Origin of the sequence: Streptomyces sp. NPDC021080 (assembly GCF_044333225.1) — a bacterium.
Lineage (GTDB): Bacteria > Actinomycetota > Actinomycetes > Streptomycetales > Streptomycetaceae > Streptomyces.
Genome location: NZ_JBIRQM010000002.1, coordinates 624444 through 736369, shown reverse-complemented (window position 1 = coordinate 736369; position 111926 = coordinate 624444). Strand labels below are relative to the sequence as shown.

102 protein-coding genes, 1 tRNA gene and 2 riboswitches (1 of these 105 only partly in view) are annotated in these 111926 nt (G+C 71.8%); of the genes, 53 read left to right on the top strand and 50 right to left on the bottom strand.

Features of this window, described 5'->3' with window-relative positions; genetic code table 11:
- The 3 genes from ACH4S8_RS07305 to ACH4S8_RS07295 form a co-directional block, all read right to left on the bottom strand.
- A protein-coding gene (locus ACH4S8_RS07305) for a SpoIIE family protein phosphatase (RefSeq protein ID WP_398391697.1) crosses the window boundary here: on the bottom strand, positions 1-1514 show its 5' portion. The gene continues 904 nt to the left of window position 1, outside the view; only the first 1514 of its 2418 coding nucleotides appear in the window; its start codon is at positions 1512-1514; the stop codon falls past the left edge of the window.
- A gap of 102 nt (positions 1515-1616) precedes the next feature.
- Positions 1617-5894 (bottom strand): HAMP domain-containing protein, encoded by a 4278-nt coding sequence (locus tag ACH4S8_RS07300; RefSeq protein ID WP_398391696.1) that lies wholly within the window; start codon positions 5892-5894, stop codon positions 1617-1619.
- A gap of 356 nt (positions 5895-6250) precedes the next feature.
- Complete coding sequence (locus ACH4S8_RS07295) at positions 6251-7132, bottom strand: RNA polymerase sigma factor SigF (protein WP_398391695.1); 882 nt, start codon at positions 7130-7132, stop codon at positions 6251-6253.
- A gap of 301 nt (positions 7133-7433) precedes the next feature.
- Here ACH4S8_RS07295 and ACH4S8_RS07290 point away from each other — a divergent pair, with 301 nt between their 5' ends.
- The 13 genes from ACH4S8_RS07290 to ACH4S8_RS07230 all read left to right on the top strand — a co-directional run bounded on the left by ACH4S8_RS07290 (position 7434) and on the right by ACH4S8_RS07230 (position 18305).
- Positions 7434-8369: an anti-sigma factor RsbA family regulatory protein gene (locus ACH4S8_RS07290; RefSeq protein ID WP_398391694.1), complete on the top strand. Its 936-nt coding sequence runs from the start codon at positions 7434-7436 to the stop codon at positions 8367-8369.
- Positions 8370-8559: 190 nt separating this feature from the next.
- On the top strand, positions 8560-8922 hold the full coding sequence (locus ACH4S8_RS07285) for a DUF5133 domain-containing protein (protein WP_398391693.1): 363 nt from the start codon (positions 8560-8562) through the stop codon (positions 8920-8922).
- Positions 8923-9150: 228 nt separating this feature from the next.
- Positions 9151-9576, top strand: a complete 426-nt coding sequence (locus tag ACH4S8_RS07280; protein WP_398391692.1) for a hypothetical protein — start codon at positions 9151-9153, stop codon at positions 9574-9576.
- A 701-nt stretch (positions 9577-10277) separates the two neighbouring features.
- Positions 10278-10454, top strand: a complete 177-nt coding sequence (locus ACH4S8_RS07275; protein WP_192582574.1) for a hypothetical protein — start codon at positions 10278-10280, stop codon at positions 10452-10454.
- A gap of 144 nt (positions 10455-10598) precedes the next feature.
- A complete protein-coding gene (locus tag ACH4S8_RS07270; RefSeq protein WP_398391751.1) occupies positions 10599-12266 on the top strand; it encodes a PP2C family protein-serine/threonine phosphatase in 1668 nt (555 codons plus the stop codon).
- Positions 12263-13372 (top strand): B12-binding domain-containing protein, encoded by a 1110-nt coding sequence (locus ACH4S8_RS07265; RefSeq protein ID WP_398391691.1) that lies wholly within the window; start codon positions 12263-12265, stop codon positions 13370-13372. The genes ACH4S8_RS07270 and ACH4S8_RS07265 overlap by 4 nt, the downstream gene beginning before the upstream one ends.
- Complete coding sequence (locus ACH4S8_RS07260) at positions 13369-13782, top strand: STAS domain-containing protein (RefSeq protein ID WP_398391690.1); 414 nt, start codon at positions 13369-13371, stop codon at positions 13780-13782. Before ACH4S8_RS07265 ends, ACH4S8_RS07260 begins: the two co-directional genes overlap by 4 nt.
- A gap of 183 nt (positions 13783-13965) precedes the next feature.
- On the top strand, positions 13966-14331 hold the full coding sequence (locus ACH4S8_RS07255) for a PRC-barrel domain-containing protein (protein WP_398391689.1): 366 nt from the start codon (positions 13966-13968) through the stop codon (positions 14329-14331).
- A gap of 100 nt (positions 14332-14431) precedes the next feature.
- Positions 14432-14803, top strand: a complete 372-nt coding sequence (locus ACH4S8_RS07250) for an STAS domain-containing protein (protein WP_398391688.1) — start codon at positions 14432-14434, stop codon at positions 14801-14803.
- Positions 14800-15228 (top strand): ATP-binding protein, encoded by a 429-nt coding sequence (locus ACH4S8_RS07245; protein ID WP_398391687.1) that lies wholly within the window; start codon positions 14800-14802, stop codon positions 15226-15228. The genes ACH4S8_RS07250 and ACH4S8_RS07245 overlap by 4 nt, the downstream gene beginning before the upstream one ends.
- A gap of 306 nt (positions 15229-15534) precedes the next feature.
- Positions 15535-16458, top strand: a complete 924-nt coding sequence (locus tag ACH4S8_RS07240; protein WP_398391686.1) for a YihY/virulence factor BrkB family protein — start codon at positions 15535-15537, stop codon at positions 16456-16458.
- An 81-nt stretch (positions 16459-16539) separates the two neighbouring features.
- A complete protein-coding gene (locus ACH4S8_RS07235; RefSeq protein ID WP_398391685.1) occupies positions 16540-16818 on the top strand; it encodes a GlsB/YeaQ/YmgE family stress response membrane protein in 279 nt (92 codons plus the stop codon).
- 278 nt (positions 16819-17096) lie between these two features.
- On the top strand, positions 17097-18305 hold the full coding sequence (locus tag ACH4S8_RS07230; RefSeq protein ID WP_398391684.1) for a cysteine desulfurase-like protein: 1209 nt from the start codon (positions 17097-17099) through the stop codon (positions 18303-18305).
- 59 nt (positions 18306-18364) lie between these two features.
- On the opposite strand, the gene ACH4S8_RS07225 is transcribed toward ACH4S8_RS07230, so the two are convergent.
- Positions 18365-19432: a MerR family transcriptional regulator gene (locus tag ACH4S8_RS07225; RefSeq protein WP_398391750.1), complete on the bottom strand. Its 1068-nt coding sequence runs from the start codon at positions 19430-19432 to the stop codon at positions 18365-18367.
- Between the two features lie 219 nt (positions 19433-19651).
- A complete protein-coding gene (locus ACH4S8_RS07220; protein WP_398391683.1) occupies positions 19652-20056 on the bottom strand; it encodes a cupin in 405 nt (134 codons plus the stop codon).
- Positions 20057-20240: 184 nt separating this feature from the next.
- On the opposite strand from ACH4S8_RS07220, the gene ACH4S8_RS07215 reads away from it, so the two are divergent.
- Positions 20241-20909, top strand: a complete 669-nt coding sequence (locus ACH4S8_RS07215; RefSeq protein WP_398391682.1) for a TetR/AcrR family transcriptional regulator — start codon at positions 20241-20243, stop codon at positions 20907-20909.
- 45 nt (positions 20910-20954) lie between these two features.
- Here the strand turns inward: ACH4S8_RS07215 and ACH4S8_RS07210 are convergent, their stop codons facing one another.
- The 4 genes from ACH4S8_RS07210 to ACH4S8_RS07195 form a co-directional block, all read right to left on the bottom strand.
- Positions 20955-22982 (bottom strand): ATP-binding protein, encoded by a 2028-nt coding sequence (locus ACH4S8_RS07210; protein WP_398391681.1) that lies wholly within the window; start codon positions 22980-22982, stop codon positions 20955-20957.
- 108 nt (positions 22983-23090) lie between these two features.
- Positions 23091-23978 carry an oxygenase MpaB family protein gene (locus ACH4S8_RS07205; protein WP_398391680.1) on the bottom strand — a complete coding sequence of 296 codons (888 nt, stop codon included), beginning with the start codon at positions 23976-23978 and terminating at the stop codon, positions 23091-23093.
- 169 nt (positions 23979-24147) lie between these two features.
- The gene (locus ACH4S8_RS07200; RefSeq protein ID WP_398391679.1) at positions 24148-25098 is read right to left on the bottom strand and encodes an ornithine cyclodeaminase family protein; all 951 of its coding nucleotides are present in this window, start codon (positions 25096-25098) and stop codon (positions 24148-24150) included.
- Positions 25095-25916, bottom strand: coding sequence for an IclR family transcriptional regulator (locus tag ACH4S8_RS07195; protein ID WP_398391678.1), 822 nt, complete (start codon positions 25914-25916; stop codon positions 25095-25097). The genes ACH4S8_RS07200 and ACH4S8_RS07195 overlap by 4 nt, the downstream gene beginning before the upstream one ends.
- 155 nt (positions 25917-26071) lie before the next feature.
- Between ACH4S8_RS07195 and ACH4S8_RS07190 the strand changes: the two genes are divergently transcribed.
- The 4 genes from ACH4S8_RS07190 (at position 26072) to ACH4S8_RS07175 (ending at position 30695) form a co-directional block, all read left to right on the top strand.
- Positions 26072-27544: an amidohydrolase family protein gene (locus ACH4S8_RS07190; protein WP_398391677.1), complete on the top strand. Its 1473-nt coding sequence runs from the start codon at positions 26072-26074 to the stop codon at positions 27542-27544.
- Positions 27541-28620, top strand: a complete 1080-nt coding sequence (locus ACH4S8_RS07185; protein WP_398391676.1) for a dipeptidase — start codon at positions 27541-27543, stop codon at positions 28618-28620. Before ACH4S8_RS07190 ends, ACH4S8_RS07185 begins: the two co-directional genes overlap by 4 nt.
- Positions 28621-28860: 240 nt before the next feature.
- The gene (locus tag ACH4S8_RS07180) at positions 28861-30210 is read left to right on the top strand and encodes a transaminase (RefSeq protein WP_398391675.1); all 1350 of its coding nucleotides are present in this window, start codon (positions 28861-28863) and stop codon (positions 30208-30210) included.
- Between the two features lie 44 nt (positions 30211-30254).
- Positions 30255-30695: an Lrp/AsnC family transcriptional regulator gene (locus tag ACH4S8_RS07175; protein ID WP_398391674.1), complete on the top strand. Its 441-nt coding sequence runs from the start codon at positions 30255-30257 to the stop codon at positions 30693-30695.
- 87 nt (positions 30696-30782) lie between these two features.
- Here the strand turns inward: ACH4S8_RS07175 and ACH4S8_RS07170 are convergent, their stop codons facing one another.
- Positions 30783-33056, bottom strand: a complete 2274-nt coding sequence (locus tag ACH4S8_RS07170; RefSeq protein ID WP_398391673.1) for an FUSC family protein — start codon at positions 33054-33056, stop codon at positions 30783-30785.
- A 227-nt stretch (positions 33057-33283) separates the two neighbouring features.
- On the opposite strand from ACH4S8_RS07170, the gene ACH4S8_RS07165 reads away from it, so the two are divergent.
- A complete protein-coding gene (locus ACH4S8_RS07165; RefSeq protein WP_398391672.1) occupies positions 33284-33967 on the top strand; it encodes a GNAT family N-acetyltransferase in 684 nt (227 codons plus the stop codon).
- A gap of 11 nt (positions 33968-33978) precedes the next feature.
- Here the strand turns inward: ACH4S8_RS07165 and ACH4S8_RS07160 are convergent, their stop codons facing one another.
- Positions 33979-35244 carry an FAD-dependent monooxygenase gene (locus tag ACH4S8_RS07160; protein ID WP_398391671.1) on the bottom strand — a complete coding sequence of 422 codons (1266 nt, stop codon included), beginning with the start codon at positions 35242-35244 and terminating at the stop codon, positions 33979-33981.
- A 130-nt stretch (positions 35245-35374) separates the two neighbouring features.
- Here ACH4S8_RS07160 and ACH4S8_RS07155 point away from each other — a divergent pair, with 130 nt between their 5' ends.
- Positions 35375-36238: a helix-turn-helix domain-containing protein gene (locus ACH4S8_RS07155; RefSeq protein WP_398391670.1), complete on the top strand. Its 864-nt coding sequence runs from the start codon at positions 35375-35377 to the stop codon at positions 36236-36238.
- Between the two features lie 7 nt (positions 36239-36245).
- Here the strand turns inward: ACH4S8_RS07155 and ACH4S8_RS07150 are convergent, their stop codons facing one another.
- Entirely contained in the window at positions 36246-36836 is a 591-nt protein-coding gene (locus ACH4S8_RS07150) for a hypothetical protein (RefSeq protein ID WP_398391669.1), read from the bottom strand.
- A 14-nt stretch (positions 36837-36850) separates the two neighbouring features.
- Between ACH4S8_RS07150 and ACH4S8_RS07145 the strand changes: the two genes are divergently transcribed.
- Positions 36851-36979 carry a hypothetical protein gene (locus tag ACH4S8_RS07145; RefSeq protein ID WP_398391668.1) on the top strand — a complete coding sequence of 43 codons (129 nt, stop codon included), beginning with the start codon at positions 36851-36853 and terminating at the stop codon, positions 36977-36979.
- Positions 36980-36986: 7 nt separating this feature from the next.
- On the opposite strand, the gene ACH4S8_RS07140 is transcribed toward ACH4S8_RS07145, so the two are convergent.
- Complete coding sequence (locus ACH4S8_RS07140; protein ID WP_398391667.1) at positions 36987-38441, bottom strand: MFS transporter; 1455 nt, start codon at positions 38439-38441, stop codon at positions 36987-36989.
- Between the two features lie 184 nt (positions 38442-38625).
- On the opposite strand from ACH4S8_RS07140, the gene ACH4S8_RS07135 reads away from it, so the two are divergent.
- Together ACH4S8_RS07135 and ACH4S8_RS07130 are read left to right on the top strand one after the other, a co-directional pair.
- Positions 38626-39081 (top strand): MarR family winged helix-turn-helix transcriptional regulator, encoded by a 456-nt coding sequence (locus ACH4S8_RS07135; RefSeq protein ID WP_398391666.1) that lies wholly within the window; start codon positions 38626-38628, stop codon positions 39079-39081.
- 103 nt (positions 39082-39184) lie between these two features.
- Entirely contained in the window at positions 39185-39763 is a 579-nt protein-coding gene (locus ACH4S8_RS07130) for an exonuclease domain-containing protein (RefSeq protein WP_398391665.1), read from the top strand.
- A 52-nt stretch (positions 39764-39815) separates the two neighbouring features.
- Here ACH4S8_RS07130 and ACH4S8_RS07125 read toward each other — a convergent pair whose 3' ends face one another.
- On the bottom strand, positions 39816-40409 hold the full coding sequence (locus tag ACH4S8_RS07125; protein WP_398391664.1) for a DinB family protein: 594 nt from the start codon (positions 40407-40409) through the stop codon (positions 39816-39818).
- A gap of 248 nt (positions 40410-40657) precedes the next feature.
- On the opposite strand from ACH4S8_RS07125, the gene ACH4S8_RS07120 reads away from it, so the two are divergent.
- The 4 genes from ACH4S8_RS07120 (at position 40658) to ACH4S8_RS07105 (ending at position 43183) form a co-directional block, all read left to right on the top strand.
- Entirely contained in the window at positions 40658-41032 is a 375-nt protein-coding gene (locus tag ACH4S8_RS07120) for a VOC family protein (protein ID WP_398391663.1), read from the top strand.
- Positions 41033-41252: 220 nt separating this feature from the next.
- Entirely contained in the window at positions 41253-41957 is a 705-nt protein-coding gene (locus ACH4S8_RS07115; RefSeq protein WP_398391662.1) for a beta-glucanase, read from the top strand.
- Positions 41958-42085: 128 nt separating this feature from the next.
- Positions 42086-42259, top strand: coding sequence for a hypothetical protein (locus ACH4S8_RS07110; protein WP_398391661.1), 174 nt, complete (start codon positions 42086-42088; stop codon positions 42257-42259).
- A 195-nt stretch (positions 42260-42454) separates the two neighbouring features.
- Entirely contained in the window at positions 42455-43183 is a 729-nt protein-coding gene (locus ACH4S8_RS07105; protein WP_398391660.1) for an alpha/beta hydrolase, read from the top strand.
- Between the two features lie 10 nt (positions 43184-43193).
- Here the strand turns inward: ACH4S8_RS07105 and ACH4S8_RS07100 are convergent, their stop codons facing one another.
- Complete coding sequence (locus ACH4S8_RS07100) at positions 43194-43418, bottom strand: hypothetical protein (protein WP_398391659.1); 225 nt, start codon at positions 43416-43418, stop codon at positions 43194-43196.
- A gap of 510 nt (positions 43419-43928) precedes the next feature.
- Positions 43929-44099: riboswitch (cyclic di-AMP (ydaO/yuaA leader) on the top strand.
- Positions 44100-44106: 7 nt separating this feature from the next.
- Between ACH4S8_RS07100 and ACH4S8_RS07095 the strand changes: the two genes are divergently transcribed.
- Complete coding sequence (locus ACH4S8_RS07095; protein WP_398391658.1) at positions 44107-46086, top strand: NlpC/P60 family protein; 1980 nt, start codon at positions 44107-44109, stop codon at positions 46084-46086.
- Positions 46087-46158: 72 nt separating this feature from the next.
- Here the strand turns inward: ACH4S8_RS07095 and ACH4S8_RS07090 are convergent, their stop codons facing one another.
- Positions 46159-46476 (bottom strand): hypothetical protein, encoded by a 318-nt coding sequence (locus tag ACH4S8_RS07090; RefSeq protein WP_398391657.1) that lies wholly within the window; start codon positions 46474-46476, stop codon positions 46159-46161.
- 177 nt (positions 46477-46653) lie between these two features.
- Between ACH4S8_RS07090 and ACH4S8_RS07085 the strand changes: the two genes are divergently transcribed.
- From ACH4S8_RS07085 to ACH4S8_RS07070, 4 genes are all read left to right on the top strand, one after another.
- Positions 46654-47184 (top strand): PadR family transcriptional regulator, encoded by a 531-nt coding sequence (locus tag ACH4S8_RS07085; RefSeq protein WP_398391656.1) that lies wholly within the window; start codon positions 46654-46656, stop codon positions 47182-47184.
- Positions 47185-47272: 88 nt separating this feature from the next.
- The gene (locus ACH4S8_RS07080) at positions 47273-48448 is read left to right on the top strand and encodes a DUF2306 domain-containing protein (protein WP_398391655.1); all 1176 of its coding nucleotides are present in this window, start codon (positions 47273-47275) and stop codon (positions 48446-48448) included.
- A gap of 111 nt (positions 48449-48559) precedes the next feature.
- Entirely contained in the window at positions 48560-49582 is a 1023-nt protein-coding gene (locus ACH4S8_RS07075) for a hypothetical protein (RefSeq protein ID WP_398391654.1), read from the top strand.
- 226 nt (positions 49583-49808) lie between these two features.
- Positions 49809-50501 carry a hypothetical protein gene (locus ACH4S8_RS07070; RefSeq protein WP_398391653.1) on the top strand — a complete coding sequence of 231 codons (693 nt, stop codon included), beginning with the start codon at positions 49809-49811 and terminating at the stop codon, positions 50499-50501.
- Between the two features lie 255 nt (positions 50502-50756).
- Here ACH4S8_RS07070 and ACH4S8_RS07065 read toward each other — a convergent pair whose 3' ends face one another.
- The gene (locus ACH4S8_RS07065) at positions 50757-51986 is read right to left on the bottom strand and encodes a PP2C family protein-serine/threonine phosphatase (protein WP_398391652.1); all 1230 of its coding nucleotides are present in this window, start codon (positions 51984-51986) and stop codon (positions 50757-50759) included.
- A 377-nt stretch (positions 51987-52363) separates the two neighbouring features.
- On the opposite strand from ACH4S8_RS07065, the gene ACH4S8_RS07060 reads away from it, so the two are divergent.
- The 4 genes from ACH4S8_RS07060 (at position 52364) to ACH4S8_RS07045 (ending at position 56121) form a co-directional block, all read left to right on the top strand.
- On the top strand, positions 52364-54553 hold the full coding sequence (locus ACH4S8_RS07060; protein ID WP_398391651.1) for a DUF1996 domain-containing protein: 2190 nt from the start codon (positions 52364-52366) through the stop codon (positions 54551-54553).
- A gap of 242 nt (positions 54554-54795) precedes the next feature.
- Positions 54796-55227: a hypothetical protein gene (locus tag ACH4S8_RS07055; RefSeq protein WP_398391650.1), complete on the top strand. Its 432-nt coding sequence runs from the start codon at positions 54796-54798 to the stop codon at positions 55225-55227.
- 84 nt (positions 55228-55311) lie between these two features.
- Positions 55312-55385 (top strand) — tRNA-Met (locus ACH4S8_RS07050).
- 142 nt (positions 55386-55527) lie between these two features.
- Entirely contained in the window at positions 55528-56121 is a 594-nt protein-coding gene (locus ACH4S8_RS07045) for a uridine kinase (protein WP_398391649.1), read from the top strand.
- A gap of 328 nt (positions 56122-56449) precedes the next feature.
- On the opposite strand, the gene pflA is transcribed toward ACH4S8_RS07045, so the two are convergent.
- From pflA to adhE, 3 genes are all read right to left on the bottom strand, one after another.
- A complete protein-coding gene (pflA, locus tag ACH4S8_RS07040) occupies positions 56450-57277 on the bottom strand; it encodes a pyruvate formate-lyase-activating protein (RefSeq protein ID WP_398391648.1) in 828 nt (275 codons plus the stop codon).
- A 76-nt stretch (positions 57278-57353) separates the two neighbouring features.
- Positions 57354-59618: a formate C-acetyltransferase gene (gene pflB, locus ACH4S8_RS07035; protein ID WP_398391647.1), complete on the bottom strand. Its 2265-nt coding sequence runs from the start codon at positions 59616-59618 to the stop codon at positions 57354-57356.
- Positions 59619-59694: 76 nt separating this feature from the next.
- Positions 59695-62385, bottom strand: a complete 2691-nt coding sequence (gene adhE, locus ACH4S8_RS07030) for a bifunctional acetaldehyde-CoA/alcohol dehydrogenase (protein WP_398391646.1) — start codon at positions 62383-62385, stop codon at positions 59695-59697.
- Between the two features lie 434 nt (positions 62386-62819).
- Here adhE and ACH4S8_RS07025 point away from each other — a divergent pair, with 434 nt between their 5' ends.
- Positions 62820-63272 (top strand): flavodoxin family protein, encoded by a 453-nt coding sequence (locus ACH4S8_RS07025; RefSeq protein ID WP_398391645.1) that lies wholly within the window; start codon positions 62820-62822, stop codon positions 63270-63272.
- Positions 63273-63306: 34 nt separating this feature from the next.
- Here ACH4S8_RS07025 and ACH4S8_RS07020 read toward each other — a convergent pair whose 3' ends face one another.
- The 3 genes from ACH4S8_RS07020 to ACH4S8_RS07010 all read right to left on the bottom strand — a co-directional run bounded on the left by ACH4S8_RS07020 (position 63307) and on the right by ACH4S8_RS07010 (position 66933).
- The gene (locus ACH4S8_RS07020; protein ID WP_398391644.1) at positions 63307-64956 is read right to left on the bottom strand and encodes an FAD-dependent monooxygenase; all 1650 of its coding nucleotides are present in this window, start codon (positions 64954-64956) and stop codon (positions 63307-63309) included.
- A gap of 149 nt (positions 64957-65105) precedes the next feature.
- Positions 65106-66266 (bottom strand): PP2C family protein-serine/threonine phosphatase, encoded by a 1161-nt coding sequence (locus tag ACH4S8_RS07015; protein WP_398391643.1) that lies wholly within the window; start codon positions 66264-66266, stop codon positions 65106-65108.
- A gap of 187 nt (positions 66267-66453) precedes the next feature.
- Positions 66454-66933, bottom strand: coding sequence for a hypothetical protein (locus tag ACH4S8_RS07010; RefSeq protein WP_398391642.1), 480 nt, complete (start codon positions 66931-66933; stop codon positions 66454-66456).
- Positions 66934-67208: 275 nt separating this feature from the next.
- On the opposite strand from ACH4S8_RS07010, the gene ACH4S8_RS07005 reads away from it, so the two are divergent.
- Positions 67209-67856 (top strand): TetR family transcriptional regulator, encoded by a 648-nt coding sequence (locus ACH4S8_RS07005; protein WP_398391749.1) that lies wholly within the window; start codon positions 67209-67211, stop codon positions 67854-67856.
- Positions 67857-67986: 130 nt separating this feature from the next.
- On the opposite strand, the gene ACH4S8_RS07000 is transcribed toward ACH4S8_RS07005, so the two are convergent.
- Complete coding sequence (locus ACH4S8_RS07000; RefSeq protein ID WP_398391641.1) at positions 67987-69549, bottom strand: MFS transporter; 1563 nt, start codon at positions 69547-69549, stop codon at positions 67987-67989.
- Positions 69550-70168: 619 nt separating this feature from the next.
- Here ACH4S8_RS07000 and ACH4S8_RS06995 point away from each other — a divergent pair.
- A complete protein-coding gene (locus tag ACH4S8_RS06995) occupies positions 70169-70618 on the top strand; it encodes a DUF2690 domain-containing protein (RefSeq protein ID WP_398391640.1) in 450 nt (149 codons plus the stop codon).
- An 87-nt stretch (positions 70619-70705) separates the two neighbouring features.
- Positions 70706-71101, top strand: coding sequence for a peptidoglycan-binding domain-containing protein (locus ACH4S8_RS06990; RefSeq protein WP_398391639.1), 396 nt, complete (start codon positions 70706-70708; stop codon positions 71099-71101).
- 282 nt (positions 71102-71383) lie between these two features.
- On the opposite strand, the gene ACH4S8_RS06985 is transcribed toward ACH4S8_RS06990, so the two are convergent.
- From ACH4S8_RS06985 to katG, 5 genes are all read right to left on the bottom strand, one after another.
- Positions 71384-72115 (bottom strand): FAD binding domain-containing protein, encoded by a 732-nt coding sequence (locus ACH4S8_RS06985; protein ID WP_398391638.1) that lies wholly within the window; start codon positions 72113-72115, stop codon positions 71384-71386.
- A gap of 242 nt (positions 72116-72357) precedes the next feature.
- Complete coding sequence (locus ACH4S8_RS06980) at positions 72358-73191, bottom strand: ABC transporter ATP-binding protein (RefSeq protein ID WP_398391637.1); 834 nt, start codon at positions 73189-73191, stop codon at positions 72358-72360.
- 91 nt (positions 73192-73282) lie between these two features.
- Positions 73283-74017: a hypothetical protein gene (locus ACH4S8_RS06975; RefSeq protein ID WP_398391636.1), complete on the bottom strand. Its 735-nt coding sequence runs from the start codon at positions 74015-74017 to the stop codon at positions 73283-73285.
- Between the two features lie 18 nt (positions 74018-74035).
- Positions 74036-75436, bottom strand: coding sequence for a dihydrolipoyl dehydrogenase (gene lpdA, locus ACH4S8_RS06970; RefSeq protein ID WP_398391635.1), 1401 nt, complete (start codon positions 75434-75436; stop codon positions 74036-74038).
- Between the two features lie 127 nt (positions 75437-75563).
- A complete protein-coding gene (gene katG / locus ACH4S8_RS06965; RefSeq protein ID WP_398391634.1) occupies positions 75564-77786 on the bottom strand; it encodes a catalase/peroxidase HPI in 2223 nt (740 codons plus the stop codon).
- Between the two features lie 592 nt (positions 77787-78378).
- Here katG and ACH4S8_RS06960 point away from each other — a divergent pair.
- Positions 78379-78789 carry a Fur family transcriptional regulator gene (locus ACH4S8_RS06960; protein ID WP_398391633.1) on the top strand — a complete coding sequence of 137 codons (411 nt, stop codon included), beginning with the start codon at positions 78379-78381 and terminating at the stop codon, positions 78787-78789.
- A 113-nt stretch (positions 78790-78902) separates the two neighbouring features.
- Complete coding sequence (locus ACH4S8_RS06955) at positions 78903-79394, top strand: GNAT family N-acetyltransferase (RefSeq protein ID WP_398391748.1); 492 nt, start codon at positions 78903-78905, stop codon at positions 79392-79394.
- 25 nt (positions 79395-79419) lie between these two features.
- Here the strand turns inward: ACH4S8_RS06955 and ligA are convergent, their stop codons facing one another.
- Positions 79420-81513, bottom strand: a complete 2094-nt coding sequence (gene ligA / locus ACH4S8_RS06950) for an NAD-dependent DNA ligase LigA (protein ID WP_398391632.1) — start codon at positions 81511-81513, stop codon at positions 79420-79422.
- 194 nt (positions 81514-81707) lie between these two features.
- On the opposite strand from ligA, the gene ACH4S8_RS06945 reads away from it, so the two are divergent.
- Complete coding sequence (locus ACH4S8_RS06945) at positions 81708-82682, top strand: helix-turn-helix domain-containing protein (protein ID WP_398391631.1); 975 nt, start codon at positions 81708-81710, stop codon at positions 82680-82682.
- Between the two features lie 97 nt (positions 82683-82779).
- Here ACH4S8_RS06945 and ACH4S8_RS06940 read toward each other — a convergent pair whose 3' ends face one another.
- From ACH4S8_RS06940 to ACH4S8_RS06900, 9 genes are all read right to left on the bottom strand, one after another.
- On the bottom strand, positions 82780-83154 hold the full coding sequence (locus tag ACH4S8_RS06940; RefSeq protein WP_398391747.1) for an ArsR/SmtB family transcription factor: 375 nt from the start codon (positions 83152-83154) through the stop codon (positions 82780-82782).
- A 252-nt stretch (positions 83155-83406) separates the two neighbouring features.
- On the bottom strand, positions 83407-83781 hold the full coding sequence (locus tag ACH4S8_RS06935; protein WP_339127370.1) for a hypothetical protein: 375 nt from the start codon (positions 83779-83781) through the stop codon (positions 83407-83409).
- Positions 83782-84017: 236 nt separating this feature from the next.
- A complete protein-coding gene (locus ACH4S8_RS06930) occupies positions 84018-86021 on the bottom strand; it encodes an acetoacetate--CoA ligase (protein ID WP_398391629.1) in 2004 nt (667 codons plus the stop codon).
- Between the two features lie 28 nt (positions 86022-86049).
- Positions 86050-86628 (bottom strand): RBBP9/YdeN family alpha/beta hydrolase, encoded by a 579-nt coding sequence (locus tag ACH4S8_RS06925; RefSeq protein ID WP_398391628.1) that lies wholly within the window; start codon positions 86626-86628, stop codon positions 86050-86052.
- Entirely contained in the window at positions 86625-87977 is a 1353-nt protein-coding gene (locus ACH4S8_RS06920; RefSeq protein WP_398391626.1) for an MFS transporter, read from the bottom strand. The genes ACH4S8_RS06925 and ACH4S8_RS06920 overlap by 4 nt, the downstream gene beginning before the upstream one ends.
- Before the next feature lie 34 nt (positions 87978-88011).
- On the bottom strand, positions 88012-88920 hold the full coding sequence (locus ACH4S8_RS06915) for a TauD/TfdA dioxygenase family protein (RefSeq protein ID WP_398391624.1): 909 nt from the start codon (positions 88918-88920) through the stop codon (positions 88012-88014).
- A 49-nt stretch (positions 88921-88969) separates the two neighbouring features.
- On the bottom strand, positions 88970-89944 hold the full coding sequence (locus ACH4S8_RS06910; protein WP_398391622.1) for a quinone oxidoreductase family protein: 975 nt from the start codon (positions 89942-89944) through the stop codon (positions 88970-88972).
- A gap of 286 nt (positions 89945-90230) precedes the next feature.
- A complete protein-coding gene (locus ACH4S8_RS06905) occupies positions 90231-91283 on the bottom strand; it encodes a 3-keto-5-aminohexanoate cleavage protein (protein WP_398391621.1) in 1053 nt (350 codons plus the stop codon).
- A gap of 353 nt (positions 91284-91636) precedes the next feature.
- Complete coding sequence (locus ACH4S8_RS06900) at positions 91637-92638, bottom strand: AraC family transcriptional regulator (RefSeq protein ID WP_398391619.1); 1002 nt, start codon at positions 92636-92638, stop codon at positions 91637-91639.
- 159 nt (positions 92639-92797) lie between these two features.
- Between ACH4S8_RS06900 and ACH4S8_RS06895 the strand changes: the two genes are divergently transcribed.
- Positions 92798-93976: a TauD/TfdA family dioxygenase gene (locus tag ACH4S8_RS06895; protein WP_398391617.1), complete on the top strand. Its 1179-nt coding sequence runs from the start codon at positions 92798-92800 to the stop codon at positions 93974-93976.
- Positions 93973-95466, top strand: a complete 1494-nt coding sequence (locus tag ACH4S8_RS06890) for a long-chain fatty acid--CoA ligase (protein ID WP_398391615.1) — start codon at positions 93973-93975, stop codon at positions 95464-95466. The genes ACH4S8_RS06895 and ACH4S8_RS06890 overlap by 4 nt, the downstream gene beginning before the upstream one ends.
- A 50-nt stretch (positions 95467-95516) precedes the next feature.
- On the opposite strand, the gene ACH4S8_RS06885 is transcribed toward ACH4S8_RS06890, so the two are convergent.
- From ACH4S8_RS06885 to sigK, 8 genes are all read right to left on the bottom strand, one after another.
- A complete protein-coding gene (locus ACH4S8_RS06885) occupies positions 95517-97145 on the bottom strand; it encodes a cation acetate symporter (RefSeq protein ID WP_398391613.1) in 1629 nt (542 codons plus the stop codon).
- Entirely contained in the window at positions 97142-97579 is a 438-nt protein-coding gene (locus tag ACH4S8_RS06880; protein ID WP_398391612.1) for a DUF485 domain-containing protein, read from the bottom strand. Before ACH4S8_RS06880 ends, ACH4S8_RS06885 begins: the two co-directional genes overlap by 4 nt.
- A 388-nt stretch (positions 97580-97967) precedes the next feature.
- Entirely contained in the window at positions 97968-98570 is a 603-nt protein-coding gene (locus tag ACH4S8_RS06875) for a hypothetical protein (protein WP_398391610.1), read from the bottom strand.
- 358 nt (positions 98571-98928) lie between these two features.
- Positions 98929-99420, bottom strand: coding sequence for a peptidylprolyl isomerase (locus tag ACH4S8_RS06870; RefSeq protein ID WP_398391608.1), 492 nt, complete (start codon positions 99418-99420; stop codon positions 98929-98931).
- Positions 99421-99708: 288 nt separating this feature from the next.
- Entirely contained in the window at positions 99709-101226 is a 1518-nt protein-coding gene (gene glpK, locus ACH4S8_RS06865; protein ID WP_398391606.1) for a glycerol kinase GlpK, read from the bottom strand.
- Positions 101227-101250: 24 nt separating this feature from the next.
- Entirely contained in the window at positions 101251-102096 is an 846-nt protein-coding gene (locus ACH4S8_RS06860) for an MIP/aquaporin family protein (protein ID WP_398391605.1), read from the bottom strand.
- Between the two features lie 198 nt (positions 102097-102294).
- On the bottom strand, positions 102295-103029 hold the full coding sequence (locus ACH4S8_RS06855; protein WP_398391603.1) for an anti-sigma factor domain-containing protein: 735 nt from the start codon (positions 103027-103029) through the stop codon (positions 102295-102297).
- Positions 103026-103622: an ECF RNA polymerase sigma factor SigK gene (gene sigK / locus ACH4S8_RS06850; protein WP_398391601.1), complete on the bottom strand. Its 597-nt coding sequence runs from the start codon at positions 103620-103622 to the stop codon at positions 103026-103028. Before sigK ends, ACH4S8_RS06855 begins: the two co-directional genes overlap by 4 nt.
- A gap of 386 nt (positions 103623-104008) precedes the next feature.
- Between sigK and ACH4S8_RS06845 the strand changes: the two genes are divergently transcribed.
- From ACH4S8_RS06845 to ACH4S8_RS06820, 6 genes are all read left to right on the top strand, one after another.
- Positions 104009-104368 carry a hypothetical protein gene (locus tag ACH4S8_RS06845; protein ID WP_398391599.1) on the top strand — a complete coding sequence of 120 codons (360 nt, stop codon included), beginning with the start codon at positions 104009-104011 and terminating at the stop codon, positions 104366-104368.
- A gap of 129 nt (positions 104369-104497) precedes the next feature.
- Entirely contained in the window at positions 104498-104857 is a 360-nt protein-coding gene (locus ACH4S8_RS06840) for a DUF6204 family protein (RefSeq protein ID WP_398391597.1), read from the top strand.
- Between the two features lie 61 nt (positions 104858-104918).
- Entirely contained in the window at positions 104919-105377 is a 459-nt protein-coding gene (locus tag ACH4S8_RS06835; RefSeq protein WP_398391595.1) for a MarR family transcriptional regulator, read from the top strand.
- 240 nt (positions 105378-105617) lie between these two features.
- Positions 105618-106364, top strand: coding sequence for a class I SAM-dependent DNA methyltransferase (locus ACH4S8_RS06830; protein WP_398391593.1), 747 nt, complete (start codon positions 105618-105620; stop codon positions 106362-106364).
- A gap of 99 nt (positions 106365-106463) precedes the next feature.
- Positions 106464-107222, top strand: a complete 759-nt coding sequence (locus tag ACH4S8_RS06825; protein WP_398391591.1) for an IclR family transcriptional regulator — start codon at positions 106464-106466, stop codon at positions 107220-107222.
- Positions 107223-107313: 91 nt separating this feature from the next.
- Positions 107314-108552 carry a PP2C family protein-serine/threonine phosphatase gene (locus ACH4S8_RS06820; RefSeq protein WP_398391589.1) on the top strand — a complete coding sequence of 413 codons (1239 nt, stop codon included), beginning with the start codon at positions 107314-107316 and terminating at the stop codon, positions 108550-108552.
- A 50-nt stretch (positions 108553-108602) separates the two neighbouring features.
- Here ACH4S8_RS06820 and ACH4S8_RS06815 read toward each other — a convergent pair whose 3' ends face one another.
- Complete coding sequence (locus tag ACH4S8_RS06815) at positions 108603-109562, bottom strand: expansin EXLX1 family cellulose-binding protein (protein WP_398391587.1); 960 nt, start codon at positions 109560-109562, stop codon at positions 108603-108605.
- A gap of 330 nt (positions 109563-109892) precedes the next feature.
- On the opposite strand from ACH4S8_RS06815, the gene ACH4S8_RS06810 reads away from it, so the two are divergent.
- Positions 109893-110165 carry a hypothetical protein gene (locus tag ACH4S8_RS06810; RefSeq protein WP_398391585.1) on the top strand — a complete coding sequence of 91 codons (273 nt, stop codon included), beginning with the start codon at positions 109893-109895 and terminating at the stop codon, positions 110163-110165.
- Positions 110166-110269: 104 nt separating this feature from the next.
- On the opposite strand, the gene ACH4S8_RS06805 is transcribed toward ACH4S8_RS06810, so the two are convergent.
- Both ACH4S8_RS06805 and ACH4S8_RS06800 read right to left on the bottom strand, forming a co-directional pair.
- Complete coding sequence (locus ACH4S8_RS06805) at positions 110270-111061, bottom strand: cell envelope biogenesis protein OmpA (protein WP_398391583.1); 792 nt, start codon at positions 111059-111061, stop codon at positions 110270-110272.
- 112 nt (positions 111062-111173) lie between these two features.
- Positions 111174-111239 (bottom strand): putative leader peptide, encoded by a 66-nt coding sequence (locus tag ACH4S8_RS06800; RefSeq protein WP_351121255.1) that lies wholly within the window; start codon positions 111237-111239, stop codon positions 111174-111176.
- A gap of 36 nt (positions 111240-111275) precedes the next feature.
- A riboswitch (SAM riboswitch) is annotated at positions 111276-111419 on the bottom strand.
- Positions 111420-111575: 156 nt separating this feature from the next.
- Between ACH4S8_RS06800 and ACH4S8_RS06795 the strand changes: the two genes are divergently transcribed.
- A complete protein-coding gene (locus ACH4S8_RS06795; RefSeq protein ID WP_398391581.1) occupies positions 111576-111710 on the top strand; it encodes a hypothetical protein in 135 nt (44 codons plus the stop codon).
- The last annotated feature ends 216 nt before the right edge of the window (positions 111711-111926 follow it).

Genomic DNA, 111926 nt, shown 5'->3' with positions numbered 1-111926 from the left:
GCGGGCCGGTGATGGTGCAGGACGGTCCGCAGGAAACGGCCGATGGTGACGGCGTCGTCGGGATGGGCGTGTGCGGCCAGTTCCTCCAGCGGGACGGGAGCGTCCGCGGGGGAGCGGCCGTACAGATCGAAGAGCGTCTCGTTCCAGATGGTCTCGCCGGTCAGCAGGTTCTCCTCGAAACCACCGATCCGGCCGAGCCGTTGGGCGTGCTGGAGCAGACTTGCCAGCCGTGCCGTCTCGTCCTCTATGCGCCAGATGAGCAGCACGCATCCGCCGTGCCGGCTGACGTTGATGTCGGCCACCGCCGACAGCGGCACCTGGTCGACCAGCGCCGTCAGGTCCATGCGCCGCGCCCGGAACGGCTCCCCGGTGGCGTAGACCCGCTCGACGCACCGGAACAGGCCGCTCTCCCCGGCGGCCAGCGGATAGGCCTCGAGCAGCAGTGCCCCGTGAACGGTGCCGCGCGGCCGGCCCGCCGGGTCGAGGAAGCGCCCGTTCACATGACGGATGCGGAAGTCGGCCAGCCGTCCCTCGCCGTCGAGCTGGGGCACCAGGACCAGGGTGGGATCGTGCAGCCCGTCCACCAGGTCGATCAGTTCGCAGACGTCGGCCGTCCCCCGGACGTCCTGGCCGTCGGCCGGCGGCGCGTGGGTCTCCAGGGTGTGCGAGCACAGCTCGGCCAGGGCCTCGATCTGCCGGACCACCTGCGGTGGCTGCGGCTCCAGGACGGACGGCCAGACGATCTCCATGACTCCGTGGATACGGCCCCCGGAGCCGGCCGGCACCGCGACCCGGCCGCCGTCCGGATGGTCCGCGTGCCCGATGGACGGCAGCCCGGTGTCCGCCAGCGAGCCCGCCCACTGCGCCGTACGGTCGGACAGGGCCCGGCGTGCCATCGTCGCGACGCCCGGGGGGACGTAGCGCCAGCGCCGGGCCTCGCCCGCCGAGAACCCGGCGCTGCCCGCCAGGGAGAGCGAACCGTCCGCGTCCGCCGCCCAGATGGCCACGGCGACCGCCCCGAGCGGGGTGAGCGCGTGCTGGAGCAGGGAGTCGGCCACCGCCTGGGTGTCACCGGCCGCCAGGGCGCCGCTCTCGGCCGCGCGCAGTCGCACCGCGAGAGCGTCGCCGTCCGGCGGCCGCTCCGCCGTGGCGGAGAGGAAGGCGCTGGTCACCTCCGAAAGCCGGTCGTGCGCCGCCTGGTCGATGATCTCGACCGCGAGCTGGAGCTGTGACACCTTGGCCTGTCCGGCCAGCTCGGTGAGCTGGCGGGCGGCCTGCGCCGGGCCGCAGCCCAGCCGCTCGACCAGGATGCCCTTGGCCAGCTCGATCAGGGCCCGCCCGTCGGCCTCCGCCTGGGCGGCCCGTACCTCGCGGCGCAGTCGTTCGACGGTGGCTGCGAGACGGCCCACCGGAGACGTCCGGGCCACGCCCGGAAGGCCGCCGGCCTGTCCGGCGCCGCGGACGTCGTCCGGGGAACCGGGGACGTCCGCGCCGGTTGTCCCGGGACCGTTCATCGTGCGGATGCTCCTCGGTCAGGACCCCGGTGGGGGCGGGGGAGGGGCGGCAGTGGCGGGTGTCCCGCCGGACGGCCGCGACGGAGGGTGGCGGGTGTCATGTCACTCCCCGAGCCAGCGTCGGACACACGCGATGAGGTCCTCGGTGTCCACCGGCTTGGTGACATGGTCGCTGGCACCCGACAGCAGGCTCTTCTCCCGGTCGCCGGGCATGGCCTTCGCCGTCACCGCGATGATCGGCAGGTCGGCGTACCGCGGCATCCTGCGGATCTCGGCGGTCGCGGCGTACCCGTCCATCTCGGGCATCATCACGTCCATCAGGATCAGCGCGACCTCGGGCCGGGCGAGCAGCGTCTCGATGCCCTTCCTGCCGTTCTCCGCGTGCAGCACCTGGAACCCGTGCAGCTCCAGGATCCCGCTCAGTGCGAACAGGTTGCGGGCGTCGTCGTCGACGACGAGCACCGTACGGCCCTGGAAGGCGCTGTCGACGGGGCGTGCCGGCTGGGGCCTCGCCTCCTCGGCACGGACCAGCGGCACCACGTCGCCCGGCTGTTCCGCGGACAGGTGCAGCGCGATCCGCTCGCGCAACTCGTCCAGACTGGACAGGAATTCCAGCGACCGGGCGCCCGAGCGGGACTGCAGCGCCCGCTCCTGCGCGAGGTCGACGCGGCTGCCGTTGTGGACGAGCACGGGCACCGTGGCCAGGGCCGAGTCGCCCTTCACGGCTTCGAGGAACCGGGCCGTCTCGCCCTCCGGCATGCCGAGTTCGAGCACGACGCAGTGCCACGGCTCCGCGGCCAGGGCGCTCGCCGCCTCCTGCGCCCCGACGACGGTGACGACGTCGACGCTCTCCCGCGCGTCGCCCTCGTCGCGGCTGCGCGCCACGTCCCCGACGGCGCTCTCGGCCACCAGCGTCAGCAGGCCCCGCGGACGTTCCTCGACGACCAGCAGCCGGCGTCGCCGTTGGCGGGGCAGACCGATCGAACCGGGCGCGGTGCGCCGGGGTTCGGTGTGCGCCGTGGCGTCCCCGTCCGGCGCCGGCTCGGACCCGCGGCCGCCGGCCAGCAGTTCCTCGAACTCGGGCCGTGCCACCGGGAGGAACAGCGTGAACGTACTGCCCTGTCCGGGGGTGCTGTCCACGGTGACCGCTCCGCCGAGCAGATGGGCGATCTCCCGGGTGATGGACAGCCCGAGACCGGTGCCGCCGTACTTGCGGCTCGTGGTGCCGTCGGCCTGCTGGAAGGCGCCGAAGATCGTCTCCAGCTGCTGCTCGGGGATGCCGATACCGGTGTCCTTGACCCGGAAGGCGGCGATCGTCCCGCCCCGGTGCACACCCGCGGGGATCTCCTGGCCGGACGCCGGTTCGATGCGCAGCTCGACCCGGCCCCGCTCGGTGAACTTCACCGCGTTCGACAGCAGGTTGCGCAGCACCTGCCGCAGCCGGGAGTCGTCGGTGAGCAGGTCCACCGGGGCCCCGGGAGCGGTGCTGACCGCGAATTCCAGGCTTTTCTGCGAGGTCATGGGGCGGAAGGTGGCCTCGACGTACTCGAGGAGCTGGCGCAGCGGGACCCGCTCGGGGGTCACGTCCATCTTGCCGGCCTCGACCTTCGACAGGTCCAGGATGTCGTTGATCAGCTGGAGCAGGTCGGAGCCCGCGGAGTGGATGATGCCCGCGTACTCGACCTGCTTCGGCGTGAGATTGCGCGAGGGGTTCTGCGCCAGCAACTGGGCCAGGATGAGCAGGCTGTTGAGAGGGGTCCGCAGCTCGTGGCTCATGTTGGCGAGGAACTCGGACTTGTACTTCGAGGCCAGCGACAACTGCTGGGCCCGCGCCTCGAGTTCCTGCCGGGCCTGCTCGATCTGGAGGTTCTTCGCCTCGATGTCGCGGTTCTGCGTCGCGAGCAGGGAGGCCTTGTCCTCCAGTTCGGCGTTGGAACGCTGGAGTTCGTCCTGCTGGACCTGCAACTCCTCCGAACGGGCCTGGAGTTCGGCGGTCAGGCGCTGCGACTCGCCCAGCAGCTCATCGGTGCGGGCGTTGGCCACGATGGTGCTGACATTGACGCCGATGGTCTCCATCAGCTGTTCCAGGAAGGTCCGATGGCCCTGCGTGAAGCGGGTCACCGAGGCGAGCTCGATGACACCGAGCACCTGCTCCTCGACGACGATGGGCAGGACCACAAGGGCCGTCGGCGCCGTCTGCCCCAGTCCCGAGGAGATGGTGACGTACCCGGGCGGCACCTCGTCCACGGTGATCGCCCGCCGGCTGCGCGCGGCCTGCCCGACGAGCGAGCGGCCCAGCGGGATACGGGTGGGGCGCCCGTCGTCGTCGGGACAGCCGTACGAGCCGACCAGCCTCAGCTCCGTGCCCTTCGCGGCCTCCTCGGCGAGGTAGAAGGCGCCGTACTGCGCGGCGACCAGCGGGGTGAGCTCGTCCATGATGAGGTCGGCCACCACGTCCAGGTCGCGGTACCCCTGCATCAGACCGGAGATACGGGCCAGGTTCGTCTTGAGCCAGTCCTGCTCCTGGTTGGCGCGTGTGGTCTCCCGCAGCGACTCCACCATGGAGTTGATGTTGTCCTTCAGATCGGCGACCTCGCCCGAGGCCTCCACGGTGATGGACCGGGTCAGGTCGCCCTCGGCCACGGCGCCGGTGACCCCGGCGATCGCGCGGACCTGACGCGTGAGGTTGCCGGCCAGTTCGTTCACGTTCTCGGTCAGCCGCTTCCAGGTGCCCGAGACGCCCTCCACCTCGGCCTGGCCGCCGAGCCTGCCCTCGCTGCCGACCTCCCGCGCGACGCGGGTGACCTCGGCGGCGAAGGCGGAGAGCTGGTCGACCATGGTGTTGATGGTCGTCTTGAGTTCGAGGATCTCGCCGCGGGCGTCGACGTCGATCTTCTTGGACAGGTCGCCCCTGGCCACCGCCGTCGTCACCAGGGCGATGTTGCGCACCTGCCCGGTGAGGTTGTTGGCCATCGAGTTGACGTTGTCGGTGAGGTCCTTCCAGGTCCCCGCCACATGGGGCACGTGCGCCTGGCCGCCGAGGCGTCCCTCGGTGCCGACCTCGCGGGCGACGCGGGTGACCTCGTCGGCGAACGCGGACAGCGTGTCGACCATCGTGTTGATGACGTCGGCCAGCGCCGCGACCTCGCCCTTCGCCTCCACCGTGATCTTCTGCGAGAGGTCGCCGCGGGCCACGGCGGTCGCCACCTGTGCGATGGAGCGGACCTGACCGGTCAGGTTCGACGCCATCACGTTGACGTTGTCGGTGAGGTCCTTCCAGGTGCCCGAGACACCCCGCACGGTTGCCTGCCCGCCCAGGTTGCCCGCCGTGCCGACCTCGCGGGCGACGCGGGTGACCTCGTCGGCGAACGCGGAGAGCTGGTCGACCATCGTGTTGATGGTCTCCTTGAGTTCGAGGATCTCGCCGCGCGCGTCCACGGTGATCTTCTGCGACAGGTCTCCCTTGGCCACCGCGGTGGCCACCTGCGCCACGTTGCGGACCTGGGCGGTGAGGTTGCCCGCCATGAAGTTCACCGAATCGGTGAGGTCGCGCCAGGTGCCCTTGACCCCCTTCACGTCGGCCTGGCCGCCGAGGCGTCCGTCGGTGCCGACCTCGCGGGCGACGCGGGTGACCTCGTCGGCGAACGCGGAGAGCTGGTCGACCATCGTGTTGATGGTGTTCTTGAGTTCGAGGATCTCGCCCCGGGCGTCCACGGTGATCTTCTGGGAGAGGTCTCCCTGGGCCACCGCCGTGGTCACCTGCGCCACGTTGCGGACCTGGGCGGTGAGGTTGCCGGCCATGAAGTTCACCGAGTCGGTGAGGTCGCGCCAGACGCCGCCGACCCCGGGAACCTGCGCCTGGCCGCCGAGGCGTCCGTCGGTGCCGACCTCGCGGGCGACGCGGGTGACCTCGTCGGCGAACGCGGAGAGCTGGTCGACCATCGTGTTGACGGTCTCCTTCAGCTGCAGGATCTCGCCGCGGGCCGGCACGTCGATCTTCTGCGAGAGATCGCCCTTGGCGACCGCCGTGGCCACCTGCGCGATGTCGCGGACCTGCGTCGTGAGATTGCCCGCCATGGCGTTGACGGAGTCGGTGAGGTCGGCCCAGGTGCCCGAGACGCCCGGCACCTCCGCCTGGCCGCCGAGCGTGCCCTCCGTGCCCACTTCGCGGGCCACCCGTGTCACTTCCGAGGTGAACACGGACAACTGGTCGACCATGCCGTTGAACACGGTGGCGATGTCCCCCAGCAGGCCGCCGGCCTCGTCCGGGAGCCGGGTGCCGAAGTCGCCGTCGCGCACGGCGGTGAGGCCGGCCAGCAGTTGCCGCAGCTCCTGCTCACCCGGCGTCCGTACGGACGTCCCGCTCGCTGCCCTGGTCATGGCCACCCTCGTTCCGCTCCCCTGGAGTCCCGCGGCACGGGACTCGGAACCGCGCCGGGCCCACGGACGGCCCCCCGCCTGTCCGTGGGGTTCCCGCAGATCACGGGTCATCCCGTCAAGAAAATACGCCGCAGGCTAACCCAGATCGCGGGGCCGGAACAAAGCGTGGGAGGGAATTCATCGGGGGCCCGAAAATGTCGTCGGTGGCAGGAATAACCTGGAGTGAAGTGGATACACAGGACCCTCTCGTTCCGTGTCGCCGGGACCGGGTGCGCGAAAATCCCGCCGGCCCGCCGCGGACCGGAGTCCGGGGCGGGCCGACGGGATGGCCGTGAGGGCTCTGACGTGCGAGAGCGTCAGGCGACCGCGGGATCGAGGAGCCCGGTGCGCAGCCGCTTGATGATGCGGGTGATCAGCCGGGAGACATGCATCTGCGAGATTCCGAGTTCCTCACCGATCTGCGCCTGGGTGCGCTCCTCGACGAAGCGCATATGAATGATCCGGCGCTGACGCTCGTCGAGCTCGGCGATCAACGGGGCCAGCGAGTTGAAGTCCTCGACCAGTTCCAGCGAGGGGTCCTCCTCGCCGATGAAGTCCGCGAGGACCGCCTCTCCGTCCGCACCGCCGTCGGCCGTCAGCGCAGCGTCGAGGGACGAGGAGTTGTAGCCGTTCGACGCCTTGCGCGCCTCGATGACCTCTTCCTCGGACAGGCACATCAGCTCGGACAGTTCACGGGTCGTGGGCGTACGGCCGAGCCGGGTGCGCAGTTCCTCCGTGGCCTTGGCCAGTTCGACGCGTGCCTCCTGCAGCCGGCGCGGCACGTGCACGGCCCAGCTCGTGTCACGGAAGAACCGCTTGATCTCACCGACGATGTAAGGAACCGCGAACGACGTGAACTCGACCTCGCGGGACAACTCGAAACGGTCGATGGCCTTGATGAGCCCGATCGTGCCGACCTGGACGATGTCCTCCATCTCGCCCTGGCTGCGGCTGCGGAAGCGCGCGGCGGCGTACCGGACGAGGGAGAGGTTCATCTCGATGAGGGTGTTGCGCGCGTACTGGTGTTCATGGGTGCCCTCCTCCAGAACGGAGAGCCGGTCGAAGAACTGACGGGACAGCTCCCGCGCGTCCTTCGGACTGACCTTCAGCGGCTCGTCGATCTGCGGGAGGGTGCCCTCCGCGGCCGTCGCTGCCCACTGTGCCGTGTCCGTCGCCCTCGCTGCCGTCACGGCTGTCATGCCGTCCACCCCACATCGTCTAAGGAATTGATGACAGGGCCCGTCTGCCCCGCATCACACCGCTCATGCCACCCGATTCCGGGATTCCTCGAAACGCGTACGTCCCGCCCCTCACCGACCCCGGATCAGGGTTTGCTTCCGGTCGGGGACACCGTTCGGATGCGGAGACGTAAAATGATTCACGGGGTGAGTCCGTGGGCATCGAGCGAGAGGCAGGCCGTGCGCAGACGCGCACGTTCGTGGTGTGCCCGTACGCGGGACGGACGGACGGACGCGGGCCTCGCGGCGCGGTGGTCGCGGCATGACGGCGCAGTCACCCGGCGGTGATCCCTTCGTCCACCCCGCGCTCATCTACTGCGACGACCACGAGTACGTGGAACGGACGACGCGTTTCGTCTCCGACGGCGTAGCCGCGGGGGAGCCGGTGGCCGTCGCCGTTCCCGCCCCGCGACTGGAACTCATCCGGGGCGCACTCGGACCGCTCGGCGCCGGCGTCCGCTGGATCGACATGGCGCGGGCCGGCCGGAACCCGGGCCGGATCATCCCCTCCGTCCTGCGGGCGTTCACCGACGCCCACGAGGGGGTCCGCGTACGGATCATCGGCGAACCCGTCTGGCACGGACGCACGGCGGTCGAGTACCCGGCCTGCGTGCAGCACGAAGCCCTGATCAACCGGGCGTTCGCGGGACGGGACGTGACGATCCTCTGCCCGTACGACGCGCGCGCCCTCCCCCAGGACGTGATCGCCGACGCCCACGCCACGCACCCGGTCGTGATCAGCGCCGGCCGGCAGAACGTCAGCCTGTTCTACGACCCGGACGCGGTCCTGGCGCGCTTCAACCGACCGCTGCGCCACCCACCGGGCGCGGCGACGGTCGGGTTCGACGCGGAACTGCTGCCCGTGGCCCGCGACTTCGCCCTGGCCGAGGCCCGGGACCGGGGGATGACAGGGGCCCGGCTGCAGGATCTGAACCTCGTCGTCGCGGAGCTGACGACCAACAGCGTGGTGCACGGGGGCGGTTCGGGCACCTTGAGGATCTGGGCCGAGAGCGAGCAGATCGTGTGCGAGACACAGGACGCGGGGCGGCTGAGCGATCCGCTGGCCGGCCGGTATCCCGTACGTCCCGATCAGACCGGCGGACGGGGCCTGTTCCTCGTGCACTTCCTCTCGGACCTCGTCCGTGTGCACACCGACGGGTCCGGAACGACGGTGCGCAGCTACATCGCCCGCGCCTGACCCGCTCGGCCGACGTGCGGCGCCGCCTTCCCGGCGGTCACCGGACCGGTCGTGCCGCCCGGACCCGGCAGGGGCAGGGGATCCGCTCCGAGACCGCATTGGGCCAAATAGGTCGTCTGGGACGGTTGTTGCGAATGAACCGTCGCGAACCCGGGCACAGGGACGAAAACTCGAGAGAGGAGCCCTCGCCGTGCTCGTGCCCGACCCGAAGGTTGTCCGGAGGCTGCTGACGCGTTACGCGGCCCTGAAGATCGCGTACGCCGAGAAGGAGACGCTGGAGACGGCCCGCAGCCTGGAGGACGTCACCTACACGCTGTGCGTGATGACGGGAACGACCACCGTGCGCGACGCCGTCGTCGCCGCCGACGCGCTGCTCGTGGCCGCGGAGAAACGGCGGGACGCGCGGCAGGCCGGACTGCTGGCGACGACCGGGACGTCCCCGTCGCCCTCGCCGAAGACGGTGACCGCGGCCGCTCCACCGCTCACGCAGCCGCACACCGAGGTGCGGACCCTGCACAGCCGGGGTCTCGGCATGCCCGGTCCGCTCCGCTGAGCGCCGCACGCGTCCGTCCAGGGGCGCCGCCCGACCGGGCGGCGCCCCCGTAGCCGCACCGGTCGGCCACCGGGGCGCACGGCGGCGGAGCCCGTCCCGACAGCGCCCGTGCCCGGACGGCGAGGGGTCCATGACGGCGGTCCCTGTCCGTCGAACGGCTGAACTACCTAGTCGGCTCCCGCTCGTTCTCCTGTCTGTGAGCATCGTCGAGGCGGAGATGAGGAATCGATGAGCCGACACAGCAAAGGCCGCAGGCACCGCAAGGTGAACATGACGCCCCGTCCGGTCGGACCGAGGAGATCACCGCGCGAGGTCCTGAAACAGGGGAGCGTGGTCGCCGCGCAGTCGGCCGGGGCCAGGCCTCCCGTTCCGGGGCAGGACACGAACGGGGTCGAGGCCGTGTCCAGGACGGTGAGCGAGAGCGGGCTGAGCCGCCATGCCGTACGCACGTGGGAGCGGTTGGCGGAAGCGGGTGCCGACGGAGTCGAGGTGGATGAACTCACCGCGGCCGTGGGCTTCCGGCGCTCCACGGTCCTCGGGCATCTGAAGGGCCTGGCCGGACTCGGCCTGGCCGAGGACCACGAGAACGTGTGGCGGGCGACCGGCCCGGTGGAGGGCGCGGCCGCGCGGGCTTCGGCCGGGAGCGTCCCCTAGGGCCTGTCGTCACATTCCCGTCGTCGCCCGGAGGGCGGCCTCGCGGCGTCCGGTGCGTGCTCTCGGCGTGCCGGGGGGAAGCCCTCGTACTGGACGCACTCGGGCTTTCGCCCGGTGCGGCGAGTGGGGGTCCCCCCTGCTCGAAGAGCTCGGGGGAGCGTGCCAGGCGTTGCGGGGCAGACGGGAATTTGACGACAGGCCCTAGACCGGCGGGCCGTGGCGGCGCTTGCCGGGCAGCGTGCCCGGGCGGAGCGCCGTCGGCGGTCCCGGCCGGAGCGGACCGTTTCAACCGCCCGGTGCGGACCGGGGCTTTCGGCCGGACCGCGGGAGACGGTCCGCGACGCACCGGTCGCGAGCGCGCCTCCAGCGGCCCGGCGACGGTTTCGGGCGACGGACTTCCGGGCGGCCTCGCGCGGGTGGTGGTGCTGCCGGTACGGATCGCCGTGCCGGAGCTCGCTCGACGCGCGCCCGTCCACGCCGAACGTCAGGATCACCGGCCCATGGCGAAGCCGACGACGACGTTCGTCATGCCGGGCCGAGGACGCCGGCGGACCGGTCGAGGACGGAAGACCGCCCGGGGGTCGCGCCCCTTCGCCGGGTGACGGATCCGGCGGAACCGTGACCCGGCACGGTGTCGGGCCGCCGTCCCGGGGCATTCGGTCTCCATCGCTCGACGACCGGACCTTCACGAAGGAGTCCTCATGCTCGGCATCGCCGCCGCCGTACTGCTGTTCATCGCGTTCCTGATCAACGCCGGTGACGTTTCGACCAATCACGTGTTCACGTCCACCAACGTCATGCTCATAGGGCTCGCCCTGCTCGCCCTGCACCTCTCGGGCGTCGGCGGGGGCTGGACGACGCGCAGCCGCCGCCGCTGACCCGCGCCACCGGCCGGAACGGGTCCCTTTCGCACGACTTCGTCAGGGCGACTTGCCGTGACGGGGTCCGCCACGAGATGGTTGTCGGACGGAAACAATCTGTCGTCCGGAAAGGTGGTGGGCTCGCGGAGCGGGCCCTTGCTCGTGGACACTTCCCAGCAACCCTCCGCCGGCCCGCGCGGCGCCGGTGCGGGCGCCACGTGGGGTTTCGCCCCCTGGCCCGTGGTGGTCGCCGACCCGTCCGGAGGCGTGGTCGGCACGAACGCCGCCGCGGCCGCGATCTTCCCGGACGCGACCGCCGGAGCGTGGCTGCGGGACGTGGTCCCCGCGTGGATCGCCGACGCCCACACGCGGCTCGGGGGCATCGTGCCCGGGCCCCGGAACTCCGGCCCCGGCGGCTTCGTCCACGGCCCCGTCGGCGACCGGACCTTCGCGGCGCACCCCACCTCGACGGACGACGGCGACGTCATGTGGTGGCTGGTCGACGACACCGACCGGCGCCGGGCGGAGGACGCCCTCAGGACCGAACGGGAACGCGCCGCCTTCCTGGCCGGCGCGTCCAGCGCGCTGCTGTCGTCCCTGAACGTCGAACGCTGCATGGAGGTGACGGCGGAGCTGGCCGCCGAGCACCTCGCCGACGCCGCCGTGATCGTCGCGCCTCCGTGCGGGCGGAAGGTCCGGCTGACGTTCTGCGGGCCCGACGGCGCCGTGGCGCACCGGACGGTGCGGGACGACGTACGGCAGCTGCCGGGACTCGGCGAGGCCCTGCGCGGATTCCCGCCCGTACCGTCCCGCTGGATCGACCCGGCCGCCGTTCCCGGATGGGCCGTGCCGGACGGGTTCACGGAACCCGTCGGCTCGGCGGTCGTCACCCCGCTGCCCGGCCACGGAGTGCCCGCGGGCGCCCTGATCCTGCTCCGGTCGAGCCGGCACGCGGCCTTCACGGAGAGCGAGGAGATCTTCGCCCGGCTCTTCGCCTCACGCGCCGGAGCGGCCCTGTCCGCGGCCCGCATGTACGCCGAACAGGCCGCCATCACGGCGACGTTGATGCGTGAGCTGCTTCCGCCCCGGTTGCACGCGGTGCACGGCGTCGAGTTCGCCGGACGGTACCGCCCGGCGGGCCGGGCCGAACGCGTCGGTGGGGACTTCTACGACGTCCACCCCGCCGCGGAGGAGGGACAGGAATCCCTCGTCGTCCTCGGGGACGTCTGCGGCAAGGGACTCGAGGCCGCCGTGCTGACCGGCAAGATCCGCAACACGGTGCAGGCGCTCCTGCCGCTCGCCGAGGACCACCAGCGGCTGCTGGGACTGCTCAACGGCGCGTTGATGAACTCCCACCACACCCGCTTCGCCACCCTCGCCATGGCCTCCGTCGTCCGCCGCGCGGGCATCGTCCATCTGCGGGTCACCAGCGCGGGACATCCCCCTCCGCTGATCGTGCGGGCCGACGGCGCGGTCGAACAGGCCAGGACACGCGGAACGCTCATCGGCGCGTTCCGGGACGTCAGCTCCACGACGGCCCGGGTCGAACTGGCGCCGGGCGAGACCTGCCTCTTCTTCACCGACGGCATCACCGAGGCCAGGGGAGGGCCACTGGGGGACGAGTTCTTCGGCCTCGGGCGGCTGGAGGCGGCGCTCGCGAGGTGCGCGGGCATGCCGGCCGAGGCCGTGGTGGAGCACATACAGATGCTCGCCGCGCAGTGGGTCGGACGCGGCGGCCACGACGACATGGCGACGGTCGCGGTCACCGCGCCCCATCACGCGCACCTGAGTGCGGTGAACGGCCGTACTCGGGGCAGGTACACAGGATGACCCCGCCTCCCGTGCAGCCCCCCGACGCCCTGGCGCTCGATCCCGCCCGCGACCGACTGTGGTCGGCGGTCCGTCAGGGCGACGAGCGCCGCGCCGCGGTGGTCGTCCTCGACGCGCTGGAGGCGTCGGCCGACGCCGAGACCGTTCTGCTCGACCTGATCGCCCCGGTGCAGGCGAAGGTCGGCACGGAGTGGGCGGCGAACCGGCTCACCGTCACGCAGGAACACACGGCCACCGCCATCCACGAGCGGGTCATCGCCGTCCTCGCCCATCAGTCCGAGAGCCGGCCCGAGACCCCGGACGGTCCCCGTGTCACGGTGGCCTGTGTCGACGGCGAGTGGCACGCGCTGCCGGCCAGGCTCCTCGCGGAGGTGCTGCGGCTGCGCGGATGGCGGGTGGACTTCCTCGGCGCGCACGTGCCCACCCCCCATCTGATCGCGCATCTGCACCGGACGGGACCGCGGGCGGTGGCGCTCTCCTCCTCGGTCCCCACCCATCTGCCCACCGCTCACACGGCCATCACGGCGTGTCAGGCGGCGGGCGTGCCCGTCATCGCCGGTGGTGCCGCCTTCGGCCCCGACGGCCGGTACGCCCGTGCCCTGGGGGCCGACGGATGGGCCCCCGACGCCAGGAGCGCCGCGGCCGTCCTCGACCGGGGCCTCGGCCGCCCCGGACCCCCGGCCGTCCACCGGACCGTGGACGACCTGCCGCACCTGGCCGACCAGGAATACACGATCGTCGCGGCGACGACGCACCAGCTCGTCAAGCAGACACTGGCGGACCTGGAGGACCGGTTCGAGCCACTGCGCGGGTACACCGAACGGCAGCGCCGCCACACCGCCGAGGACCTCGCCCACGTCGTCGAGTATTTGGCGACCTCGCTGTACGTCGCCGACGACGAGCTGTTCACGCGGTTCATCCTGTGGACCGCGGACATCCTCACCGCCCGCGGCGTGCCCGCGCGGAGCCTGGACCCTGCGCTGGACCTGCTGGCCCTGCACCTCAAGGACTTCCCGCGCGCCTGCCGCACGCTGGCCCACGCGCGGGAGGCGCTCGGAAACCGGACGCCGCCGCCCACGACCCCCGCTCCCGGAAAGCCGGCATGACCACTTCGCATCCTCCCGCCTTCACGCTGACCGTCGATGTCCAGCCCGCCGCCCTCGTCGTCCACGTCGCCGGAGATCTCGACCACGAGACGTGCGACGAGTTGATGAGGGCCGTCGACCGGCACCTCGGCGACCACCGCGGCTCCGAGGGGCGGATCCTCGAACTGCGCCTGGACTTCGCCTCTCTCGGCAGCATCGACTCCATGGGCCTGGCCACCCTGCTGATGATCCGGCGCCGTACGGACGCCGCGGGCCTGCGGCTGCGTCTCGACCGCAGGACCCGCTGCCTGGACCGGCTGCTGGAGATCACGGGAACGCTGGAGCACCTCACCCGCCCCGCGACGAGAGCGGCGGGGAGCGGAGCCCCGGGGCCGGCTGACGGGCGTACGGCCGGTCACGCACCCGGGTGAACGGAGCCGGTCGCGTGGATCACTCGGCCGGATTGTGTCGAATGCCCGCCGGACAGCAGGGTATTGGCAGGTCTGTGAGAGACGGCGCGGAGCCGGATTCCCGCCGTCGGACCCCGTGCCCGCCGTGTCCCCGCCCCGGGCGGGCCGTCGGCGGAGGGGACCCGCGAGCTGACGGAGGAAGACATGACCATCGACAGAATCTGGTCGTACGCACCGGAGTTCAGCCACCCCGAGGCGCACGAACTGGCCGGCTACAGCGTCGAAGCGACCGACGGGACCATAGGGCATGTCGACCGGCAGGCCGACGATTCGGGGATGCGGCACCTGGTCGTCGACACCGGTGTCTGGGTGTTCGGCAAGAGCGTCCTGGTGCCCGTGGGTGTCGTCGCCCGCATCGACACGGAGTCCCAGAAGATCACCGTCGCGTGCACCCGCGCGGAGATCAAGTCGGCGCCCGTGTTCAGGACCGACCGCGAGACCTCGGACCCGGCCTACCTGTCCAGCGTCGGTTCCTACTACGGAAGCCTCCCGCCGCGGCAGCCCGCATGAGGCGTCGTCGAGCGGCGTACGGCGGCGGGTACGTGGCGGCCGGCCGCCGCATCCCGGCCACCCGGCTCCGCCGCGGGAGCGCACGAGAAGGAGTGTTCACATGTCCGACGGGGCGGAAGCCACCGTGACCCACGGGGCGGCCCGGGACGCCTTCGTCGTGCGCGTGGGCGGCGACATCGACCACGAGAGCGCGTTCCGGCTGGAGGAGGCCCTGGGACTGGCGTACCGGACGGGCCCGGAACGCACGGTGGTGGATCTGTCGGAGACCGGCTTCGCCGACTCGTCGATCCTGCACGTCCTCCTCGAGGCACAGCGCGCGCACCGGGCCCGCGGCACGCTCATGGTGATCTGCGGGCCCTTCGGCGACATCGTCCGAAGGCTGTTCGACGTGACGGGGACCGGGGGCTTCTTCGTCCTCGCGGACAGTGTCGGAGCGGCGCTGGAACTCCCGGACCCGGCGACCGGGCGATGAACCCGGCCGACTGCACACCCGCGGCCGACCGGAGCCCGGAAGCGGGCGGCGCGGTCACGAGCGCCGCGACCGCACGCGAACACGTCCGGGCGTTGCTGTGCGAGCACGGCCGGTCCGGCGGGCCGGACCCGGACGCGGTCATCGACCTGCTGCTGGTGGTCTCGGAACTCGTCACCAACGCCATCCGGCACGGCGACGGGCTCGCCGGATTCGACGCCACACCGGCCGACGGGGGCGTACGGCTCGCCGTACGCGACCACAGCGACGTCCTGCCCGCCCGGGTCCACGACACCGACGAGGCACCGGGCACGCACCGGACGAACGGATACGGGTGGCCCCTGATCATCCGTCTCGCCGGTTCCGTCACCGTCGAACCGTGCCCCGGCGGCGGCAAGACGATCCGCGTGTTCGTCCCCCTGACCTGAACCGGGCCCCACGCCTCTCCTCGTCGCGCACGCGTCCCGTACGGGTCCGGCCTGTGCGTTCGCCGGGTCCTGCCGGTCGCGACACCTCCCCGGCCGGCAGGCGTAGGGGCAGGCGCGCGTGGAAGAAGAGCCTCGACCGGCACCGCCGGACAGTGGGTCGGCAACGCCGGCCGGACCGGCACGGAGAGGTGAGGGATGAACAGACGATCCGACGCGAGGTTTCCGCAGCCGCGGGGCGTCGCCGGCCCCTACCCGTGCCGAACCGGACCCGGGTACGGGCCGGTGGCAGCCCCCACCGGACCGCGCGTGTCCGCCGGATCCGGGCCGGACGGCGTCATCGGGGCGGTCCGCCCGGCACGGCCCCGCCGGTACGGGCCACGGCTGCCCGCCTTCTGGTGGCCGGCGCTGCGCCGCACCCCGGTCTCGATGTGGAACGACGACGTGTCCGACTGGGCCGCGGCGCTGACGTACTACGCGATCCTGGCCGTGCTGCCGGCCCTGCTGGTCATGGTCGTCGCCTTCGGTCTGATCAGCCCGGACACCGCCGAGCGGTTCATCGCGCACGTCACGGCGTACGCGCCCGCGCAGTCGGGGGCGGAACTGCACCAGGCGCTGGGCGAGATGCTCCGGCAGCGGTCCGCCGCCTGGACGCTGCTGGTCACCGGCGCGGCGAGTGCGCTGTGGTCCGCGTCGAGCTACCTCGCGGTGTGCCGCAGGGCGCTGCACCGCATGCACGACGCGGCGGACCACCGCTCGGCCTGGCGCACCGCGCACCGGCTGGTGCTGACCGCGCTGGCGCTGCTCGGGCTGCTCGTCGTGAGCGCACTCGTCCTGCTGCTGACCGGCCCCGTGGCCGAGGCCGCGGGCCGTGTCCTCGGCGTGGACGGCACGGCAGCCCTGGCCTGGAACCTGCTCCGCTGGCCCCTGTTGATGTGTCTGGTGGCCCTGCTGGTCCTCGTCGTGTTCCACATGGGACCACCGCCCGCCCGGCGTCGTCGGCACAGCCTGCCCGGCGGCGTCCTGGCCGCCGTCCTCTGGCTGGCCGTCTCGGCCGGGTTCGCCCTGTACGCCTCCGTCCTCGGCGCCTACAGCAGGCTCTACGGCTCTCTCGCCGGCCTCGTCGTCTTCCTCGTGTGGCTGTGGCTGTCCAACCTCGCGCTGCTGGCCGGCGCGCAGTTCACGGCCGAACTGAACAGGGCCGCGGAGGCGGCGCGGCGGGCGGCTCCGTGAGGTCCGCAGGTTTGTTCCCGCCGGGACGGCGCACACGGACTCGGGAAGTCACATCGTGTACGGACGGACGACGGAGGAACCGTGGGCATCATCGCTTGGATTCTGATAGGGCTGCTGGCCGGTGCCATCGCCAAGCTGCTCCTGCCGGGCAAGGACCCGGGCGGGATCATCGTCACCATGCTGATCGGGGTCGCGGGAGGCCTGCTGGGCGGCTGGCTGGGCAAGGTCCTCTTCGGCGTCGACTCGATCGACGGGTTCTTCGACCTGTCGACCTGGATCGCCGCCGTCGCTGGATCGCTGATCCTCCTGATTCTCTACCGGGTGCTGACGGGCAACAGCCGCTCGCACCGCCACGCGTGAGGGCCCGGGGCCCGTTCGGCGCGTCATGACGTACGGCCCGGGGCCGGCACCGGAGTTCCCGGTCGCCGGCCCCGGGCCGTACGCCATGGAGGGCGGGTTCCCCCGAGGCGGACCCGGCGCGCGGCGTGAAGCGCGTCCACGGCCCCGCGCCGCCTTCCCCGGCGCGGGGCCTCCTGTCATGATCACCGGAGAACCGCAGGCCCGCCCCGTCCCGGGCTTTCGCCCACCGGACCCGTTCCGGCCCAAGGCGCGGGCCGCGCCGCCAGTGAGGAGTCCGAGTGACGTACGACGTCGGCGCCCTGCGTGCCGAGATCCCCGCCCTGCGGTCCGGTGTCGCGCACTTCGACGGGCCGGGCGGCACCCAGACCCCGGCCCGGGTGGCCGCGGCGATCGCGGACGCGCTCACCGCCCCGCTGTCGATCCGGGGGCGGCTGACTCCGGGAGAGGTGAACGCGGAGGACCTCGTCCAGGGGTTCCGGCGGGCCGTGGCCGACCTGGTGGGCGGTGATCCGTCCGGGGTCGTCCTCGGCCGCAGCGCCACCCAGCTCACGTACGACGTCGCCCGCGCCCTCGCGAAGGACTGGGCGCCCGGTGACGAGGTCGTCGTCAGCCGTCTCGACCACGACGCGAACATCCGGCCCTGGCTCCAGGCGGCGGAACGGGCCGGCGCCCGCGTGCGCTGGGCGGACTTCGACCCGCACACGGGTGAACTCCCGCCCTCGGCGGTGGGCGACCTGCTGAGCGAGCGGACCCGGCTGGTCGCGGTCACCGCCGCCTCGAACCTGCTCGGGACCGTGCCCGACGTCGCCGGGATCGCCCGCCTGGTCCACCGGTACCCGGGAGCGTTGCTCCACGTGGACGGCGTGCACTACGCGGCCCACGCCTTCGTGGACCAGGAGCGGCTCGGCGCCGACTTCTTCGTGTGCTCGCCCTACAAGTTCCTCGGCCCGCACCACGGTGTCCTGACCGCCTCCCCGCACCTGCTGGAGCGACTGCGCCCGGACAAACTGCTGCCGTCCACCGACGCGGTTCCCGAGCGGTTCGAACTGGGCACGCTGCCCTACGAGTTGCTCGCCGGCACCATCGCCGCGATCGACGTCCTCGCCGGGCTCGCGGGCGGCACGGCAGGCGGGCGCAGGGACCGGCTGCGCGCGGCCTTCGAGGCGATCGAGCGCCACGAGGGGGCGCTGCGCGAGCGGTTGGAGGCGGGCCTGGCCGCACTGCCCGGTGTCACGCTCCGCTCCCGGGCGGCCGAGCGCACGCCCACGCTGCTGCTGACGTTCGACGGCCGGGCGGCCGCCGACGCCTCGGTGTTCCTGGCGGCCCGCGGTGTGCACGCGCCCGCCGGATCGTTCTACGCGCTGGAGGCGTCCCGGCACCTCGGCCTCGGGGACACCGGTGGCCTGCGGGTCGGGCTCTCGCCGTACAACGACAAGGACGACGTCGACCGGCTGCTGGAGGGCCTGGCGGCCTTCCTGCGGTCCTAGGGGGGGCGGACGGTTTCCGGTCCCGGGGTGCTCCGCGGTTCTCGGGGCGTGCCGCCGGGTCAGGAGTGCGCCCGATCCGTCGCGTCGGCCGTCCGGTCGTCCGGCGCGGTGATCATGCGGAGCGCCTCGGCGAGGTGATGGGGGCGAAGGAGTCCCGGTCCGGTCTGCGGCCAGCCCGGACCGCCCAGCAGGACCTGGCTCCGCGTGCGTGCTCCCCGTACTCCCCGGCGCGTCTCGGCGATGTGCCGGGCGAGCGGGAGGTTCGCCGTGGACCAGGACTGCGACCACAGGACCACCGTCGGGGGGCCCACGCGTCGCACCGCGGCCGTGAGTGCCTCGGGCGGGACGGCGGCACCGAGCATCAGCACGGGTACCCGCCGCTCCGCCAGCGCCGCGTTGAGCGCCTCCAGGGACAGGGTGTGCCGTTCGCCGGGAACGCAGGCCAGCAGCACGGGTGATGCCGAGGCGGGCGGTTCGTGCCCCGCCGCGGACACGTAGACACGCAGGAGGGTGGCGGAGACGTTCCAGGACATGAGGCGCTCGACCTCGACGTGACGGTCCCCCGAGGTCTCCCATCTGCGGCCCACGGTCCGCAGGGCGGGCACCATCACGTCCTCCCAGGCCTTGGTCAGCCCGTGGGTCCGGACCGCCGCCGCCAGTCTTTCCTGGACGGCGAGGGTGTCCAGTCGGACGGCGGCCCGGACGAGGCCCCGGCACTCCTGGGCCACGTCTCCCGGCGGCAGTTCGGTGTCCGGCGGGGTTCCCGGGCCGGGGCCCGTCGGCGGAGCCTCCTTCGGAACCCGGGCGCCGGCCCGCGTGCGCGCGGTGGTCCGCGTCGGGGAGGCGAGGGCCGGTGAAGCCGCGACACGGCCGCGAGCGGCCTCCTTCGCGGTGCGGGCCGCCTCGGCGGGCGGCAGGCCGGCGGCGGTCAGCCGGCACATCTCCCGGAGCATGGCCACGTCGTCGGGAGACCAGCGGCGGTGGCGGCCGTCCGCCCGCACCGCGGGTCCCAGACCGTACCGCCGGTCCCAGGAGCGCAGCGTCGTGGGCGACACCCCGAGTCGGCGCGCCAGGAAACCGGTGGTGACCCCCGCACCCGCGGTCCCCGTCTCCCCGTCGGAGCTCAGTTCCACGGCGCTCCTCCCGGAAGAGCGGTGGACCACGCTCCGCCGGAAGCTGTGTCCCACCCGTCCGTGACAGGGATCGATGCAGGGCGGCAGCAGGACATGACGGTCCTCACCTCGATTCCGGAGCCGTCGGACACCCGGCCGGTCCGCCGGGCTCACCCCTGCTTCGCCGCGGAACGGCCCTGCGGATGCAGCGCCCCGGCCCTCCGCGGCACGGCGTCACCGGACGCCGGCACGCCTTTCGAGCCGGGTGCCCCGGCGCAGGGTGATCGACATCAGGTCACTGGCGGTGTCCAGCTCCAGGCGGTGCCAGCGGCCGCGGGGGACGATCGCGGCGGTGCCCGCCCGCAACGGGACCATGTGCTCGGGCTCGTCGGGTCCGGTGGGGCGGAAGTAGAGGCGGACGCCGCCGGTCAGGCAGCACACCGCCTCCTCGGCCTCCGGGTGCATCTCCCAGTGGTCGGCGTGGACTTCGGCGTCGTTCTCCACATGGAACGTGGCGATCTGCCAGGCGCCCGGGTCGCCGCTCGTCATCCGCCGCTCGGCGGCCCGGACGCCGCCGTCTGGGTGGATGTGCAGCGCCGAGGCGAACAGGTCGACGGGTGAGACGGGTGTCGTCGTCATGACGGAGTTCCTTCCGGTCGGTTCTCTGCGGAGGCGGCGCGCGGCGGTGCGGGTGTCGCGGACCGGTGGCGGGGCGGTACGCCCACCGGCACGGGCGCCGTGATCACGCCGTGAGATTTTTGTACGCGTAAGAAAAATAGCCCGAGGGGATCGCTGCTGTCGATACCTGGGGGAGGATGGCGTCATGCCGCAATCCCCCGTACCGCGCAAGAGCCCTGGCCGGCCTCCCCGTATCTCCCGTGATGAGGTCATCGGGGCGGCGCGTCGCATCGTGGACGCGGAGGGAGTGGACCGGCTGACCATGCGGCGGCTGGCGGCGGAGATCGGCAGCACTCCGATGGCGCTCTATCACCATGTCCGCAACAAGGAGGAACTGCTGCTCCTGCTGCTGGACGACTACGCCGCGCGGGTGCTGCGCCGGCCCGAACTGCCCGACCGGCCGAGGGAACGGGTCGTCACCGCCGCTGCCGCGATCCACGAGGCGCTCGCCGCCTGCCCCTGGATCGTGGAGGTACTGACCGCCGACGACCTGATGTCCGTGTCCGCCCTGTGGTTCGTCGAGCAGATCGTGGACGGCCTGGTCGCCTGCGGACTGACCCCGGAGCAGGCCGTCCACGGATACCGCGCGATCTGGTTCTACACCGCAGGGGAGATCGTCGTCCGCACGGCGGCAGCACGGCGGCGCGCGGACACCGGCCGATCCACCTACCGTGAGCGGGTCTTCGGTGATCTCGACCGGGGCGAGCTGCCCCGGTTGGCGCAGGTCGCCGACCGCTGGGCGCCTCTGACCGCCCAGGACACCTACGTCGAAGGACTCCGGGCCCTGGTGGACGGCCTTCTCGCCGCGGGCTGACGAGCCAAGCCGGGGAGGTGCGCGCCGCTGCGGGCCCGATCTGCCTCAGGAACCCCTGCGGGGACCGTCGAGGAGGTGGTGCAGGATCGTCTCGGGGTCGCTGAGCGTCGAGTGCAGCAGGACCCGTTCGTAGCCGTCGTCGCCGAGGAGGGAGCGGGCCGTGTCCTCGTAGCGTTCGCGTACCGGACCCAGCTCGGGTGTGCCGCGCTGGGGATGTCCCACGGCACTCCAGTACGTCTCCCCGGCGCCGTACGCGGCGACCGCCCGCTCGCCCGCGCCCTGTGCGGCCAGGGCGCAGGCCAGCAGATCGAGACCGAGCGCGATGCCGAAACTGTCGCTGATGTGCCGCTTGCCGTCCAGCATCGACAGGGCGTGGGCGGTGGCGTCCTCCGCACGGTCCTCGAAGAGGGCGATGAGCGCCAGTTGGTAGTCGGTGTACGAGCGGGTCCACCACTCGCCGCGGGCGACACAGCCGCGCCGCAGCTCCTCCGCCTCCCGGCGCGCCGTGTCCAGCATCCCCTCCCCGGTCAGGGCGAACACCCGGACCAGATGGCACAGGACGTGTCCCGCGGAGGTGAACGCCGTGCCGCCGGTTCTCCGCAGCGCGGTCTCGACCTCGTGCCGGGCCGCCATGGGCCGGCCTTCCAGCAAGTGCGTCAGACCCAGGAGATAGGAGGCGTGCAGGATCCCACCGACATCGTCCTGGAGGTCCGCGCGGTCCCGGCAGAACGCGGCCAACTGCCCAGCGTGCTCGTGCTCGCCGCGCAGGACACGGGTGATGCCCAGCGCCCACAGGGCTCTCGTCCTGACCGGGCCGGACGCGGCGGACAGCGCCAGTGCGTCCTCGAGGTAGGCCGCCGCCTCCCTCAGATGACCGCAGCAGCTCCACGGGAAGGCGAGCAGGCCGATCAACTCGATGGCGGTGTCCGGCCGTTCGGAGAGGAAGTGGTCGAGCGCCGCACACAGATCGGCGTGCGCCGAGCCGAGCCGTTCGTACCACGCGGCCTGCCGCTCTCCCAGCCAGCCGCGATGGGCGTCGCGGGCCGTCCGAAGGAAATGCGCGGCGTGCCGGTCGGCCAGCTCCCGGCTCTCGCCCACCTGGCCGAGCCACATGCGGCCGTACTCCCGGACGGTGTCGAGCATCCGGTACCCGGCGCCGACGCGCGACAGCACCGACTTCCTCGACAGGCCCGCCAGAGCCTGGCCGACCTCGTCCGCGGGCAGCGGACCTCCGGCGCACACGACGCGCACGGTGCCCGCGTCCACCGGTTCCCGGAACACCGACATCCGTGCCCACAAAAGGCGTTCGGCGGGCGTGCACAGTTCGTGGCTCCAGCCGATCGTCGTCCGTACCGCCCGGTGGCGCGGCGGCCCGGGAAGGCTGCCCTCCGCCGCGATGTCCAGGCGCGGGCCGAGTTCCAGCTCGAGCTCCTCGACCGTGCGGTGCGCCAGCTGCCCCGCGATCAACTCCACTGCCAGCGGCATGCCTTCGAGCCGCGCGCACAGACGCGCGACGGCCACCAGGTCCGCCGGGGAGGACACCGGCGTGCCCGCCGCGGCCGCGCGCAGCCGGAACATCTCCACGGCGTCCGTGGCGGGTGGCAACGGCTCCACGGTGACGACGTGTTCACCGGGCACGCCGAGCGGTTCCCGGCTCGTCGCGAGAACGGTCAGGCGCGGGCAGGCCGTTGTGAGCCGGGTGACCAGGCGGCGGCAGGGGACGACCAGGTGTTCGCAGGAGTCCAGGACGAGCAGGACGTCCCGGTCGGCCAGCCAGCGGGTCAGGGAGTCCACCGCCTGGTGCGTGGTGTGGTCCGCGAAGTCCACCGCGTCGGCCACGGACGTGACGAGCAGCCGGTCGTCGCGCAACGGCCACAGGTCGGCCCACGCCACCCCGCGCTCTTCGGCGCGCAGAACCCGGTCAGCCGCCTCCAGCGCCAGCCGGCTCTTGCCCACACCGCCCGCCCCGGTCAGGGTGACGACACGCTCCTCGCACAACGCGTCGTCCAGGTGGGCGAGTTCGCCCTGGCGTCCGACGAAACCGGGAGGGACGGCCGGCAGATTTCTCAGCACACGCACAGTCTTTCGGTCCGGAGCCCCGCTGTGTGCCGACTTCGCCCGATCAGTGCCCCTTGGTGCGCCGGCGGGGCAGGGGCGCCCGGGCGGGCGCGCCGGTGCCGGTCACGCGACCGCCCCGACGGTCCGCGCCCGCTGCGGTGCCATCGCCCAGCGCACGGCGGAGGTGAAGGCGCAGCCCAGGGGACGTACGCACACGCTGTCCACCAACGGCAGCCGGGGCAGCCGCAGTTCGGCGGCGGCCCAGGGGGGCAGCAGGGACACCGCGTTCGCGGCGAGCACCCCGTACGGCAGGCGGGCGACGAGCGGCACCGGCGGGTTCAGCAGGAGGAACCGGGCGGCGTCGCGTGCTTCCGGCGTCGTCCGCACCTCGCCGCGGTACGCGTTCAGCCGCTTCGCGAGCCCGGCACGGTCCGTGGGCGGGTCCAGGACGCCCAGCGCTGAGGCGACGCGGGCCGTGTCCGCCACGTACGCGTCGTAGTCGGCCCCGGACAGCGGTCGCGCGCCGTAGCGCCGGTGCGCGCGCAGGAAGCTGTCGACCTCCGCGACGTGGACCCAGCCGAGGAGGTGCGGGTCCGCCGCGTGGTACGGCGTTCCCTCCGAGGTCACACCGCGCACCCGCTGATGGACCGCCCGTACCCGGTCACAGGCTTCCTGGGCGCTCTCGGCCGTTCCGTACGTCGTCACGGCGAGGAAGGTGCTCGTGCGCTGGAGTCTGCCCCAGGGGTCCCCGCGGAAGCCCGAGTGGGCGGAGACGGCGGCCATGGCGAGCGGGTGGAGCGACTGGAGCAGCAGCGCGGAGAGGCCGCCGATGAACATCGACGCGTCCCCGTGCACGGTGCGGATGGGGCGGTCCGGCCCGAACCAGCGGGGTCCGGGCGTGCCGTGGATACGGGCGCGGTTCTCCGGCCCGTCCGGGCCCGCGACCCGGCTGAACAGTGCGCTGCCCAGCCGTTCCCGTACTCCGCCGCCGTCCGCTCCGCTTCGTCCCATGGGGCGCCGGCCTCCCTTCGCGTCGTGTTCCGCCGGGTCCGCGGCCCGTCCCCGACCGGCCTGCCCGGGCCCGCGACTCCGGAGGTCCGGGCCCTCGCGCGGACCTGCGGAAGCACCCTTCAGCATGGCCGAACCGGGGGAGGAAAGTCCACGGCGCCCCGTCGCCGGCTCACATGGAGACGCGGGTGCCCCATGCCTTCGCGCGGGCGACGGTGTCGGCGACGTGGGCCGCGGCGACGTCGAGTGCGGCGTGGCCGGTCGACTTGAACAGGGTGATGTCGCCGGCGTCGCGCCGACCGGGGTGATCGCCGCCCAGGACCGAGCCGAGGAGTGTCACGCGCCGCCCGCCCGGGAGGTCCTGCAGTTCGTGGGCGCCGGAGGGGGGCCGGGTCGTGGCGGCGCCGGGCCACTCGGCGAAGAGGGCGGCGTCCCGGACGGTGTCGGTGTCCAGCTCGGGCCCGTGGGAGCCGCCCACCGAGCTGACGTGCGTGCCGGGGGCGAGCCAGGCGCGGCGGATCACCGGGCGCACGGCGCCGGTGCAGCAGAACACCGTGCCCGCCCCGCGCACCGCCTCCTCGATGCTCTCCGCGGCCCGGCCGGCGGGGTGGAGCGCGGCGGCGCTCCCGGCACGCCCCGGGTCGCGGCCGGCGACGGAGACCGGGGTCCCGGGATCCACGGCCGCGAGCAGCGCGATCTGGGCGCGCGCCTGGGCGCCGGTTCCGATGACGGCGACCCGGCCGGAGTCCGGACGGGCCAGGGCGTGGGCGCTCAGGGTGGCGGCCGCCGCGGTACGGACCTCGGTGAGGGGCTCCGCGTCCATCAGGGCCAGCGGGCGGCCGTCGGTCTCGTCGAAGAGCGCGACGATGCCCCGGTGGCTGCTGCGACCGGGGCGCGCCGGGTCGGCGAACACGGAGACCAGCTTGGCCGCGAGTCCGAGCCCGGGCACGTGACCGGGCATCGCGCCGAGCAGGCCGTGCGGGGTGTGGGCGGCGATCCGCGGCGGTGCGGAGACCTCGTCGCGGGCGATGGCGACGAGGGCCGTGGCCACGGCGTCCAGGACGCGGTGCGGATCGAGTGCGGCGCGCGTCTGCGCCCCGTCGAGGAAGAGGATCTCGCTCATGCCGGGCCTTCGGTGGACGGGGAGGTGGGAGTGGAGGCGGACGCGGCCTCGTCGTCCATCGGGGTTCCGGAGGCCGCGGGGCCGGAGAGGATCCGCGCCAGGTCGTCCGTCGCCTCGCGCAGCCGCTCCCGCAGGCCGGGAAGCAGGGCCTCGTCGAAGTCCGGGCCCAGTCCGACCAGAGTGAGGGCGCAGACGGGTGCGCCCGGACGGGTGACCACGGCGCGGGCGAGCGAGGCGACCGGCTGTTCGTTGCGCCCGTACTCGACGGCGAATCCGGTGCGTTCCGCGTCCCCGATGTCGGCCAGCAGCCCGCCGGGTCCCTCCAGCGGGTACCCGGCCTCCTCCGCGGCGCGCAGATAGGGGACCCGGTCGGCCGGGGTGAGGGCGGCGACGAGGGCGAGCGGACCGGCGAACCGGTGAACGGGCAGCGCCTGGCCGGTCAGACTGCTGATCATCGCCAGGCGGTCGGGACGTACGACGTCGATCACCCGGGACCGGTCGACCTCGGGCACCTGAAGGTTGACCATCATGCCGGTCCGCTCGGACAGCGCCGCGAGAACCGGCCGTGCGAGCGCGCCGAGCGAGTTCCTGGCCGCCGAGGACGACAGCTGCAGGACCGCCGTACCCGGCAGATAGCGGTCGCCGGCCCGCAGCACCCAGCCACGCCGGACCAGATCGACGAGCACCCGGTAGGCGGTCGCGCGGTGCAGGCCGACCTCTTCGGCGAGGTCGGTGAGACGCGGCGGCCGGGACGCACGGGCCACGGCCTCGACCAGGTCCAGGGCCTTGTCCACCGCGCTGCGGGATGCCTCGGGCATTTCCGGCCCCTCCTTGTGACGTCGTGAGCTGCGAGCGTACGGTAGCGCATGTTGCAAGAGACGATACGAATGTTACCTAGAGCGTAACAACATCGGTCGAGCGGTCAACCGGTCCGGACTGAGCCGCTCCGGTCAGAGCTACTACTGAGGTGAAGATGACGGACGAGACTTCGGGCGCACCGGCCCTGTACGCGCCCGCGGCGAAGGGGGCCGTCGCGGTGTACCGCGGCGCGACGCTGTTCGACGGAACCGGGGAGCCGGTCCGCGGCTCGACGTCGATCGTGATCGACGGCCCGGTGATCCGTGCCGTCGGGGACGACGCCGTGATCGCCGAGAACCTGCCCGCCGATGCCCGGGTCTTCGACCTCGACGGCCGTTTCGTCGTCCCCGGTCTGATCGACTCCCACCAGCACATCGCGACGCCGCCCGACCGGCCCGCCGCCGAGGCGGTGCTGCGCCGGCTCGTCCACAGCGGGGTCACGGCCATCCGTGACATGGCCGACGACCTGCGTCAGGTCGGCGACCTCGCGAGGGCGACGCTCGTCGGGGAGATCCCCGGCCCCGACATCCGCTACGCCGCGCTGATGGCGGGCCCCGGCTTCTTCGACGACCCGCGCACCCACCAGGTGTCCCAGGGCGAGACGCCCGGCGCCGTGCCGTGGATGCAGGCGGTCACGAAGGACACCGACCTGCGGATCGCCGTCGCGCTGGCGCGCGGCACCCACGCCTCGGCGATCAAGGTGTACGCGGATCTCGACCACGAGACCGTCGCCGCGATCACCGCCGAGGCGCACCGCCAGGGCATCCCCGTCTGGGCCCACGCCACGGTCTTCCCCGCCTCGCCCTGCGAGATCGTCGAGGCCGGCGCCGACAGCGTCTCGCACGTCACCCTGCTCGCCTTCGAGGGCACGGACGAACCGCTGACCAGCTACAAGACCAAGCCGAAGGTCGACCACGAGCGGTTCGCCGCCGGCGACGACCCCCGGATCGAGGAGCTCTTCGCCCTGATGCGGCGGCGGGGCACCGTCCTCGACGCGACCGCGGGCATGTGGGCGAGCGAGGCCCTCGCGGGCGAGGGGCCCGAGGACGCGGAGCGGGCCGAGGCCAACACCGGACTCGCCGCCGTGCTCACCGCCCAGGCCCACCGCGCCGGTGTGGAGATCGCGACCGGCACGGACTACGAGACCGATGCCGCGGACCCCTTCCCCGCCCTCTTCGAGGAACTGGCCTTCCTCGTGGAGCGCTGCGGGATGACGCCCGCGCAGGTACTGCGCTCGGCCACGCTGATCGGCGCCCGCAGCGCCGGTGCCGAGGACGTCATGGGCAGCGTCGAGGCGGGCAAGCTCGCCAACTTCGTCGTCCTGGAGGACGACCCGCTGCGGGACATCGCGAACCTGCGCAGCGTCACGCTGACCGTCAAGCGGGGCCGGCGCTTCGAGCGCCGGGACTTCGACCGCGTCGCACCCGGCGCGGGACGGCCCGAGGGCGTCCGGGACCCCGGGGTCGACGGGCCCGCCCCCGTCGTCGGGACCCGCTCCGCCGTCGGGACCCACCCGGTCGCGGCGCCCCACCCCGCCGGGGCGACCGACGTCGCCGAACGGCCCCACCCCGTCGAGGAGACCCGATGACCGACCTTCCCATGATCATCAACGCGCTCGGGCAGCTCGACAATCCGAACGCTCCCCGGTCGGCCGAGGCCGCCGCGGAACTCAACCCGTCCAGCGAGCAACTGACCGTCGACGCCCGCACCCTGGCGGACGCCCATGCCTCCGGCCTCACCGCCGTCAACATCACGCTCGGCTACACGATGGGCGATCTGCCGCCCTACGAGCACACCCTGCACGAGATCGCCGTCTGGGACGGCATCATCCGGGACAACCCGGCCGACCTGCTCAAGGTCCGTACGGCCGCGGACATCCGCCGGGCCCGGGAGGAGGGCCGGATCGGTGTCGTCTACGGCTTCCAGAACGCCGTCGCGGTCGGCGAGGACACCGGGCGCGTCGCCACCTTCGCCGACCTCGGCGTCCGGGTCGTCCAGCTCACGTACAACCAGGCCAATCACATCGGTGACGGCTCCATGGCGCCGGAGAACCGGGGGCTGACCGAGTTCGGCCGGAGCCTCGTCGAGGCCCTCGACGAGCACCGTCTCATGGTCGACCTCTCCCACAGCGGTGAGCGCACGTGCCTGGAGGCCGCCAGGATCGCGCGGCGCCCCGTGTCGATCAACCACACCGGCTGCCGTGCGCTCGCCGACCTCCCCCGCAACAAGACGGACGAGGAACTGCGCCTGGTGGCCTCGCGCGGCGGCTTCGTGGGCATCTACTTCATGCCCTTCCTCAACGTGTCGGGCCACGCGACGGCCGCCGACGTCGTGGAGCACATCGTCCACGCGGTCGACGTGTGCGGCGAGGACCACGTCGGCATCGGCACCGACGGGACCGTGACGTCCATCGACGACCTGGACGCCTACCGCGCGCATCTCGCCGAGCACGTGGCCCTGCGGCGTCAGGCCGGTGTCGGGGCGGCGGGGGAGCGGGACGACACGCTTCCCTTCGTGCTCGACCTGCGCGGAGTGGACCAGTTCCGGGAGCTCGTCCGCCTCCTGGAACAGCGCGGCTACCGCTCCGGGCGCATCGAGAAGATCCTCGGCGGGAACTTCCTGGACTACGCCGACAGGGTGTGGGCCCCGGAGGTCTCCCGGTAGCCGGATTCCGGCCCCCGTGGGTTCGGTGGCCGGAGTCCGGCCCCTCGGGGGCGGGAGAGGGTGATCGCCGATTCGAGCATCATGACACTCGAATCGGTTGTACGTGCTGCGGAATCAATCGTTGAACTTTGCTCAGGAGCTGTATACGTTCGTATCGTTGCCGTATCCGCTCGCCGAACCCGTCGTCGAACCGTCGTCGACCGAGCTCGGCGACCGTGTTCACCGACAGAGGAGCCCCCGATGGACCGCACCCGCCTGCAGCAGCTCCTGGCGCGCGAGAGCGCCGAGGCCGAGCGCCGCAACCCGCGGTCCAGGGCCGCGTACGAGCGCGCGGAGCACCTGTTCGGCAGGGTCCCGATGACCTGGATGAACAAGACCGCCGGGGCCTTCCCGCGCTATCTGGACAGCGCGCGCGGCGCCCGCGTCACCGACATCGACGGCCACGAGTACATCGACTTCTGTCTCGGCGACACGGGTGCGATGGCCGGTCACTCGCCCGAGGTGGTGGCGGAGGCGGTACGGACCCGGTTCGCCGAGAGCGGCGGCGCCACCGCGATGCTGCCCACCGAGGACGCGGAATGGGTGGGCGCCGAACTCACCCGCCGCTTCGGGCTCGCGCGCTGGAGCTTCTCGCTCACCGCCACCGACGCCAACCGCTGGTCCATCCGCCTGGCGCGAGCGGTCACCGGCCGCCCGAAGATCCTGGTGAACAGCTACAGCTACCACGGCAGCGTCGACGAGTCGCTGATCGTCGTCGGCCCGGACGGGCACGGCGAGGCCCGCCCCGGAAACGTCGGCGCCCCCTGCGACGTCACCCTCACCAGCCGTGTCGCGGAGTTCAACGACCTGGCGCAGCTGGAGCGCGAGCTCGCCCACGGCGACGTCGCCGCCGTCCTCATGGAACCCGCGCTCACCAACATCGGCATCGTGCTGCCCGAGCCGGGCTACCTGGAAGGCGTCCGTGAGCTGACGCGCCGGTACGGAACCCTGCTCATCAACGACGAGACGCACACCTTCTCCGCCGGCCCCGGTGGCTGCACCGCCGCCTGGAACCTGGAGCCGGACATGCTCACCATCGGCAAGGCGATCGGTGGAGGCATTCCGGCCGGCGCCTACGGGCTCTCGGCCGAACTCGCCGACAAGCTGCTCGGCCGCGCCGATCTGGACCTGGTCGACATGGGCGGCGTCGGCGGCACCCTCGCCGGAAACGCCCTCTCCACCGCGGCGACGCGCGCGACCCTGGAACACGTCCTCACCGACGCCGCGTTCAGCGCGATGGCGAAGTTCTCCGAGCGCTTCGAGGCCGGGGTGCGGGCGGGCATCGACAAATGGAGCCTGCCGTGGTCGGTGAGCCGGCTCGGAGCCCGTACGGAATACCGGTTCGCCGACCCCGCGCCGCGCACCGGAACGGAATCGGCCGCGGCGGCCGACACCGAGCTGGAGGACTTCCTCCACCTGTACCTCGCCAACCGGGGCATCCTGCTGACCCCGTTCCACAACATGGCTCTCATGTGCCCGGCGACCACCGAGCAGGACGTGGACCGGCACACCGAGGTGTTCGCCGCCGCCCTGGCCGAACTGGCGGGCTGAACGGCGCCGTTAACCTTGGAGCGGGCCAGCCGGAGAGGAACAGCGTGGACGAGATCGACCGGGCCATCCTGCGGGAACTGCAGATAGACGGCCGTATCGCCTATGCCGAGCTCGGCCCCAAGGTCGGGCTGTCCGCGTCGGCGGCCCGCCAGCGCCTGCAGCGCCTGCTCGACTCGCAGGCGGTCCAGGTCGTCGGCGTCACCGACCCGATGGGCATGGGCGGACAGGCGATGGCCCTGCTCGGCATCGCCGTGGACGGGGATCCACGAGCGGTCGCCGACACGCTGGCCGAACGGACCGAAGTCGTCTACGCGGTGTTGACCTCGGGCGGCTTCGACCTGTTCGCCGAGGTGGTCTGCCCGGGACCGCGGGATCTGCTCGACTTCGTCAACGACGTCGTACGGCAGATCGAAGGCGTCCGGCAGGTGCAGTCGTTCCCCTACTTCGGGATCCACACGCACCGGTTCCTGTGGAACGTGGGCTGAGCCCACCGCCCCCGCCGCGACCACCGTGCCGTGCCGCCGCCACCGCGCGACGTCCTCGGCGCGGCTGCCGTACGACGTGCCCGCCGGCTACCGCGCCGTGCTCCGGGCCTCCTTCTTGCCGGGCGTGGAGATCCGCACCCCCAGCGGCCGGGCCAGACCGATCACCCCTTCGTCCAGGCGCTGCAGATGCCGCAGGACGCGGCCCGTGACCCGGTCGTGGCGGGGCGAGTCCGGGGTCTGCTGCTCCAGCATGGCGGCGAGGCTCGCCCCGGTCTCCGCGAAGCTGTCCCCGACGTCGTAGGCCACCCGGGCGACGAGCGCGTCGATGTTGTGGCTGATCCGGCGGCCCGCCAGTTTGAGCCGGGGATCCGCGGCGACCGACCTGCTGTACGGGAGGAGTTCGGCCGTCGCCGCCAGCGACCGCGCGTGATAGGCGCACGTCTCCAGCAGGGCGACGATGTAGCGGGCGGTCCGGCGGCGGGTCCGCCACGGAGTGATCGGGTGGGTGAGCGGTTTGGTGGAGGCCCGCAGATCGTCCAGAGCCGTGTCGAGTTCCCGGGCCTTGTCCAGCAGACCGAGGGAGATCCCGCCGCTCAGCTGCTCCACCGCCGCGCCGGTGACGTCCCCGAGCCGGACGAGCACGGAGGCGAGGAGTTCGTCCGTACGGCGGTCGGTGTGCACCGGAAGGACCACGGCGGCCGCGACCATCCCGCAGATCGCGCCGAGCGCCGTCTCCTCGATCCGCAGGACGAGCACCGCCGGACTGTAGGTGTTCAGCACCGTGTACAGCAGCCCCAGCATCGCCGTCACGAAGAAGGACATCAGGACGTACGACACGGGGGCGGTGAAGTACATGGCGAAGATAAACAGCAGGACCAGCGCGAACGCGGTCCAGGTGTGGTTGCCCACCACACCCGCCAGGATGACACCCGCGATCACGCCGAGGACCGTGCCCAGCAGCCGGCGATAGCCCTTGACCAGGATCTCCCCGGTCGAGGAGGTGTTCAGGAAGACGACCCAGCAGGTCAGCACGGCCCAGTACCACCGCTGCGGGGAGAGCAGTTCCCCGCCGACGATCGCCAGCGTCGACCCCACCGAGACCTGCACCGCGGCGCGGGTCGTGGGCCGGTCGAGTCCCCTGGGGGGCGGCTCGTCCCGTTCGTGTTCCTCTGCCGCGATGGAGACGTCCTCGGCGTCCAGTTCCTCTCGGGAACGTTTCGTCTCGGGGGAGTCGTCGGCCTCGTCCTGGGGACCGTCGAGCGCCAGCCGCAGCCCGAGGGCCGCGCGGGCCGCCTCTCCGATGCCGCGGAAGACGTCCTGCACGGCTGCCGGGGCGTTCGGCAGATTGTCCTCCTCCCGGTAACCGAGCAGCCGGTTGCGCAACTGGGCCACCCCGGTGCCGTGCTCACCGGAGACCGGGCCGGCCACCAGTACCCGCAGTGAATCGAGATCACGGTGCAGCGTCGCGATGGTGTCGTCGCGCTCCTGGAGCACGCCTCCCGGAGCGGGCAGCGGCGCGTGCGGCAGATGCAGGGCGAGCGTGTCGGCCTGCTCGGCGCTGCGCGCGGTGAGGATGAGGATGCCGAGCCGCTCGGCGGCGATCTCGGCCTCGGCGACGCGCCGCTGGAGCAGCGAGGCGCTCGCGCTGTCGGAGGTTCCCTCGTCCAGGCGGTCCTGGATCATCATCGCGCTCTCGTGCAGCCGCGCGGTGTGCACCCGTACGTCGTCCAGGGCCTTCTCGACGTCGTCGCGATCGGCGTCGAGCAGGTCGATCTGGACGGAGACCAACTGGGCCACGCGGGCCCGGAACGCCTTGCGCAGCCGTTTGAGGACCCGCTCGGTCGACTCGGCGACCACGCCGAAGCGCACCACGGCACTGCAGACGAAGGCGATGACCAGCGCCGCGCACAGCTCGGCGAGGGCGGAGTAGGCGGCTCCGCCGAACAGGGACAGGAAGTAGATCTGGAAGGCGATCAGCCCGAGCGCCGTGCCGCGGTCACCGTAGCGGCGGCAGTAGACCGCGACGAAGATCAGGGCGATGAAGCACACGTCGCCCGCCAGCGTATGGGTGCTCAGCACGGCGCCCAGCGACATCGCCAGGACGGCCACGGGAAGCCCGAGCGCGAGGGTGACGGCCTGCGCGCCGCGGTGCTTCTCCTTGATGGAGAAGGTGGCGACCATGGCGGTCATGGCCCCGCTCACCATGAGACTGGGGCCGGCCCCGCGCAGGGCGAGGACGACCAGGGTGAGGGCGATGGCGCCGACGGTCCGCAGTCCGGCCATGAGCCGCAGCAGACCCGGGTCGGACGCCACGAACCGGTTCCAGATCGCCGCTCGATTCGGCCGTGTCACTGTCCTCACGCTGCCGTCGTTCCCTGCTCTGCTCCCAGGTCGTGATCCGGTACTTCAGCATCGCACCATGCGGCGTCCCTCGCCGGATCTCGCCGTCCGGCCCCGACCTCGGCGGGCATGGCGCATCCCGTGGCCGGTCCCGGTGGGCACGGAGCGCATCCCGTGGCCGTCCTCCGGACGGCGGTCGAGCGCGCACCCCCTTGTGGGAGCGCTCCCAAGGAGTCAGGATGCGGTTCATGAACCCATCGCCGACCATTCGTGCCTACCGGCCCGCCGACCGTGCCGCCGTCGCCGACGTGTGCGTGAGCACCGCGGACGAGGGAGGGGATTCGCGCGCCCTGTATCCGGACGAGGAGCTGATGCCGGCCCTCTTCGCCGCGCCCTACTGTCATCTGGAGCCCGAGCTGGCCTTCGTCCTCGACGACGGGAACGGCCGGGCCGTCGGCTACGTGGTCGGCACGGGCGACACCACCGAGTTCGTCGCGCGGTTCCGCGGCACATGGATCCCCCGTGTCGCGCACCGCTATCCCGCGCCCACGAGGGAGCCGAGCACGCCCAGCGAGGTGATGGTCGGGCTGCTGCACACCCCCGAGCGGATGATCCTGCCCGAACTCGCCCGCTATCCGGCCCACTTGCACATCGATCTGCTGCCGCACTTCCAGCGGCGCGGCTACGGGAGAGGGCTCATGAACACCTTCCTCGCCGCGCTGCATGCCCGTGGGGTGCCGGCGGTCCACCTGGGCATGGTCACCGCGAACACGGCCGCGCGGGCGTTCTACGACCGTCTCGGCTTCCACGAGATCGCCGTCGCCGACCCGGGGCCGCTGACGTACCTGGGCAGGACGACGGCGGTCGAAGGCCCGGAGCACGCCGCATCTTCGTCGGCCGTCCCCCTGCCGGGAGCATCCGGGCGTCCATAGTCACTCCACCGTCACTCCACCCCGAGTCTGTCTCCGGGGGTGCCCGCCGGGCCGCTCCGGGCTCCCCGCGCGGCGGCCGGCAGCGGATAGTCGTCGACGGTCACGGAGTCGTGGAAGCGCGCGCTCCGGGTGGTGAGGCGGAGGAAGGCGCGGGCGGCACCGGTGGGCAGGGCGGAGATCAGGCGGGCGCCCTGGGCCAGCCCCCACACGCCGAGGCGGGACGTGGGGATCAGGGTCTTCGCCGCGCTCAGAGCGACCGCGCGGCTGCCGCGCACGTGCTCCGCCATCGCACGCTCGTAAGCGGGGAAGGCGCGCCGGTGGTCGCCGCCCGCCCGAGCCAGCTCTCCGGCGAGGACGTACGCGCCGACGACGGCCAGGCTGGTGCTGCCGCCGACGACCGCACCGGGGCAGTAGCCCGCGTCGCCGACGAGCGTCACCCGCCCCCGCGACCAGGTGTCCATGCGGAGCTGGGTGATCGAGTCGAAGTGGAACGCCGGGGTGTGGTCGAGCCCGTCGAGCCAGCGGTCCACGTGCGGGTGCATGCCGGTGAACGCGCCGCGCAGCAGCTCCTTGTGCCGGGCGACGTCGTGGTGGTGGCAGTCGAGCTCCCGCTCGCTGCGGAACAGGAACAACGCCCGCGCGTCCCCGAGGTGCCGCGCACCGTACAGTCCGGCGGTGCGGCCGACACCGACGTGCAGGAGGAGTTCCCCGTCGAGGCCGGGGACGCCCGGCAGGGTCAGCACCCCGAAGTAGGCCCCGCTGAAGGCGCTGAGACGGGACTCCTCACCGAAGACGAGGCGGCGCACGGTGGAGTGCAGCCCGTCCGCGCCGACGACGAGGTCGAAGCGGCGCGGCGCGGCCTTCTCGAACCTCACCTCGCCGTCGGGCGAGATCGCGGTGACCGAGTCGCCGAAGAGGTACTCGACGTCGTCGCGCGCCGCGTCGTAGTAGATCTCGCTCAGGTCGTCCCGCATGATCTCGGCGTGACGGCCGGAGGCGTCGTCGAAGATCTTGGAGAGGTCCGCCCGGACCGGGTGTCGTGAGCCCTCCCGGTGGACGGTCATCCGGTTCGTTCCGGTGGTCCGTTCCCCGATGCGCGGGAGCACGCCCATCTTCTCCGAAATGTCCATGGCGGGCCGGAACAGGTCGACCGCGTGGCCGCCGGTCCTGCGCGGAGCCGGCGCGCGCTCGACGACGGTGACGGAGAAGCCGTTCCGGGTGAGCCAGTAGGCCAGCACCGGACCGGCGACGCTCGCGCCGGAGACGAGGATCCGCATGGCAGCCCTCCCTTTCGGTCCGCCCGCACGGCGTGCGTCGCCGTGGCGGTCATGAGGCCACTGTCCGCGCCGGTACCCGCCGGTGGATTGGACGAATGTTCCCCTCAACGGGCTTACGTAGAATGGGGACATGCGGACCTTCGCGCACGGTGCGGCCACGTGGGGCGTGGCGTGCCCGGGGCGGCCAGGCCGGACGGCCGGTGTCACCATGGCCGGTTTCCGTGTCCCCGATCTGGACGCGCTCCGGATCGTCCCGCACCCGGCCGTGACGCTGCTCCTGGAGTTCGGCGCCGGCTCGCCCGTCATCGACTGTGCCGCGGGGCAGCGGCGCGGAAGCGTCGTCGCGGGGCCCGGACTCGGGTCGGCGGGCGCGGTGCGAGCGCGGGGAGAGAACGTCGAGTGCGTGCAGGTGCGCCTCTCCCCGGTCGTCGCGCGCGCGGTGCTGGGCGCGTCGCCGGCCGACCTCGACGGGGCGGTCGTGCCGCTGGAGGACCTGTGGGGCCGGGAGGTGTCACGGATCCGCGGGCAGCTCGCGGAGGCCCGGTCCTGGCAGGACCGTTTCGCGCTGACGGAGGCGCTGCTGGCCCGTCGGCGGGAGACGGGGCCGCCGGTGGACCCGGAGGTGGCCCGGGCCTGGCACCGCATCGTCGCCGGCCGCGGCCTGACCCGGGTCGACGAACTCGCGGCCGAGGTCGGGTGGAGCCGCAAGCGGCTGTGGTCACGGTTCCGGTCACAGCTCGGCCTGCCGCCCAAGCACGCCGCGAAACTGGTCCGCTTCGACCATGCCGTCCACCGGTTGGTCGCGGGTGAGGGCCCGGCCCGCGTCGCGGCCGACGGCGGCTACGCCGACCAGTCCCATCTGCACCGGGACGTCATGGAGTTCACCGGGACGACCCCCAGGACCGTGGCGGCCGAGCCGTTTCTCGCCGTCGACGACATCGCGTGGCCAGGTCGCGGAACGACCGGCACGGACCAGGACTTCGAGGGTCGCTAAGGTCCGTTCACCAACCGGTCACGGGGTCCCCCAGCACACGCGCACCGACCTGGGCGGCCAGCCACTGTGCTCGGGGGAGATTGCCGAACTTGGTCATGTGGACGAAGACCGTGTGGTCGGCGGCGGGGCGTTCCCAGTCCGCGTCGTCCGTGTGGAACACGGCTTGCACCCCTTCGCACTTCGTGTTCGCCCGGAGGTCGGGGCCGGGGCCGTCCGGCCAGACCCCCTCCCAGTCGATGGTGGCGGGCCCGGTCCCGAGGGCACTGACGAAGGACCGCTCCACCGTGTTCACGGGCATGTCGACGTCGACGAAGATCGGGAACAGCGCCTTGAGCTCCTCGTCGGCCCTCGGCAGTGTGTCGGCCCGGTATTCCTGGCTCGGCCGCCCGGGATCGAACGGATCGCCGTCGGCGTCGTAGTAGTACGCGTCCGGCAGCACCTTCGTCATGCGCCGCACGTCCTCGGCCCGCAGCAACTCGGCCGCCACCCGGACGGTCGGCTTCGACCAGGACATCAGGGCGCGCAGGCGCTGAGCCAGGGCGAACGCCTCCGTGGCACTGGTGCTTCTGAAGACGGGGTATGCCTGCGAGTTGCCCATGGCCGCAGGGTGTCATGAAGCTGATCGATCACCCGCAGGCGGGGGCGGTGCTTGCGGGGGTGAGCGGGCTGTGGCGTTTCAGCGAGGAGCGCCGGCGCACCGGGTCGGTGGACAGGGCGTCCGCCGAACCGGTGCGCCGGTGAGTGAACCTCAGCGCGCGGCCGCGGCCGTCTCCGGGGCGGCCGTGGGGCCGGTCCTGTCGTCACCGGCGGCGGCGCGGGCCGCCGGGATCACGGCGGCGATGGCGGCGGCCACCAGGGCGACGCAGCCGCCGACGACCAGGCCCGTGCGGAAGCCGCTCTCGGAGGTGAAGGTGTAACCCGCCGTGCTGGTCGTCATCTGGGCGAGGACGACGCCGATGACTGCCGCGCCGACCGAGGTGCCCAGCGAGCGCATGAGCGTGTTGAAGCCGTTCGCGGCGGCGGTCTCCGCGAGCGGGACCGAGCTCATGATCAGGGCCGGCATCGAACCGTAGGCGAGGCCGACGCCGCTGTTGATGACCATGCCGGTGAGCATGAGACCCCAGGGCGTTCCCATGAGGACCAGTGCGAGGCCGTAGCCGAGGGCGATGACGAGGACGCCGCTGATCAGGGTGAACTTGGGGCCTCGGGCGTCCGTCAGCTTCCCGCCGAGCGGGGAGACGATCATCATCATGATGCCGCCGGGTGCCATCCACAGGCCCGCCGCGAGCATCTTCTGGCCCAGGCCGTAGCCGGTAGCCTCGGGGAACTGGAGCAGCTGCGGGATGATCAGCATGCTGGCGTACATGCCGAATCCGACGAAGATCGAGGCCACGTTCGTGAGCAGGACCCGGGGACGGGCGGTGGTGCGCAGGTCGATCAGCGGGTCCTGGGTGCGCGTCTCCCAGACGGCCCAGGCGATCAGGACCGCCACGGCGGTGGTGAACAGCCCGAGGGTCGTCGCGGAACCCCAGCCCCAGTCGGCGCCCTTGGAGACGCCGAGGAGCAGGCAGACCAGTCCGGCGCCGAGTCCGAGCGCGCCGAGGACGTCGAAGCGCTGACCCTTGGCGCCGGCCGGCACGTCCGGGATGAGGAACCAGATCAGCGTTCCGATCGCCACGGCGAGCACGGCGGAGCCCCAGAACAGCACGCGCCAGTTCGCGTACTGGGCGACCGCGGCGGAGATGGGCAGGCCGAGGCCGCCGCCGATGCCCATCGAGGCGCTGACCAGCGCGATGGAGGAACTCAGCTTCTCCGCGGGCACCACGTCACGCAGCAGGGCGATGCCCAGTGGCACCATGCCCATGCCCATGCCCTGCAGGCCCCGCCCGACGATCATCGGGACGACCGACGAGGAGAGCGCGCACACCACGGATCCGGCCACGAGCGGGACGGAACAGGCGAGCAGCATCCGCCGCTTGCCCAGCAGGTCGCCCAGACGGCCGGAGACCGGGACGCAGACGGCCGCGACCAGCAGGGTCACGGTGATCACCCAGGCGGAGTTCGCGGGCGTGGTGTGCAGGATCTGCGGCAGCTCGGCGATGAGCGGAGTGACCAGCGTCTGCATGATGGCCGCCACGGTGCCGGCGAGGGCGAGCGTGGCGACCACGCCGCCCGCTCGGGCGGAAGGTTGGGGGGCGTCCATGGGGGACTCCTCGGGTCTGTCTGCGGGCAAGGGATGTGCATCGTACATGTCTTATGTATCGCGCATGAGGTGTGGCTTATGCATGTGATGTGGCTTGTGCACGCGGATGTGGGAGCATGGACCCGGGCCGCACCGACATGCGCGGGACGCGCGGCTCAAGAGGACGGCGGGAGGCGGCAGGCGGATGGTCAGGCCCACACACGAGGTCGAGTACGAGCAGATGCTGCTCAGCCGCCATGGATGGATGAACCACCGGGGCGGCCGGACCAAGGACGGCGTCCTGGAGCGCAGCGCGTACATCCTGCTCAGCCGTATCCGGATCCAGGGGCCGATGTCGATCGGTGAACTGAGCGACGCCTTCGGGCTGGACGCCTCCACCCTCAACCGGCAGACGGCCGCGGCGATGCGCGCCGGGCTGGTCGAACGCATCCCCGACCCCGACGGCGGCATGGCCCGCAAGTTCCGCATCACGGACGAGGGGGCGCGGCTGCTCGACGAGGAGCGGCAGGGGCTCATCAGTTCCCTGGACCGCGTCATGGCCGACTGGCCGGAGGAGGACATCGCCGCCTTCGCCGCCTACCTGAGGCGTTTCAACACCGACATCGAGCGCATCGGCGGACGTCCCTGGCCGCGCCCCTGACGTGCGCTCCGGCCGCCGCCGTACCGAAACCGCGCGTCGGCCCCGGGCCTCGGCGCGGAAATCCCGGTGACGCGTCCACGTGCCGCCTTCTACGCTCACCCGCATGAACAGCGCCGGGGGACTGCTCAACGTCGTGGATGTCGAGGCGACCTGCTGGGAGGGCGCGCCTCCGCCCGGTGCCGTGAGCGAGATCATCGAGATCGGTCTGACGGTCGTCGACCTGGACCGGGGCGTCCGGGTGGAGAAGCACCGCCTCCTGGTGCGGCCCGCGCGGTCGGCCGTCAGCGAGTTCTGCACCGAGCTCACCGGGCTGACGCAGGGCGAGGTCGAGCAGGGGCTCGAATTCGCCGACGCCTGCCGCGTGTTGGCCGCACGGCATCGTACGGGGGAGCGGCCGTGGGCGAGTTGGGGCGACTACGACCGTCATCAGTTCACCCGTCAGTGCGCCGCGACGGCGACCGCGTACCCCTTCGGCCGCCGCCACACCAACGCGAAGGCGGTCTTCACCGCCGCCCACGGCCTGCGGAAGCGGCCCGGGATGGCACAGGCCCTGCGCCTGGCCGAACTGCCCCTGGAGGGCAGGCATCACCGGGGCGAGGACGACGCCTGGAACATCGCCGCGCTCGTCCTCGACCTGGCGGGGCGCGGGACCTGGCCGGATGCGGCCCCTGAAGGTCTCTGACGTCCGGCGGCCCCTGTCGCCCGGATGCCGTCCCGGTGGTTCGGTCCCGGCGTCAGCCGTTCTTTCCGGCGTCCCGGGCCGCCTGCTCCAGCCTGGCCCGGTACTCCTCCCACCATGCCGGGTCGCCCGGCATCATGCTGTCGTTCCCCTCGTTCATCCCGACGGCGCCGTCGATGAGTTCGCGGATGACGTCGGCGTGCCCGGCGTGCCGCTGCGTGTCGGCGATCACGCGGACGACCGCGTGATGCAACGTCACCTCGTCCTTGCCGGCGGGCCACCACGGCACCCTGCCGACCGTCTCCAGCGGCAGCGCCTCGATCGTCGCGTCGGCGTGCGCCCATGCCCGGCGGTAGAGCCCCACGACGAACTCACGTGACTCGTCCGCGGTGGCCCACATGTCCCCGTTCGTCTCGCCGGCGTGCTCCAGCCAGGGCAGCGGTTCACCGGACGGCCGTCCGAAGGTGTCACCGAGGTAGCCCAGTTCCACGGTCGCCACGTGCTTGACCAGACCGAGGAGGTTGGTCCCGGTCGGGGTGAACGGGCGGCGGACGTCGTACTCCGAGAGCCCCTCGAGCTTCCAGACCAGGGCGTCACGAGCGGACTGCAGATAGCGGTGGAGGTCGGCCTTGGGGTCCGGTGAGGTCATGGCGTCCAGTCTGCCGCCCCCACGCGCCCCGGCCGCCGTTTTCCGGTTTCCGCGGTGACCCTGGACCGAGTAGGGTCACCTGCGTGAACACCGGACCGGCGCCACGCCACACACGGATCGGCAATCCGGTGGAGGGCTGATCGCGCGGTGGGCGCGCCGAAGGCCCCCTCTTCGTCCGGCACGCGGACCTCCTGGTGCTTGTGCACCGCGAGTCCCTTTCCGTGTCGAGCAGAATCGAGGCCGGCCTCATGACCGTCACCTTCAATCACACCATCATCGCGTCCAAGGACCGCCACCGGTCGGCACGCTTCTTCCGGGAGCTGCTGGAACTGCCGGAGGCGCCGTCCTGGGGGCCGTTCACCAACGTCCAGCTCTCCGACGGCGTGCTCCTGCAGTTCGCCGAGCCCCCGGTGGACATCCAGATGCAGCACTACGCGTTCCTGATCGACGACGAACTCTTCGACCGCGCGTACCGGCGGCTCCGTGACGACGGCGTCGAGCACTGGGCCGATCCCCAGATGCGACGCGCGGGCGAGATCAACGACGAGCACGGCGGCCGGGGCGTGTACTTCAAGGACCCGGCCGGTCACGCGATCGAGCTGATCACCCGCCCGTACCTGTAGCCGGCGGAGCCCAGCCGGGGGCGCCGGACACGGTGCACCCGGCCGGGCAGCCGGTCGACCCGGTACGCGGGGCGCGGTACGCCGGGACCGGTGCGCCGGAGTGCGGCCGGTTCACCCCGATGGGTTGTTTTGTGGCGGGTTGTGGTGAACGGAGCGTGGATGTCGGTGTCTTGGGGACAACCTGGGCGTACGCGCAACGCCGTCATCGAGGAGTGCCGCCGTGTCCGATGTCGTCTTCACAGCGGATTTCGCCTCGCCCCGGCAATGGGTCGCCGGCCATTCCTGGGCCTATCCCGACGGCGGTCCGGTCAACCCGGACGACGGCAAACTCGACCATCTGGTGACCGACCCCGCCTACTGCCGGACGGGCCGTTTCCGGGCCACCCGGCGACCGGACGGTGACTGGGACGCGGGCCTCCTTACCACCGAGGGCAGCGCGGACGGCTTCATGGTCCGTACGGGAGACGTGCTGGAGACGCGGGTCAAGCTGCCGACGGTGACCGGCGCCTGGCCGGCCGTCTGGACGTGGCGGGACGGCGGTCAGGAGATCGACGTCTTCGAGTACCACCCCGACAACCCGGACCTGCTCGAACTGTCCAACCACGTGCGCAACACGCACCGTTACCACCGGCACCAGGACATCGCGCCGGGTGCCTGGGTCGACTTCAAGGTGGAGTTCGGCGCCCACCGCGTCGTGTGGTGGGTCAACGGAGTCCAGGCCTTCGACGACCGCCGCGGAGTGGGCAGGTCCTGGCACGCCTATCTCATCGTCAACCTGTCCGTGTGCGCCGGGCGTTACCACCCGCCGCCGCCCCCCGAGGTGTCGGAGATGGACTTCGAGGTGGCCCGTCTGACGGTCCGCAGGCCCCCGGCCGGCGGGCCCTTCCCCGCGACGGTGGAGTACGAGGCAGGTCTTCTCGATTGACGCGCATCGTGAACCCCGACCGGGAACCGGGCCTCGGCAGGTGCATCCGCCGAGGCCCTCGGCGCGGAAGTACGGCATCAGAAGCGACGCTGCGCTCGTGCGCGTCGCGCCGACAGGTGCCGAGGGTCATGCCGAATCCGCAGCCGGGGCGGGACGTCCCCGAGACCGCCTATGTCAGTCACGTCGGCAACTGCCGTACGTGCCAACGGGAGTCGGGACGCTGCCCGCAGGCCACCCGCCTCTGGCGTTTCTACCAGGAATGGCGCAACAACTACCGGGCCCGGCCCGAGGACGACGACTGACGGCGCGGACCGGGGACGGGCCGCCGTCGCCGCGTACGATCTGCCCGCCTGCCGGTGACCGGTAACCGGCGGTCGCTGGGCGGTGGCCGGTGGCCGGTGGTCACCGTCCGGTGAGACGATCCCTCCTCACGGTCCGGTGCGAGGCGTCGAGAAGCGCCGTGAAGGTGGAGAGGTGTCATGCGAGACTCTGTGCGGATGTCCGCCGATGACGTGTCCCGGCCCGCGGCGGCCGGCGCCCCCGCGGCGCTGCGGCCGTGCCGTGCCGTCCGTCCGGACGCGGCCCCGGCGCGTGCCGCCGTACTGATCCTGCACGGTGGCGCCGCGGACAGCAAAGCCCCGTTGCGGCCGTGGAACGTCGCACGCGCACGGATGCGGCCCTTCGCGCGCTCCGTGACGCGGGCCCTGCCGGACGAGGACACCTTCGTCGGGCAGGTGCGCTACCGCTACCGGGGATGGAACGGCGCGGACGCCGATCCCGTCGCCGACGTCCTGCGGGCACTGGACGAACTCACCCGACTGGTGGGGGAGGTACCGGTCGTGCTCGTGGGCCACTCGATGGGCGGGCGCGCCGCCCTGCGGGCCGCGGCCGCGCCGCAGGTCCGGGCCGTGGTGGCGCTGGCGCCCTGGTGCCCGGAGGGTGAGCCGGTCGCCCACCTCCGGGACAGGCGCGTGATCGTGCTGCACGGCGACCGGGACCGCGTGACCGATCCGGCGGAGTCGTTCGCGTTCGTCCGCCGGGCCGTGGAGGCGGGCTCCTCCGCGAGCGCCGTACGGGTCGCGGGCGGTGACCACGCGATGCTCCGGCGCGCGCGGACCTGGCATCGGGCCACGGGAGAGGCGGTCGCCGATCTGGTGACCCGGATCGCCGCCGGACTCGACCCGCTCCCCGCCGAACGGCCGGGCGGGGAGCCCGGCGTTCTCTAGCGCCGCGGTATCAGGGAGTGTCGAGCCGGTCGTCGGGGTCCGGAGTGGGGGAGAAGGGGCGCCGGGAGCCGGACGTCGGCCGGGCGGCGGACGTGGGAAGCGGGGCGCCCGTCGACGGATCCCAGCTCAGGATCCACTCGAAGTCGCGTTGCAGCCGACGGGCTTCGCTGCGCACGAGCGTCGGTATGTCGCCGCGTTCGGAGATCAGTTGGGCATAGATCGGCGCATCGTGCACGTGGGGATCCTCGACTCGCTCTGGTGGTCTGACGTGCCTCGACGGTACGGCCGGGGCGTGGCCGCAGCGGTCATCCGGCCAGCTCGGCCAGAACCGGTCAAGGTGTGACAGGCGGGCGCCGTCCATGTCGAACGACATGTCAGGGAACGCCAGTTCTGTGCACACTTCCGACACATCCGCGACGGCCGGGTGTCCGACCGGCGGGTCGGGGCGAACCGGGACGGGCCGGGACCGTCGGTGCGGACGGGAATCGGGACGGAACGCATCGCACCACCGGACGGGATTCGGAACCGGGCCCGGACGGGGAATCGGTGCCGGATCGCCCCAACGCGCGTGCTCAGCCGCCTTTTCGAGCACGGCGTGTGTCCTCGCCGTCGCGCTGCGGGGTGGTGCGACGAAGGTCACGAAAATGTATCGGACATCTGGGACGTGGATCTTCACATCGGGTGCACAACATGGCTAAGTTGGCGACCGGGTCGCCCGATTCCCTCCGGCGGAGTTCGCCGGGCGGTGCGCCCTCCGCCGAGTCCTGCTGTCCGCGCGGCAGCGGGAGCCGGGGACCCACCGAACCTGGGGTGAATCGACCAACTGTCTTACGGGGCAGGGGTCGTAGGGCATACCTTCCGGAATCGTCCGCCCGAACCCGACAGCTAACCCGGTAGGCGGACGACGGAAGGAGCACCACTCCATGGCGCCGGAACGCACCCCGCCCAGCGGCGAAGAAGTCGCCCGACGGCTCTCGTCCCTCTACGACCAGGCGGAGCTCGCCACCGGTAACTTCAACGGGACCCGCGCCTCGGCGAATCTCAGTCGCGGGCCGGGCCGACGGGGTTCCGGCCGGGGAGGCGGGAGTTCCGAACCTGCCCAGGAAGACCTGATGCGGCAGTGGTTCGACGGGGCGCGGTCCCGTTACGGACCCTCGGCCCCGGCCGCGCTTCCGGCCGACCGGCTGCCGGACCGCGGCGGCGCAGGCGCCCGTCCGAAGGAGGGCGCGCGAGGTTCCAAGGGGTCCTCGGACCTTCCGACGGTGTACGAGCTGGAGCAGATCATCCGGCCCGTCGCCGAGCTGACCGCGGCCCCGATGCGGGAGCTGACCGCAGGACCCGCTTCGGAATCCGCCGCGCGCCCCGCCCTGGAACTGACCGCGGGTCCGGGGGCCGAGGCCATGACCGGTGGCGCCCCGGCGGTGCCGGGAGCCGGGACGGCGGTCCGCGCGGCACTTCCGGCGGGGGCCGCCTCGGCCGCCCCGTCGCAGAAGTCCCCGCTGCACGACAGGAAGCAGACGGCCCGCCGCAAGATCGCCGCCGCGCAGGAGCTGATGTCGCGGCACGCGGCACGGCAGAGCATGCCCGTCGCGCAGGCGCCGACGGTGGAGTACCGGCCGGCGCAGGAACCCCGGCTCCCGTCCTTCGCGCCGACTGCCCCGTCCGCCGCGTTCCCGCCGGCTTCTCAGGCGCCCGCGTTCCCGCCGGCGCCCCAGCGCACGGCGTACGAACAGGCGCCCCAGCCGACCGCGTTCCAGACGGGCTCGATGCCCCAGGTCTTCGAGACGGGGTCGATGCCCCAGGTCTTCGAGACGGGGTCCATGCCCCGCGCGTACCAGTCGGCGCCCCCGCCGACCGCGTTCCAGCAGGCGCCCCAGCCGACCGCGTTCGAGACGGGCTCGATGCCGCAGGTCTTCGAGACGGGGTCGATGCCCCAGGTCTTCGAGACGGGGTCCATGCCCCGTGCGTACGAACCGGCGCCCCCGGCCGCGGAGTACAAGTCGGTGCTCCTGCCCCTCTCGTACGAGGTGCCGGCCCCGGCCCCCGAGACCAGATCGGTTCTTCTCCCGCTCTCGTACGAGACGGCGACCCGACCCAGCGGGTATCAGCCGGCTCCGACGCCTCCGGTGAGCGAGCCGGTGCCCCAGCCCCTTGCTTACGAGTCCGCGCCCCAGCCCCCCGCGTACGAGTCCGCGCCCCGGGCCGCCGCCTACCCCTCGGCCCCCGTGCCCCCGGTGAGCGAACCGGCCCCCCAGGCCCCCGGTCCGGTCGCGTACCGGTCGGCTCCCATGCCCCCGATGAGCGAGCCCGCGCCCCCTGCCCCCGCGTACGAGCCCCGCGCGGCCGCCTACCCGTCGGCTCCCATGCCCCCCGCGAACGAGCCCGCGGTGCCCCCGGCGCCGCCCGCCGAGGACGCCTGGCGGCAGTCGTTGCGGCAGACCGGGGGGCAGCAGGCGTGGCCGGCCGCCCCCGGGGCCGTCGACACGAATCCGGGGTTCGACATCGACAGCCTCGTCGCCGCCGCCCCGCCGGTCGTGGGACACGACAGCCGGGCCGCGGAGGCGGTCGCCTTCGCCCGTGCGCAGGTGGGCAGGCCGTGCGTGTGGGGTGCCTCCGGACCCGGTTCGTACGACCCCTCCGGTCTCACCCAGGCGGCCTGGAAGAGCACCGGGGTCATGCTCCCGCGTGCGATCGAGGACCAGGCGCGGATCGGCCCGGCGATCGACCTGACCGCCATCCAGCCCGGGGACCTGGTCTTCTTCCACGCCAACGTGAGCCACGTCGGTCTCTACGCGGGCGACGGCATGATGGTCCACGCGCCGAGCCCCGGAGCGCGGATCACCGAGGAGTCGGTCGAGTACGCCGGGCGGGCGGCCATCCACAGCGTCGTACGGCCGGTCTGAGTCCCGCGGTCGTCTCGGGCGCGACGGCGTCCGGGGGCCGCGGTCGTCCGCGGGAGCGCCGGGCCGGCCGCCTCAGAATTCCCGGTCGATCCCGGTGACGGCGGCAGGTCCCAGCGGGGCGTCGTCGGCGGACAGACCGCTGTCCCGGAGAGCGCCGGAGACGAGCCGTACGGCCTCGGCCTCGGCGCTTCTGCGGTCCGCCGCCTCGACCTCGAGCCGGACGGAGAACCTGTTGCCCTCGTCGACGGTCAGCAGGCTCAGCTCCTCGCTCTCGCCCAGGTCCGTGTTCTGCGGGTCCTGAGGGCGAAGCCTGCGTTCCACGTCGGCACGGGAGGCGTCTGGCAGGCCGTGGACGAACGTCCCGGGAACGGTGATGACGTAGGTGGTCACAGGAACTCCTCGTGCGGGCGGCGCGCGGACCTGAAGCGCGCTCGGCTGGGTGATCGCCCGTATACCCCGCATTGTGCCGGGCATCCGGATCTTCTTCGCGTCGGGCGGAGCCGCCGTGCGGTGACCGTGTCCGGCGGTCCCCGCCGCCCGGTGATCGCGTGGCGATACGGTCCCCCCATGGCTGACGCTAGGTTGACCACCGCCTCGTATCTCGTCCTCGGCATCATCGACAAGCTGGGCGAGGCCAGCGCGTACGACGTGAAAGGGGAGGCGGCGCGGACGATCGCGCCCTTCTGGTCGGTGCCGCACGCGCAGGTGTACGCGCAGTGCGACCGCCTCCTCGACGCCGGGCTCCTGTCCCGGGTGCGGCAGGAGAGCGGTCGCAACCGCAGGGTGCTGACGCTGACGGAGCAGGGCAGGGCGGCCCTGCGGGGGTGGCTGGACGACCCGGCGTTCGTCCCGGTGGAGGCCCGGGAGCGCGGCATCCTCAAGCTGTGGTTCGGCGGCCGGCCCGACGTCCTCGCTCCCGTGCAGCACGAGGAGCACCGCCGCACCCTGGGCGAGTACGAGGAACTCGCCGGGACGGTCGGGGACTTGCTCACGCGCGGGCAACGGGACGCGCTGGAGTTCGGCATCCGCTACGAGCGGATGATGATCGACTTCTGGCAATGGGTGCAGCACCGGGACGAGGGCGCGACAGACCGTTGACCCCGGCGGTGGACGGCCCTACCGTCTCGATAGTCCAAACGAGACTATCGAGGGCCGGGTCGGTCGCGGCCACGAGCAGGGAGTCGTCGTGCGTCGTCCAACGGGCACCACCTGGCGCCGCCTCGCCGTCATCGCCGTGTCGGCCGTGTGCGTGGGCTACGCGCCGATCGCGATGACCGAGCTGTGGCCGTACGCGCGCCCCGGCGCACCGGCGTACGGCGAGTGGATCCTGGCCCACGTGGTCTCGCCGCGGTACGTGGCCGACGCGCTGGCCACCCGGATCGGTCCGTACCGCCACAGCCTCGTACCGATGATCGTGCACTCCGTGCTCGGCGGTGTGCTCATGCTGCTGGGCCCCGCGCAGGTGATCACCGCCGTGCGCAGGCGCGTGCGGCTCCACCGGGCGCTCGGGGTCCTCTTCGCGGTCACCGTGTACGCCTCGATGGCGGGCGCCGGGATCTACCTGGCGCGCACGGCGCCCGAGGACGCCTTCAGCGGCGCCGCCTTCTGGATCGTGCTCGCGACCATCCTCCTGGGCACCGTCATGAGCGTCACGTTCGGTGTGCTCGCCGCCGTCGGCGGATTCCCCGACCTGCACCAGCGCTGGATGCTGCTCTGCTACGGCTTCCTGCTGACCGCCCCGCTGCTCCGGTTCGAGTGGGGCGGCCTGCCGCTGATCCTGCCCGGACTGTCCATGGCCGAGATCAACCAGCTGGCCACCATGCACCTGGGGTCCGTCGTCGCCTTCGGCGCCCTGATCGCCTCGCGCTCCCTCGACCGGCGCAGGACGGTCGCCGGGGTGTCCGGGTCCTGGGCGCCCGTGCCCGTCCTGGTCCTCGCCCACCTGGCCGGGGCCGCCGCGCTGGCCTGGATCACGCGCGCCTCGCTCGCGCACGGCAGCCAGGGGCGCCGGCTCCTGCTCGCCTATGCCCTGCCGTACGCCGTCACGTACGCGCTGACGGCCCTGCGCGCGAGCCGCGCAGGGCGGGAGGGGCGTCTCTGGGCGCGCGAGGAGTGGCGGCTGCACTGGGTGGCCCTGTGTCTGGCGCCGGTCCTGTCGGTCGGGGCCGCTCCGCTCTTCGAACGGTCCCTGGGACTCGACGGGCTCACGGCCCTGGCCGCGGGGGTGGCGATCGGCTGCGGCGTGATGGCGGTCACGGCGACCCTGACCGTGAGCGTACGCGTCATGTACGCGCGGGAGGTCCTCAAGAGGGCCGTGCCCGCGCCCGGTTCGGCCGCCCGGCTCTCCGCGCCGGTCCCGTAGCTCCTCGTCCGCCGGCGGACGGTGCTCCTCGGCCGCCGCCTCCGGCATCGGCGCGCCCTCCCGGCCCTCTCGCTCACCTCGTCGTGCTTCCCGCCCGGAAACGGAATTCCCATGCCGAACGCATCCGACCCGCCCCCGCCCGACGACGCCTCGGGGCACCCGCGACAGGCTCCGCCCGGTGTGCCGGAGCGGCCGGGGGCCAAGGAGCCCCACGACGTGTCCGGGGCGTCGGACGGGCTCCCGAGCCTGCCGGGAGGCGCTGCCGGGTCCCTCCCGACGGGCGGGCGGCCCCTGACCGCGGGAGTGGCGATGCTGGCCGTCGCGGTCGCCGTGGTCAGTCTTCTTGTCGGCGGCCTGCTGGCGGCCGTGGCCCTCACGGGACATGTCTTCGGCGCGTGGCGCTCCCCCGAGTCGCTGACTCCGGGGCTGATCGGCGCGGCCATGCTCGGTACCGCGCCGGGGCTGTTCGCGGTGAGCCGGGCCCGTGCCTGGCACGAGGTCCGCTCGCTCGTCCACCCGCTGGCCGTGGTCCTCTTCGGGCTGTTCACGGTGAGCGTGCTCGACGCGGGGCATCTGTACATCGCCCGGGGCGGCCCCGTCGTCCCGGTGCTGTTCAGCCTCGGCTGGCTCTTCGTCCTCGGCGCGCTGTGCGTGTGCGCCCTGATCGCGCTGGTCGGGCAGTACCGCACCCCTGGCCGGCCGCCCGGTCCGAGCGGCGCGCCGCTGCCCGCCTGGTCGAAACCGGCGCTGGCGGTGCTCGGTTCGGCGTGGCTCGGCATCGGCACGGGGTTGCTGGTCCGGCCCGGCTTCTGGGCCGGCTTCGTGCCGTGGAGCGTCAACCGTATCGACGCGCAGGCGCTCGGGGTGTGGGCACTGGCCCTCGGCGTCGGTGTTCTCGGCGCGCTGGCCGAGGACGACCTCGGCCGCACCGGCCCGGCCCTGATCGCCCTGCCGGGCACGGCCGTCGCCGTGACCGTCGTGCTGGTCTGCCGCGCCGGTGCCGTCGCCTGGGCCTCCGGCCCCGCCCTGTGCCTCGTCGCCATGGTGGCCGGGCTCCTGCTGGCCGGCCTCAGCGGGCGCCTCCTGTCGGCGAGGTCCGCCGGGGCGCAACCCCCGCAGATCTCCGGGACGTGAGGGCCGAAGACGTCAACTCTCCTATTGATGGGTGTATTTGACGAACAGTCACTGCGATGTTTCGGTCGGTTCGTTTCGTGAACGGCGCGGACGGGGGCTTCGCTGCCGACTCCCGGAAACGTTGTCCACGTCATCTGTTCCGGACGGAGGCAGGGCCGCGGTCCGTACCAGGGCGGCAGGATACGAGGCGCTGACAGACGGGAACGTTGCCGGGGGTGGTACGGGTATGCGCCGGTGGGGTCGTCCTCCGGCCGTCCAGGAGTCGGACCTGACGGCGTACCTGCGGAGCACGGTGTGGGGGCCCGCCGAGTTCGTCGGATGGCCGCCCCGGCGGCTGGTGGGGGAGGGGATTCTCGTCGGGGGGCTCGGGGCCGGGTCGATCGTGGGGGCCGGGGCCGTCGGCGACCGCACCGGGGTGCCGGTACTGGCCAGCGGTGAGGCCGGGCTCGTGTGCGCCGGGGTCCTCGTCCTGCACCTGGTGTTCCTGCGGTCGGGGCGGGCGCTGGTCGGCATCGTCGCCCTGCTCGGCGTGTGTCTCGCCCTCCAGGCCCCGCAGGCCGCGGCGGACGTGGTGCCGGTGGACGGGGAGCGGGTGGCGCCCATGGTCGTCATGTCCGTCGAGGGCGGCGGACGGGGGAGCACGGGCCGCGCCCGCTACCTCTGCTCGGTGGTCGCCCGGGACGGCGCCCCGTTCAAGGTCCGCGTCCGGCGGGGCTGCGGGCGGACCACCCGGCCGGGGGACGTGCTCGCCGTCGTCTACGACCCGGCGGGGCGGATGCCGCCGCGGGCCCTGGCCACGGGGCCGGTGCGGTCGGGGCCGCTGCGCGCGCTGGCCGCCCTGGCCGCGGCGCTCGTCGCCGCCTGTGCGCTCGCGGTCGTCCGCTCCCACCGGCTCACCCTGTCGGCCTCCACGACGTGATGCCGGCCGGCGGCCACGGCCTGCCGACAGCGAAGGTCGCCCGGGGCCTCGGTCTGCCGGTGGCCGCGGGGGCGTCGGCCGCGGTGGGGCGTCAGGTGCGGGGGCCTGCGCTCCCGGTCGGTTGTCAGCCGCGGGGCGCCGATGGCCACGGGGGTCTGGCCCGGGTCGCCTGGCGGCCGTGGGAGCGTCGGCCGCGGGCGCCTGCGGGCTCCGGCGGCCGGCAGCGCGGTGGCCGCCGCCGCTCGCCGGGCGCGCTCACAGCGGGAGGATCACCAGGGCCGTGTCGTCGGTGACGCCGGCGGGCGGGAGCAGGTCCGACAGCAGGGCGTCGGCGAGGGCCTCGTGCTCGGCCTCCCGGTGGTGGGTCAGCGCGGTGGCCAGGCGTCCGAGGCTCGTGTCGATGTCCTCGCGACGGCGTTCGATCAGACCGTCGGTGTACAGGACCAGGGTGTCGCCCGGGGTGAAGTCCGTCGCGGCCTCGGGGCGGTCCACGTGCTCCGGCCGGGCTCCCAGCGGCGGATCCGTCGCCCCGTCCAGGAACTCCACCGTCCCGTCGCCGCGCAGCAGGGCCGGTGGAAGGTGCCCGGCACTGCTGTACCTGATGGTGCGGGTCTCCCAGTCGATCCAGGCCGTCACCGCCGTGGTGGACTCGGCGCCCTCGACGGAACGCGCGTACAGCCCGAGCACCTCGAGCGCCCGGGCAGGACCGCTGGAGGCGCGGGACGCGGCACTGAGGGCACTGCGCAACTGGCCCATGACGCAGGCCGCGGACAGCCCGTGGCCCACGACATCGCCCACCGCGACCGCCATCCGGTCGCCGCTCAGCGCCACCAGGTCGTACCAGTCCCCGCACACGTTCAGCGAACTCGTGGCCGGCCGGTAGCGGACGGCGGCGTGGTGCGTCCCCACCTGCTCCGGTGAGGGCAGCAGCGCGTCCTGGAGGGCGACGGCGACCTCCCGTTCGCGGGCATGGGCGCGTCGCAGGCGCTCGTTCACCTCCTGCAGTTCCCGGGCCCGTGTGTACAACTCGGCCTCCAGCACCGGGCCCCGGTCGCCCTGCTCGAACCCGCCGCGGGCGCGGATGAGTTCGGTGACCTCCTCCACCCGGTGCACCACCAGCGCCACGGTGCCGTCCGCGGCGAGCACGGGCGAGTTGACCGGGCTCCAGTACCGCTCCTCCCAGACCCCGGGCCGGTCCAAGGACTCCACGTCGTAACGCTGCAGGGCCATGGCGTCGCGCTCCCCGGACTCCACCACCCGGTGCAGGGACGCCTCCAGGTTCCGCATCCCGGTGGAGGTGGCGTCGCCCGGCCGGTCGGGAAAGACGTCGAAGAGGTACCGGCCGACCAACTGCTCCCGCGAGCGGCCGGAGTTGCTCAGATAGTCCTCGTTGGCGTCCACGAAGACCAGCTCCGGGGTCAGCAGGGCGACCATGCCGGGCAGGGCGTGGAAGACACCGGCGAAGTCGATCTCCGCTCCCGTCACCCGTTTCACCCGCCTCGTGCCGCTGCCCCGGCCGTGCCCACGGTGGAAGCGGCGGAGCACCCTGCCCTGCCCCACCGCCCCGGGGCCGGTCCCGGGGCACGACAGGGGCCCACGTCCAGGGCGTACCCGTGGGGCAGTGTTCCCATCAGGCCACCGGTCCGCGTCCGGTGCAACCGCAGAGGAGGGCGTGGCCCGTGCCGGGGTCCCGGACACATGGGACGAGCGGGGCTCCAGGGGCTCCGTGAGGTGTCCTCGTGCCACTGCTCCGTACGGGATCGCTGTGAATGCGGGAGACGGTTGAACACAACGGGACCCGCGTGCGTATAGGGCCGGGGGAAAACCATGCCGAGCCGACCACGACGCGTAGGAGCACCACCTTGGGACGCAACACGCGAAGACGCCCCACGGGCGTACGCCGCGCGACCTCTGCCGCTTTCGCACTGATATTGGGCGGAGGCGGACTGCTGGCAGTCAACGTCTACGCCTCCGCGACCGAGACCGGGGCGGGCGGCGACCCGACGGGCGTCCACGTCCTGTCCGCCGGGTCCGTCACCATCGACTGCCCGGACGTCGGAGAGCAGTTGAAGACGGTCCCGGACGCCGCGAAGGCAGATGTCGACAAGGAACTCGCGGATCTGGACCAGCAGATCGCCGCGGCCTATCAGCAACTCCAGGCGAACGCCGACCAGATGCAGCAGAACGGCGACAACGGCGCCGACGCGGTGATGAATCCGCTGAAGGAGAAGCGGTCCGAGTCGATCGGCCGCATCGTGGCCGCCATCGACGCGGCGGGCGACCCGCCGAGCGGGCTCGACGCTCTCGCTCCCTGCATCCTCCGCCCCTCCGGCAACCAGCCCGGCACCGGGGCGGACGCCGGCCAGAGCTCCGCGCCGCAGAACCAGGGGAGCGCATCCCCGAGTCCGAGCGGCGCGGCCCAGAACCAGGGCGGCCAGCAGGGCGGCACCCCGGCGGCCGGCAACGGTCCCGTCGTCGCCGACTACGCGGACATCAAGTCCGTCCAGCCCAACGTGCAGACCCCGCAGCCCCAGGCCGACGCCTCCCAGGGCGAGTTCGTCTCCAGCTGCGGTGTCAACGCCAACGGACTGTTCAACTCGGACAACGTGATCGTGGCTCCCGGTGTCTCCAACGGCGCCCACCACTTCCACGACTACATCGGCAACCAGTCCAACACCGCCTTCGCCAGTGACGACGACCTGTCCAAGGCCGACACCTCCTGCCAGGACAAGGGCGACAAGTCCTCGTACTACTGGCCCGTGGTGCGCCTCCAGAACGGCAAGCAGGAACGCGACGCGGGCGCGCCCGGAGGCGGGACCGAGGGCAACGCCGGCCAGATCGTCACGCCCAAGCAGGTCACGCTGACCTTCGTCGGCAACCCGCGCAGCAAGGTCACGGCCATGCCCCGCCTGCTGCGCATCATCACCGGCGACGCCAAGGCGTTCGTCAACGGGCCCGCGAACGCCAACGCCTCCTGGAGCTGCACCGGTTTCGAGGACCGGCAGTTGAAGGACAAGTACCCCCTCTGCCCGCAGGGCAGCGACGTGGTGCGCACCTTCAAGTTCCAGAGCTGCTGGGACGGCGCGAACATCGACAGCGCCAACCACCGCACCCACGTGGCCTTCGCGGACGCCCAGGGCAACTGCCCGGCCAACTTCAAGGCCATTCCGCAGTTGGTGCAGCGCATCGTCTACGCCATCGACGCGCCGAGCCTCCAGGACGGCGGCCGTACGTCGCCCCTGTTCGCGGTGGACTCCTTCCCGGAGAACCTCCACAAGCCGATCACGGACCACGGCGACTTCATCAACGTCTTCGACGAAGGCCTGATGAACGACATGGTCGACTGCATCAACAGCGGCAAGAAGTGCGGCGCGGGCGCCGGTAACGGCGGCGGCAACGGCGGCGGCAACGGCAACGGTGGCGGCAACGGCAACGGCGGCGGCAACGGCAACGGTGGCGGCAACGGCAACGGTGGCGGCGGACAGCAGGAGAGCCCTCCAGCCACCGACAAGCCGTCGCAGAGCGCCGAGCCGAACCCCTCGGAGGCGGCCCCGAACCCGTCCGAGGCGGACCCGAACCCCTCGGAGAACCCCTCCGAGGAGCCGGCGCCCACCGCGGACGACCCGTCCGACGGCAACGGCGGTAACGGCGGCAACGGCGGCAAGGGTGGCACCGGATCCGGTGACAACGGCGGCGGCCAGAGCGCCGAGCCCACCGACGGGACGCCGGGCACCGAGCCGGCGGGCGACGACGCACCTCCCGCCACGGTCGAGCCCAAGTCCGACGTGACGTCGTCGGCCGGCGACGGCTCGTCCGCCGCGCAGGAGACCCCGGGTGACGACCAGGGCGGCGAGGTGGGGACACCCGCGCAGACGGAGCCGGCGGCCGAGTCCTACCCGCCCGCCACTTCGGGGGTCGAGCCGCAGGGACAGGCGGTCGGGACCGGCGGGCTCGCCGAGACCGGGGCGAACCTGTGGCCGGGCGTGATCGGCGGGATCTTCGTCCTCTCCGGCATCTTCGTGCTCTACCGCATCCGGCGCGCCTACGGGTGACACGGACCGTCCGGCACCGGTGACTCCCGACGGATGAACCCTGACGGACGAAACCCGCCGGACGAGTTCTGACGGACGAGTTCCGAAAGACGAGTTTGAGGGGGCTCGTGGCCTGTGCTGACAGGGCACGAGCCCCCTCGGCCATGTTCCGGGCGGCCGTCTCGACCGGCGGTGCGCGCCGATTCACAGCATGCTGGTGGAAGACGCGATCATGTCGTCCACATTGGGGAAGGCGAAGCTCCATGGACGCATCAGAGCAGGCACCGGATGACCGGCCCCTCGACCTGTACCTCGAAATGCTCCGCCTGCGTATGGATCCGGCGGACTACGCGCTCTTGCTGCGCATGGTCGAGCCCGTACTCGAAGCGATCAGGGAGGAGAGGGTGGGAGCGATCGAACTGTGTCTCGACGGCGCGGAACCCGAGAGCGTCCCGCAGGAGGTCCGTGACGAGGCGTCCCTCGTGGTCGCCGTGGCCGTCACGGGACGGCTGGACAACCGGATCGTCGAGCTGGAGACCGAGGAGATCGGTGTCGTGCGGGTCGTCACGGACTCGGGCACGGCGGACGATCCCGAGCGGTGCAAGGAGATCGCCGACTTCATCGGGGAGCGGCACCGCCAGGACGAGGAACTGCGCGGCATCGCCGAGGTGAGCGGTCTGCCCACGGACGTGTGACCCCCTCGGAGCGGCCCGGCCGCCCGCCGACGGACGATCATGGTCGTGGGTCCGGAAAAGATGACGTAGAGTTGTGTTCACCGACGCGGGGTGGAGCAGCTCGGTAGCTCGCTGGGCTCATAACCCAGAGGTCGCAGGTTCAAATCCTGTCCCCGCTACTCGAAGCCGAAGGGGCCGACATCATCTGTCGGCCCCTTCGTCGTGTTGTGCTCCAGGTCCGGCGGGACCCGCCGGTCGTCGGAACATACGAGTGTGCTCATTCGGCGGAGGCCGTGCGCTCGATGACGCCACAATCGCCCCATGACGAAGATCGAAACAGTCGCGGAGCGCGTCGTGGCCGCCGCCCGCGCTCGGGGCGACCAGGGACTGGTGCTGATCGCGGTCGACGGTATGGGCGGTTCGGGCAAGTCGACCCTGGCGTCGGCCGTGGCCCGGCTCGGTGATGCCGTGGTCGTGCACGGAGACGATTTCTACCGTCCGATGGACGCGGACGAACGTGCCGCGCTGACCCCCGCGCAGGGCTACGACCGCTACTTCGACTGGCAGCGGCTGCGCGACGAGCTCCTCACCCCGCTCGCCACCGGCCATGACGCGTACTACCGGCGCTACGACTGGCCGAGCGGATCCCTGGCGGCCGACGAGGCGCATGCCGTCGCCTGTGACGGCATCGTCCTCGTGGAGGGGGTCTACACGGCGCGGCCCGAACTCGCGGATCACTACGACCTGATCGTCTACGTCGACACCCCGCCGGAGGAGTCCATGCGCCGGCTGCGGGCGCGCGGTGACGACCACGGTCCGATCGACTGGGAGGCCCGCTGGCGCCTGGCCGAGGAGCACTACCTGAGCACGACCCGCCCCCGGGAGCGGGCGGATCTCGTGGTCCCCGGGCACTGACGGGGGCCACGACGCCCCGGACGCCGGCCGGGCCCCGGTTCGGATCAGGACCGAGCCCGGCCGGTGGGCCACATGAAAAAACACCGCCTCCGGTCGGACGACCGGAGGCGGTGTGTGTGGAGCGCCGGGCAGGCCTTGCACCTGCATTTCCCCGCAGGAAGCGGGGCGTCTTTCCTTGGACCACCAACGCCGGGCTCGTCACCGAGTGTTCGGTGCGGGCTCGAGAATGAGCATATCAGCTGTTCGGCGGGTCCCCTCCGGGGTGCTCCGGGCGTGTCGGGTCGGGCGTGTCGACCACGCCGTCGGCCGGATGCGCACGACGGCGCGGTCACACCGCGTTCAGGCCGTACGAGGCGAAGACGGAGCGGGCTTCGGCTATCTGGGCGGCGCTCGGGACGGGGGTGGCGGCGAGGGTGAAGTCCATGCCCAGCCCGGCCCACTTGTCGGAGCCGAGCTTGTGGAAGGGCAGGATGTCGACACGGGTGACGTTGCCCAGGGACGCCGTGAAAGCGGCGACTCCCGCCACGTTCTCCGGGGGGTCGGTCAGACCCGGGACCAGGACGAAGCGGATCCAGACCTCCTTGCCGAGTGCGGCCAGGCGACGGGCGAAGACCAGGGTCGGCTCCAGCTGACGGCTGGTGAGGCGCACGTAGAGCTCGCGGTCCCAGGACTTGATGTCCAGGAGCACCAGGTCGACGCTCTCCAGCATGGTGTCGGTGGCGCGGGCGCCGAGGAAGCCGGAGGTGTCCAGGGCGGTGTGCAGGCCCAGGTCGTCGTGGCAGCGGCGCAGGATCTCGCCGACGAAGTCCGGCTGGAGCATCGGTTCGCCCCCGCTGACGGTGAAGCCGCCGCCCGAGGCGCGAATGAACTGCACGTACCTGGCCGCCTCCGCGACGACCTCGTCGGTCGTGGCCCGCTTGCCGTTGCTCATCCGCAGGGTGTCGGGATTGTGGCAGTACAGACAGGCCAGCGGGCAGCCGGCGACGAAGACGACGAAACGGGTGCCGGGCCCGTCGACACCGGTGGATAGGTCCCAGGAGTGCACCGATCCGGTGACCGGACCGGTGCCGCGCCGGGGAACGGCCTCCTCGACCGGCCTGTCGGGGCCGCCGGAGAGGATGGGCGGGAGAGCGTTTCCCGGCTGGATCAGGGACATGGCGAGGCCTCCTGACGTCGTGGCGGTTCCCGGGGGAGCGCGGCGGGCGGTCCGCGCTCCCCCGGGAGGCCGGCGGCTACAGCGACCCGTGGAAAGTGCGGCCCAGCACGTCGAGCTGCTGCTCACGCGTCAGCCGCACGAAGTTGACCGCGTAACCGCTGACCCGGACGGTGAGCTGCGGGTACTTCTCCGGGTGCTCCATCGCGTCCATCAGTGTGTCCCGGTTGAGCACGTTGACGTTCATGTGGAAGCCCTGGGAGGTGACGAAGCCGTCCAGGACGCCGGCCAGGTTGCGGATCCGGTCTTCCGGGGTGCGTCCCAGTGCGTCGGGGGTGATCGTGTTCGTGAGCGAGACCCCGTCCTCCGCCTGCTCGTAGGGCAGCTTGGCCACCGACAGTGCGCTGGCGACGTAACCGTGGGTGTCACGGCCGTTCATCGGGTTGGCGCCCGGCGAGAACGGCTCGCCCGCGCGGCGGCCGTCGGGCGTGTTGCCGGTCTTCTTCCCGTAGACCACGTTGGAGGTGATGGTGAGCACCGACTGGGTGTGTTCGGAGCCCCGGTAGGTGGGGTGCTTGCGCACCTTGCGCATGAACTCCTCGACCAGCCACACCGCGATGGCGTCGGGCCGCTCGTCGTTGTTGCCGTACGCCGGGTACTCGCCCTCGATACGGAAGTCCACGGCCAGCCCCGTGTCGTCCCGCACCGGGGTGACCTCGGCGTACTTGATCGCCGACAGGGAGTCCGCGGCGACCGAGAGCCCGGCGATGCCGCAGGCCATGGTCCGCCGGATGTCATGGTCGTGGAGCGCCATCTCCAGCCGCTCGTAGGCGTACTTGTCGTGCATGTAGTGGATGACGTCGAGGGCGTGGACGTAGGTCTCGGCCAGCCACTCCATCTGCTGGTCGAGGCGGCCCAGCACCTCGTCGTAGTCCAGCACCTCGGCGTCGATCGCCCCGGTGGCCGGCCCGACCTGGTGGCCGGACAGCTCGTCCCGGCCGCCGTTGATGGCGTACAGCAGCGTCTTGGCGAGGTTGACCCGGGCGCCGAAGAACTGCATCTGCTTGCCGACCTCCATCGCCGAGACACAGCAGGCGATGGCGGTGTCGTCGCCGAAGCGCGGACGCATCAGTTCGTCCGACTCGTACTGCAGGCTGGAGGTGTCGATCGAGACCTGCGCGCAGAACTCCTTGAAACCCTGCGGCAGCGCCGGCGACCAGAAGACCGTCATGTTGGGCTCGGGGGCCGGGCCCAGGTTGTAGAGGGTCTGCAGGTAGCGGAAGGAGGTGCGGGTGACCAGGGTGCGGCCGTCCGCGCCGATGCCGCCGATGGACTCCGTGACCCAGGTCGGGTCGCCGGAGAACAGCTCGTCGTACTCCGGGGTGCGCAGGAAACGGACGATCCGCAGCTTGATGATGAAGTCGTCGATCAGCTCCTGCGCGGTGCTCTCGTCGAGGATCCCGGCGTTCATGTCCCGCTGGAGGTAGACGTCGAGGAAGGTGGAGGTGCGGCCGAGCGACATCGCCGCGCCGTTCTGCTCCTTCACCGCCGCGAGGTAGGCGAAGTACAGCCACTGCACGGCCTCCCGGCCGGTGCTCGCCGGACCCGAGATGTCGCAGCCGTACGAGGCGGCCATCTCCTTCAGCTCGCCGAGCGCCCTGATCTGCTCGGAGACCTCCTCCCGTTCGCGGATCACCTCCTCCAGGCGCGAGGCGTCGCGGGGCATGGCGTCCAGGCCGGCCTTCTCCTCCTGCTTGGCCTCGATCAGCCGGTCGACGCCGTACAGCGGGACCCGGCGGTAGTCGCCGATGATGCGGCCCCGGCCGTAGGCGTCGGGCAGGCCGGTGACGATGCCGGCCTTCCGCGCGGCCCGGATGTCCGGGGTGTACGCGTCGAACACCCCGGCGTTGTGGGTCTTGCGGTACTGGGTGAAGACCTTCTCCAGTTCGGGCGAGACGGGATAGCCGTAGGTCTGCAGTGCCCCGGCCACCATCCGCCAGCCGCCGAAGGGCATGATCGCCCGCTTCAGCGGGGCGTCGGTCTGCAGACCGACGATCAGCTCCCGGTCGCGGTAGATATAGCCCGGCGGGTGCGCGGTGATGGTGGACGGGACGTCGTACGACACGTCCAGGACGCCCTTGGCGCGCTCCTCGGGGAACAGATCGGTGATCTTCTTCCAGACGGCCGTGGTGCGCTCGGTGGCACCGGCAAGGAAGGAGCTGTCACCTTCGTACGGGGTGTAGTTCTGCTGGATGAAGTCCCGTACGTTGATCTCGTCCCGCCACAGACCTCCCCGGAAGCCGTCCCAGGCGCTGCGGACGGACCGTTGCTGCTGCGTGGTCATCGGTGTACGACTCCTTCGCGGTCGATCAAGGGACGTGCGGTTCGTGCGGTGCGGTCCGTGCCGTTCGTACGAGGACTCACACCGGGTCGCCGTAGTAGGCGCGGCGCATCAGTTCCTGCATGTCGGCCAGCATCGGCAGCCTCGGGTTGGCGGGCGCGCACTGGTCCTCGTAGGCGTTCATCGCCTGCTCGGGCAGCGCCTCCAGGAACGCCGCCTCGTCGACCCCGGCGTCCTTGAACGACCGCGGGATACCGACCTTCTCGCGCAGTTCCTCCAGCGCGTGGGCGAGGGACTCCACACCCTCCTCCGGCGTGTCGGCCGGCAGGTCCAGCATCCGGGCGATCGTCTGGTAGCGCTCGGGGGCGACGTAGTTGTGGTACTTCGGCCAGCTGGTGACCTTGGTGGGCGCCGACCCGTTGTAGCGGACGACGTGCGGCAGCAGCAGCGCGTTGGTGCGGCCGTGCGCGACGTGGAAGGTCGCGCCCAGGGTGTGTGCCATGGCGTGCACCACGCCGAGGAACGCGGACCCGAAGGCCATGCCGGCGATCGTGCCGGCGTTGTGCATCTTCTCCCGCGCGACCGGGTCGGCCGCACCCTCGTTGACGGCCTTCTCCAGGTTGTCGAAGATCAGCCTGATGCCCTGCAGCGCCAGTCCGTCGGTGAAGTCGTTGGCGTACACCGAGACGTAGGTCTCCAGGCAGTGGGTCAGCGCGTCGAATCCCGAGTCGGCGGCGACGCTCCTGGGCAGGTCCAGGGTCAGCGCCGGGTCGCAGATCGCCACGCTCGGGGTCAGCGCGTAGTCGGCCAGCGGGTACTTCTGGCCGGTGGCGGTGTCGGTGATCACCGCGAAGGGGGTCACCTCACTGCCGGTGCCCGAGGTGGTCGGGATGCACACCAGCCTGGCCTTCTCCCCCAGGTCGGGGAAGGTGAAGGCGCGCTTGCGGATGTCGAAGAACTTCTCCTTCAGGTCGGCGAACTCCAGCTCCGGATGCTCGTACATCAGCCACATCACCTTGGCGGCGTCCATCGGCGAGCCGCCGCCGAGCGCGATGATGGTGTCCGGCTCGAAGTGGCGCATCATCTCGGCGCCCTTCTGCACGGTGTCCAGGCTCGGGTTGGGCTCGACGTTGTCGATCACCCGGATCTCGGGGATCTCGCTGCGGCGGCTCAGGACGTTGCGGATCCGCTCCAGGTGCCCGATCTCCACCATCGTCTTGTCGGTGACGACGACGAACTTGCGGGAACCGCGCACGTCCGCGAGGTACTTGATGGAATCGCGCTCGAAGTAGATCTTCGGCGGGACCTTGAACCACTGCATGTTGTTGTTCCGCCGCCCGATGCGCTTGATGTTGATCAGGTTGAGCGCGGTGACGTTGCCGGAGACCGAGTTGCTGCCGTACGAGCCGCAGCCCAGGGTCAGGGACGGCATGAACGCGTTGTAGACGTCACCGATGCCGCCCTGGGAGGTGGGCGCGTTCCAGATGACCCGGCAGGCCTTGACCGCGTGCCCGTACTCCTCGGCGAAGGCCGCGTCCTCGGTGTGCACGGCGGCCGAGTGGCCCAGACCGTTGAACTCCACCATCTCGGTGGCCAGCCGTACGCCTTCGGCCCGGCTGTCCACCGTCAGCACGGCCAGCACCGGGCAGAGCTTCTCCCTGGTCAGCGGCTCTTCCACACCGACCTCGGAGACCTCGACCAGGAGCACCGAGGTGTCCCCCGGCACCTCGAAGCCGGCACCCTCGGCGATGGCGACCGAGCTCTGTCCGACGATGTCGGCGTTCAACTGGGCGCCCGCGCAGTCGCGTCCGCCCTGCTGTTCGGCGCCCACCCCGAACAGGTACGCCTCCAGCAGCGCCTTCTCCTGGTCGTTGACCGTGTACGCCTTGAGCTTGCGGAACTCGGAGATCGCCTCGTCACGGATCTCCCGGTCCAGGATCACGGCCTGTTCCGAGGCGCACACCATGCCGTAGTCGTAGGTCTTGGACAGCACCACGTCGTTGACCGCACGCTGGATCTGGGCGCTCTTCTCGATGTACGCGGGTACGTTGCCGGCCCCGACGCCCAGTGCGGGCTTGCCACAGCTGTAGGCGGCCCGGACCATCGCGTTGCCGCCCGTGGCCAGGATCGACGCCACTCCGGGGTGGTTCATCAGGGCGCTGGTGGCCTCCTTCGAAGGCCGCTCGATCCACTGCACGCAATGGGCCGGGGCACCCGCCCGCACGGCCGCGTCCCGGACGATCCGGGCGGCCTCGGCGGAGCAGTTCTGCGCGGCCGGGTGGAAGCCGAAGATGATCGGGTTGCGGGTCTTCAGCGCCATGAGGGACTTGAAGATGGTGGTGGACGTGGGGTTCGTGACGGGGGTGACGCCCGCGAGCACCCCGACGGGCTCGGCGATCTCCACGATCCCGTCGATGTCGTCGCGGCGGATCACGCCGACGGTCTTCACGCCCTTCATCGAGTGGGTGATGTTCTCGCAGGCGAAGATGTTCTTGACGGCCTTGTCCTCGAAGACGCCGCGCCCGGTCTCCTCGACCGCCATCATGGCGAGCCGTGTGTGCTCGGCGAGCGCGGCCAGACTGGCCTTCTTCACTATGTGGTCGATCTGTTCCTGGGTGTACTCGGCATACTCTTCCAATGCCTCCAGGCCGCGTGCCACCAGTTCGTCGACGTCCTGCTCGACCCCGGGGGGCTGGGATCGGGCGGCGGACGCGGGGGCTGTGCCGGCCCCGGAGGATTGCTGGCCGTCCCTCTTCTTGCGGCTGGTCATCGGATCACCCTTCGGTGGCGGTGTGCCGAAACAGCCGGGCTTCAGCGGCTCCGGATTACTTCCAGCCTTGCACCGCGCACCGGATCGTGCAGCCGGGCGGGAGGCGCTTCCGGGCCGTTCGTCGCAGGTGACGGACGGTGCACCTGCGCGGATCCGCGCAGGTGAGGGGCGGTGTCACCGAGTGGACTCGGGCGCGTGCGGTGCTGAGTCGGGGTGTCTGGTTCCGGATCGGGTGTGTGCTGTGCGATGCCGGGGCGCCTGGTTCCGGAACGGGTGCGTGCGGTGCGGTGCGATGCCGGGATGCCTGGTTCGGGAACGGGCGGTGTTCGCCCGGCGCGCGGGCGCCGTACGTCACGAGCACCGTCTTCGGCCGGCCGCCGGTCCGTCCCGGCGGTGCTTGCGCCGGCGGCGGGCGGCGCGGCAGGGTGCGGGGTGTGCCTACTCTGCTGATCGTGCATCACACGCCCTCGCCCAACTGCCAGTCCCTGTTCGAGGCCGTGCTCTCCGGCGCCACGGCGCCCGAGATCGAGGGCGTCCGGGTGGTGCGGCGGGCGGCGCTGGAGGCGACCGCTTCGGACGTGCTGGCCGCCGACGGCTATGTGCTCGGCACCCCGGCCAACCTCGGTTACATGTCGGGCGCGCTGAAGCATTTCTTCGACCAGGTCTACTACCCGTGCCTGGACACGACGGTCGGGCGCCCCTTCGGCTACTACGTACACGGCGGGAACGACGTCACGGGAGCGGTGCGCGCCATCGAGTCCGTGACGACGGGCCTCGGCTGGCGCCGCGCGGCCGAGGCGGTGAAGGTGACCGGCGAGCCGGGCAAGGCCGGCACCGAGGCGTGCTGGGAACTCGGCGCGACCCTCGCGGCCCGATTGATGGACTGATCTGCCGCGTCGAGGTCGGCGCACGGCAACGCCGTCACCGCGTCCCGGAGCCGGCCGGGGTGAAGGTGCGGGCGAGGTGGGCTGTCAGCCCCGTCGCCGTCGGCGGGGACAGGCGGGCGCCGATGTATCCGTCCGGGCGGACCAGGAAGGCGGTCGCCCCGTCAAAGACCCCGTAAAGACGGGCGAACTCGCCGAGCGTGTCGACGTACGCGGGCGGGGACGAGGTCTCCACGGCGGTGCCGGAGGGCCGGATCACGCAGGTGCCGACCCGCCCGCCGGAGAACTCGTCCGCCGCCTTGGCGAGCCGGCCGCCCTCCTCGCCGTCCCCGTACACCAGCAGCATGTGTCCGCGGTCGCGCAGGAGGTCGTACAGGCGCAGCGGGAAGGCGGCGATGTGTGCCGCGAGGCCGGTGCAGTCGGGTGCCCGGTCGCCCGGCCGGAGCCCGGGTCCCGCGGAGGCGGGGCCCACCAGCGGGCTGTCGCGGTAGCCGACGAGCAGCTGGGCCTCGCGCAGCATGACGGTCTCCGGGTCGGCCCGGTCGGCCTGGATGCCCCGGGTCGCGTGGCGGACCGTGCGCTCGACGACTTCCGCACCGACGGGCCGCCGCTCGGCGTCGTAGCTGGCGGCCAGGCCGTCGCTCGCGCCGCCCTCGACGGCGAGGGCGAGCTTCCAGGCCAGGTTCCAGGCGTCCTGGATCCCGGTGTTCATGCCCTGGGCGCCGGTCGGGGGGTGGATGTGCGCCGCGTCGCCCGCGACGAAGACCCGGCCGTCGCCGTAGCGGTCGACGATCCGGTGGCTGATGCGGAAGACCGAGGCCCAGCGCAGACAGGAGGCGGTCGTGGGCAGTGGGGACAACCGGTCCAGCACGGCCTGGATGTCGGGGAGCGCGGGGGCGTCCCCGCCCTCCAGACCGTGGACGACGCCGTCGCCCGGCCCGCTTGGCCCGCCGCTTCGCCCCGTCACGGAGAGTTCGGGTGGGACCATCATCGACATGCGGTACCGGTTCCGGCCGGGCAGCGGGATGCACACCAGGAGGTCGTCCACCTCGCCGTTCTCGTTCCGGTGCATGGAGCGGACGCCGTAGCCCCGCGGCAGGTCCCAGTCCACCTCCACGTCACCGAGCATGTACTCCTCGGGGAACGCGCTGCCCTCGAAGGTGAGACCCAGTTGCTTGCGTACGATGCTGTGCGCGCCGTCGCAGCCCACCAGATAGCGCGCCCTGACCTCTTCCTCCGCACCGGACGCCGACCGCAGGGCGACGCTCACGCCGTCGGAGTCCTGGCTGAACGAGACCAGTTCCGTGCTCCGTTCGATCCCGGTCCCGAACCGCGCGAGGTGCCCTTCGAGGATGCGTTCGGTCTCGTACTGCGGCAACGCGGCGAAGCGGTACGGCACCTCGGGCGGCAGGACGAGGTCGATCCGGGGCTGTTCGGCGCCGTTGACGTAGGCCAGCTGCCCGTACATCGGTACGGCCGCCTCGAGGACCGTGCGGGTGAGGCCCATGTGGTCCCAGATCTCCAGCGTGCGCGGCTGGATCCCCACCGCCTTCGCGTACGGGAGTCGTGCCGGGAGCCGGTCGACGACACGGCAGCGGACGCCACGTCTGCGCAGTTCCGCGGCCGCGGTCAGACCCACCGGGCCCGCACCCGCCACCACGACGTCGGTTGCGAAGGTGTGCGCCACGGGAGCCTCCCGGTGTCAGCCCCCTGCGTCGAGTCGATCTTCCTCCATCTTGGCCCCGCGGTGAGCGCCCTCGCTACTCGGGCGACCGGCGCGGCCACGTCGGTCCCGCCGGCCGTGCGGCTCTTCCGGTTCGGCGGGGTGCGGGCGGTTCAGCGCGGTGCGGGAGGCTGGGCTCCGTCGGTGCCGAGCCGGTGATGGCCGTCCACCGGGAAGTGGGGGAGATGGAGGTGGTGCGCGGGGGCGCGTTCGACGATCAGGAAGGCCGCGTCGTCGCCGGGCTCGTCACCGATGTGCCGGACGAGGTCGTCGTGGATGTGGCGCAGCAGGACGTCGGGGCTGGAGGCGGGGAACGTGGCGACCCGCTCGGCCAGGGGGTAGAAGACGCCCTCGGGGGAGCGGGCCTCGATCACGCCGTCGGTGTACAGCAGCAGGAAGTCGCCGGCCTCGAACGTGAACGGATCGGTGTGGTGGCTGGAGGCCGGCAGCTCGCACATGCCCAGCGGGGGCACGGGGTGCCGTGCGTACAGGACGCTGACCTCGTGGTCGCGCAGGAGCAGTGGCGGCGGATGACCACAGTTGATCATCTGGGCCTGGGTGCCGTCGTCGGGGATGTCGAGAACGAGCGCCGTGATGAAGTGTTCGCCCGGGTCGTGCTCGGTGTCGGCCACCTCGTCCAGGTCCCGGCACACGCTCACCTCCAGGGCCGCCGCCAGCTCCGGCAGCGTGGCGTACCGGTGGGCGCCCTCGCGGAAGGCGCCCAGCACCACCGAGGCCTCGCCGATGGCGGCCAGCCCCTTGCCCCGTACGTCCCCGATGATGAGGCGGGTGGACGCCCCGGCGGCCCGGGTGACCGCGAACAGGTCGCCGCCGATCTGCGTGTCGTCCTCGGCGGCCAGATACAGCCAGGCCACGCGCAGCGGACCGATCCGGCGCGGCGGGGGCCGCAGCAGCACCCGTTGCGCGGTCTCCGCGACCGAGCGCGCCCGCACCAGCTCCCGGGCGCGCCGCTCCCGTACATGACACACGAACACCACCAGGGCGGAGAGCACCACGAGGGCGATGAGCTGCGCGATGTGATTGGTGGTGCCCAGTCCGCCGTGCAGGACGGCGATGACCACCTGGGCGGCGACGGCGAGCAGGCCGACCAGGGCCGTCAGCCCGGGGCCCGCGAGCGAGGCCGTCAGGGTCGGTGCGATCACCAGCAGTGGGCCCAGGTGCACGTCGGTGGGGGAGCGGATGTCCACCACCGTGATCACGACGATCAACGCGAGGGGGATCGCCACCAGGCCGCGGTTCGACGGCTGCTCCACAAGACGGTCCACTGACATGCGCCGCATACCCACATGCCCCATTTTGTACCTGTTTCTGTGGCTGCGGGATTCCGTACGGTGTTCACCGTCGGCGAGTCCTGCGCGAGCCTCGGTTCCGGGGTGCCCCCTGGAGCGGCTTGTGGCCGCGGCCGTCAGCGGGCGATGCCGGGTCCGCGGGGGACCGGCGTCAGTTCCACAGCGGGTAGGTGACCTTGTGCGCGTAGCCGTCCGGGTGGTCGTGGGTGTAGACCAGCGTCATCCGCGTGTAGTGCTGCAGCTGCGGCCTCTTCTTCCACTGCTGCGGGTGGTCCAGCACGACGACGACCGGGTACGAGTGGAATTTGCCCGCCGCGCAGTACGGCTTGCAGTCGTTCACCATGTTGACGCCCCGGGCGACCGCGGAGTTCTGGTTCCAGTGCGACCAGTGGAGCGAGACCAGGCGGCTGTTGCCGTCGCCGCAGGCCAGGATGAAGTCGGTGGGGCGCACATCCGGGTGCCACAGGCAGTCCACGAGTACGGGGGGCGCCTGCCGCTGCTTCGCGGGGTGCGAGGCGGCGGGGGCGGCGGATGCGGCGGGGCCGGGGGTGGCGGAAGCGGTACCCATCACCGCTGTGAGCGCCGCGGCCGCGAGGACGGTGAACGCGGTCCGGATCGAGTTTGTGCGCATATCAGCTCCGTGCGGGACGCTCTGTCATGTGGCCGTCAGCGTGTCGGCTCTGCCTCGACGCTACGGCCTCGGTGTGTGATGTACCACTCATACGGATTAACGATGCCATTTCGTAAGAAGTGTCCAGCATCGGTACACAGGGCGACACGTCGGCACACAGAGCCACGCGGGGAAACGCGGCGCGACGCATCCATGCGCACAGTGACGCGCCGGAACACCGGACGACACGACGGGCGCGCACGGCTACACTCTCGCCGCCGTAGAATTCGTCCGTGATGAATAAACCCGGCTCGCATCGCGGGCGCCGGCCGGGAAGCCCGGACACCCGGGCCGCGATCCTGGACGTCGCCCGGCGCCGCTTCCTGGAGGACGGCTATCACGCGGTGACCCTGCGGTCCGTCGCCGCCGAGGCCGGGGTCGACCTCGCCCTCATCAGCTACTACTTCGGCTCCAAGAAGGGCCTGTTCGGTGCCGCTCTGGCGCTGGGCGCGAACCCGGCCGAACTCCTCGCACGGGTCGTGGAGGAAGGGGACCTCACCACCTTCCCCGAACGGGTCGCCCGTCAGGTCGTCGCCGTCTGGGACGACCCCGTGACCGGTCCGCCCCTGATCGCGATGCTGAAGACCGCGATCGACGACGACTCCCTGGGCGCGCTGGTGAAGGAGGCGGTCGAGCGCGAGATCGTCGACCGGATCGCGGGCCTCGTGCCCGGACGGGACGCCCGGCACCGTGCCGCCGCGTTCACCACCGTGATCGCCGGACTGATCGCCGCCCGCTATCTGCTGCGCCTGGAGCCGGTCGTCTCCATGACGACCGAGGACGTGGTCCGTTTCATGAGCCCGCAACTGCGGCAGGCACTGCTCGGCCCCGGACGCCCCGCGCGAAGGGCCCGGCCGCAGGGGCGCACGGTGCCGCGCCCCTGATCCGTCGTTCCGTTCCACCTTGTTCCGTTCCGGCCCAGGGTGCGGGGCGCGACGCGCCGAGGACCGGCGCCTCGCGCGGTGCGAGGAGCCGGTCCGGTCCTTTCAGCGGCCGTCTCGGAAGGCGGCCGTCTCAGAGGTGCGAGGGCTGCTTCCGTGCGCCGACGGCCTCCGGCGTGTCCTGCGGCTCGGCGGGCGCCTCCGGTCGCGGAGCGGAACGCAGCAGCGCCGCGACGGCGACGGCGGCGAGCAGGGCGGCCCCGGCGGCGGCGGCGAGCGCCAGGTGCATGCCGTCGACGAAGGCGGTCGTCGCCCGGGCGGAGACCGGACCGCCGACGGCGTGGGCGGCGGCCAGCGAGGAGCGGGCCGCGTCCGCCACCTGCTGCGGCAGACCGGGCAGGCTCAGGTGGTTGCGGTAGGCGGCGCTGAGCAGGCTGCCGAGGACGGCGATCCCGAGGGCGCCGCCGAGCTCACGCGCCAGGTCGTTCATGGCCGAGCCGACGTTCTGCAGCGAGCGCGGCAGGGCGTCCGTGATGGAGGTCGTGGCCGGCGTCATGGCCAGGCCCATTCCCGCGCCCAGCGGCACGAGACCGGCCGCGATCAGCCAGTACGGGCTGGACGCGTCGAGCCGGGAGAGGACCCCCATGCCCGTCGCGACACCGGCGAGACCGGCCACCCAGGGTCCCCGGAAGCCGAACCGGCCGACCAGCACAGGGGCGGCGCGGGAGACCGGCACCATGGTCACCGCCATGGGCAGCATGGCGGTGGCCGCCATCAACGCGCTGTCGCCCCGCACCAGTTGCAGGTACTGCATCATCACGAAGACGAACCCGAAGAACACGAAGAACTGAAGCATGATCGACAGCGAGCCCGCGGCGAAGTGGCGGTTGCGGAACAGCCGGGGGTCCAGCAGCGGGTTCTCGCGGCGCAGTTCGAAGAGGACGAACCCCGTGAGCACCGCGAGACCCAGTCCGATGCCCGCGAGGGTGACCGGGTCGGCCCAGCCGCGGGTCGGAGCCTCGATGACCGAGTAGACCAGCGTGACCAGGCCCGCCACGGCGAGAAGAGCCCCGCCGACGTCGAGCCGCGGCTGCTGCGGCTCCGCGGACTCGGGCACGAACAGCAGCGTCCCGACGAGGGCGACCAGGGCCAGGGCGACGTTCAGGAGGAACACCGAGCGCCATGACCAGCCCTCCAGCAGGGCCCCGGAGGCGAACAGGCCCACCAGGGCACTGGCTCCGGCGACCGCTGCCCAGACGCTCACCGCCCGAGCCCGCTGGGCGCGCGGGAACGTGCTGGTGATGGTCGACAGCGTGGCCGGCATGACCAGCGCCGCGCCCACTCCGAGGACGCCGCGCAGCGCGATGAGCGCCGAGGGCTCGGTCGTCAGCGCGGCGGCGGCGGAACCGGCACCGAAGATCGCCAGTCCCGCGAGCAGGGCCCGCCTGCGGCCGAAACGGTCCCCCAGGGCGCCGGCCGGCAGCAGCAGCGAGGCGAAGACCAGGCTGTAGGCGTCGATGATCCAGGACAGCTGCGTCTGCGTGGCATGCGTCTCGCGGGCGAGAGAGGGCAGCGCCACATTGAGCGACGCCATGGCGGCGACCACCGTGCCGAGGGCGAGGCAGGTGACCACCAGGACCAGGTTGTGGCGTGCGGCCGGTGTGGAACCGGCGGCGGGGGTGAGCGTGGAGGGCATGTGCTCCGTCCTTCGTCCGAGCGGTCCGGGAGGTTCCCGGTGCCTGGACCCAGAGTCGGGAGTCGGGGACACGATTTCCATGTTGATGAATTAGGGGTACGGGCCGACGGCCGGTGTCGAGGGGCCGCGTACGAACACGGTCCCTCGGCACCGATCCAGGCGGAAACGCAGGTCAGCGGGCTGGGGTGCCAGGGGCGGCGATTCACCGGGGACGAGCTCGCCGACGCCCCTTTTCCCGGATCGGTACGACTGACCGGCACCTGTTGAATTTCCGGTCCCTGACCTGTTCCTTGCCCCGTCCTTTGGCCCTGCCCCTGCCCCGTCCCGAGGGCCCGGGCGAGCGCGTACCGGTCTCCGCGTCCGGAGGGCGGGGACCGGACCGGCCCGGAGGGTTTCGGTGCTTGGGCCGGGCGAGCCGCGGCCGAGTGGAGGAGGCGGCAATTCCGTTTGTCTGTCGGGTAGTTGACATCAGGTCAGCGCATCGGCGAGTGATGTAGATCATGGTCTGGATCCAGCCCTGTTGTCCGGATTTGCTGGGTTCAAGTGGATCAAGGAATCGCCGGTGCGATCTTATGATGATGCGTCAAATCACAGTAACTACATACAAGGTGACCTTTACATGCGGATCTCCGTCGTCCAGAAGTCGCTCGCCGTCGCGACCGCCTCGATCGCCCTCGCCGTCGGATTCACGGGGAGCGCCAGCGCCGCCGCCTATGACGGCCAGGACCCGATCTCCAGCGGTTGCGCGAACACCGCCATCACGGCGAAGTCGAGCGGGATCTACGTCGGCAGCACCCAGGTCGGCACGATCGAACTGCGCTACAGCACCGCCTGCCGCACCGTCTGGGCGCGCGTGCGCTCGACCGGCCCCTACGGCACGGCCACCATCACGCGCACCTCGAACTGGGACTGGGACCGGTGCGACAGCCTGTCCTGGAACTCCTCCATGGGGCAGTACTCCTGCTACACCCCGATGCTGAACGACGCGGGCGTCCAGTCCTACGCCTCCGGTTCCGCCTCGGCGTCCAACGGCTACAACTCGGGCCAGGTCGACACCGCCCGCTACTGAGCCCGAGCCGTGTGCCGCCGTCCGCCACGGCCGGACGGCGGTCCTGTCTCACCGATCGACGCAATGAACACCGGAAGGACTTCAGGGATGAAGCTCAAGAAGATCGTCGGCACCGCCGTCAGCGCGGTCATGCTCGCGGGCCTGGGTACCGTGGCCACCGCCACGAACGCCTCGGCGGGCGGCAACTGTTACATGATCCAGTGGTACAACGCGGACCGGGCCCCGCACAGCTGGTGGGTTCCCGACCACAACCTCTCCTACGCCCCCGGCACTCAGGACGGCTGCGTGATCATCCTGCAGCAGATGCTGAACCAGGCCTACGGGGCCGGCCTCGCGACGGACGGCTACTTCGGCCAGAACACCCTGAAGTGGGTCAGGCAGTTCCAGGGCGACTTCCACTGCGCCGGCGGCGTCGACGGCATCGCCGGGCACAACACCATGAGCTGCCTGGACTGGGTCACGGGCAACTACCAGATCTCCTGAACGGCCCTCGCGGCCCAGCTCCTGGCCCCGCACCGCCGGGGCCAGGAGCTGGGCTCCGCGGATCCACGTCGCCGACGGCGCCCGTGCCCGCCGCAGCCGGTCCGCATCGTCACCGAACCGAGTGGTCGAGTTCGGCGCACCGTTCGACGACGGGCGTCAAGGGCCGAGTCGGCGGGTCCCGGGGTGCGTCGGGAGGTCGGTCACCCGGCGGCCGACGTCCCGGGGTGCGTCGGGAGGCCGGTCACCCGGCGGCCGACGTCCCGGGGTGCGTCGGGAGGCCGGTCACCCGGCGGCCGACGTCCCGGGGCGCGCCAGGAGGTCGGTCACCTGGCGGCCGACGAGCTCCCAGGCCGTGGCCGGAAGACGGCCGAAGGAACCGTCGCGCAGGGTGCGCAGGATCTCCTCGGAACCGCCGTGGCACACGGTGCTCTCGCTGAACACCTCGTCGTCGGAGCGGACCGCGACGCGCAGGCGGGCCCGGCCGCCGTCCCCGGCGTGCAGGGCGGCGGCGACGACGAGCGGCGACGGCCCGCCCGGCTCGGCCGCGGCCTTGTGATAGCTGCTGGTGACCGGTGTCCGCCAGCGCAGGCTCAGGAGCAGCTGACGCTTGGCGAGCACCTCGGCCAGGTCGGTCTCGGTGACGCCTTCCGGCTCCAGGATCACCGCGCGGGCGTCCAGGACGAGCGCCGCGGGCAGCAGACACCGCAGCGTGCTGCCGACGATGTTGCCGCCCACCGTGGCCGTCCGGCGCACGGCGCCGGTCCCCACACCGGCGGCCGCGCGGCGGAGCACCTCCGGCACCCGGTCGTCTATCCGGTTCAGCACCACGGCGGCACCGAGGGACTCGTGCCCGATCGTGTTGGCCTCCGGGAGATCGCGCAGCGACATGGCGTGGTCGGGGAACCCGTCCCGTTGCCAGGTGGCCCACACCAGCGTGGCGCCGCCGATCGGCACTGCTCCTTCGGTCAGGCACTCCTGTGCTTCGGACACGGACGAGGGCAGACGCAACAGCACGACAGCCGACCTGCTTTCCTGGTGACTTGGCGGCGGGGTACTAGGTGTCTTGGCGAAATCGCCGTCGACAGGCGCATTTTCACCGTTCGGACGGGGGCGCGTACAGAGCACACGCCCTCGACCGGTGCGCCCCGCCGTGCGGACACGCCGAGCCGGGGCCGGCCCGCGTCGTCCGCGCTCGTGGGGCGGCAGGAGCGCCCGTCACTTTCCCTTCCCGCGCCGCGAGTTGCTTCGTACCGCTGTCAACTACCCTGGTGGGAACCGGAATAGGCCGCCCATCGTCCGCCGTGCCGGACCACGGTGATCCGGCGCCCGAAGCAGCTCGTCATCCAGGAGTCGGTCAGGGCTTCGTCGACGGGTCCCTGTGCGAGGACGCGCCCCTCGCGCAGGAGCAGGGTGTGGCTCACGGCGGGGGACAGCTCCTCCAGATGGTGGGTGACCGTCACGGTGGCCAGCTCCGGGCGGCTCCCGGCCAGCCGCTGCATGGCCTCGACGAGATCCTCGCGGGAGGGCAGGTCCAGGGCGTTGAACGGCTCGTCGAGCAGCAGCAGGGCCGGCTCGGCCATCAGCGCCCTCGCGATCAGGATCCGGGCCCGCTGCCCGCCCGAGCAGACCCCGTACGGCCGGTCGGCCAGTTCCTTGATGTCCAGCTCGGCGAGCAGTTCGTGGCCCCGCCGGCGCACCTCGGCGTCGTACTTCCGCCACAGCGGTTGCACCGTGCCGGTGTGGCCCGTCAGGACGACGGCGTGCGCGTCGAGGTCCTGCGGTACGCGCTGGGCCGTGCTCACATGGCCGATGCGGGCACGCAGCTCGCGCACGTCGACCCGGCCGAGCCGGGAACCGAGCACCTCGACGCTCCCCGTGGTCGGATGCATGAGCGCGCCCAGCAGCCGCAGCAGGGTCGTCTTGCCCGCGCCGTTGGCTCCGAGCAGGGCCCAGTGCTCACCGGCCCGGACCGTCCAGTCGATCCCCGCGAGGATCACCTGGCTGTTCGTGTGACGGTGGACGCTCACATCGCGGAGCGCGACCACCGTCTCCCCGTCGGCGACGTCCGACTCGGTCCGCACCTCGGCCATGTCCGGCTCCCCTCGATCGGTCGGCGCGCCTCACACACTAGTTGCAGTGAGCATCTTGTTGCCGGTGCGTCCGCTTAGTGGACGGTGGCGGTCACTTGAGGATGTTGACCGCGCGGGCCACCACCAGCACCACGGTCATCAGGGAGACCGTGGACTGGAGCATCATCAGCATCTTGGCCCAGCGGGACAGCGGCATCACGTCGGTCGGGCTGAACGCGGTGGAGTTGGTGAAGGAGAGGTACAGATAGTCCAGGAACGCCGGCTCCCAGTCGGGCGGCGCGGATTCGGGGCTCTGCATCTGGACGAAGAGGAAGTCGGCGAACTGCCGTTGGCCCATCATCCGGTTCGCCGGTCCGCCTCGGTCCAGCTCCCAGTACCACAGGGCGAACACGATGACGTTCGTCAGCCAGATGTTGCCGCCGGTCAGTAGCAGCGTCGCCGCGCCCGACCCCTCGGTGCCGTGGACCAGGCCCCGCACCAGTTGGGCCGCGGCCCAGCCGTTGGCCAGGCTGATCAGGCAGATCAGAGCCAGGCCCAGCGACCGCAGCCGTCTGTTCCGGGGTTCGACCCGGCGGGGGTTCGCGGCGACGAGGCCGATCAGCAGGACCACCTCCAGGCCCGGCAGCACCCCGAACGGCAGCAGGGTCAGATGCTCCGGCAGCTTCAGCTGGAGGGCGACCGCCGCCAGGATCGCGGCGGTCACCGCCCAGCGCGGCTCACCGTGCGTCGCCCTCCGCCAGGCGGGCGCCACCTCACGCCCGCCGGACTCCAGGAGCCGTTCGATCCTGCCGAGCCGGCTCTCGGTGTCGTTCGATCTTTCGTCCATGCGGGTGATTGTCGCGTGTCACATGTTGATCATGTGGCCGGCCAGCCCGTGAACGGCCTCCTTGACCGCCTCGCCGAGGGTCGGGTGCCCGTGCACATTGCGCGCGACCTCGTGCACCGTCAGGTCCCACTGCTGTGCGAGCGTCAACTCCGGCAACAGCTCGGTGACTTCGGGGCCGATCAGATGGGCGCCGAGGAGTTCGCCGTAGCGGGCGTCACTGAGGATCTTGACGAATCCGGCCGTCTCACCGAGACCGTGGGCCTTTCCGTTCGCCGTGAACGGGAACTTCGCCACCTTGACGTCGAAGCCCCGCTCGCGGGCCTGCGCCTCGGTCCAGCCGAAACTGGCGATCTGCGGCTGGCAGTAGGTCGCCCGCGGGATCATCACGTAGTCGAGTTCCATCGTCTCCGCGTCGGCGATCGTCTCGGCGGCCACGATGCCCATCGACTCGGCCGCGTGGGCCAGCATGAGCTTCGCCGTCACGTCACCGATGGCGTAGATGTGCGGCACGCTCGTACGGCACCGGGCGTCGATGTCGATCGCCCCGCGGTCGGTGAGTTTCATGCCGGTGTTCTCCAGCCCGTAGCCCTGCACACGGGGCTGGAACCCGATCGCCTGCAGCACCTTGCCGGCTTCCAGCGTCTGTCGCTGGCCGCCCGTGGTCACCATGACCTTGACCCGGTCCCCGGAGTCGTCGATCGCCTCGACCCGGGTCGAGGTCAGCACGTTGATGCCGAGCCGCTTGTAGCGGCGGGCCAGTTCGGAGGAGACCTCCTCGTCCTCCAACGGGACGATCCGGTCGAGGAATTCGACGAGGGTGACCTGGACGCCGTAGTTGTGGAGCACATAGGCGAACTCCACACCGATGGCGCCGGCGCCCGCGATGACGATGCTGTCGGGGAGGGTGTCCGAGAGGATCTGCTCCTCGTACGTCACCACCCGCTCGCTCAGCGAGGTTCCGGGGAGCAGCTTGGTGGTGGCGCCGGCGGCGACGATGCAGTGGCCGAAGGTGACCGTCTCCGCGCCGCCGTCGGACAGGGCGACGTCGAGGGTGCGGTCGTCGCGGAAGGTGCCGCGGCCGGTGTACTGGGTGATCTTGTTCTTCTTCATCAGGTAGTGGACGCCCTTGACGCGGCCGTCCGCCACCTTGCGACTGCGGGTGAAGGCGGCCCCGTAGTCGAAGCTCACCTCGCCGTTCACCTGGATGCCGAAGGTCCTGGCCTCCTGGGTGAAGATGTGGGCCAGCTCCGCGTTGCGCAGCAGCGCCTTCGACGGGATGCACCCCACGTTCAGGCACACACCGCCCCAGTACTTCTCCTCGATGATCGCAGTGCTGAGTCCGAGCTGGGCCGCCCGGATCGCCGCGACATATCCTCCCGGGCCGGCGCCCAGGACCACCACGTCAAAGTGTGCGCTCATGGCGGCCAGCCTAGAACGCCACCGGTCTCGGAGACGGGACGGGCGCGGCCGTGAACGCCCGGGACCGGTCGGCGCCGCGGCACGCGTGAGGGCCGGCCCCGGGCGGGGCCGGCCCTCACTTCGGGCGTCAGACGAGGTCGAACCGGTCCAGGTTCATGACCTTGTCCCAGGCGGCGACGAAGTCCTTCACGAACTTCGCCTTGGCGTCGTCGCTCGCGTAGACCTCGGCGAGCGCGCGCAGTTCGGAGTTGGAGCCGAAGACGAGGTCGGCACGCGTGCCGGTCCACTTGACCTCGCCGGTGGCGTCGTCGCGGCCCTCGAAGGTGGTCGCGTCCCCGGAGGTCGCCGTCCACGTCGTGCCCAGGTCGAGCAGGTTGACGAAGAAGTCGTTGGTGAGCTGTCCGGGGGTCGCGGTGAGGACACCGTGCGAGGACTGCCCGTGGTTCGCGCCCAGGACGCGCAGACCGCCGACGAGGACGGTGAGTTCGGGCGCGCTCAGGGTCAGCAGGTTGGCGCGGTCGAGCAGCAGGTACTCGGCCGGAAGCCGGTTGCCCTTGCCGAGGTAGTTGCGGAAGCCGTCCGAGGTCGGCTCCAGCGCGGCGAAGGACTCCGTGTCGGTCTGCTCTTCCGTCGCGTCGACGCGGCCCGGGGCGAAGGGCACCTGGACGTCGTGACCGGCGTCCCGGGCGGCCTTCTCGACCGCGGCGACGCCGCCGAGGACGATGAGGTCGGCCAGCGAGACGTGCTTGTCGCCGGAGTTGAAGTCACGCTGGATGTTCTCCAGCGTGCGCAGCACCGTCGCCAGCGTGTCGGGGTCGTTGGCCTCCCAGCCGCGCTGCGGCTCCAGGCGGATGCGGCCGCCGTTGGCGCCACCGCGCTTGTCGCTGCCGCGGAACGTCGAGGCCGACGCCCACGCGGTGGAGACCAGCTGTGCGACCGTCAGGTCCGAGGCGAGGATCTTCGCCTTGAGGGCGCTGACGTCCTCGGCTCCGATGACCTCGCCCTCGGCCTCCGGCAGCGGGTCCTGCCACAGCAGGGTCTCCTCGGGGACCTCCGGGCCGAGGTAGAGGGACTTCGGGCCCATGTCACGGTGGGTCAGCTTGTACCAGGCCCGCGCGAATGCGTCCGCGAACTCGGCCGGGTTCTCGTGGAAGCGGCGGGAGATCGGCTCGTAGACCGGGTCGAAGCGCAGCGACAGGTCGGTCGTGAGCATCGAGGGGGCGATCTTCTTCGAGGAGTCGTGGGCGGCCGGGACGGTGCCCTCGCCCGCGCCGTCCTTGGGCTTCCACTGGTTGGCGCCCGCGGGGCTCTGGGTCAGCTCCCACTCGTAGCCGAAGAGGACGTCGAAGAAGCCGTTGTCCCACTGGGTGGGGGCGGTGGTCCAGGTGACCTCCAGGCCGGAGGTGATGGCGTCGGCGCCCTTGCCGGTGCCGTACGTGCTCTTCCAGCCCAGGCCCTGCGCCTCGATCGGTGCGGCCTCGGGGTCGGCGCCGACGCTCTCCGCCGGGCCCGCGCCGTGGGTCTTGCCGAAGGTGTGACCGCCCGCGATCAGGGCGACCGTCTCCTCGTCGTTCATCGCCATCCGGCGGAAGGTCTCACGGATGTCGCGGGCCGCGGCGATCGGGTCCGGGTTGCCGTTCGGGCCCTCGGGGTTGACGTAGATGAGGCCCATCTGGACGGCGCCGAGCGGGTTCTCCAGCTCACGGTCGCCCGTGTAGCGCTCGTCGTCGAGCCAGGTGGTCTCCGGGCCCCAGTACACGTCCTCCTCGGACTCCCACACGTCCTCGCGGCCGCCGCCGAAGCCGAAGGTGTCGAAGCCCATCTGCTCCAGGGCGACGTTGCCGGCGAGGATCATGAGGTCGGCCCAGGACAGGCTCTGGCCGTACTTCTTCTTGACGGGCCACAGCAGACGGCGGGCCTTGTCCAGGTTGCCGTTGTCCGGCCAGCTGTTGAGGGGAGCGAAGCGCTGCTGGCCGGCACCGGCGCCGCCGCGGCCGTCGCTGATGCGGTAGGTGCCCGCGCTGTGCCACGCCATACGGATCATGAAGGGGCCGTAGTTGCCGAAGTCGGCGGGCCACCAGTCCTGCGAGGTGGTGAGCACCCCGGCGATGTCCTGCTTCACGGCGGCGAGGTCGAGGGCCTCGAAGGCCGCCGCGTAGTCGAAGTCCTCGCCGAGCGGGTTGGCGACGGCGGGGTTCTTGGCGAGGATCTTCAGGTTGAGCCGCTCCGGCCACCACTGGCGGTTTCCGCCGCCCTGGGTCGGGTGCGGAGCGCGGCCGTGCGCGACCGGGCAGCCGCCCGCGGCCTCCGAATTCGCGTCGGTGACGATCGCGTCATGGTTCTCAGACATGGGAATCCTTCCGGACAGGCCGATCTTGGTGCTCAGCGACTGCGGGTGGGGGGAACAGCCGGGGCGGGGCCCCGGCGGGTGGCCCCGGAACCGCCGACGGGGTCGACGGGGAGGCCGTGGTCTTCGGGCGGGAACGGGCGAAGGGGCCGGCCGGTCGCACGGCCGGGGGCGGGGACGGCGTACGCGGCTCGCGCCGGACCGGCTGGACCGGTCCGAAACGGGGTACGCATCCCGCCACGGTGAGCGGACGGAGGGCTGGGTGCGACGTGCTGGGAAGTGCAGCGCCGGGTTGCCCGCCACGGCGGCGATCGCGTCGTCGCCGAGGGGGTCCCGGGCTCCGGGAGGGTCCCGGGCTGCGTGTCACGACGGCCGTCACCCGCAGACCGGCGCCGTGGGGTGCCACGGCGGTGGTCCCGACATCTGTGTCTCTCCTGCCCGTACCGAAGTCTTCTTGTCCCTTGGCCAGTGCCAAAACCGATCCTACGATGGACAGAGTCCAAGTCAAGAAGAACACCAGACCCATATCCGATCGGACCCAGGATGCGCACAGATAAACTGCGGGTTCCCACTGATCCCGAAAAGGTGAACCGATATGAGTGACCTGCTGGAGCGACTGCGCGAGCGTGGCTGGCGGATGACTTCCCAGCGGCGCGTCGTTGCGGAGGTCCTCGACGGCGACCACGTGCACCTCACCGCCGACGAGGTGCACGCCCGCGCGGCCGAGCGGCTGCCCGAGATCTCCCGGGCGACCGTCTACAACGCCTTGGGGGAGCTGGTCTCGCTCGGTGAGGTCATCGAGGTGGCCACCGACGGCCGGGCCAAGCGCTACGACCCCAACGCGCACCACCCGCACCAGCATCTCGTGTGCTCCAGCTGCGGCACCGTCCGTGACGTCCACCCGACCGGCAACCCGCTGGCCGACCTCCCGGCGACGGAACGCTTCGGGTTCACCGTGGCGGCCGTCGAGGTCACCTACCGGGGGCTGTGTCCTTCGTGCGCATAGGACCCGCCCCGATCGCCGCCTAGGCTTCCGCCGTGAACGAGATCGAGTGGGACACCTCACAGCCGATACGGATCAGACCGGGCGGGCCGGCCGACGCACGGGCCGTTCTGGACATGCTCGACGGAGCGGTGGTCTGGATGAACGCCCGCGGCAACACCGAGCAGTGGGGCACGACCCCGTTCTCGGCGACGCCGCACCTGGTGGAGCTGATCCACCGGTACATGACCGAGAACGCCACCTTCGTCGCGGAGGCGGACGGTGCGCCGCTCGGGGCCGTGGTCCTCGACACCGGACCCAACCCGAAGATGCCGATCGAACCCGCCGGGGAACCCGAGCGGTACGTCCGGCTGCTGGTGTCGGACCGCCGCTGCGCCGGACGGGGCATCGGGGCCGCGCTCCTCGCCCGCGCCGCCGAGGAGACCCGGCGGGCCGGCGTCGAACTGCTGCGGGTCGACTGCTGGGCGGGCGGAGGGGGCGAACTGGTCGCGTTCTACGAGCGCCAGGGCTTCACCCCCACCGAGCCGTTCCTGTCCGGGACCTGGCCGGGCCAGGTGCTGGCCCGGCGGATCGGCGTACCGCCCGGTCCCGGCGGTCAAGAGGGGTAGCCGGCGACCGGCCCGGTCCCGGCGGTCAGGCGAGGTAGTCGGCGACCAGTTCGGCGAACTCCTCCGGTGCCGCCAGTCTGATCCCGAGGGTCTCGGCCTTGGCGCGCTTGGACCCGGCGCCCTCCCCGGCGACGACCAGGCTCGTCTTCTTCGACACGCTGGAGGAGGAACGGCCGCCGGCCCGCTCGATGAGCTCGTTCATCTGGTTGCGGCTGAGCTGTTCCAGCGCCCCGGTCATCGCGCCGGTGACCACGACCGTCATCCCGGCCAGCGGACCGCCGGCCGCCTCGCCCGGCTCCGCTTCCGAGCCGTCCTCACCGGGCGCGGCGGGCGGGGTGGCCCCGGGCTCGGTCATGTTGACCCCGGCGGCGACGAGTCTGTCGATGAGCGGGGCCAGTTCGGCCAGCTCCGCGACGATCGAGGGGGCCTTCTCCGTGCCGATGCCATCGACCCGCTGCATCGTTTCCGCATCCGCCGCGCGGACCTCGTCCATGGTGGCGAAGTACCGGGCGATGCGCCGGGACATGGAACGGCCGGTGCCGCGCACACCGAGCGCGCACAGCACCCGGGACAGCGGCTGGCCCTTGGCCGTCTCGATCGCCGCGAGGAGGTTGTCGGTGCTGGTCTCGCCCATCCGCTCCAGACCGAGGAGCTGCTCGCGGGTCAGGCCGAACAGACCGGCGAGATCGGTGACCAGACCGGCCTCGACGAGCTGCACGACCCGTGTGTGACCGAGGCCCTCGATGTCGAGCTGGTCGCGGCCCGCGGCGTACGAGAGCGCGGCGACCAGATGGCAGTTGCGCCCCTGCTCGCAGCGCCAGCGCTGCTCACTGGTGTCGATCGCGGATCCGCAGTTCGGGCACGCCGTGGGGAAGGCGATGGGCTGTTCCTCACCGGTGCGCAGATGGGCGACGGGCGCTTCGATACGGGGGATGACGTCCCCTGCGCGGTGGACCATCACATGGTCGCCCAGCCGCAGATCGCGACGCGTGATGTCGGCCGGGTTGTGGAGGGTGGCGTACGTGATGGTCGAGCCGTCGATCTCGACCGGTTCCAGCACGGCGCGCGGGGCGATGATGCCGGTGCGGCCGACGTTCCACTCCACCGCCAGCAGCCGGGTGATCTTCTCGACGGCCGGGAGCTTGTACGCGATCGCCCAGCGCGGCGCGCGTGTGCCGGACCCGGCGGCCCGCTGGTCGGCCGCGAGGTCGGCCTTGACGACGATCCCGTCGATCCCGAACGGCAGCTCGGCGCGCAGCGCCGCGATCTCCTGGACGCGGGCCAGGACCTGCTCGGCGTTCGTCGCCGTGATGCCGGGGACGGCCGTGCTCGCCGTGGTGTTCACCCCCAGCTCGGCGGCCCGCGTCATCAGTTCGCTGTGCGCGAGCTCGTCGAGTCGGGCGGCGGTGTCCGCGTCGGTGCCGGGCACCGGCAGCAGCCCGTAGCCGAAGAAGGTCATCGGGACGGTGTAGGCGCGCTCCTTGGCGCGCAGCGTGCCCGCCGCGGCGTTGCGCGGGTTCGCGAACGGCTGCCCGCCGTGCGCGGTGCGCACCTCGTTGGCGTGCTCGAACTGCGCCGTCGTCATGAGGACCTCGCCGCGCACCTCCAGGGTGAGCGGCTCGGTGAGCTCGCCCGGAAGGCCTTCGACCGTCCCGATCGCGTGCGACACGTCCTCGCCGGCCGTGCCGTCCCCGCGCGTGATCAGCCGGGTGAGCCGGCCCTGGACGTAGCGCGCGGCGATGGCCAGGCCGTCGAGCTTCGGCTCGACGCCGTACCGCTCCACCTCGTGACCGGTGCGCCGGGCCAGCGACGCCGTCCAGGCGGTGAACTCCTCGGGCGAGAAGACGTTGTCCAGGCTCAGCATCGGCACCGTGTGCGGGACGTCCCCCTCGACGGCGCCGCCCGCGACCTTCCCGGTCGGCGACTCGGGCAGCACCTGATCGGGATGCGCGGCCTCCCACGCGGCGATGCCCCGCACCAGCCGGTCGTACGCGTCGTCGTCCAGCACGGAGGTGCCGCCCTCGTAATAGGCGGCCGACGCCTTCAACGCGTCCTCGACCGCCTGCGCGTAGGCGACGGCGTCCACGATCACTGCAACAGGTGTTGTCATACCCGCCATCCTGCCTGCCACCACTGACAATGCCCTCCCGGCGGCCCTGTCGGGGCACGCACTTCGGGCGATGCGGGCAACACCGTCACGCGGAGGTGACAGGGGCCCCGGGAGTGAAGTAGACCTGGGGAACCAGGGCGGGTTCCGGGTCCCTTCGCGACGGCCCCGCCCCAGCCCCGCCAGCCGACTTCAAGGAGTGGCCCATGCTCGCCGCGCTCGGTCTCGGTCCGGCCGAGGAGGAGATCTACCGTCTCCTGGTGGCGCGTGGACGGGCGGCCGTCCACGAACTGGCGGTCCACAGCGGCCGTTCCGAGTCCGAGACGCGTGACATCCTCGGCGGCCTGGCCGGGCGCGGCCTCGTCGTCCCGCAGCCGGTCGAGGGCGCGGCCACCCTCTTCGTGGCCGCGCCTCCCGCGGTCGCGCTAGGCGGGGAACTGCGGCGGCGCCGCGAGGAGTTGAGCGCCGCGGAGCACGCGGTGCTCACCCTCGCGGAGCAGCACCGCACGGGTGCCGAGGGCGGTGCGGTGGAGGTGATCAGCGACATCGACGCGGTACGCCACCGGTTCCGGCAGCTCCAGGAGTCCGCCCGGCACGAGGTGCGGTCGATGATGGTGCCCGAACAGAGCGTCGTCACGCGCGACGACAACACCGCGGAGGGGGCCGGGATCCGCCGTGGTGTGCTCTACCGGACGATCCTGCACCGGGACGCCCTGACCGAACCGGGAGTGGTCGCCCAGGCACTCGCGGCACTGGCGGCCGGACAGCAGATCGGGGTCGCCGACGCCGTGCCGGTCAAGATCATGATCGCGGACCATGACCTGGCCATGCTGCCCCTGTTCAGCGGCCGCAACACCGCCGCCGCCTCGGTGCTGGTGCACCCCGGAGGACTGCTGGACGCCCTCGTCGCCTACTTCGAGCTGGCCTGGGAGCAGGCGTACCCCCTGTCGCCCCACACGGCGGGAGACGGGCTCGTGGAGCAACGGCCGGACGAGATAGACGAGTTCGACGCCCGGATGCTGGCCCTCGTCCTCGCCGGACTCACCGACCAGGCGGTCGGCGCACGCCTCGGCGTCTCCCGCCGCACCGTGCAGCGGCGGATCGGTGAACTCATGGCGCGGGCGGGCGCCGAGAGCCGTATCCAGCTCGGCTGGCACGCCGCCCGCAAGGGCTGGGCCTGACGGCCCGCTCAGTGGCTGCCGAGGTCCTGTCCGACACTTCGCGTCGTTGCCCGGGGGGCGGCCGCCGGGCGGTGATCGCGGGACGGCCGCCAGGGCGTCAGTGCCCCCGGACGGCGGGAGAGTGCCGCGCGGACCGGGTGACGACGAGGTCCGGTTCGCGTGGACCGGGGGGCAGGCCCGTGTCGACGTCGGCCTGCCGCAGCTCGGCCAGCAACTCGGTCTGTCCGGCGAGCAGTTCGGTGAGGATGCGGCGGGCGGCGCGCAGCAGTTCGGCGACGTCGCCGCCCGCCAGCGCGTAGCTGACGGTCGAGCCCTCGCGGATGGACACCACGATCCCCGAGCGGCGCAGCACGGCGAGCTGCTGTGAGAGGTTGGACGGTTCGACCTCGATCTCGCTGAGCAGGTCGCGCACCGAGACGGGGCCGCTCTGCAGCAGTTCCAGGACGCGGATGCGCACAGGGTGTCCGAGCATCCGGAAGAACTCGGCCTTGGCCTGGTAGAGGGGAACCTGCCTGGTCAAAATCGTTCGCTCCCTGCCGCCTGGGGACGGGCTGTTTCTCCGGCTGGTGCGGTGGCTGTCCGCCTGCCCGCCGCGGACGGTGCCCGAGAGACCGATCCTGGCGGCTCCGCCTCCGCACGCCCACGTGATTGACTCCATCTGGATGTACCCAATTGAAGAAATCTTCAAGTCGTGGGCATGCGAAGGCGCGGAGAACGTGGCTGTCTACACCTCTAGTTCGGCTTCGATGCGCGCGAGCTGATGGCGGGCCATGGCCAGGTTGGACGTCGCCTTGTTGAGCACGAGGTACAGGAACAGCCCGTTGCCGTCACGGCCGGTGAGCGGCCGGATCAGGTGGTACTGCTTCTCGAGCGTGATGAGTACGTCCTCGATCTTGCTCTTGAGTCCCAGGTGTTCCATGGTGCGCACCTTGGCCCGGACCACGTCGGTGTTGCCGGCCGCCGCGACGTTCAGGTCGAGGTCCTTGCCGCCCCCCAGCGTGCCGAGGGCCATGCCGCTCGTGTAGTCGACGAGCGCCACGCCCAGCGCGCCCTCGATCGACGTCATCGTCTCCTTGAGGGAGATCTCCACATTTGCCATACCGATGTCTCCTTCGGGTCACCGCGCGGACGGAGGAGTTCCCGACCGGCCGGTGTCCCGGACCCTACGGACCCTCCGGCGTGGGCAGCCGGGTTGTTTCGGGACTGACGGAAGGAGCACCGATGAGCACTTCGAGGAGTGGGGAATCGATCGTCGCTGATCGACCCGTGATCACGAATGTCGTTCGGCGGTGAAGCGGGCGATGGGCGTGGAGCGGCGGCCGACGGCCCGCCGTCTCACCCGTCCGCCCGGGATCCGGGACGCGCCTCGCGTGCGGCGAACTCCGCGAACCACGCCAGCATCTCCGGGTGGGTGACGGACCCCTCGCTGCTGACCTCACCGGGGCGAGCGCCCTGGAGGACCCGCTTGACCGGGACTTCGAGCTTCTTGCCGGTGAGGGTGCGCGGGACGGCGGGGACCGGCACGATCACGTCGGGAACGTGGCGCGGGGACAGCCGGCTCCTGATGGCCGAGACGATGTGCCGGCGCAGTCCGTCGTCGAACGCGGTGCCCTCGACGGGCACGACGAACAGCGGCATGAAGTAGGCGCCGTCGGGCTGTTCGACACCGATGACGAGGCTGTCGGCGATCCCGGGAAGCTGGTCGACGACGGCGTAGATGTCGGCGGAACCCATGCGTACGCCCGAGCGGTTCAGGGTGGAGTCGGAGCGGCCCGCTACGACGACCGACAGGTCGGCGTCGACGGTGACCCAGTCGCCGTGCCGCCAGATTCCGGGGTAGGTGTCGAAGTAACTGGCCCGGTAGCGGGCGCCGTCCGGGTCGCCGACGAAGTGCAGCGGCATGGACGGCAGGGGCGCGGTCACCACCAGCTCGCCCTGTTCGCCCGTCAGGGGGCGTCCCTCGGGGTCCCAGGAGGCCAGGGCGACGCCGAGGGCGGGGGCCTGGATCCGGCCGGCCCGGACGGGCAGCAGCGGGGTGCTCCCGGCGAGGACCGAGCAGACGTCCGTGCCGCCGCAGATGGACTGGAGCCGTACGCCGGGCGTCAGCCGGTCGTGGACCCAGTGCCAGGTGCCGGTCGGCAGGGTCGACCCGGTCTGCAGCACGGTCCGCAGATTCCGGAGTCCGAACGTCTCCGCCGGCCGGGTGTCCGCCTTCTCCGCGGCGGTGAGATAGGCGGCGCCCAGGCCGAGCACGGTCGCGCCCGTCTGTTCGGCGATCCGCCAGGCGCCGTCGATGGCGGGATACGTCGGGCTGCCGTCGTACAGGACGACGGTGCTGCCGTGCAGCAGGCCGCCGACCAGGAAGTTCCACACCATCCAGCTGGTGGAGGTGATGAAGAGGTAGCGGTCCTCGGGGCGCAGATCGATGCCCAGGCCCAGTGCCTTGAGCAGTTCGACCACGATGCCGCCGTGACTCTGGACGATGCCCTTCGGGATGCCCGTGGTCCCCGAGGACCACAGGATCCACAGCGGGTGGCCGAAGGGGACGTCGGCGCATTCCAGTGGACCGTCCGCCGCGGGCAGCGCGGCCCAGGCGTGCTGGTGGATGTCCGTCCGCCCGGACCACGGCTCGGCCGGGGCCGGGAACAGGCTGTCGACGGCGAGGAGGTGGCGGAGGGTGGGCAGGCCGTCCGCGAGTTCGGCGACGTCGGGGCGTTTGTCGTAGGTCTTGCCGCCGTAGCGGTATCCGTCCGCCGCCACGAGGACCACCGGCCGGGCCTGGCGGAGCCGGGCGAGCACGCTGGGCGTGCCGAAGTCCGGGGAGCAGGCCGTCCACACGGCGCCGACGGCGGCCGTGGCGAGCAGCGCCACCACGGTCTGGCGGAGGTTGGGGAGATACCCGGCCACGCAGTCGCCGGGTTCCACGCCCATTTCCCGCAGTGCCGCCGCCACGTCGGCGACCTGCCGGCGGAGCTCCTCCCAGGAGGTCTCCTCGGGGGTGCCGCCCTCGGTCAGGGTGACGAGCGCGGGGCGGACGTCCGTGGCCCGGGCGAAGCAGCGTTCGGCGAAGTTCAGCCGGGCGCCGGGAAACCAGTCGGCGCCCGGCATCGACGCCTCGCCCAGCACCGTGTCGTAGTCGCTGACCGCGTCCAGCCCGTAGAACTCCCACACCGCCGACCAGAATCCCGCGAGGTCGGTGGAACTCCACCGCCACAGCTCGGCGTAGTCGGAGAAGTGCAGACCCCGTGCTTCGCCCACCCAGGTCATGAAGCCCGCGACGTTGGAGTCCTCCAACTCGCGGCGACCGGGGGACCACAGCAGGTCGGTGTCGGTGTTCATCGGTGCCTTCCTGGGCTGGACGCGGCGTTCAGCCGGTTTCGACTTCGCGGAGCAGTTCTTCCGCGCGCGGCCACGGGCCGTAGCCGGACGCGGGGTTGAGATGGCCGACCTCGCCCAGTTCCACCAGGGCGGCGCCCCAGTCGCCGGCCAGCGCGGCCACCCGCTCGGCGGTGCCGAGGGGGTCGTTCGAGCTGGCGGCGACGACGGCGGGGAAGGGCAGCGGGGTCCGGGGCACCGGTGTCCAGCCGTTCTCGCCGAGTACCTCGGGGGTCGGATACCCCTCGGGGAGCGGGGTGCCGAAGTCCGGCGGTGTCACGAGCAGCGCTCCGCGCACCTGCGCCGTGCTTCCCTGGGCCCAGTGGACCGTGGTGATCACCCCGGCGCTGTGCGCGACGAGCACGACGGGCCCCTCGGCCCCCGAGACCACCTTGTCGAGCACCGCCACGCGGGCCTCGCGGCTCAGCGTGTCCTCGGTGAGCGGGGGGACGATGCGTACGGTGCGGCCGGACTCGGCCAGCCGCTCCGCCAGCAGGGTCTGCCAGTGGTCGGCCACGTGGTCGCGCAGTCCCGGCACGATCACGACCACCGGGTCGGCGGTGGGGCTCACGCGGTCACCACCGCGTCCTCGGGCTCCGCCGCCGGGGCGGGGGTGCCCGTCAGACGGAGCAGGTCACGCTCGTAGAAGTGGCGGCCGACCAGGAACGCGAGGGTGGCGGCGAGCGCCGTGAGCGGGACGATCCGCAGGGCGCCGAGCAGCCCCATGCCGTCGGCCAGCGCACCCGTCACGGCGGGGCCCGGGGCCAGTCCGAGCAGGCTGTTGGCGAAGGTCAGGGTGGCGAAGGCCGTCGCGGAGATCGACGCGGGGGTCAGGTTGGCCACCATGGCGGTCGCGGGTCCCGCCGTGCCGGCCGCCAGCAGGGCCCCGGCCGCCAGAACCGCCAGCTGGAGCGGGCCGGTCGGCAGCTGGAAGGCGGCCATGAGCAGGACGAGCGAGCCCATGCTGAACCCGATGGCGACGGCCCATTTGCGGATGGGGAACGCCCGGCTGATGCGGTCGGAGACGATGCCGCCGCCGATCATGCCGACGCCGATGACGAGGATGAAGACTCCGGCGGTCGCGCCGGCCTTGGCGGTCGGCATGTCGTAGTAGCGGTTGAAGTAGCTGGGCAGCCAGGCCATCAGGGAGGCGGCGACGAACAGTTGGAGACCGCTGCCCACGTAGGCGCTGACCACCGAGACGGAGGAGAACAGCCGGGGCAGCAGCGCGCGCAGCCGTCCCTGGGGTCCGGGCTCGGGCTCGCCGTCGGCGGAACCGCCCTCCGGCTTCAGTCTCTTCTCGGTGACGACGACGCCGTAGACCGCGGCCAGCACCAGACCGAAGATGCCCATGGCGCCGAACGCCCAGCGCCAGCCGAGGTGTTGGGCGACGGCGCCACCGATCGACACGCCGAGGACCGAACCGAAGGCACCGCCGGCGATGAAGGCGCCGGAGAGGGTGGCGCGCAGGCCTATGGGGAAGATGCTGAGGACGACGGCGATGCCGACGCTTCCGTACGCCGCCTCACCGATGCCGACGAACAGCCGGCCGACGAGCATCTGGTCGTAGCTCGCGGAGACCGCGCAGCCCAGGGTCGCCACGCTCCACATCACCGCGGCCAGCAGCAGGCTCTTGACCCGGCCCCAGCGGTCGGCCATCAGGGACATGGGGAACGTGAGCAGGCCGACCATGAGGGCGACGACGCTGCTGAGGGTGCCGAGCTTCGCGTCGGTGAGCAGCCACTCGCTCTTGAGGTCCGGGAAGACGGCGTTGAGGACCTGCCGGGACATGTAGTCCGACAGCAGCAGGCCGAAACTGAGGGCGAAGACCACCCAGGCATAGCGGCGGGACACGGGCCATCCGGACGAGGCGGTCGTGTCCGTCTCGGAGAGGGGCCCAGCAGTGGTGTGCAACTCCATTGTCATCACCTCACGCGCTGTTGGAAAAAGGAGGTTAGAACGGTCTGTCGCCGACGATTCCCGCGCGCTCCATGCGGCGGACGGCGGGCCAGTAGTCCTGTACGGCGTAGTGCTGGGTGGAGCGGTTGTCCCAGATGGCGACGCTGTTCGGGGTCCAGCGCCAGCGCACCTGGTACTCCGGGATCGCGGCCTGGGCGATCAGGTAGTTGAGCAGGAGGCCGGCGCCGGGGGCGAAGTCCTGCCCGAACCGGACGTTCTCGGGCGTGTGGTAGTTGACGAAGTGGGTGGTGAACGCGTTGACGAAGAGGATCTCCTCACCGGTCTCCGGGTGGACGCGCACCACCGGGTGCTCCGCGTCCGGGAACTGCGCCTTGAGGGCGTGCCGCCTCTCCTCGGACATCACGGCGCCGAAGGTGGCCTCGATGCTGTGCCGGGCCCGCAGCCCCCGGATCTTGGCACGGATCTCCTCGGGCAGTCGCCGGTAGGCCTCGGCCATGTTGACCCAGATCGTGTCCCCGCCGACGGGCGGCCCCTCGATGCAGCGCAGCACGGCGCCCATCGCCGGGTTCTCGCGCCAAGTGCCGTCCGTGTGCAGGGCGTTCTCGTAGTGCTCGGCCGGACTGTCCAGGTCCTTGTAGATCCGCACCAGACCCGGGTGCTCGGGGTCGCTGCCCGCCACCGGGTGGTCCTCCAGCGCGCCGAACCGTTCGGCGAAGGCGACGTGTTCGGCGCGGGTGAAGTCCTGGTCGCGTAGGAACAGCACCTTGTACTGGAGCAGCAGGGACTTGATCTCGTGGAAGAGGTCGTCGTCGCGTGCGGCGTCGCCGAGGTTCACGCCGGACAGTTCCGCGCCGATCGAGCAGGTCAGCGGTTCGACCCGGATCGAGCCGCGGTGGTGGGCGCGGACCGGCGCGCCCTCGGGGGGAGCGAGCGTGTGTTCCATGGTGCTTCCTCCTGGTGGCAGTGGAGTTGACCGCGGGTCAGTGGTGGGCTCAGAGCACGAAGACGGACGATCCGGTGGTCCCGCCCGCCTCGAGTTCGCGGTGCGCCTGGGCGGCGTCCTCAAGGGCGTAGCGCTGGTTGACCTCGATCGTGATGCGGCCCGAGCTGACGTGGTCGAAGAGTTCGCCCGCGAGTTCCGCCCGTTCCGCGGGGTCCGCGATGTAGTCGGCGAGCGCGGGCCGGGTGACGAACAGGGAGCCCTGGACGGCGAGTTGCATGGCGTCGATGGGCGGGACGGGGCCGGAGGCGGTGCCGAAGCAGACGAGCAGTCCGCGGCGGCGCAGCGAGGCGAGCGAGGAGGCGTACGTGCTCTTGCCGACGCTGTCGAAGGCGACCGGAACGCCGGCGCCGTCGGTGAGTTCGCGCACCCGCTCGGCCACGTTCTCGCGCCGGTAGTGGATGACGTGGTCGCAGCCGTGCGCCCGGGCCAGTTCGGCCTTCTCCTCGGTGGAGACGGTGCCGATGACGTTCAGTCCGAGGAGCTTGGCCCACTGGCAGACGATGAGGCCGACGCCGCCCGCCGCCGCCGTGAGCAGGACCGTGTCACCCTCCTTGAGGGGGTGGATCCTGCGGAGCAGATACGCGGAGGTCAGACCGCGCATGGTCATCGCGGCGGCGGTCTCGAAGGAGATGCCGTCCGGCAGGTGGATCAGGGAGCCGGTGGGCATGACCCGCTCCGTGCTGTACGCGCCGAGCGGGCTTCCGGTGTACGTGACCCGGTCGCCCTCGGCGAACCCGGTGACGCCCTCGCCGACCGCCTCGATCACGCCCGCCGCCTCGACGCCGAGACCGGCGGGCAGCGGCGCGGGGTAGAGCCCGGTGCGGAAGTAGGTGTCGGCGAAGTTGAGTCCGACGGCGTGGTGACGGATCCGGACCTCGCCGGGCCCGGGGTCGCCGACGACGACCTCCTCCCAGCGCAGGACCTCGGGACCGCCGGTCTCCTTGAATCGAATGGCGTGGGCCACGGGGGCGCTCCGTTGTTGGTGTCGGGTGGATGGGGAGAGGAAGGGGCCGCCGGAGCCGGGGGGTCTGGCCCCGGCGGCCCCGTGGCGTGACGGGTGAGGTCCCCGCGCCGGGCCCGGTCCTGGCTGCGGTTCGGGCCGGCCAGGTGCGGGTGCGGCCCGGGTCGGGTCGCGGTCACGTGGGTTACGGGCGGTCGGGCCGTACCGGCTGTCCGCCCGGCGGCAGGGCGGGCCCTGCCGCGGTCCGCGCCCCGCCGGGCGGTCCCGGCGTGATGGCGGGACCGTCGGATCAGGCGTCGCGGAGCATGAAACCGCGCTGTCCGGGACGGCGGTTGGGCACCATGCCGAGCTGGGCCAGCGTCTCGTCGGTGCTCGAGTAGGTCTCGCCGATCTTGTAGATCTTCCGGGCCTCCGCGCCGGTGGCGATGTCACGGCCGAGCGCCTGGGAGATCTGCACCATCTGCTCGACCTGCTCGACGCTGGACATGCGCTCGCCCTTGCGCCGCCACAGGTTGTCCTCGTTGCCCACCCGGACGTGCACACCGAGCGCGATGCCGATCGCGTTCATGGGCGCCACGGCACGCATGGAGCTCTCGATGGTGAGGACGGCGCCGTCGGGCACGCGACGGACGAACTCGATGAGGTCGGCGGGGTGCCGGCCCGCGAAACCGCCGCCGATCGCCACGTAGTTGAGGACCAGCGGGCCGGAGTAGACACCGGACCGGATGAGTCGCTCCACGGTTTCGAGCTGGGCGAGGGTGGCGAGCTGGAAGTGCGGCTGGATCCCGCTCGCGCCGAGCCGCTTGAGGTGCTCCAGGTAGAAGTCCGGACCGGCCTCCAGGTACATGTCCCGGTACGCCTTGTAGTAGTCCGGCTTGGCGATCGAGGTGCCCTCCAGGTCGTCGTCGGTCATGATCTCGACGATGTTCATCTGGCTGGTGTTGATCGCGATGGTGACCTGGTCCGGCTTCGGGTCCAGGTCGGCGAGCATGTGACGGCTGTCGAAGTCGAGCCACTTGGCTTCCGAGCCCTCGCCCTCGGGGGCGAAGGAGATCGACCCGCCGATCTGCAGGACCATGTCCGGCACGGCCTCGCGCAGCCGTCCTATCAGCTCGTTGAACATGGACAGCCGCTTGGAGCCCTTGCCGTCGAGCTCGCGTACGTGGATGTGGAGAACGGTGGCACCGGCGTTGTAGCAGTCGACGGCCGCCTGTACGTGCTCGTCCATCGTCAGGGGAAGGTCGTCGGCGTCGCCGGGAAGCCATTCGGGGCCGTAGGGAGCGGCCTGGATGACGAGTTTTTCCTGGTTCTCGGGGAAGAGCGAGTCGTCGTGGAAGTGCACGGTCCGTCTCCTTCGTCGGATCTGTGATCACGTGCCGGGGGCGTCGCCGCGTGCGGCGCGGGCCTCGGGATGTCCGGCGGGATCGATGCGGGTCACCGGTGACAGCGGGCGCGAGCAGGCCCACTGCGATCGGCCGGTCCGGAGGGAGCCAGGGGGAGTAGTGGCTCCCTCCGACGGCCGACCGCGTCTTCTGTGCGGTGGTGCAAAGGTAGGGCCGAGTCCAGGGACGTGCTTGCCATCAGGGGACAGATGATTTGTCATTTGGGGACATCGTTGCTGCGGAGCGCCGACGGACACGGCGCACGGCCGAGGTGCGGGCCCCACCCGTCACTCCAGTCGCAGAAGGGGAGTTGCTAAGGGGTCCTGCTGCCGCGCCACGCTCTCGGGCTGCACCCGAACTGTTCGCGGAACCACCGGGAGAACCCGCTCAGCGACGAGAACCCCAGCAGGTCGGAGATCTCCGTCAGTGGCCGCCGGGGATTCGCGACGAACTGCTCCGCGAGATGGCGGCGGGTGACGTTGAGGAGCGAGGAGAACGTCTCGCCCGACGCGGCCAGATGGCGGTGGACGGTGCGCCGGTCGACGCCGAGGCTGCGTGCCACCTGTTCGATCGAGCAACGCCCGGTCGGCAGCAGGACCTCGATCAGTTCGCGCACCCGGTCCGCGGCGGTGGTGTCCTTCGGGACGGCGATCGCGTCGAAGTACTGGCGGGCGTACTCGCGCATCAGCGGGTCCGCCATGGCGTTGGGCGCGTCCAGGTCGTCGGCGTAGAAGACGATCCCGTCGAGCTCGCGGTCGAACTCCACGATCGGCCCGAACGCGTGCTGGTGCGCCGAGGTGTCCGCCGGCGCGGAGTGCCGGAACCAGACGGACAGCGGCTGCCAGCGGGCGTGCAGGAAATCGCTCAGGATGCGGTGGTACGCGGCGACGGCCAGTTCCGTGGCCTGCCGGGACTCCATCGCCTCGCCGAGCCGCAGATCCACCTTCAGTGTCGCCAGTCCGTCCCCCTCGGACAGCCGGGTGTGCAGCACCTCGTTGTACATGTACTGGTGGCGGATCAGCATTTCCAGCGCGCTGCGTACGTCCGGTTCCTCGCGGACGACCAGGCTGATGGGGCCGAGCGTGGAGAAGCGGCGGAACTCCGCGAGCCGTACCCCGAAGTCCTCGTGACCGGACTCGGCCGCCGACAGTTCCAGCACCTGGACGGCCGCGGTGCCGGAGATCCACCGGTCCTGGACGGTGAGGGCGGCGGTGTCCAGACCCACCCGCTTCAGCAGTGCCTGCGGATCGATCCCGAGGGAGCGGCACAGCTCGACATAGCCGCTCAGGGCGGCGGTGCGGACCAGCGGTCTCATGGGCGCGCTCCAGGGATGTCCCGAAAAGCCAAGTCTCCTGTCCCGTCACGACAAGCGCGGCGGTGGTCGAGGAACCTAGCATGACGCCGTTCACCGGCAGGGTCAGCTCCGGGGTGACCGCCCTGCCGAGGGTGAACATGCGACGGATTGGAGGCGAACATGACAGGAACGTCGGAGGCGGACCAGGCACCGCCCGCTCCCTGGCCGGGCACGGACCAGGTACCGTCCGCGCCCACGCCCTCCCCGGGCGCGCTACCGCCCACGCCCTCCCCGGGCGCGGACCAGGCACCCGCCATGCCCACGCCCTGCTCGGGCCCCTCGGTGTGGAAGGGCCCGGAGCTCGTCCACCCGGAGCAGTGGCAGCTGCACCTGTCCGGGACCCGGCTCGCCGAGATCGACTCCGCCCTGCGGGAGACGCGCAGACGGGATCTCACCCTGCTCAGGCTGACGGCCGCCGACTTCCCGCTCCCCGGCCTCGCCGCCGACCTGGCGCGCCTGTCCGGTGTCCTCGAACACGGACGCGGGTTCGCGGTCGTCCGGGGCCTTCCCGTCGACAGGCTCGGCGAGACGGCCGCGAGCACCGTGTTCTGGGGGATCGGCCGACACCTGGGGCACCCCGTGCCGCAGAACGCCGACGGAGTCGTCCTCGGCCACGTCCGGGACACCGGCCGCAGTCTGGGCGACCCCGCCGCCCGCGGCTACCAGACCCGGGAGGCCCTGCCCTTCCACACCGACCCCACCGATCTCCTCGCCCTGATGCCGCTGCGCACGTCCCGCACCGGCGGACGCGTCTCGCTGGTCAGCTCGGCCGCGGTCCACAACGCGGTACTGGACCTGCGACCCGATCTCGCCGGGCGCCTGTACCGCTCGTACCACTTCGACCGCCGCGACGAACACGCCCCCGGTGAGCCTCCCTGTACGACCGCCCCGCTGGTCACCCGCCACGGCGGCCTCGCCGGCGCGCTGAGCATGCGGTACAACCGGTGCTATCTCGAATCCGCCCAGCGCTTCCCCCAGGTGCCCCGCCTGGAGCCGGCGGACCGGGAGCTCTTCGACCTCGTCGACTCCGTGGCCGCCTCCCCGGAGTACCGGCTCGACCTCGACCTCCGGGCCGGGGACCTGCTGCTGATCAACACCCACCGGGTGATGCACGCCCGTTCGGCGTTCGAGGACCCTCGGCCGCCGGAACACGCACGCCACCTGCTGCGCCTGTGGCTGGCTTTCGTCCAGGAAGCGGGTAGCCAGGACGCACACCCCTGGGTCACTCTTCGCGATGTGATCCGACCGCGCGCCACCGCCGCGCCCCGCGCGACGAATTCAAGGAGATTCCCGGCATGACCAACCTCGTCACCCTTCTGGCCGCCACCGCCGCGGCTCACGGCGAGCGCGTCGCCGTCCGCCACGACGACAGCACGCTCACCTACGCCGAACTCGACGACGCCAGTGCCCGGGTGGCCGCGCTGCTGCGGGACCGCGGCGTGACGCCGGGCGACCGCGTCGCGCTGACCATGCCCAACGTCCCGCTGTTCCCGGTCCTCTACTACGGCATCCTGCGGGCCGGCGGTGTCGTCGTCCCGATGAACCCGCTGCTCAAGGCCCGCGAGGTCGCCTTCACCCTGCGCGACTGCGGAGCGCGTGCCGCACTGGTCTTCCCGCTGTTCGCCGAGGAGGTGACGAAGGCCGCCGCCGAGACGGGCACCGATTGCCTGGTGACCGATCCCGAGACCTTCGACGCCCTGCTGCGCGGCCACGAACCCCTGCGCGACACCCCGGACCGGGCCGACGACGATCCTGCCCTGATCCTCTACACCTCGGGCACCACCGGAACGCCCAAGGGCGCCGAACTGTCCCACCGGAACCTGGCCCGCAACACCCTCACCACGGCCGAGACCCTCCTCCAGGTCGGACCCGAGGACGTTCTCTTCGGCGGTCTGCCCCTCTTCCACGCCTTCGGCCAGACCTGCGCGCTCAACGTGGCCGTCGCGACCGGAGCAACGCTGACCCTGCTGCCCCGGTTCGACCCGCGCAGCGCCCTGGAGATCATCGCCCGGGACAAGGTCACCGTCTTCCTCGGCGTGCCGACCATGTACGCGGCGCTGCTGCACGCCGACCTCCCCGACGGCTTCGACGCCGGCCTGGTGCGCCTGGCCGTCTCGGGCGGGGCCGCGCTTCCGGTCGAGGTCCTGCACGGATTCGAGCGGCGCTTCGGCGCCGCCGTCCTCGAGGGGTACGGGCTCTCCGAGACCTCACCCGTCGCCGCGTTCAACCACCCGGACCGCCCGCGCAAGGCGGGCTCGATCGGCGTGCCCATCCGCGGGGTCGAGATGCGGCTCGTCGCCGAGGACGGCGGCGTGGCCGCGCCGGGCGAGGTCGGCGAGATCGCCATCCGCGGCGAGAACGTCATGACCGGGTACTGGAACCGCCCGGACGCCACCGCGGAGGCGATCCGCGACGGATGGTTCCACAGCGGAGACCTGGCCCGCGTCGACGAGGACGGCTTCTACTTCATCGTCGACCGCAAGAAGGACATGATCATCCGGGGCGGCTACAACGTCTACCCGCGCGAGATCGAGGAGGTGCTGTACGAGCACCCCGCCGTCGCCGAGGCCGCCGTCGTGGGGGTGCCGCACCCCCTGCACGGTGAGGAGGTCGCGGCCGTCGTCACGCTCAGGCCCGGCGCCGAGGCCACGGCCGAGGAGATCCGCGCGCACGCCAAGGAGCGGGTCGCGGCGTACAAGTACCCCCGTGTCGTGGAGATCGCGGCCGAACTGCCCAAGGGTCCCACGGGCAAGATCCTCAAGCGCGAGATCGTGGTCGGCGGCGCGTGAACCGGTGAGGGGCGGGGGCCTCGGTGGCGGTGGTGGCGATCCCGCCGCGGTCACCGTTCCCCGCCGCCGTCACCGCCCCTCGGCCGCGGCCCCGCGAGGATCAGGCTCTCGACGCCCTCGTACACCCCGCGTTCCCGGTCCGCCGCGCGGCGTCCGGACAGCACGCTGCCGAGCCAGCCGAACGCGAAGCCCAGCGGGATGGACACCAGCCCCGTGGTGGTGAACGGGAACCAGTTGAAGTCGGCGGCGGGAAAGGCGGACGTCGGGGAGCCGGACACCAGTCTGGTGCCCGGCATCAGGACCAGGACGGCGAGGGTGCCGCCGATGAGCGTGCTCAGCAGCCCGGCGCGTGTGTAGCGGCGCCAGAAGAGGCTGTAGACCAGGGCGGGGGCGATCGCCGAGGCACCCACGCAGAAGGACATGGTGGCGAGCGGTTGCAGGCTCCGGTCCTGGACGAGGACCGCGAGGGCGATCACCGGCGCGCCGACGACCAGGGCCGAGCCGCGGGCGAAGGCGGTCTCGCGCTGGGACGACATGGCGGTGGCGCGGTCCGCGAAGACGTCGTGGGCCAGAGAGTTGGCGCAGGCGAGGGTCATGCCGGCGACCGAGGCGAGCAGGGTGAGGAAGATCGCTGTGGTGACCGTGGTGAGCACGAGGGTCTCCGGCCGTGACACCACAGGGCCGAAGGCGGCACGGGAACCCAGCAGATAGGCGGTGTGCCCGCGCGGATCGGCGGCGGTGACACCGGACCGGCCGATCATCGCCGTCGCGCCGACGGCCACGACTCCCGCCACCAGCATGAACAACGCCACCGAGGACACCGCCCAGGACATCGAACGCCGCACCTGGCGGGCGTTGCCGGCGGTGAACATCCGCATGGTCACGTGCGGCAGGCAGGCACCGCCGAGCACGATGGCGAACTGTGTACTGATCATGTCGAGCCGGGGATGCGGGCCGCCGGCGAACTGGAGCCCGCCGTGCAGGAACGCCTCCGGCGCGCCACTGCGGTGCGCGGCAGCGGTGAACAGTTCACCGGGGTTCCAGTGGAACCGGCCGAGGATCAGCACCGAGACGACGATCCCGGAACCGAGGAGCGCGACCATCTTCAGGAGCTGGATCAGCGCGGTCCCCCGCATGCCGCCGATGGCCGCGTACGTGATCATCAGGGCGCCGACTCCCACGATGCAGCCCGTCTTCAGAGAGCTGTCCGTGAAACCGAGGATGAACGCCAACAGCTGTCCTGTGCTGGCGAGTTGGACGAGCATCATCGGCACGAGCGCGGCGATCGTGACACCGCACCCGGTGATCCGGACGGCACGCCCGGGCATCCTGCGGGCCAGTACGTCGCCCATGGTGAACCTGCCCGTGTTCCGCAGGGGTTCGGCCAGCAGGAACATGAGCACCAGCAGCGAGAGCAGAGTGCTCAGCGCCAGGACGACACCGTCGAAACCGCACAGGGCGATCACGCCGCCGATGGTCAGCACGGTCGCCGCGGAGATGTAGTCGCCGGCGATGGCGAGTCCGTTGCGCAGCGGGGACAGCGATCGGTAGCCGGTGTAGAACTCGGCGAGATCGTCGCTGTCGGGGCCGGTCAGCACGCACAACAGCAGGGTGACCGTGACGGCGATGGAGAAGGCGACGAGCGACCAGGACTGTGTGGAGCCGGCGAAGGCGCTCACCGCTTCCGCCCCTGCTCGCCGCTCGCCCACGGGACGCTCCGGTTCACCCGGTGGGCGAGGGGATCGACATGGCGGCGGGCGGTGCGCTCGTAGACGAGCACGGCGAGCCAGGTGGCGGGGATCTGGGCGAGGGCGATCACCAGGCCCGTCGAGAGACCACCGGTGACGGGCCGGTCCATCAGGGAGGGGCAGCCGGCGCAGAGGCCGAGGAAGAGGGTGAAGCAGCCGAGCACCGCGAAGGTGGTGACGCGCCGCTGCCGGCGGTAGGCGCGCCGCAGGATGCGCAGATCGCGGTGGTGCCCGGTCCAGGCGCGGGGTGCTGCCCCGCCGCGTAAGGGTTCCGCCGCGGCCGGGTCCGGGACGTGGTGGGCGAAGGAGCTGGGGTGTCCCCGTGGCGGTCGCGCGGGCCGTGGGGCGGAGCTGTCGTGCGGCATGCCGGTCTCCTGGTGGGCTGCGGGCCCGGCGTACACGGACTGCCGGACGGTGGGGACGGCTCGGGTCCTCGCACGCTATGCGGCTCCTCGGCCCGTGCGAAGGGCTTTCCTTCAACTACCTGGTCGGAGTGCGTCCACGCCCCTGACCTCGTCTGTTGTCGAAGAAACCGCTGTTGCGCCCGGGCTCGGAGTGAGGGCTGGGGTGTCGTCGGCGCGGACGTCCGGTGCACGCGCACCGGGCGCCGGTCCCACCGTGAGGCGGGGTTCCGGGGGCGCAGGTGCGGGTCGGCGAGTCGGTCCGGGAGAGCGGCGGCAGGGGGATTCGGCGTGGGACGGCGGGTGTCGTCGGCACGGGACGGCGGGCGTCGTGGGAGCGGTCGGTGCGGGCTCAGGAGGAGTCGCTCAGTTCGTTCAGCGGTGTTCCGTGCGCCCAGCGCCGCAGGCACGAACCGTCGATCAGACGCACACCGCCCTGGCGCCGCGCCCACTGGACGTCACGCCGGGTGAACGCTCCGCGGTGCACCACGAGACGCAGCGGCGGGCCGGGGCCGCCCGGACGTCCCGGACGCGAGGGCGTGTCCTCGTCGGGCAGCGGCTCGGCCACGGGCCGGAAGGCGACTTCCAGACGTCGCCCGTGGCCGTCCCGCGCGCGGACCCGGACGCGGGCCTCGCTCCTGCGCGGCGGGAGCACGCGCCAGCCGTCCCGGCGCAGCATCCGCGAGACGGCCAGGGCCAGTCCCTGCGTGTCCAGCTCCGCGAGTTCCCCGGGTGTGTAGAAGCCGAGGCGGCGGCGGGCTCGCGGACGGTACCGCCGCATCGCGGCGGGGGTGGTGACGGCCACGACGGCCAGGGCACCGAGGGGTACGCCGATCCCGGCCACGCGGTAACCGACGGCAAGACCGGCGACGACCGCGCAGAGGACGACGACCACCGCCGTGAGGGCGGGCAGTACATCACGAAGTGCGGGGCCGTAGGCTCCTTCCGCACGCAACCGGCGGACGGCCGACCGCCGCCGCGCGCGTCCGGACAGGCGTTTTTCCGCTGTCCGCCCCCTCCACCCCACTCGGGCCCCCCAACCCTCGCGCGCCTGGGCGCGTTCGGGGAGGACTACCCCTCGTGGGCGGGCCGGTCCCCTCGGGACGGGATCCGGCCATGAATCCGGCCGAACTCTTTCGAGGCGGCGCGACGTGTGGGGCACGATCGGTTCCGGTGGCCGCGGAGTCCTGTGCGGCGGGCCGTCCCGCGGGGGCGGCGGACCGGTGGACGGGAGCGGGGGCGGCGGACGCGTCGTCCGCCGCCCCCGTCGGCATGTGTCCGCGGAACGGATCCCGGACGGGCTGCCGGACCGGTCAGACGGTGCCGCTCTCGGAGACGACGATCTTCTTGGAGGTCCTGCCGGAATCGCTGCCGAGCGCCTCGATCGCCTTCACGACGTCCATGCCCTCGACGACCTCACCGAAGACGACGTGCTTGCCGTCCAGCCAGTTGGTGACGACGGTGGTGATGAAGAACTGCGAGCCGTTGGTGTTCGGGCCCGCGTTGGCCATGGACAGCAGACCCGGCTTGGTGTGCTTGAGCTTGAAGTTCTCGTCGGCGAACTTCTCGCCGTAGATGCTCTTGCCGCCGGTGCCGTTCTGCCGCGTGAAGTCGCCGCCCTGGAGCATGAAGCCCGGGATGACCCGATGGAACGGCGAGTCCGCGTAACCGAAACCGTGTTTGCCGGTGGCGAGCTCACGGAAGTTCTGCGCGGTCTTCGGCACGACGTCGTCGTAAAGCTTGAACACGATGCGGCCCAGCGGCTCGCCGTCGGCGGTGACCTCGAAGTAGACGTTCTCGCTCATTGCTCTGCTCCTCATGTGATGCGAAGGTTCGCCTCCGAGCATAGAGAAGCGGAGCCGGTGGGCGCGTGACCGGGGGTGATCATTCGGTGCGTGGCCCGGAGGGACGCGACGACGGGCCGCCGGTGGCACGGGCTCCGGGAAACGCCTGGAAGGCAGCGGTCCGCAGCGGGACCGGAGGGGTTGACGACCGCACACGGGCATGAGCCCTGGAGGCTTCGGCCCCGGACGCGCCATGGGTCCGGGGCCGAACGGGACACCGCCGGCCACCGGCGTGGCCGACGCGCCCTCCTATTCCACTTTCGCCCAGTCGAGTGTGCGCTCCACGGCCTTCTTCCAGTCCGCGTACCCCTGTCGCCTCCGGTCCTCGGACCACTGGGGCTCCCAGCGCCTGGACTCCTGCCAGTGGGTGCGCAGTTCGTCGGTGTCCTGCCAGAAGCCGGTGGCCAGTCCCGCCGCGTACGAGGCACCGAGCGCGGTGGTCTCGGCGATGCCGGGACGGCTGACGGGCACACCGAGGACGTCGGCCTGGATCTGCATGCACAGCTCGTTGGCGGTCACACCGCCGTCGACCTTGAGCACGTCCAGATGGACTCCGGAGTCCTGCTCCATCGCCTCGACGACATCGCGGCTCTGGTAGCAGATGGCCTCCAGCGTCGCCCGGGCCAGGTGGGCGTTGCTGTTGTACCGGGCGAGCCCGACGATCGCGCCGCGGGCGTCGGAGCGCCAGTACGGGGCGAACAGGCCCGAGAACGCCGGGACGAAGTACATCCCGCCGTTGTCCTCCACGGTGCGGGCCAGCGTCTCGCTGTCCGCCGCGTCCGTGACGATCTTCATCTGGTCGCGCAGCCACTGGATCGCGGATCCGGTGACCGCGATGGAGCCCTCCAGCGCGTAGACGGCCGGATCGCCGCCGAACCGGTAGGCGACGGTGGTCAGCAGGCCGTGCCGCGAACGGACCGGCTCCGTACCGGTGTTGAGGACCAGGAAGTTGCCGGTGCCGTACGTGTTCTTGGCCTCGCCGGGCGCGTAGCAGACCTGTCCGACGGTGGCCGCCTGCTGGTCGCCGAGCACGCCGGTGATGGGGATGGGGGCGCGCAGCGGCCTGGACATGCGCGTCGTGCCGTACGCCTCGCGGTCGGACGAGGAGTTGATGCTGGGCAGCATGGCCCTCGGCACACCGAAGAAGCCCAGCAGTTCGTCGTCCCAGTCGAGGGTCTCGAGGTCCATCAGCATGGTGCGGCTGGCGTTGGTCACGTCGGTGGCGTGGATGCCGCCGTCGGGGCCGCCGGTGAGGTTCCACAGGACCCAGGCGTCCGTGTTGCCGAACAGGGCGTGGCCCGCTTCCGCCGCTTCGCGGACCCCGTCGACGTTCTCCAGGATCCACTGGATCTTGCCGCCGGAGAAGTAGGTCGCGGGCGGCAGTCCCGCCTTGCGGCGGATGACGTCGCCCCGGCCGGAACGCTCCAGGGCCGCGGCGATGGAGTCGGTCCGGGTGTCCTGCCAGACGATGGCGTTGTAGTAGGGACGGCCGTTGCGCGGGTCCCACACGACGGTGGTCTCCCGCTGGTTGGTGATCCCGATCGCCACCAGGTCCTCCGCGGTCAGGTTCTTGTGCCGCAGGGCGTTCTGGATCACCGAGTTGGTGCGTTCCCAGATCTCCACCGGGTCGTGCTCGACCCATCCGGAGCGCGGAAGGATCTGGGAGTGTTCCATTTGATGCTTCGCCACCTCGTTGCCCGCGTGGTCGAAGATCATGAATCGGGTGCTGGTGGTCCCCTGGTCCACCGCGCCCACGAAGTCAGCCATGGGTCGCCGCCTCTGTTGCGGGTGTCAGTCCTGGGGAACCGGGATCTGTCCCGGTGGCTCGGGCTCCGCCATCGGCAGGAACCGGCCGATGAAGAGCTTGTACATGCCGGCGCCGAGCACGCCGCCGATCAGCGGACCGAGGATCGGCACCCAGAAGTAGAAGTTGCCGTACTGATCTCGCCATGCCCCTCCGTATCCCGTGAGGAAGCTGGCCAGGCGCGGTCCGAAGTCACGTGCCGGGTTGATCGCGTAGCCGGCGAGGGTGCCCCACGCCATGCCGATGCCCACGACGAGCAGGCCGATGATGAACGGGCCCAGGTTCGCGCCGGGCGGGGTGTTGAGCAGGTCGGTGACCGCCATGATCACCAGCAGCAGGATGGCGGTGCCGATGATCTGGTCGCGGAACGCGCCCCACTCGTGGACCGGCAGGTTCGGATTGCCGTTGGCGGGCAGCGTGGAGAACACGCCCTGGGTCTTGATGGTGTGTCCGGGGTCGACCTTCGCCAGGGCTTCCGTGTAGTTCCAGCGCACGATCAGCGCGGCCACGAAGGCGCCGACGGCCTGGGCCACCACGTAGGGAGCCACCTTGCGCCACGGGAATCCCCTGAACGTGGCGAGGGCCACGGTCACCGCGGGGTTGAGGTGGGCGCCGCTCAGCCGTGCCGCGACGTAGACGCCCATGGTCACGCCGATACCCCAGGCCCAGGCGATGCTGTCGTGGTTTCCCAGACCGCCCGGCGGCGTCGTGAGTGCTCCGCCGGCGACCACCTGCGCCACCACGCCGCACCCGAAGAGGATGAGAATCATCGTGCCGAGGAACTCACCGGACAGCTCGCCGATCAGCCCCGACCTTCTGAACCGCTCAGTCATGGAAGCCCGCTTCCCGCCGGTCCAGGACCGGCTGTTGACCGCCGCCCGAGCCCTCCCTCACCTCAGCATAGGATGATCAAGAGCAATTTGCATCAAAAGTTAACTATCGTGTTTTGTCGCTACATCGTCCTGGACGATGACGTTCTGACGCTGTGGGGAATGGTCGTCCCCGAGAGGGCCGGAGCGGATCCGGGCACGTCAGGCGGGCACCGTGACGATGCCGAGCGGCTCGCTCGTGGGCTGCCGTGATCCGCCCGCCGGTTCGGCCGTGATGCCTACGGCGCTGACGTCCCCCAGGGAGCCGTGGAGCAGTTGGGCGTGCCCGCCGCCGGAGCCCGGGAGCAGGCCCGCCGGGCGCAGGTCACCGGACTTCGCGGCGTACCAGAGTTCGTAGACCTGGTCGTTCTCGAGGCGGGGCAGGTCCGAGGCGATGAAGGCCGCCCGTCCCTGGGAGCGGGAGGAGACCACGCTGATGTCGGCCCCGCCGCTCAGTCTGCGCGTGCTGATCGTGGCGTCCCGGGCCGTCAGGAGGTCGGCGAGAGCAGAGGCCTGTGCCTTTCCGGCGGTGACCTCGGCGTGCGCCTCGTCCGCCCGGGTGTGCTGCCAGACGGCGATTCCGCCGAGCGCGGCCGCGAGGGCCAGGCATGCGGCCAGGGCCGCCCGCAGTGCCCGCCGGCGGACCGGAAGGGTGCGCGGGAGACGCTCCTGGCGCGTGCGGGCGATCTGTTCGAGGACCTGGCGGCGCAGTTCGGGGGAGGGGGTCGCGTCCTGGGCCGAGGCGAGTCGCAGCGTGACCCCGGTCAGCTCCGCCACCTCGTCCCGGCACGCGGGGCAGCCGGCCAGATGGTTCTCGAACGAGGCTTCCTCGGACGCCGGCAGGGCGTGCAGGACGTACGCGCCGATGAGCTGGTGCGGGTCTTCGGCGGCCGTCATCTGCCGGCCTCCAGACATCTGCGGAGCAGACGCAGCCCGGAGCGCATCCTGGACTTCACGGTGCCGGCCGGCGTGGCCAGGCAGGCGGCGACCTCGAGATAGGTCATGCCCTGGTAGTAGGCGAGCACCAGCGGTACGCGTTGATGCCGCTGCAACTCGGCGAGGCAGCGCTGCACCCGGTCGTGGTCCTCGTGCCGCTCCACTGCTTCGGCGACCTCGTCGAAGGGGCGGTCCTCCGCGAGCAGGGCGCTGCGCCGCTCCCGCTCCGTACTGGCCTGGACGTGCCGGACCCGGTCGACGGCCCGCCGGTGCGCGAGGGTCAGGACCCATCCCCGGGCGCTGCCGAGCTCGGGGCGATAGCGGTCAGCCGTCCGCCAGATCTCCACCATCACGTCCTGTGTCACCTCCTCGGCCTGTGCCTCGTCCCGCAGTACGCGGCAGATCAGGCCCTTGACCGGCCGCGCGAGGGTGTCGTACACGTCGGCGAACGCGTCCTGGTCGCCCTGCGCGGCGCGCTCGAGCCGGGCGTCCAGCCAGGTCTCCGCCGATGGGTGCCGTCGCGAACCGTGTCCGTCCTGGCCGGTCTTGGGCATCGCTCACAGAATCCGTCCGTTGCTTCCTTCTCGCCCGGCCCGACCGGCCCGACTGGTTCGACTCTCCGGCGCGGCCGTCTCCTTCGCAGCGCGGCGGGGCCGTTCGCCGACCGGCCTCGAGGGGGAGGGGGCTCTTCACCGTGTATTCGTGGCCGCCGGGCCCGCGGATGACTGCGAGCGGCCGGGGAAGCGGCCCGTCCGATCCCCCTCCGAAAACTCGAACCAAAAACTTACATGGGTCTATCCTCATACGTACCTTTCGTTGCTCCGAATGGCTTATGTCCCGCACATCGAGGGCCCGGAAACGTACCGTCAGCTTCGGCGCGGACTTCCCGGACATCGCCCCCGTTGTGCACGTCCACAGCATTTCGAGGGAGGTGAGTCCGATGACCACACACATCAGCCCCCGGCGGCTGCTCGCCGGTGTGGCCGCGACAGGCCTGCTGGCCGGAGGGGCCGCGCTGGGCATGGCCGGTTCCGCTGCCGCGACCCCGGCACCGTCGCCCACGCCTTCGGCGACGGCGCCCGCCCACCACGGTCACCACGACCGCTGCGAGTGGAAGAAGGGCCACTGGGTGAAGAAGTGGGTGCCCGGACACTGGGTCAAGAAGTGGGTCCACCAGGACTCCTGGCACCACGGCCATCACACCCACGGCTGGATGCAGAAGTGGGTCTACGTTCCCGGCCACTGGGACCACGTGTGGGTCAAGGGCCACTGGGACTGCCGCCATCACCAAAACCACTGAGGGTTCCGGTCGAGGTGTGAGGACCGGGTGCGGTCACCCCGCCCCGGTCCGCTCACCCGCGGTGCGTGCCGGCGCGAGCGTGCCGCAAACGCGGTGGAGCAGGGCCGATCCGTTGGTTAGGCTCGCCCGATGACCACTCGCACTTTCCGTATCACCGTTCGCGGTGTCTTCGACGGACTCAGCCCCGACCAGCGTGCCGAACTTCTGGAGCACGCGTCGGAACACGACGTCCTGCAGGCGGCCTTCACCCCCGAGGGGCACCTCAGCTACGACGTGGCCGCCCGGCCGGCCTTCACCTTCCGCTTCCTGGACTCGGGAGAAGCGGAGGAGGACATCCTGGAGGCGCTCGAACGGGCCGAATCCGCCGCGACAGCCTGGCTGAACGAGCGCGGATACGGCTTCAAGAGGCTCAAGTCCCAGGGTGAGGACCTCTCCCTCGCGCCGCTCGGCAAGCGGCAGCGGCGGGCCATGGCGCAGAACACCCCCTGACTCCTCGGAGTGCAAGGGGGATGTGTGCTGCAGATATGCTTGAGTAGTCAAGGAGGTGTCAATGAGCAGAGGCCTGGACGCGGCACTGCGGCTGGTGAGGGCGCAGGCCGCCCTGGTGAAGCGGTTCGACGCGAGCCTCGGCGGACTGCACGGGGTGAGCCTGGCCGACTTCACGCTGATGCTGCGGCTGTCCCAGGCCCCGGGCGACCGCATGCGCCGGGTGGACCTGGCGGAGGCGTTGGGGCTGACGGCCTCCGGCGTCACCCGGGGCCTCGTCCCCCTGGAACGCATCGGGCTCGTCAGACGCGACGCGGACGCCCGTGACGCGCGGGTGGCCTATGCGGCGCTGACGGAGACCGGCCGGGAGCGGCTGGCGGACATGCTCGTCACCGCCGAGCACGTCGCCGGAGAGATCTTCGCCGAACCGGAGTGGACCGAGGAGGGGACGGCACAGCTCGCCGGCCTCCTCGGTCGCCTCGGCGGCACCGGGTTCACCCGGCGCGAGCCCGGAGGCTCCTGAACCCGCCGCCGCCCGTCCCGGACGGGGCGTCCTTCCGGACGTTCCGCCCGGGACATTCCTGCCGTGACCGCCCCGCCGGCAGCCGCAGGGATCGGTGGAACCGTGGCCGAGGCCGGGAAGAAGCGGCGGCGACCATCCCGGAGCCCGGGACGGCGGAGCGAACGGCGCCTGCCGACGAGGGTGCCGGAAGCCCGCGAAATCGGCGTGCGCCGTGACGGACGTCCTCGGTACGGTCCGGTGATGGACAACAGGGACGGTCACTTCGGCGAGCGTGTCGCGGCGGTGTACGACGATTCGTCGGGGGAGATGTTCGAGCCGGACGTCATCGACGCGACCGTCGGTTTCCTGGCGGGTCTGACCGGAGGCGGCCGGGCGCTCGAGCTGGGCATCGGGACGGGTCGTATCGCGTTGCCGTTGGCACGGCGCGCGGTCGAGGTCCACGGCATCGACCTGTCACGAGCGATGGTCGCCCGGTTGCGGGCCAAGCCCGGCGGTGACGCGATCGGCGTCACGATCGGTGACTTCGCCACGACGAGGGTGGACGGGACGTTCTCCGTCGTCTACCTGCTCTACAACACGATCATGAATCTGACGACGCAGGCCGAGCAGGTGGCCTGCTTCCGCAACGCGGCGGCTCACCTGGAGCCCGGGGGCTGCTTCGTCATCGATGTCATAGTCCCGGAACTGCGAAGGCTTCCGGCCGGGCAGAACGTCGTGCCGTACCACGTGAGCCCGACGCGATGGGCCTTCGACATCTACGACGTCGCCACCCAGGCGACGAGCTCGAACTACGTCGAGGTCGTGGACGGTCGCGGTGAGTACCGGTCGATTCCCTTCCGGTACGTCTGGCCGTCGGAACTCGATCTGATGGCTCAGCTCGCCGGGCTGCGACTGCGCGAGCGGTGGGACGGATGGACGGGGGAAGCCTTCACGAGCGAGAGCCGTCGGCATGTCTCGGTCTGGGAGAAACCCGCCTGCCGAACATGACCGGGCGCCCCTCGCGTCCAGCGGGTCATGGGCTTCGGCCGCGGGCCGGGTGTCCGGTGACGCCTTGCCTGTCTCGTGAGCTCGGCGCACGCTGGTGGCATGGGAGCTCGCGACGGACCCACGCTCATCACCTCCGTCCAGCGGGCCTTCCGCCTGCTGGAGGCGGTGAGCGCGCACGAGAACGGCGCGCCCGCCAAACAGCTGGCACGCGAGACCGAGCTGCCGCTGGCCACCGCCTACCACCTGCTGCGGACCCTCGTCCACGACGGATACATACGCAAACTTGACGACGGTGGCTTCATCCTGGGTGACAAGATGCAGACGCTGCAGAGCCAGGGCCGCGGCCAGACGCGGCTCAGCCGGATCCGTCCCACACTCGCCGCTCTGCGTGACGAACTCGCCTCGGCGGCCTACCTCACCTTCTACGAGCAGGGCGAGATCAGGGTCGCCGAGATAGTCGACGGGCCCCGGGCGCCCCGGGTCGACCTGTGGGTCGGGTTCGAGGACGCCGGGCACGCCACCGCGCTGGGCAAATGCGTCCTGCGGGAACTGGACGAGGAGTCCCGCAACGACTACCTCGCCCGGCACGCCCTCGCCGACCTCACCCCGCGGACCATCACCAGCCGACGGGAACTGCTGCGGAGCCTGGCCTCGCCGCCGATGGCCCCGGCCGTCACGGACCTGGAGGAGTACGCTCTCGGCACGGTCTGCGTCGCCGTGCCCGTCTACAGCGGGGACACGCTCGGCTCGCTCGGCGTCTCGCTCCCCGCCGAGCGGCTGTCCCGGCTCGACGAGGTCCTGACCCGGCTGATCCCGACCGCGAACCGGGTGACCAGAAGCCTGTCGCTCACTATCTGAAATCTCCGTTCTTGTGGATCACGCCTCGAACGTCTTTCCTAGACCAATCGGACATTTCAGGGATGAACCCAGGTGAGGACTGCGGACCAGCATGAGTCATGCCCGAGAGCACGGTAGCGAGCACTGGCCCAAACGGACGTTCGGGAACCGAAGCGTCCGTTCCTGGGCGGCGGTCCGCAAGCGCGCCGCCCACCTCGCCTTCGGCACCCCCGTGCTGCCTTTACTGATCGTCGCCGCCATCGTGCTCGTCGACCTGGCCGGCGGGGCGGGGGTGATCTGGCTGCCGCTGTTGGCGGCCGGACCCGCGCTGGCGGCCACCACCAGCCGGCCGCGCGGAGTTCTGTGCGTCGGTTTCCTGGCCGCGGCGCTGAGCGCGATGCTCGGCACCCGGGACGGGGTTCCGGGCGGCGAGCTCACGGCGGTCCTGTCCGCCCTGGGGGCCGTCACCCTGGCGAGCGCCCTGGCCAGCGCGCTGCGCTGGCGCCGGGAGCGGGTCCTCGCGGCCGTCCGCTCCGTCGCGGAGGCGGCCCAGCACGCCCTCCTCGCACCCATCCCCTCGAACGTCGGACCGTTCCAGGTGGCCGTCCGCTACAGCGCCGCCGCGGCGGAGGCCCGGATCGGCGGGGACCTCTACGCGCTCGTGCCCACCCCGTACGGTGTCAGGATGATCATCGGCGACGTCCGGGGCAAGGGACTTCCGGCCGTGGGCATGGCCGCGCTCGTGCTCGGCGTCTTCCGTGAGGCCGCCTACGACGAGCCCGATCTCCTGACCGTCGTCGCCCGGATCGAGCGGAGTCTGGCGCGCAACCTGGACTACGACGACTTCGTGACCGCCGTGGTCGCCGGGTACCCGGAGCCGGGCCGGCTGGAGGTCGTCAACTGCGGACACGCGCCCCCGCTGCACGTCCGCGCGTCCGGGAGCGTCGCGTCGGTCGACCCCGTCCATCCCGCTCCGCCCCTCGGGCTGCGGGCCCTGACGGGGGAGACCCCGAGCCTGCAGGTGCTGCCCCTGGCCGACGGCGACCAGCTGCTGCTGTACACCGACGGCGTCACCGAGGCCCGGGACCACGGCCGGGAGTTCTACGCTCTCGCGGAAGGCCTGGCCCGGCATGTGTCCGACGAGCCGGCGACCACGCTCGCCGGGCTCGACGCCGAGCTGCAGGCCCACGTGGGCGGCCGGCTGCACGACGACGCGGCCCTGCTGCTGCTCCGCATGCCGGCCGTCACCGACCCGGAACCCGCGGCCGTCGTGGGCGGCGGTTCCGCTTCCGTCCCTTCCCCGCCGACGCCGCCCGCAGTGGCTGTCGGCTGCCGCAGGGGCGCGGAGTAGCCCTTCCGGAGAGGGCGCCCTCACCTCAGGAGCGCACCCCCTGACCCGGGTCAGTGCCGCGCGAACTGGAGCCGGGTCGACTGGACGGCGTCGGGGCGCAGCGCGATGCCGTCGACGGTCAGCCGTTCACCGTAGATGTCGGTGATCCTGATCGCGCCGCCGCAACCGCCGCCGTCCTCGGCGAGGAAGTAGTTGTAGTCGGTGCGGGGCAGCTGCCGCCATCCGCCGCCGCTCCGCAGTTCCAGCCCGGCCACCGGGTTCCGGTGGCCGATCACCTGGAGCGCGCACCAGTAACGGCTGGAGCCTGTTTTGTAGCGGACCGCGATCGTGCCGGAGCCGGCGGGGCTCAGCAGCTTCCACGTGACCGGGATCCGCCCGGCCGCCGGGTTCGCGAGCCGGGCGAACGCCTGCGCGCTGAGGTCGAGCTGCCCGGGAGCGCAGCCCGTCGGACATTCGTTGGTGATCCGGACCGTGACGGTCGCGCCGCCGGCCGCGCGCACCAGCACGTACGCCCCGCACGCCTTGGACGTCTCGTAGTCGGTGTGGTTCATCGCCGCGGTCATGAGGTCGTCGCTCGGACCGTAGGAGCAGGAGCCGCCGTCGCCGGTGCCTGCGTCATAGGTGGTCGCCACTCCCCGGTGGTCGGTTCCCGGGCGGATCCGTCCCGCGAGGGAAGCGGCCGTGGCCGTGGTCCGGGAGGTGGGCGAGGCCGACGGCCGCGCCGGGGCGGTCGAGGGGCGGGCCGTCGCGGTCGCGGAGACGACCGGGCTCGGCGACCGCGACGCCGAGGGGGACGTGGATCCGGCCGGAGACGCCTGGCCGGCGGCCGCGGTCCCCCGGGACCCGGCGGCCGCCGTCGCCGCGGTGTGCCCCGCGTCGGACCGGTCACCGGGCCGGAACGCCACGACCAGGCAGATCAGAGCGCCTGCCGCGACCAGTGCGACCGGGGCGACGGACCGCGGCCCCGGCCGGTGTCCGCGCCGCCGCGTGCCCTGCCTCGTTTCCTTCATGTGCATCCGTTCGGGAGATCGAGCCGGGACTGTGCCCGTCGGTCGCCGCGGGAAGCGAAAAGGCCGCCGCCCGTTCCGCGCCGGACAGGGCGGGAACCACCGGCCGCCGAGCCCCGCTCCGCACCCCCGGCCGCCGCCGTCCGGTGGGGGCGGGACATGTCTACTACGGACGACGGGTTGACGGGGCCACGTCGAACAAACCCGTTCGATCGGTTTCCGGCACGAACGGGGGTCACCCCGCCCCGGGGCACGCCGGCCGCCCGGCCCCGGTCCACCGGTGCTCGGTGTACCGGGCATGCGTCGGTTCCGGGGATGGGACACAGTGGTGCCATGGGCCGCCTGTGGATGACGTGGTCGATCGACGGTGTCGGATCGGCCGGCCAGAACGTCGCCGACGTGGAGGCGGCCTGCCGCGCTCTGGTCGGCTCCGTGGAGCGGTCCCGGCGGGCCTTCGACGTCCCGGAGCCGTGGGAGGAGCTCCGCGCGTCGGCGTTGATCCTCCAGGACCGGATTCTGGGGCCCGGGCGCGAGGTCCTCGACCAGGGCCGGGAGTGGGCCTCGACCCTGAAGGGTGTGAGCATCCTGCTGGTGCCGCGCGAGTGAACCGCCAAGGCCGCCGGTGCCGGGCCGGCACCGGCGGCCGGGCCCGCGCTCGCCGTCCGCGCGAGGCCCCGGTCACCTGCCCGGCCCCGGTTCCGCCAGGAGTGTCAGACGCTCGCTGCCGGAGACACCACGCCGGTCGCCCCCCGGAAGGCGGGGTGGTCGCCGAGGCGGCGTACGTAGGTCAGGAGCCGGGGACGCGCGCCGAGGGCGCCGGACCGGCCCAGCCCGGTGAGCGCCACCCACGCGTCCACGTCCGCGGCCGTGAGGACGTCGCCCAGGACGTAGGCCCGCGAGGCGAGTTGACAGTCCAGCAGATCCAGCGCCGCCGCGAGCTCCGCGGGTGGGGCGGACGGCGTGACATGGCGGGCCAGCAGATCGCGGAGCGCTTCGATGTCGGCGGTCAGGGACGGAGGGCAGAGCGCGGAAGGGCAGGCCGTCGTGTGACCGGAGAGCAGCCCGGCGAGATCGCGGAGGATGTCGGGCGTGTGGTTGCTGACGATGCGTCCGCTCCACCGGTCGCACAGCGCGGGCGCCGTCAGCGGACCGTCGAAGTGATGCTCGGTGGCCTCGTAGGCACGGCGCAGTGACGTGAAGGCGTCGGGGGTGCGCGCGGGGTCCGTGAGGAGGGTGGTGGCGACCGAGTCCCGCAGGCCGAGCAGTCCGAGGGTGATGGCGATCCGCAGCGAGCGCGGACAACTCCCCGACAGATACAGCTCGTAGCGGTGCGGCGCCGGGTAGAAGCCGCCGGCGATGCCCACACCGATGCGGCTGTCGACACGGTGGGGGAAGGCGGCCGCCGGCGTCGCGGGCTTGAGCCGAAGGGCCGAGGGGATGGAAATCTGGTCACAGGGACGCGGGTTGGCGGTACTGGACGTGCGCGAAGCTGTCTCGGGCATGACTCTCCCTGGGGGAAGAAGGAAGCCACCGCCGCTTTGTGGGCACCGGCGGCCGGGATGCGGATTGACTGCGCTTGTCGCACCGGTCCGGATCGAACGGACCGGCCGCGGATCAGTAAGCGCTGGAGACACGCAACAGATCGATGTGCAGGCGCCTCGTCAAGCCGTTCCTTGGCATTCCCACCGGTCCCGACCTCAGGGCTCGCGAGACGCGAGACCACGCTTGCCCCGCCGCGCCGGCGGGACCCGGTCGTCACCCGGGGCACCCCGTCGCGGTGGAAGGGTTGCCTGTCAGCGGGCCGGGGCCGATGACCACAGGCGCGGGGGACCCGCACCGTGGGCGCTGACAATCGTGACCGTCCATGCCAGTCTCGGGGCGCTCTGTTGCGCCGTCAAGAAGGCCGGGTGCGCGGTCTCACCTGGTGGTCACGCGCATTGACATTCTTTTCCGGACAGCCCTAACGTGCGGCCCACGACGGGATGACTTCCGACCGGAGAAGAAATGGTGACGGCGATGAGCACAGCTGAGGGGACGGCCGCATGGCGGCGCCTCGGCCGCGATGTGCTCTGCGCCGACCGCTCCGTGGACCTGCTGCGCGTCAACAGCGCGCTGTGTACGTGTCTGTGTCGCTCCCTCAGCCAGAGCTGACGCCACCTCAGAGTCCTTGACGACCACCGCTGTCGCGGTGCGTCCCTTTCTGCCCAGCCCCCGTTGTGCATGCGACCGCGCACCGCCGTGGGGCGAGCCGGCTCCGGCGCGGCCCGGCGCGGTCCGCTCGCGGCGGCGGGGGGGGCGCATCCGCGGGAGCTCTTCATGAGTCAACCACCCCGCCGCGCCGGGTCCGTGGGGGCCGCGACCCCCCCC

Excerpts from the sequence above, each read along its gene's own strand:
- ACH4S8_RS06940 (WP_398391747.1), bottom strand. The coding sequence starts at position 83,154 with ATGCTCGGACACCCTGTGCGCATCCGCGTCCTGGAACTGCTGCAGAGC.
- ACH4S8_RS07215 (WP_398391682.1), top strand. The coding sequence starts at position 20,241 with ATGCCGCAATCCCCCGTACCGCGCAAGAGCCCTGGCCGGCCTCCCCGT.
- ACH4S8_RS07070 (WP_398391653.1), top strand. The coding sequence starts at position 49,809 with ATGCGCCGGTGGGGTCGTCCTCCGGCCGTCCAGGAGTCGGACCTGACG.
- pflA (WP_398391648.1), bottom strand. The coding sequence starts at position 57,277 with ATGTCCCTGATCCAGCCGGGAAACGCTCTCCCGCCCATCCTCTCCGGC.
- ACH4S8_RS07180 (WP_398391675.1), top strand. The coding sequence starts at position 28,861 with ATGGACCGCACCCGCCTGCAGCAGCTCCTGGCGCGCGAGAGCGCCGAG.
- ACH4S8_RS07275 (WP_192582574.1), top strand. The coding sequence starts at position 10,278 with ATGCTCGGCATCGCCGCCGCCGTACTGCTGTTCATCGCGTTCCTGATC.
- ACH4S8_RS06810 (WP_398391585.1), top strand. The coding sequence starts at position 109,893 with ATGGGCCGCCTGTGGATGACGTGGTCGATCGACGGTGTCGGATCGGCC.
- ACH4S8_RS07045 (WP_398391649.1), top strand. The coding sequence starts at position 55,528 with ATGACGAAGATCGAAACAGTCGCGGAGCGCGTCGTGGCCGCCGCCCGC.
- ACH4S8_RS07290 (WP_398391694.1), top strand. The coding sequence starts at position 7,434 with ATGACGGCGCAGTCACCCGGCGGTGATCCCTTCGTCCACCCCGCGCTC.
- ACH4S8_RS06825 (WP_398391591.1), top strand. The coding sequence starts at position 106,464 with ATGGGAGCTCGCGACGGACCCACGCTCATCACCTCCGTCCAGCGGGCC.
- ACH4S8_RS06975 (WP_398391636.1), bottom strand. The coding sequence starts at position 74,017 with ATGGACGAAAGATCGAACGACACCGAGAGCCGGCTCGGCAGGATCGAA.
- ACH4S8_RS07295 (WP_398391695.1), bottom strand. The coding sequence starts at position 7,132 with ATGACAGCCGTGACGGCAGCGAGGGCGACGGACACGGCACAGTGGGCA.
- ACH4S8_RS06930 (WP_398391629.1), bottom strand. The coding sequence starts at position 86,021 with ATGAACACCGACACCGACCTGCTGTGGTCCCCCGGTCGCCGCGAGTTG.
- ACH4S8_RS06895 (WP_398391617.1), top strand. The coding sequence starts at position 92,798 with ATGACAGGAACGTCGGAGGCGGACCAGGCACCGCCCGCTCCCTGGCCG.
- ACH4S8_RS06840 (WP_398391597.1), top strand. The coding sequence starts at position 104,498 with ATGACCACTCGCACTTTCCGTATCACCGTTCGCGGTGTCTTCGACGGA.
- ACH4S8_RS06845 (WP_398391599.1), top strand. The coding sequence starts at position 104,009 with ATGACCACACACATCAGCCCCCGGCGGCTGCTCGCCGGTGTGGCCGCG.
- ACH4S8_RS06990 (WP_398391639.1), top strand. The coding sequence starts at position 70,706 with ATGAAGCTCAAGAAGATCGTCGGCACCGCCGTCAGCGCGGTCATGCTC.
- ACH4S8_RS07120 (WP_398391663.1), top strand. The coding sequence starts at position 40,658 with ATGACCGTCACCTTCAATCACACCATCATCGCGTCCAAGGACCGCCAC.
- ACH4S8_RS07260 (WP_398391690.1), top strand. The coding sequence starts at position 13,369 with ATGACCACTTCGCATCCTCCCGCCTTCACGCTGACCGTCGATGTCCAG.
- ACH4S8_RS07245 (WP_398391687.1), top strand. The coding sequence starts at position 14,800 with ATGAACCCGGCCGACTGCACACCCGCGGCCGACCGGAGCCCGGAAGCG.
- ACH4S8_RS06890 (WP_398391615.1), top strand. The coding sequence starts at position 93,973 with ATGACCAACCTCGTCACCCTTCTGGCCGCCACCGCCGCGGCTCACGGC.
- ACH4S8_RS07105 (WP_398391660.1), top strand. The coding sequence starts at position 42,455 with ATGTCCGCCGATGACGTGTCCCGGCCCGCGGCGGCCGGCGCCCCCGCG.
- ligA (WP_398391632.1), bottom strand. The coding sequence starts at position 81,513 with ATGGCGGGTATGACAACACCTGTTGCAGTGATCGTGGACGCCGTCGCC.
- ACH4S8_RS07195 (WP_398391678.1), bottom strand. The coding sequence starts at position 25,916 with ATGCCCGAGGCATCCCGCAGCGCGGTGGACAAGGCCCTGGACCTGGTC.
- katG (WP_398391634.1), bottom strand. The coding sequence starts at position 77,786 with ATGTCTGAGAACCATGACGCGATCGTCACCGACGCGAATTCGGAGGCC.
- ACH4S8_RS07000 (WP_398391641.1), bottom strand. The coding sequence starts at position 69,549 with ATGCCCTCCACGCTCACCCCCGCCGCCGGTTCCACACCGGCCGCACGC.
- ACH4S8_RS07135 (WP_398391666.1), top strand. The coding sequence starts at position 38,626 with ATGGTCAGGCCCACACACGAGGTCGAGTACGAGCAGATGCTGCTCAGC.
- ACH4S8_RS06955 (WP_398391748.1), top strand. The coding sequence starts at position 78,903 with ATGCTCGACGGAGCGGTGGTCTGGATGAACGCCCGCGGCAACACCGAG.
- ACH4S8_RS07155 (WP_398391670.1), top strand. The coding sequence starts at position 35,375 with ATGCGGACCTTCGCGCACGGTGCGGCCACGTGGGGCGTGGCGTGCCCG.
- ACH4S8_RS06945 (WP_398391631.1), top strand. The coding sequence starts at position 81,708 with ATGCTCGCCGCGCTCGGTCTCGGTCCGGCCGAGGAGGAGATCTACCGT.
- ACH4S8_RS06920 (WP_398391626.1), bottom strand. The coding sequence starts at position 87,977 with ATGGAGTTGCACACCACTGCTGGGCCCCTCTCCGAGACGGACACGACC.
- ACH4S8_RS07150 (WP_398391669.1), bottom strand. The coding sequence starts at position 36,836 with ATGGGCAACTCGCAGGCATACCCCGTCTTCAGAAGCACCAGTGCCACG.
- pflB (WP_398391647.1), bottom strand. The coding sequence starts at position 59,618 with ATGACCACGCAGCAGCAACGGTCCGTCCGCAGCGCCTGGGACGGCTTC.
- sigK (WP_398391601.1), bottom strand. The coding sequence starts at position 103,622 with ATGCCCAAGACCGGCCAGGACGGACACGGTTCGCGACGGCACCCATCG.
- ACH4S8_RS06815 (WP_398391587.1), bottom strand. The coding sequence starts at position 109,562 with ATGAAGGAAACGAGGCAGGGCACGCGGCGGCGCGGACACCGGCCGGGG.
- ACH4S8_RS06835 (WP_398391595.1), top strand. The coding sequence starts at position 104,919 with ATGAGCAGAGGCCTGGACGCGGCACTGCGGCTGGTGAGGGCGCAGGCC.
- ACH4S8_RS07255 (WP_398391689.1), top strand. The coding sequence starts at position 13,966 with ATGACCATCGACAGAATCTGGTCGTACGCACCGGAGTTCAGCCACCCC.
- ACH4S8_RS07265 (WP_398391691.1), top strand. The coding sequence starts at position 12,263 with ATGACCCCGCCTCCCGTGCAGCCCCCCGACGCCCTGGCGCTCGATCCC.
- ACH4S8_RS07160 (WP_398391671.1), bottom strand. The coding sequence starts at position 35,244 with ATGCGGATCCTCGTCTCCGGCGCGAGCGTCGCCGGTCCGGTGCTGGCC.
- ACH4S8_RS06960 (WP_398391633.1), top strand. The coding sequence starts at position 78,379 with ATGAGTGACCTGCTGGAGCGACTGCGCGAGCGTGGCTGGCGGATGACT.
- ACH4S8_RS06855 (WP_398391603.1), bottom strand. The coding sequence starts at position 103,029 with ATGACGGCCGCCGAAGACCCGCACCAGCTCATCGGCGCGTACGTCCTG.
- ACH4S8_RS06980 (WP_398391637.1), bottom strand. The coding sequence starts at position 73,191 with ATGGCCGAGGTGCGGACCGAGTCGGACGTCGCCGACGGGGAGACGGTG.
- ACH4S8_RS07300 (WP_398391696.1), bottom strand. The coding sequence starts at position 5,894 with ATGACCAGGGCAGCGAGCGGGACGTCCGTACGGACGCCGGGTGAGCAG.
- ACH4S8_RS07085 (WP_398391656.1), top strand. The coding sequence starts at position 46,654 with ATGGCTGACGCTAGGTTGACCACCGCCTCGTATCTCGTCCTCGGCATC.
- ACH4S8_RS07005 (WP_398391749.1), top strand. The coding sequence starts at position 67,209 with ATGAATAAACCCGGCTCGCATCGCGGGCGCCGGCCGGGAAGCCCGGAC.
- ACH4S8_RS07095 (WP_398391658.1), top strand. The coding sequence starts at position 44,107 with ATGGCGCCGGAACGCACCCCGCCCAGCGGCGAAGAAGTCGCCCGACGG.
- ACH4S8_RS07190 (WP_398391677.1), top strand. The coding sequence starts at position 26,072 with ATGACGGACGAGACTTCGGGCGCACCGGCCCTGTACGCGCCCGCGGCG.
- ACH4S8_RS06820 (WP_398391589.1), top strand. The coding sequence starts at position 107,314 with ATGAGTCATGCCCGAGAGCACGGTAGCGAGCACTGGCCCAAACGGACG.
- ACH4S8_RS06860 (WP_398391605.1), bottom strand. The coding sequence starts at position 102,096 with ATGACTGAGCGGTTCAGAAGGTCGGGGCTGATCGGCGAGCTGTCCGGT.
- ACH4S8_RS07010 (WP_398391642.1), bottom strand. The coding sequence starts at position 66,933 with ATGCGCACAAACTCGATCCGGACCGCGTTCACCGTCCTCGCGGCCGCG.
- ACH4S8_RS07200 (WP_398391679.1), bottom strand. The coding sequence starts at position 25,098 with ATGAGCGAGATCCTCTTCCTCGACGGGGCGCAGACGCGCGCCGCACTC.
- ACH4S8_RS07075 (WP_398391654.1), top strand. The coding sequence starts at position 48,560 with ATGCCGAACGCATCCGACCCGCCCCCGCCCGACGACGCCTCGGGGCAC.
- ACH4S8_RS06995 (WP_398391640.1), top strand. The coding sequence starts at position 70,169 with ATGCGGATCTCCGTCGTCCAGAAGTCGCTCGCCGTCGCGACCGCCTCG.
- ACH4S8_RS06795 (WP_398391581.1), top strand. The coding sequence starts at position 111,576 with ATGAGCACAGCTGAGGGGACGGCCGCATGGCGGCGCCTCGGCCGCGAT.
- ACH4S8_RS07165 (WP_398391672.1), top strand. The coding sequence starts at position 33,284 with ATGAACCCATCGCCGACCATTCGTGCCTACCGGCCCGCCGACCGTGCC.
- ACH4S8_RS06900 (WP_398391619.1), bottom strand. The coding sequence starts at position 92,638 with ATGAGACCGCTGGTCCGCACCGCCGCCCTGAGCGGCTATGTCGAGCTG.
- ACH4S8_RS07145 (WP_398391668.1), top strand. The coding sequence starts at position 36,851 with ATGAAGCTGATCGATCACCCGCAGGCGGGGGCGGTGCTTGCGGGGGTG.
- ACH4S8_RS07250 (WP_398391688.1), top strand. The coding sequence starts at position 14,432 with ATGTCCGACGGGGCGGAAGCCACCGTGACCCACGGGGCGGCCCGGGAC.
- ACH4S8_RS06870 (WP_398391608.1), bottom strand. The coding sequence starts at position 99,420 with ATGAGCGAGAACGTCTACTTCGAGGTCACCGCCGACGGCGAGCCGCTG.
- ACH4S8_RS07280 (WP_398391692.1), top strand. The coding sequence starts at position 9,151 with ATGAGCCGACACAGCAAAGGCCGCAGGCACCGCAAGGTGAACATGACG.
- ACH4S8_RS06915 (WP_398391624.1), bottom strand. The coding sequence starts at position 88,920 with ATGGAACACACGCTCGCTCCCCCCGAGGGCGCGCCGGTCCGCGCCCAC.
- ACH4S8_RS07220 (WP_398391683.1), bottom strand. The coding sequence starts at position 20,056 with ATGACGACGACACCCGTCTCACCCGTCGACCTGTTCGCCTCGGCGCTG.
- ACH4S8_RS07205 (WP_398391680.1), bottom strand. The coding sequence starts at position 23,978 with ATGGGACGAAGCGGAGCGGACGGCGGCGGAGTACGGGAACGGCTGGGC.
- ACH4S8_RS07185 (WP_398391676.1), top strand. The coding sequence starts at position 27,541 with ATGACCGACCTTCCCATGATCATCAACGCGCTCGGGCAGCTCGACAAT.
- lpdA (WP_398391635.1), bottom strand. The coding sequence starts at position 75,436 with ATGAGCGCACACTTTGACGTGGTGGTCCTGGGCGCCGGCCCGGGAGGA.
- ACH4S8_RS06830 (WP_398391593.1), top strand. The coding sequence starts at position 105,618 with ATGGACAACAGGGACGGTCACTTCGGCGAGCGTGTCGCGGCGGTGTAC.
- ACH4S8_RS07055 (WP_398391650.1), top strand. The coding sequence starts at position 54,796 with ATGGACGCATCAGAGCAGGCACCGGATGACCGGCCCCTCGACCTGTAC.
- adhE (WP_398391646.1), bottom strand. The coding sequence starts at position 62,385 with ATGACCAGCCGCAAGAAGAGGGACGGCCAGCAATCCTCCGGGGCCGGC.
- ACH4S8_RS07110 (WP_398391661.1), top strand. The coding sequence starts at position 42,086 with ATGCCGAATCCGCAGCCGGGGCGGGACGTCCCCGAGACCGCCTATGTC.
- ACH4S8_RS06805 (WP_398391583.1), bottom strand. The coding sequence starts at position 111,061 with ATGCCCGAGACAGCTTCGCGCACGTCCAGTACCGCCAACCCGCGTCCC.
- ACH4S8_RS06935 (WP_339127370.1), bottom strand. The coding sequence starts at position 83,781 with ATGGCAAATGTGGAGATCTCCCTCAAGGAGACGATGACGTCGATCGAG.
- ACH4S8_RS07125 (WP_398391664.1), bottom strand. The coding sequence starts at position 40,409 with ATGACCTCACCGGACCCCAAGGCCGACCTCCACCGCTATCTGCAGTCC.
- ACH4S8_RS06880 (WP_398391612.1), bottom strand. The coding sequence starts at position 97,579 with ATGCCGCACGACAGCTCCGCCCCACGGCCCGCGCGACCGCCACGGGGA.
- ACH4S8_RS07130 (WP_398391665.1), top strand. The coding sequence starts at position 39,185 with ATGAACAGCGCCGGGGGACTGCTCAACGTCGTGGATGTCGAGGCGACC.
- glpK (WP_398391606.1), bottom strand. The coding sequence starts at position 101,226 with ATGGCTGACTTCGTGGGCGCGGTGGACCAGGGGACCACCAGCACCCGA.
- ACH4S8_RS07140 (WP_398391667.1), bottom strand. The coding sequence starts at position 38,441 with ATGGACGCCCCCCAACCTTCCGCCCGAGCGGGCGGCGTGGTCGCCACG.